Annotated in this window: 98 protein-coding genes, 3 tRNA genes and 1 pseudogene; 58 read left to right on the top strand and 44 right to left on the bottom strand. The window is 74.0% G+C overall.

The features are described 5' to 3' along the window. Positions 1-128 precede the first annotated feature (128 nt). Positions 129-269 (bottom strand): annotated as a pseudogene (locus H9657_RS19395) (RNA polymerase subunit sigma-24); the annotation flags it as partial. 192 nt (positions 270-461) lie between these two features. Here H9657_RS19395 and H9657_RS10775 point away from each other — a divergent pair. Both H9657_RS10775 and H9657_RS10770 read left to right on the top strand, forming a co-directional pair. After that, the gene (locus H9657_RS10775) at positions 462-1,772 is read left to right on the top strand and encodes an MFS transporter (RefSeq protein ID WP_191783224.1); all 1,311 of its coding nucleotides are present in this window, start codon (positions 462-464) and stop codon (positions 1,770-1,772) included. After that, positions 1,769-3,505: a SpoIIE family protein phosphatase gene (locus H9657_RS10770; RefSeq protein WP_191783223.1), complete on the top strand. Its 1,737-nt coding sequence runs from the start codon at positions 1,769-1,771 to the stop codon at positions 3,503-3,505. The genes H9657_RS10775 and H9657_RS10770 overlap by 4 nt, the downstream gene beginning before the upstream one ends. 4 nt (positions 3,506-3,509) lie before the next feature. On the opposite strand, the gene H9657_RS10765 is transcribed toward H9657_RS10770, so the two are convergent. Beyond that, positions 3,510-5,051 carry a CCA tRNA nucleotidyltransferase gene (locus H9657_RS10765; protein WP_191783221.1) on the bottom strand — a complete coding sequence of 514 codons (1,542 nt, stop codon included), beginning with the start codon at positions 5,049-5,051 and terminating at the stop codon, positions 3,510-3,512. Between the two features lie 142 nt (positions 5,052-5,193). Here H9657_RS10765 and H9657_RS10760 point away from each other — a divergent pair, with 142 nt between their 5' ends. From H9657_RS10760 to trxA, 6 genes are all read left to right on the top strand, one after another. After that, a complete protein-coding gene (locus H9657_RS10760) occupies positions 5,194-5,742 on the top strand; it encodes an NUDIX hydrolase (protein WP_191783219.1) in 549 nt (182 codons plus the stop codon). Then, on the top strand, positions 5,742-7,925 hold the full coding sequence (locus H9657_RS10755; protein ID WP_191783217.1) for a DUF6049 family protein: 2,184 nt from the start codon (positions 5,742-5,744) through the stop codon (positions 7,923-7,925). The genes H9657_RS10760 and H9657_RS10755 overlap by 1 nt, the downstream gene beginning before the upstream one ends. Next, positions 7,922-9,649 (top strand): murein biosynthesis integral membrane protein MurJ, encoded by a 1,728-nt coding sequence (murJ, locus tag H9657_RS10750; RefSeq protein WP_191783215.1) that lies wholly within the window; start codon positions 7,922-7,924, stop codon positions 9,647-9,649. The genes H9657_RS10755 and murJ overlap by 4 nt, the downstream gene beginning before the upstream one ends. A gap of 76 nt (positions 9,650-9,725) precedes the next feature. Continuing rightward, entirely contained in the window at positions 9,726-11,525 is a 1,800-nt protein-coding gene (locus H9657_RS10745; RefSeq protein WP_191783213.1) for a protein kinase family protein, read from the top strand. A gap of 142 nt (positions 11,526-11,667) precedes the next feature. Further along, a complete protein-coding gene (gene trxB, locus H9657_RS10740) occupies positions 11,668-12,708 on the top strand; it encodes a thioredoxin-disulfide reductase (protein ID WP_191783211.1) in 1,041 nt (346 codons plus the stop codon). Further along, a complete protein-coding gene (gene trxA, locus H9657_RS10735) occupies positions 12,705-13,052 on the top strand; it encodes a thioredoxin (protein WP_191783209.1) in 348 nt (115 codons plus the stop codon). The genes trxB and trxA overlap by 4 nt, the downstream gene beginning before the upstream one ends. Before the next feature lie 286 nt (positions 13,053-13,338). Here the strand turns inward: trxA and H9657_RS10730 are convergent, their stop codons facing one another. The 8 genes from H9657_RS10730 to rpmH form a co-directional block, all read right to left on the bottom strand. After that, on the bottom strand, positions 13,339-14,529 hold the full coding sequence (locus tag H9657_RS10730) for a ParB/RepB/Spo0J family partition protein (protein WP_191783207.1): 1,191 nt from the start codon (positions 14,527-14,529) through the stop codon (positions 13,339-13,341). Beyond that, positions 14,526-15,575 (bottom strand): ParA family protein, encoded by a 1,050-nt coding sequence (locus H9657_RS10725; RefSeq protein WP_404813154.1) that lies wholly within the window; start codon positions 15,573-15,575, stop codon positions 14,526-14,528. The genes H9657_RS10730 and H9657_RS10725 overlap by 4 nt, the downstream gene beginning before the upstream one ends. 1,288 nt (positions 15,576-16,863) lie before the next feature. Further along, a complete protein-coding gene (rsmG, locus tag H9657_RS10720; RefSeq protein WP_191783203.1) occupies positions 16,864-17,511 on the bottom strand; it encodes a 16S rRNA (guanine(527)-N(7))-methyltransferase RsmG in 648 nt (215 codons plus the stop codon). Positions 17,512-21,705: 4,194 nt separating this feature from the next. After that, a complete protein-coding gene (locus H9657_RS10715; RefSeq protein WP_191783201.1) occupies positions 21,706-22,218 on the bottom strand; it encodes a Jag family protein in 513 nt (170 codons plus the stop codon). Between the two features lie 64 nt (positions 22,219-22,282). Further along, the gene (yidC, locus tag H9657_RS10710) at positions 22,283-23,425 is read right to left on the bottom strand and encodes a membrane protein insertase YidC (RefSeq protein ID WP_191783199.1); all 1,143 of its coding nucleotides are present in this window, start codon (positions 23,423-23,425) and stop codon (positions 22,283-22,285) included. Between the two features lie 22 nt (positions 23,426-23,447). Next, the gene (yidD, locus tag H9657_RS10705) at positions 23,448-23,744 is read right to left on the bottom strand and encodes a membrane protein insertion efficiency factor YidD (RefSeq protein ID WP_191783197.1); all 297 of its coding nucleotides are present in this window, start codon (positions 23,742-23,744) and stop codon (positions 23,448-23,450) included. An 8-nt stretch (positions 23,745-23,752) separates the two neighbouring features. Then, complete coding sequence (gene rnpA / locus H9657_RS10700) at positions 23,753-24,112, bottom strand: ribonuclease P protein component (RefSeq protein ID WP_191783195.1); 360 nt, start codon at positions 24,110-24,112, stop codon at positions 23,753-23,755. Between the two features lie 11 nt (positions 24,113-24,123). Continuing rightward, a complete protein-coding gene (rpmH, locus tag H9657_RS10695; protein ID WP_191783193.1) occupies positions 24,124-24,261 on the bottom strand; it encodes a 50S ribosomal protein L34 in 138 nt (45 codons plus the stop codon). A 545-nt stretch (positions 24,262-24,806) separates the two neighbouring features. Here rpmH and dnaA point away from each other — a divergent pair. The 11 genes from dnaA (at position 24,807) to H9657_RS10645 (ending at position 37,553) form a co-directional block, all read left to right on the top strand. Then, positions 24,807-26,369, top strand: coding sequence for a chromosomal replication initiator protein DnaA (gene dnaA, locus H9657_RS10690; RefSeq protein ID WP_191783190.1), 1,563 nt, complete (start codon positions 24,807-24,809; stop codon positions 26,367-26,369). An 831-nt stretch (positions 26,370-27,200) separates the two neighbouring features. After that, a complete protein-coding gene (dnaN, locus tag H9657_RS10685; RefSeq protein ID WP_191783188.1) occupies positions 27,201-28,331 on the top strand; it encodes a DNA polymerase III subunit beta in 1,131 nt (376 codons plus the stop codon). A 90-nt stretch (positions 28,332-28,421) separates the two neighbouring features. Beyond that, complete coding sequence (gene gnd / locus H9657_RS10680) at positions 28,422-29,351, top strand: phosphogluconate dehydrogenase (NAD(+)-dependent, decarboxylating) (RefSeq protein WP_191783186.1); 930 nt, start codon at positions 28,422-28,424, stop codon at positions 29,349-29,351. Between the two features lie 5 nt (positions 29,352-29,356). After that, positions 29,357-30,556, top strand: coding sequence for a DNA replication/repair protein RecF (recF, locus tag H9657_RS10675; RefSeq protein WP_191783185.1), 1,200 nt, complete (start codon positions 29,357-29,359; stop codon positions 30,554-30,556). Continuing rightward, positions 30,546-31,187 (top strand): DUF721 domain-containing protein, encoded by a 642-nt coding sequence (locus H9657_RS10670; protein ID WP_318241429.1) that lies wholly within the window; start codon positions 30,546-30,548, stop codon positions 31,185-31,187. The genes recF and H9657_RS10670 overlap by 11 nt, the downstream gene beginning before the upstream one ends. Before the next feature lie 286 nt (positions 31,188-31,473). Further along, positions 31,474-33,474, top strand: a complete 2,001-nt coding sequence (gene gyrB, locus H9657_RS10665) for a DNA topoisomerase (ATP-hydrolyzing) subunit B (RefSeq protein WP_191783420.1) — start codon at positions 31,474-31,476, stop codon at positions 33,472-33,474. A 62-nt stretch (positions 33,475-33,536) separates the two neighbouring features. Continuing rightward, complete coding sequence (gene gyrA, locus H9657_RS10660; RefSeq protein WP_191783183.1) at positions 33,537-36,119, top strand: DNA gyrase subunit A; 2,583 nt, start codon at positions 33,537-33,539, stop codon at positions 36,117-36,119. Beyond that, positions 36,119-37,072: a DUF3566 domain-containing protein gene (locus H9657_RS10655; RefSeq protein WP_191783181.1), complete on the top strand. Its 954-nt coding sequence runs from the start codon at positions 36,119-36,121 to the stop codon at positions 37,070-37,072. The genes gyrA and H9657_RS10655 overlap by 1 nt, the downstream gene beginning before the upstream one ends. A gap of 140 nt (positions 37,073-37,212) precedes the next feature. After that, positions 37,213-37,286, top strand: a tRNA-Ile gene (locus H9657_RS10650). 61 nt (positions 37,287-37,347) lie between these two features. Next, positions 37,348-37,467 (top strand): DLW-39 family protein, encoded by a 120-nt coding sequence (locus H9657_RS19115; RefSeq protein ID WP_225215100.1) that lies wholly within the window; start codon positions 37,348-37,350, stop codon positions 37,465-37,467. A gap of 13 nt (positions 37,468-37,480) precedes the next feature. After that, positions 37,481-37,553 (top strand) — tRNA-Ala (locus tag H9657_RS10645). A gap of 71 nt (positions 37,554-37,624) precedes the next feature. Here H9657_RS10645 and H9657_RS10640 read toward each other — a convergent pair. Next, the gene (locus H9657_RS10640; protein ID WP_225215099.1) at positions 37,625-38,095 is read right to left on the bottom strand and encodes an ATP-binding protein; all 471 of its coding nucleotides are present in this window, start codon (positions 38,093-38,095) and stop codon (positions 37,625-37,627) included. 196 nt (positions 38,096-38,291) lie between these two features. Between H9657_RS10640 and H9657_RS10635 the strand changes: the two genes are divergently transcribed. After that, entirely contained in the window at positions 38,292-39,518 is a 1,227-nt protein-coding gene (locus H9657_RS10635) for an RtcB family protein (RefSeq protein ID WP_191783179.1), read from the top strand. Positions 39,519-40,106: 588 nt separating this feature from the next. Beyond that, positions 40,107-40,313, top strand: coding sequence for a cold-shock protein (locus H9657_RS10630; protein ID WP_089802810.1), 207 nt, complete (start codon positions 40,107-40,109; stop codon positions 40,311-40,313). A 73-nt stretch (positions 40,314-40,386) separates the two neighbouring features. On the opposite strand, the gene H9657_RS10625 is transcribed toward H9657_RS10630, so the two are convergent. The 4 genes from H9657_RS10625 to H9657_RS10610 all read right to left on the bottom strand — a co-directional run bounded on the left by H9657_RS10625 (position 40,387) and on the right by H9657_RS10610 (position 45,521). Beyond that, positions 40,387-40,953, bottom strand: a complete 567-nt coding sequence (locus tag H9657_RS10625) for a hypothetical protein (RefSeq protein ID WP_191783177.1) — start codon at positions 40,951-40,953, stop codon at positions 40,387-40,389. Between the two features lie 64 nt (positions 40,954-41,017). Beyond that, the gene (locus tag H9657_RS10620) at positions 41,018-41,713 is read right to left on the bottom strand and encodes a GNAT family N-acetyltransferase (protein ID WP_191783175.1); all 696 of its coding nucleotides are present in this window, start codon (positions 41,711-41,713) and stop codon (positions 41,018-41,020) included. 334 nt (positions 41,714-42,047) lie between these two features. Then, entirely contained in the window at positions 42,048-44,462 is a 2,415-nt protein-coding gene (locus H9657_RS10615; protein ID WP_191783173.1) for a glycoside hydrolase family 9 protein, read from the bottom strand. A gap of 210 nt (positions 44,463-44,672) precedes the next feature. Then, complete coding sequence (locus tag H9657_RS10610) at positions 44,673-45,521, bottom strand: hypothetical protein (RefSeq protein ID WP_191783171.1); 849 nt, start codon at positions 45,519-45,521, stop codon at positions 44,673-44,675. Between the two features lie 179 nt (positions 45,522-45,700). On the opposite strand from H9657_RS10610, the gene H9657_RS10605 reads away from it, so the two are divergent. Beyond that, a complete protein-coding gene (locus H9657_RS10605) occupies positions 45,701-46,240 on the top strand; it encodes a peptidylprolyl isomerase (protein ID WP_191783169.1) in 540 nt (179 codons plus the stop codon). Positions 46,241-46,256: 16 nt separating this feature from the next. After that, positions 46,257-47,129: a rhomboid family intramembrane serine protease gene (locus H9657_RS10600; protein WP_191783167.1), complete on the top strand. Its 873-nt coding sequence runs from the start codon at positions 46,257-46,259 to the stop codon at positions 47,127-47,129. Between the two features lie 201 nt (positions 47,130-47,330). Here the strand turns inward: H9657_RS10600 and H9657_RS10595 are convergent, their stop codons facing one another. After that, positions 47,331-47,636 (bottom strand): cell division protein CrgA, encoded by a 306-nt coding sequence (locus H9657_RS10595; protein ID WP_404813153.1) that lies wholly within the window; start codon positions 47,634-47,636, stop codon positions 47,331-47,333. Between the two features lie 137 nt (positions 47,637-47,773). Between H9657_RS10595 and H9657_RS10590 the strand changes: the two genes are divergently transcribed. The 4 genes from H9657_RS10590 (at position 47,774) to H9657_RS10575 (ending at position 50,251) form a co-directional block, all read left to right on the top strand. Beyond that, entirely contained in the window at positions 47,774-48,619 is an 846-nt protein-coding gene (locus H9657_RS10590; RefSeq protein WP_191783165.1) for a DUF881 domain-containing protein, read from the top strand. Beyond that, positions 48,616-49,389, top strand: coding sequence for a class E sortase (locus tag H9657_RS10585; protein WP_191783163.1), 774 nt, complete (start codon positions 48,616-48,618; stop codon positions 49,387-49,389). The genes H9657_RS10590 and H9657_RS10585 overlap by 4 nt, the downstream gene beginning before the upstream one ends. A gap of 80 nt (positions 49,390-49,469) precedes the next feature. Further along, the gene (locus H9657_RS10580; RefSeq protein WP_191783161.1) at positions 49,470-49,631 is read left to right on the top strand and encodes a hypothetical protein; all 162 of its coding nucleotides are present in this window, start codon (positions 49,470-49,472) and stop codon (positions 49,629-49,631) included. Then, on the top strand, positions 49,628-50,251 hold the full coding sequence (locus tag H9657_RS10575; RefSeq protein ID WP_191783159.1) for an aminodeoxychorismate/anthranilate synthase component II: 624 nt from the start codon (positions 49,628-49,630) through the stop codon (positions 50,249-50,251). The genes H9657_RS10580 and H9657_RS10575 overlap by 4 nt, the downstream gene beginning before the upstream one ends. A gap of 71 nt (positions 50,252-50,322) precedes the next feature. Here H9657_RS10575 and pknB read toward each other — a convergent pair whose 3' ends face one another. The 7 genes from pknB to H9657_RS10540 are packed head-to-tail and all read right to left on the bottom strand — an operon-like array spanning position 50,323 to position 59,436. After that, positions 50,323-52,326, bottom strand: a complete 2,004-nt coding sequence (pknB, locus tag H9657_RS10570; protein WP_191783156.1) for a Stk1 family PASTA domain-containing Ser/Thr kinase — start codon at positions 52,324-52,326, stop codon at positions 50,323-50,325. Next, positions 52,326-53,669 carry a serine/threonine-protein kinase gene (locus H9657_RS19695; protein WP_191783154.1) on the bottom strand — a complete coding sequence of 448 codons (1,344 nt, stop codon included), beginning with the start codon at positions 53,667-53,669 and terminating at the stop codon, positions 52,326-52,328. Before H9657_RS19695 ends, pknB begins: the two co-directional genes overlap by 1 nt. Continuing rightward, on the bottom strand, positions 53,666-55,117 hold the full coding sequence (locus tag H9657_RS10560) for a peptidoglycan D,D-transpeptidase FtsI family protein (RefSeq protein ID WP_191783152.1): 1,452 nt from the start codon (positions 55,115-55,117) through the stop codon (positions 53,666-53,668). The genes H9657_RS19695 and H9657_RS10560 overlap by 4 nt, the downstream gene beginning before the upstream one ends. Then, positions 55,114-56,724 carry an FtsW/RodA/SpoVE family cell cycle protein gene (locus H9657_RS10555; RefSeq protein ID WP_191783150.1) on the bottom strand — a complete coding sequence of 537 codons (1,611 nt, stop codon included), beginning with the start codon at positions 56,722-56,724 and terminating at the stop codon, positions 55,114-55,116. Before H9657_RS10555 ends, H9657_RS10560 begins: the two co-directional genes overlap by 4 nt. Continuing rightward, positions 56,724-58,211 carry a Stp1/IreP family PP2C-type Ser/Thr phosphatase gene (locus H9657_RS10550; protein ID WP_191783148.1) on the bottom strand — a complete coding sequence of 496 codons (1,488 nt, stop codon included), beginning with the start codon at positions 58,209-58,211 and terminating at the stop codon, positions 56,724-56,726. The genes H9657_RS10555 and H9657_RS10550 overlap by 1 nt, the downstream gene beginning before the upstream one ends. A gap of 4 nt (positions 58,212-58,215) precedes the next feature. After that, entirely contained in the window at positions 58,216-58,719 is a 504-nt protein-coding gene (locus H9657_RS10545) for an FHA domain-containing protein FhaB/FipA (RefSeq protein ID WP_191783146.1), read from the bottom strand. A gap of 9 nt (positions 58,720-58,728) precedes the next feature. After that, positions 58,729-59,436: an FhaA domain-containing protein gene (locus tag H9657_RS10540; RefSeq protein WP_191783144.1), complete on the bottom strand. Its 708-nt coding sequence runs from the start codon at positions 59,434-59,436 to the stop codon at positions 58,729-58,731. 351 nt (positions 59,437-59,787) lie between these two features. On the opposite strand from H9657_RS10540, the gene H9657_RS10535 reads away from it, so the two are divergent. Together H9657_RS10535 and H9657_RS10530 are read left to right on the top strand one after the other, a co-directional pair. Beyond that, positions 59,788-59,870: transfer RNA gene (locus H9657_RS10535), tRNA-Leu, on the top strand. A gap of 335 nt (positions 59,871-60,205) precedes the next feature. Then, positions 60,206-60,964, top strand: coding sequence for a DNA glycosylase AlkZ-like family protein (locus H9657_RS10530; protein WP_191783141.1), 759 nt, complete (start codon positions 60,206-60,208; stop codon positions 60,962-60,964). A 5-nt stretch (positions 60,965-60,969) separates the two neighbouring features. Here H9657_RS10530 and H9657_RS10525 read toward each other — a convergent pair whose 3' ends face one another. Continuing rightward, positions 60,970-61,857, bottom strand: coding sequence for a hypothetical protein (locus tag H9657_RS10525; RefSeq protein ID WP_191783139.1), 888 nt, complete (start codon positions 61,855-61,857; stop codon positions 60,970-60,972). Between the two features lie 126 nt (positions 61,858-61,983). Between H9657_RS10525 and H9657_RS10520 the strand changes: the two genes are divergently transcribed. Next, positions 61,984-62,595, top strand: a complete 612-nt coding sequence (locus H9657_RS10520; RefSeq protein WP_191783138.1) for a carboxymuconolactone decarboxylase family protein — start codon at positions 61,984-61,986, stop codon at positions 62,593-62,595. On the opposite strand, the gene sigJ is transcribed toward H9657_RS10520, so the two are convergent. Next, positions 62,570-63,478: an RNA polymerase sigma factor SigJ gene (gene sigJ / locus H9657_RS10515; RefSeq protein WP_191783136.1), complete on the bottom strand. Its 909-nt coding sequence runs from the start codon at positions 63,476-63,478 to the stop codon at positions 62,570-62,572. The two genes, H9657_RS10520 and sigJ, sit on opposite strands and share 26 nt — an antisense overlap. A 253-nt stretch (positions 63,479-63,731) precedes the next feature. Between sigJ and yiaA the strand changes: the two genes are divergently transcribed. Continuing rightward, complete coding sequence (gene yiaA, locus H9657_RS10510) at positions 63,732-64,199, top strand: inner membrane protein YiaA (protein ID WP_191783134.1); 468 nt, start codon at positions 63,732-63,734, stop codon at positions 64,197-64,199. A gap of 102 nt (positions 64,200-64,301) precedes the next feature. Here the strand turns inward: yiaA and H9657_RS10505 are convergent, their stop codons facing one another. Then, positions 64,302-65,282 carry a LacI family DNA-binding transcriptional regulator gene (locus H9657_RS10505; RefSeq protein WP_191783132.1) on the bottom strand — a complete coding sequence of 327 codons (981 nt, stop codon included), beginning with the start codon at positions 65,280-65,282 and terminating at the stop codon, positions 64,302-64,304. Between the two features lie 74 nt (positions 65,283-65,356). On the opposite strand from H9657_RS10505, the gene abc-f reads away from it, so the two are divergent. Then, entirely contained in the window at positions 65,357-67,003 is a 1,647-nt protein-coding gene (gene abc-f, locus H9657_RS10500; RefSeq protein ID WP_191783130.1) for a ribosomal protection-like ABC-F family protein, read from the top strand. 13 nt (positions 67,004-67,016) lie between these two features. Here abc-f and H9657_RS10495 read toward each other — a convergent pair whose 3' ends face one another. Continuing rightward, complete coding sequence (locus tag H9657_RS10495) at positions 67,017-67,637, bottom strand: YigZ family protein (RefSeq protein WP_191783128.1); 621 nt, start codon at positions 67,635-67,637, stop codon at positions 67,017-67,019. Positions 67,638-67,776: 139 nt separating this feature from the next. On the opposite strand from H9657_RS10495, the gene H9657_RS10490 reads away from it, so the two are divergent. Next, on the top strand, positions 67,777-68,343 hold the full coding sequence (locus H9657_RS10490) for a hypothetical protein (protein ID WP_191783126.1): 567 nt from the start codon (positions 67,777-67,779) through the stop codon (positions 68,341-68,343). 111 nt (positions 68,344-68,454) lie between these two features. Continuing rightward, positions 68,455-69,921, top strand: a complete 1,467-nt coding sequence (locus H9657_RS10485; protein WP_225215097.1) for a Tat pathway signal sequence domain protein — start codon at positions 68,455-68,457, stop codon at positions 69,919-69,921. A 29-nt stretch (positions 69,922-69,950) separates the two neighbouring features. Here H9657_RS10485 and H9657_RS10480 read toward each other — a convergent pair whose 3' ends face one another. Then, entirely contained in the window at positions 69,951-70,343 is a 393-nt protein-coding gene (locus H9657_RS10480) for a YchJ family protein (RefSeq protein ID WP_191783124.1), read from the bottom strand. 54 nt (positions 70,344-70,397) lie between these two features. Here H9657_RS10480 and H9657_RS10475 point away from each other — a divergent pair, with 54 nt between their 5' ends. Then, the gene (locus H9657_RS10475) at positions 70,398-71,069 is read left to right on the top strand and encodes a ThuA domain-containing protein (RefSeq protein ID WP_191783122.1); all 672 of its coding nucleotides are present in this window, start codon (positions 70,398-70,400) and stop codon (positions 71,067-71,069) included. A gap of 25 nt (positions 71,070-71,094) precedes the next feature. Here H9657_RS10475 and H9657_RS10470 read toward each other — a convergent pair whose 3' ends face one another. After that, complete coding sequence (locus H9657_RS10470) at positions 71,095-72,261, bottom strand: AI-2E family transporter (RefSeq protein WP_191783120.1); 1,167 nt, start codon at positions 72,259-72,261, stop codon at positions 71,095-71,097. Between the two features lie 191 nt (positions 72,262-72,452). On the opposite strand from H9657_RS10470, the gene H9657_RS10465 reads away from it, so the two are divergent. Continuing rightward, positions 72,453-76,385, top strand: coding sequence for a VWA domain-containing protein (locus tag H9657_RS10465; RefSeq protein ID WP_191783118.1), 3,933 nt, complete (start codon positions 72,453-72,455; stop codon positions 76,383-76,385). A gap of 4 nt (positions 76,386-76,389) precedes the next feature. On the opposite strand, the gene H9657_RS19690 is transcribed toward H9657_RS10465, so the two are convergent. From H9657_RS19690 to H9657_RS10435, 6 genes are all read right to left on the bottom strand, one after another. Next, on the bottom strand, positions 76,390-77,826 hold the full coding sequence (locus H9657_RS19690; protein WP_191783116.1) for an outer membrane protein assembly factor BamB family protein: 1,437 nt from the start codon (positions 77,824-77,826) through the stop codon (positions 76,390-76,392). A 90-nt stretch (positions 77,827-77,916) separates the two neighbouring features. After that, positions 77,917-79,392, bottom strand: a complete 1,476-nt coding sequence (locus tag H9657_RS10455) for an outer membrane protein assembly factor BamB family protein (protein ID WP_191783114.1) — start codon at positions 79,390-79,392, stop codon at positions 77,917-77,919. Between the two features lie 73 nt (positions 79,393-79,465). Continuing rightward, positions 79,466-80,929 (bottom strand): PQQ-binding-like beta-propeller repeat protein, encoded by a 1,464-nt coding sequence (locus H9657_RS10450; RefSeq protein ID WP_191783112.1) that lies wholly within the window; start codon positions 80,927-80,929, stop codon positions 79,466-79,468. Between the two features lie 58 nt (positions 80,930-80,987). Beyond that, entirely contained in the window at positions 80,988-82,562 is a 1,575-nt protein-coding gene (locus H9657_RS19685; protein WP_191783110.1) for an outer membrane protein assembly factor BamB family protein, read from the bottom strand. A 40-nt stretch (positions 82,563-82,602) separates the two neighbouring features. Then, entirely contained in the window at positions 82,603-84,120 is a 1,518-nt protein-coding gene (locus H9657_RS10440; protein ID WP_191783108.1) for an outer membrane protein assembly factor BamB family protein, read from the bottom strand. A 140-nt stretch (positions 84,121-84,260) separates the two neighbouring features. Then, entirely contained in the window at positions 84,261-85,289 is a 1,029-nt protein-coding gene (locus H9657_RS10435; RefSeq protein WP_191783106.1) for an LPXTG cell wall anchor domain-containing protein, read from the bottom strand. Between the two features lie 429 nt (positions 85,290-85,718). On the opposite strand from H9657_RS10435, the gene H9657_RS10430 reads away from it, so the two are divergent. The 4 genes from H9657_RS10430 to H9657_RS10415 all read left to right on the top strand — a co-directional run bounded on the left by H9657_RS10430 (position 85,719) and on the right by H9657_RS10415 (position 89,699). Further along, positions 85,719-86,810 (top strand): LLM class flavin-dependent oxidoreductase, encoded by a 1,092-nt coding sequence (locus H9657_RS10430; protein ID WP_191783104.1) that lies wholly within the window; start codon positions 85,719-85,721, stop codon positions 86,808-86,810. Then, positions 86,807-87,688 (top strand): ABC transporter permease, encoded by an 882-nt coding sequence (locus H9657_RS10425; protein WP_191783102.1) that lies wholly within the window; start codon positions 86,807-86,809, stop codon positions 87,686-87,688. The genes H9657_RS10430 and H9657_RS10425 overlap by 4 nt, the downstream gene beginning before the upstream one ends. 116 nt (positions 87,689-87,804) lie before the next feature. After that, on the top strand, positions 87,805-88,881 hold the full coding sequence (locus H9657_RS10420) for a taurine ABC transporter substrate-binding protein (RefSeq protein ID WP_191783100.1): 1,077 nt from the start codon (positions 87,805-87,807) through the stop codon (positions 88,879-88,881). Continuing rightward, the gene (locus H9657_RS10415) at positions 88,878-89,699 is read left to right on the top strand and encodes an ABC transporter ATP-binding protein (RefSeq protein WP_191783098.1); all 822 of its coding nucleotides are present in this window, start codon (positions 88,878-88,880) and stop codon (positions 89,697-89,699) included. The genes H9657_RS10420 and H9657_RS10415 overlap by 4 nt, the downstream gene beginning before the upstream one ends. A 36-nt stretch (positions 89,700-89,735) precedes the next feature. On the opposite strand, the gene H9657_RS10410 is transcribed toward H9657_RS10415, so the two are convergent. Next, complete coding sequence (locus H9657_RS10410) at positions 89,736-90,341, bottom strand: TetR/AcrR family transcriptional regulator (RefSeq protein WP_191783096.1); 606 nt, start codon at positions 90,339-90,341, stop codon at positions 89,736-89,738. A 101-nt stretch (positions 90,342-90,442) separates the two neighbouring features. Here H9657_RS10410 and H9657_RS10405 point away from each other — a divergent pair, with 101 nt between their 5' ends. Continuing rightward, the gene (locus H9657_RS10405; RefSeq protein WP_191783094.1) at positions 90,443-91,081 is read left to right on the top strand and encodes a GNAT family N-acetyltransferase; all 639 of its coding nucleotides are present in this window, start codon (positions 90,443-90,445) and stop codon (positions 91,079-91,081) included. A 495-nt stretch (positions 91,082-91,576) separates the two neighbouring features. Then, on the top strand, positions 91,577-92,341 hold the full coding sequence (gene map, locus H9657_RS10400; protein WP_191783092.1) for a type I methionyl aminopeptidase: 765 nt from the start codon (positions 91,577-91,579) through the stop codon (positions 92,339-92,341). 17 nt (positions 92,342-92,358) lie between these two features. On the opposite strand, the gene H9657_RS10395 is transcribed toward map, so the two are convergent. After that, positions 92,359-93,615, bottom strand: coding sequence for an ROK family transcriptional regulator (locus H9657_RS10395; RefSeq protein WP_191783091.1), 1,257 nt, complete (start codon positions 93,613-93,615; stop codon positions 92,359-92,361). A 185-nt stretch (positions 93,616-93,800) separates the two neighbouring features. Here H9657_RS10395 and H9657_RS10390 point away from each other — a divergent pair, with 185 nt between their 5' ends. From H9657_RS10390 to H9657_RS10370, 5 genes are read left to right on the top strand one after another with little or no spacing between them, the layout of a single operon-like run. Beyond that, on the top strand, positions 93,801-94,853 hold the full coding sequence (locus H9657_RS10390; RefSeq protein ID WP_191783089.1) for a substrate-binding domain-containing protein: 1,053 nt from the start codon (positions 93,801-93,803) through the stop codon (positions 94,851-94,853). A gap of 3 nt (positions 94,854-94,856) precedes the next feature. Continuing rightward, positions 94,857-95,894 (top strand): ABC transporter permease, encoded by a 1,038-nt coding sequence (locus tag H9657_RS10385; protein ID WP_318241424.1) that lies wholly within the window; start codon positions 94,857-94,859, stop codon positions 95,892-95,894. Further along, a complete protein-coding gene (locus H9657_RS10380) occupies positions 95,891-96,748 on the top strand; it encodes an ATP-binding cassette domain-containing protein (RefSeq protein WP_191783086.1) in 858 nt (285 codons plus the stop codon). The genes H9657_RS10385 and H9657_RS10380 overlap by 4 nt, the downstream gene beginning before the upstream one ends. Continuing rightward, entirely contained in the window at positions 96,745-97,440 is a 696-nt protein-coding gene (locus H9657_RS10375) for a nucleoside/nucleotide kinase family protein (protein WP_191783084.1), read from the top strand. The genes H9657_RS10380 and H9657_RS10375 overlap by 4 nt, the downstream gene beginning before the upstream one ends. A 10-nt stretch (positions 97,441-97,450) precedes the next feature. Continuing rightward, complete coding sequence (locus H9657_RS10370) at positions 97,451-98,218, top strand: SDR family NAD(P)-dependent oxidoreductase (protein WP_191783081.1); 768 nt, start codon at positions 97,451-97,453, stop codon at positions 98,216-98,218. A 142-nt stretch (positions 98,219-98,360) separates the two neighbouring features. On the opposite strand, the gene H9657_RS10365 is transcribed toward H9657_RS10370, so the two are convergent. Then, positions 98,361-99,692, bottom strand: coding sequence for a hypothetical protein (locus H9657_RS10365; RefSeq protein ID WP_191783079.1), 1,332 nt, complete (start codon positions 99,690-99,692; stop codon positions 98,361-98,363). Positions 99,693-99,860: 168 nt separating this feature from the next. Here H9657_RS10365 and H9657_RS10360 point away from each other — a divergent pair, with 168 nt between their 5' ends. Then, complete coding sequence (locus H9657_RS10360) at positions 99,861-100,316, top strand: hypothetical protein (RefSeq protein ID WP_191783077.1); 456 nt, start codon at positions 99,861-99,863, stop codon at positions 100,314-100,316. Here H9657_RS10360 and H9657_RS10355 read toward each other — a convergent pair. Together H9657_RS10355 and H9657_RS10350 are read right to left on the bottom strand one after the other, a co-directional pair. Next, positions 100,270-101,862 carry a DNA polymerase IV gene (locus tag H9657_RS10355; protein WP_191783075.1) on the bottom strand — a complete coding sequence of 531 codons (1,593 nt, stop codon included), beginning with the start codon at positions 101,860-101,862 and terminating at the stop codon, positions 100,270-100,272. The genes H9657_RS10360 and H9657_RS10355 overlap by 47 nt on opposite strands. 93 nt (positions 101,863-101,955) lie before the next feature. Then, positions 101,956-102,972: an endo alpha-1,4 polygalactosaminidase gene (locus H9657_RS10350; protein WP_191783073.1), complete on the bottom strand. Its 1,017-nt coding sequence runs from the start codon at positions 102,970-102,972 to the stop codon at positions 101,956-101,958. Positions 102,973-103,100: 128 nt separating this feature from the next. On the opposite strand from H9657_RS10350, the gene H9657_RS10345 reads away from it, so the two are divergent. From H9657_RS10345 to H9657_RS10325, 5 genes are all read left to right on the top strand, one after another. Then, on the top strand, positions 103,101-103,637 hold the full coding sequence (locus H9657_RS10345; protein ID WP_318241423.1) for a low molecular weight protein-tyrosine-phosphatase: 537 nt from the start codon (positions 103,101-103,103) through the stop codon (positions 103,635-103,637). Positions 103,638-103,705: 68 nt separating this feature from the next. Next, complete coding sequence (locus H9657_RS10340; protein WP_318241422.1) at positions 103,706-105,283, top strand: class I SAM-dependent methyltransferase; 1,578 nt, start codon at positions 103,706-103,708, stop codon at positions 105,281-105,283. Positions 105,284-105,343: 60 nt separating this feature from the next. After that, on the top strand, positions 105,344-105,973 hold the full coding sequence (locus H9657_RS10335) for a nucleotidyltransferase domain-containing protein (protein ID WP_191783069.1): 630 nt from the start codon (positions 105,344-105,346) through the stop codon (positions 105,971-105,973). Next, on the top strand, positions 105,973-106,362 hold the full coding sequence (locus H9657_RS10330) for a hypothetical protein (RefSeq protein WP_191783067.1): 390 nt from the start codon (positions 105,973-105,975) through the stop codon (positions 106,360-106,362). Before H9657_RS10335 ends, H9657_RS10330 begins: the two co-directional genes overlap by 1 nt. 52 nt (positions 106,363-106,414) lie before the next feature. After that, a complete protein-coding gene (locus H9657_RS10325; RefSeq protein ID WP_191783065.1) occupies positions 106,415-107,590 on the top strand; it encodes a pyridoxal phosphate-dependent aminotransferase in 1,176 nt (391 codons plus the stop codon). Between the two features lie 4 nt (positions 107,591-107,594). Here the strand turns inward: H9657_RS10325 and H9657_RS10320 are convergent, their stop codons facing one another. Then, positions 107,595-108,959, bottom strand: a complete 1,365-nt coding sequence (locus H9657_RS10320; protein ID WP_191783063.1) for a glucose-6-phosphate dehydrogenase — start codon at positions 108,957-108,959, stop codon at positions 107,595-107,597. Positions 108,960-109,136: 177 nt separating this feature from the next. Here H9657_RS10320 and H9657_RS10315 point away from each other — a divergent pair, with 177 nt between their 5' ends. Further along, on the top strand, positions 109,137-110,225 hold the full coding sequence (locus tag H9657_RS10315; RefSeq protein WP_191783061.1) for a lactate/malate family dehydrogenase: 1,089 nt from the start codon (positions 109,137-109,139) through the stop codon (positions 110,223-110,225). Next, complete coding sequence (locus tag H9657_RS10310) at positions 110,222-110,755, top strand: ACT domain-containing protein (RefSeq protein ID WP_191783059.1); 534 nt, start codon at positions 110,222-110,224, stop codon at positions 110,753-110,755. The genes H9657_RS10315 and H9657_RS10310 overlap by 4 nt, the downstream gene beginning before the upstream one ends. Here the strand turns inward: H9657_RS10310 and H9657_RS10305 are convergent. Beyond that, positions 110,721-111,080, bottom strand: a complete 360-nt coding sequence (locus H9657_RS10305) for a hypothetical protein (protein WP_191783057.1) — start codon at positions 111,078-111,080, stop codon at positions 110,721-110,723. The two genes, H9657_RS10310 and H9657_RS10305, sit on opposite strands and share 35 nt — an antisense overlap. A 94-nt stretch (positions 111,081-111,174) precedes the next feature. Next, positions 111,175-112,185, bottom strand: a complete 1,011-nt coding sequence (locus H9657_RS10300; RefSeq protein WP_191783055.1) for an aldo/keto reductase family protein — start codon at positions 112,183-112,185, stop codon at positions 111,175-111,177. A 99-nt stretch (positions 112,186-112,284) separates the two neighbouring features. Between H9657_RS10300 and H9657_RS10295 the strand changes: the two genes are divergently transcribed. The 3 genes from H9657_RS10295 to H9657_RS10285 all read left to right on the top strand — a co-directional run bounded on the left by H9657_RS10295 (position 112,285) and on the right by H9657_RS10285 (position 114,221). Next, positions 112,285-113,217, top strand: coding sequence for a DUF72 domain-containing protein (locus H9657_RS10295; RefSeq protein ID WP_191783053.1), 933 nt, complete (start codon positions 112,285-112,287; stop codon positions 113,215-113,217). A 35-nt stretch (positions 113,218-113,252) separates the two neighbouring features. Continuing rightward, complete coding sequence (locus H9657_RS10290; RefSeq protein ID WP_191783051.1) at positions 113,253-113,633, top strand: TFIIB-type zinc ribbon-containing protein; 381 nt, start codon at positions 113,253-113,255, stop codon at positions 113,631-113,633. A 282-nt stretch (positions 113,634-113,915) separates the two neighbouring features. Further along, on the top strand, positions 113,916-114,221 hold the full coding sequence (locus H9657_RS10285) for a hypothetical protein (RefSeq protein ID WP_191783049.1): 306 nt from the start codon (positions 113,916-113,918) through the stop codon (positions 114,219-114,221). 33 nt (positions 114,222-114,254) lie between these two features. Here the strand turns inward: H9657_RS10285 and H9657_RS10280 are convergent. After that, positions 114,255-115,343: COG1470 family protein (locus tag H9657_RS10280; RefSeq protein ID WP_225215094.1), on the bottom strand; the 1,089-nt coding region annotated here is incomplete at its 5' end.

The raw sequence follows: 115,343 nt of genomic DNA, 5'->3' as shown, positions 1-115,343 counted from the left end.
AGCAGGTCCGAGCGCAGCTCGCCCGACTCGGGCGTCGCGTGCGCCAGCCGCACCACCGCGGCCCGCTCGCGTCCACCGCTGCGGACCCGGTCGAGGAACCGCGACGCGATCGCGCGCCGCACGTACGCCTCGGCCTGCGGGACCGACGCGAACGTCGCCCTGGCCGTGAACGTGCTGACCAGCGCGTCGTGCACGACGTCCTGCGCGAGCGTGCGGTCACCCGTCAGGACCGTCGCGTACGCGACCAGGGCGCCGTACCGCTCGGCCACGAGCCGGTCGAGCGCCGGCGCCCACCCCCGGCTCACGTGCTGCCTGCCATCGTCGTCACCCTCCGCCACCGGACGTCTTCACCGCTACAACGCCGCAGGCCCGCGCGCGGTTGTGGCGTCATACGGAGCACCCTGCCCGCCGGGTCGGGGGTTCCCCGACGCCCGGTACGGCCTGGGACGTAACCTTGGCAGGTGCAGGTGATCTCCGACCTCCGGGCGCTCTGGCCCCTGACCGGCTTCCGGCGGCTCTTCGCCGTGCGCCTGGTCAGCCAGGCGTCCGACGGCATGTTCCAGATCGGGCTCGCCACCCTCTTCTTCTTCTCGCCCGAGAACGCGTCGACCGCCACGGGTGTCGCGGCCGCGTTCGCGGTGCTGCTGCTGCCGTTCACGATCGTCGGGCCGTGGGCCGGGGTGCTGCTGGACCGCTGGCGGCGCCGGCAGGTGCTCCTCTACGGCAACCTCGTCCGCGTCGGCCTCACCCTCGTCATCGCGGCGATCATGCTGACGAGCGGCGTCGGCCCGGCCGTGTACGTGCTGGCGCTGGTGACGCTGTCCGTCAACCGGTTCCTGCTCGCCGCGCTGTCGGCGTCGCTGCCCAAGGTCGTCGACGGGCCGCTGCTGCTGACCGCGAACTCGCTGACCCCGACGCTGGGCGCCGCCGCTGCGGGCCTGGGCGGTGCCCTGGGCTTCGCGCTCGGGCTGCTGCTGCCCACGGGCCGGGTGCGGGACGCGATCTCGCTGGTCGTCGCGGCTGCCGTCATGGCGTGCGCGTCGGGCCTGGCCACGCGCCTGGCACCCGACCAGCTCGGCCCCGACGAGCGCACGCCCGCCTCCCACGTCCGCCGGGCCCTCGGGGACCTCGCGCGCGGGCTCGTCGCCGGGGGTCGCTACCTCGCCGCGCGCCGGACCCCCGCGTACGCGCTGGGGATCATGGCGCTGCACCGTTTCTGCTACGGCGCGGTGTTCATCGCGAGCATCCTCATCTCCCGCAACCTGCTGTCCGACCCCACCGACGTCGAGGCGGGTCTCGCGACGTTCGGCACGGTGCTCGCCGCGAGCGCCGTCGGGTTCGCCCTCGCGGTCGTGCTGACGCCCGTGCTGAGCCCGCGCGTCGGGCCGCACGTGTGGGTGGTGCTGTGCCTGCTGCTCGCGGTGGTCAGCCAGCTCGTCCTCGTCGTGACGGTGTCGCTGCCCGCCGTGCTCGCCGCGGGCGGCGCGCTGGGGCTGGCGGCGCAGGGCGCGAAGATCGCGGTCGACACGATCGTGCAGCGCGACACCGCCGACGCCTACCGGGGCCGTGCGTTCTCGCTGTACGACGTCATGTACAACGCCGCGTTCGTCGGCGCGGCGGCGCTCGCGGCCGTCGCGCTGCCGGACACGGGCTGGTCGCCGCCGCTGTTCGCGGTGCTGGCGGGGGTCTACCTCGCCGGGGCCGTGGTGTTCGCGCGCAGCCCTCGCACCCCCGCACCGGTCGACGCACCGCCTGCCGGGGTCCCCGCATGACGGAGACGATCCGGCCCGACGACGCCCGCCACGCCGTCGGGGGTGACACGCCGCTGCCCGACGAGCTGCTCACCGAGCAGCTCGCGCGCGCGATCCTCGAGGCCGGCCCGCTGGCCATGACGGTGTCCGACCCGCGGCAGCCGGGCGACCCCGTGGTGTGGGCCAACCGGGCGTTCACGTCACTGACGGGGTACACGGCCGAGGAGGTCCGCGGCCGCAACTGCCGATTCCTGCAGTGCGAGGACACCGACCGGGACGTCGTGCACCGGCTGCGGGCCGCCCTCGAGCGCGGGGACGACGTGCAGGAGCTGCTGCTCAACGTCCGCAAGGACGGCTCGCCGTTCTGGAACCAGCTCGCGATCACCCAGCTGCGCGACGAGACCGGGCAGGTCACGCACCGTGTCGGGGTGCAGGTCGACGTCACGGCGGAGGCCGACGGCGAGGCCGCCCGCACGCTCGAGCTCTCGCTCATGCACCGCACCGCGGACCGGCTCGAGCTGCTCGCCCGCGTGGGCGAGGAGCTGTCGCGGCACCTGGAGTACGGCGACGCGGTCGACGCGCTGGCGGACCTGGTGGTGCCGCGGCTCGCGACGTGGGGGTTCGTCGCGATGATGTCGGAGACCGGGCACGTCGAGCGGCTGCACGTCGTGACGTCGGACCCCGAGCACAGGGCCGTCGCGCACGCGCTGGGGACCCAGGGCACGATGTGGCTGACCAGCTCGCCGCGCGTCGCCGCGACGCTCGCGGCGGGCGCCAACCACGTCCCCATGCCGATGGCCGTGGACGTCGACTCGCTGCCGGCCCGCACGACGCCGGCCGAGCTGCGCCTGCTGCAGACGCTCGGGCTGGGCAGCGCCCTGCTCGTGCCGCTCACGGGCCGCGACCGCGTCCTGGGCGTGCTGTGCCTCGTGCACCGCGACCACGACGGCTTCGACCGCGAGATCGTCGTGACCGCCGCGCACCTGGGCCGCCGGGCGGGCGTGCTGCTGGAGAACGTGCGCCTGTACCTGGCGGAGCGGGACGCGGCCCTGACGCTGCAGCACAGCCTGCTGCCGGTGCTCGGCGACGTCGGCGGCCTGGACGTGGCCGCGTCGTACCTGCCGTCCGGGCGGCGCGCCGAGGTCGGCGGCGACTGGTTCGACGCGTTCGTGCTGCCCGACGGCGCGGTGAGCCTCGCCGTCGGTGACGTCGTCGGCCACGACCTGCGGGCCGCGGCGTCGATGGGTCAGCTCCGGTCGCTGCTGCGCGCGTCGGTGTGGCGCGGTGACCGGCCGGGCGAGGCGCTCGAGCGGCTCGACGGGCTCGTGCGCGCGCTGGACGTCGCGGACGTCGCCACGTGCGTGCTGGTCCGCTGGGAGCGCACCGCGGCGGGCGCGCACCTGACGTGGGCCAGCGCAGGGCACCCCCCGGGCCTGGTGCGGCTGCCCGGGGGCGAGGTCCACGGCCTCGACGGTGCCCGCAGCACCCCCGTGGGACTGCCGCCCGTGCGGCCGGGGACCGTCCCGGAGGCGTCCGCCGACGTGCCGCACGGCGCCGTCCTCGTCCTGTACTCCGACGGTCTGGTCGAACGGCGCGACCGCGGCCTGCGCGAGGGCATCGCGGCGCTGTCCGACGCCCTCGCGGGTGTGCCGGACGACGCGAGCGCGACGCAGGTGTGCGACGCGCTCACCGCCGCCCTGGTCGACGAGCACCAGGAGGACGACGTGTGCCTGCTGGTGGTGCGGGTCGACTGAGGCGTCAGGCCCCGCGCGCCGCCCACCACTCCAGCAGCACCTCGCGCGCGCGCTCCTCGCCCAGCGGCCCGTGCTCCATCCGCTGCTCCAGCAGGTACCGGTACGCCTCGCCGACGTCACGCCCGGGCCGGATGCCCAGGATCTCCATGATCTGCGTGCCGTCGAGGTCGGGCCGGATCGACGCGAGCTCCTCGGCCTCGCGCAGCGTCGCGATGCGCTGCTCGAGGTCGTCGTACGCGGCCTTGAGCCGGGCGGCCTTGCGCTGGTTGCGGGTCGTGGAGTCGGAGCGCGTCAGGCGGTGCAGGCGCTCGAGCAGCGGTCCGGCGTCGGTGACGTAGCGGCGCACCGCGGAGTCGGTCCACTCCCCCTCGCCGTAGCCGTGGAACCGCAGGTGCAGCTCGGTGAGGCGCGCGACGTCGTTCACCGTCTGCTTGTCGAAGCGCAGGGCCTTGAGCCGCTTCGACGCGAGCTTGGCGCCGACGACCTCGTGGTGGTGGAAGCTGACGCCGCCGCCCTCCTCGAACCGTCGCGTGCGGGGCTTGCCGATGTCGTGCAGCAGCGCCGCCAGGCGCAGCACCAGGTCGGGGCCGGGCACCGCGCCGTCCGGCCCGGTCTCCAGCGCGATCGCCTTCTCCAGGACCATCAGCGTGTGCTGGTAGACGTCCTTGTGGCGGTGGTGCTCGTCGATCTCCAGGCGCAGGGCCGGCAGCTCCGGCAGGACGTGGTCGGCCAGGCCGGTCTCGACCAGCACCTCGAGCCCCGCGCGCGGGTGGGGCGCGAGCAGCAGCTTCGTCAGCTCGTCGCGGACGCGCTCCGCGGACACGATCTCGATGCGCGGGGCCATGTCGACGATGGCCGCGCGGGCGTCGTCGTCGAGCCGGAACCCCAGCTGCGCGACGAACCGCGCGGCCCGCATCATCCGCAACGGGTCGTCGTCGAACGACCGGCGCGGGTCGATGGGCGTGCGCAGGACGCCCGCCGCGAGGTCCGCGAGGCCGTCGAACGGGTCGACGAACACCAGGTCCGGCACGCGCACCGCCATCGCGTTGACCGTGAAGTCACGGCGCGACAGGTCGCCCTCGAGGGTGTCGCCGAACTCCACGAGCGGCTTGCGGGACGTCGGGTCGTACGCGTCGGTGCGGTACGTCGTCACCTCGACGACGACGTCCTGCGAGCCGGGCCCGCGGCGGCCGGCGAACCGGCGGGCGCCGACCGTGCCGAACTCGCGCCCGATGTCCCAGTGCGCGTCGCCCCACGCGGCGATGAGCGGCTCGGCCTCGTCCGGGGTCGCGGGCGTCGTCAGGTCCAGGTCGTTGCTCGCCCGCCCCAGGAACGCGTCGCGCACGGGCCCGCCGACGAGCGCGAGGTCGTACCCCGCCGCGCGGAAGCGCTGACCCAGGTCGATCGCGTCGGGCGCCATGACCGCGAGGGACTCCAGGGCGCGGCGGCGCAGCTGCTGCACGGCCGCCGGGTCGGGCCCGTCGACGGGCGGCCCGACGGGCTGGTCGGTCGTGGCGTCGGTCGGTTCTGCAGGCAGGTCGGGCACCGGACAAGCGTGCCAGAGGTCGCACCCGTGCCGTCGCGTCGTGGCGCCGTGCTGACGCGCGGATGACCCGTTCGTGGCCAGGACGTGACGTGGCGGGGACGCTCGCACGGAACCATCCATGACTAGTCGTTACAGTGTCGGCATGTCCACCGCTGCCGTTCCGTCCGGTCCCGGGCGCGTGCCGGCACCGCCGGGTGGGCACCCCCTGCGGATCGACCCCACGCGTGCCCACGCCCGCACGCACGCCGTGGCGCTGCCGGTGGTGGACGAGACGTCGGCGGGCGGGCTCGTCGTCGCGCGTCAGGACGGTCACTACGCCGCCGCCGTCATCGCCCGCCGCAACCGTGCCGGACGCCTCGAGTGGTGCCTGCCCAAGGGGCACCTCGAGGGCGACGAGACGCCCGAGGAGGCCGCCGTCCGCGAGATCGCGGAGGAGACCGGCATCACCGGGCAGGTCCTGCGACGTCTGGGCGTCATCGACTACTGGTTCTCGGGTGACGAGCACCGCGTGCACAAGGTCGTGCACCACTTCCTGCTCGGCGCGCTGCACGGCGACCTGACCGTGGAGAACGACCCCGACCGTGAGGCCGAGGAGGTCGAGTGGGTGCGGGTCGTCGACCTGCCCGACCGCCTGGCCTACCCCAACGAGCGTCGCCTGGCCGGGATGGCGCTCGGGGTCCTCGACGACTGATGGGCGCACGCGTCCGCGGTCCGGTCACGCCGCGCCGGTCCGTGAGCCCGCGCCGGGCCGCGAGCAGCGTCCTGCTCGCCGCGCTCGTGACGCTGCTCGGGCTCGGCGCGCTCGTCGCACCGGCGGCGTCCGCCGCGCCCGCGCCGTCGAGCCTCACGACACCGGCACCGGCCCCGACGCGGGACGACGCGCTGCCCGTGCGCGTCCAGATCACCGAGGTGAGCCCCGCGGTGCTGCGGCCCGGGGAGGACCTCGTCGTCACCGCGCGGCTCACCAACACCTCCGCCGAGGAGGTCGTCGACCCGCGCGTCCTCGTCCACCTCGAACGGATCCGCCCCGGCAGCCGGGCCGACCTCCAGGTGTGGCTCGACGAGCCCGTCACGGGGCAGCGCGTCGGCAACCGCGTCGCGCAGGCGACCACCGAGGCGGCGCTGGCGCCCGGCGCCTCCGTCGACGTCACGGTGACGGCCCCGGCGGACAGCATCGGGCTGCTCGACCGGCCCGACACGTGGGGTGCCCGCGGGCTGGCGGTCCAGGCGGTCGCGGGCGGTCAGCGCGTCGGGCTGCAGCGCTCGTTCGTGCTGTGGGCCACCGAGAGCGACGACGTGCCGCAGGCGCGGGTCTCCGTCCTGGCGCCCGTCGTCGGGCCCGCCGCCGTGCCCGCAGACCTCGACGTGACCGCGCCCGGGCCGACGCTGGGCGAGCTCGTGCAGCCCGGGGGGCGGCTCGACTCGATGCTCGCGATCGCACGCACGAGCCCCGACGTGGCGCTCATGGTCGACCCCGCGGTCCTCGCGAGCGCCCGTGCCGGCACCGACGCGACGGCCGCCTGGGCGGGCGACCTCGCCGCGGTCGCCGTCGGCCGTGACGTCGTCGCGCTGCCCTGGTCGGACCCCGACCTCACCGCGCTGGCGCACGCCGCCGCCCCCGGCCTGCTCGACGTGGCCGTCCAGACGTCCGCGACCGCCGTCACCACGGCCGTCGACGGCGGGCGGCCGCTGTCCGCCCGCACCGACGTCCTGTGGGCGCCGGGGCCGGTGACCGACCAGTCCACGATCGACCTCGCCGCGCAGTCCGGCGCGTCGGTGCTGGTCCTGTCGCCCGACGACCTGCCCGAGGACGTCGAGGCCGCCGGGGCGCGCAGCGAGCTCACGTCGAGCGCCGGCACGATCGCGGGGCTCGTGCCCGACGCGACCCTCACGACGCTGCTCGCCGACCCCGCCGAGCTCGTGCCGGACCCCACCGACGCGACCGTCGTGCAGCGCGTCCTGGCCGAGCTGTCGGTGCTCGCACGCAGCTCGGACCAGGGGCTGCAGCACGTCCTGATCGCCCTGCCGCGCGACGCCGACCCCGACGCCGAGCTCGTCGAGGCCGTCCTGGCGGCCGTGCAGGGTGCGCCGTGGTCGCGCACCGCTCCCCTCACGGCGCTGCTGGGCGCACGCGGCGCGACCGACGAGGCCGACGCACCGCCCGCGACCGTCGACGTCCCCGCCGCGCTCGCCCCGGCGCAGGTGGACCGGCTCGTGGCCGCGCGCGACGCGACCGTGGCCTTCGCGACCGTCACCGAGGACGCCGGACCGCTGCTCGCGGGCGTCGACGCCGCGGTGCTCGCGCCCCTGGCGACGGCGTGGCGCGAGGAGCCCACGGTCCGTGCCGGGCTGGTCGACGCCGTGGTCGAGGCCGTCGACGCCCGTCGCGTCGGCCTGACCCTGGCCCGCACGAGCGCGCAGTACCTCGTCAGCGCCAACAACACCGTCCGCTTCTCGGTCCGCAACGACCTGCCCGCCGACGCGGCGGTGCGCGTGCAGACCAAGCCGCGCAAGGCGTGCCTGCGGACCGAGCCGAGCGAGACCGTCGTCGTGCCCGCGGACGGCGAGGAGGTCGTGCCCGTCGCGGTGCACGCGATCGCCAACTGCGAGGTCGTCGTCGAGGCGGTCCTGACCAGCGCGGACGGCACCCCGCTCGCCGAGCCGGTCACCTTCGTCGTGCGCGCGTCCCCGACCATCGAGTCCGTCGGCACGGCCGTCGTGGGCGTGCTCCTGGCCGTGGGCCTCGTCCTGGGCGTCGGGCGCACGGTGCGACGCGGCCAGAGCGCACGGCGCGGCGCACGGCTCGTGCACGACGACGCCGGGACGCGGCCCCTGCCGGTCCTCGGCGGGACCCCCGAGGGGGACGACGCGTGAGCGGGAGCTCCGCGCCGCCGGGAGACCCGCAGGACGTGCCGGGAGGCCCGGGCGACCCCGTCGAGCCGCTGGGCGACGAGAGCGGCGCAGGCGACCGTCCCGCACCGCGCGACGGCGTGCGGCGGGGCGCCGCGCTCATGGCGAGCGGCACGGCCGTGTCGCGCGTCCTGGGGTTCCTGCGCGCCATGGTGCTCGCCGCCGCGATCGGCGGCACCGGCCAGGCGGCGGACGCGTTCTCCGTGGCCAACAAGCTGCCCAACGTCCTGTACATGCTGCTCGCCGGGGGCGTGCTCAACGCGGTGCTCGTGCCGCAGGTCGTGCGCGCCTACAAGCAGCACTCGGGCCAGGAGTACGTCGACCGCCTGCTGAGCTTCGGCTTCGCCCTGCTGGCCGGCGCCACGGTGGTCCTGACGCTGGCCGCGCCGCTGCTCGTGCGCGTGTACGCCGACCCGTGCAGCGACGCGCAGATCGCGCTCGCGACGACGTTCGCGTACTGGTGCATCCCGCAGCTGTTCTTCTACGGCGCGTACGCGCTGCTCGGCCAGGTGCTGAACGCGCGCGGCTCGTTCGGGCCGTACATGTGGGCGCCCGTCGTCAACAACATCGTGTCCATCGCCGGGTTCGGGCTGTTCATCGCGCTGTCCGGCCAGGTCCGCTCCGCCGAGGCGTGGACCGGCGGCCAGATCGCGCTGTTCGCCGGCGCCGCGACCGTCGGCGTCGCCAGCCAGGCGCTCGTCCTCGTGCCGTTCCTGCGCCGCGCGGGCGTCCGGTACCGGTGGCGGTGGGGTCTGCGCGGGTCCGGCCTGGGCCGCGCGGGCAAGGTCGCGACGTGGACGTTCGTCGGCCTGGCCGTCGGCCAGCTCGGCTACGTCGTGGTGTCCCGCGTCGCGTCGGCCGCACCGGGCGCGCAGTGCGACCCGACCAGCGAGATCGCCGGCAACGCCGCGTACGACTACGCGTTCATGCTGTTCATGCTGCCGCACTCGCTGGTCACGGTGTCGCTCGCGACCGCGCTGTTCACGCGCCTGTCGTCGCAGGCGCACGACGGCGACGTCGACGGGGTCCGGCGGAGCCTGTCGTCGGGCATGCGCGTCGTGGGCCTGTTCACGATGCTCGCCGGTGCGGGTCTCGTCGTGCTGGCCGGCCCGGTCGTGCGGCTCCTGCTGCCCGGGCAGCCGCAGGGATCGGTCGACGCGATCGCCGGGGTCCTGGTCGCGATGGCCGTCGGCCTGCCCGCGTTCGGCGCCTGGTCGATGTGCCAGCGGGTGTACTACGCGTACGAGGACGCCCGGTCGATGGTGCCCGTGCAGGTCGCCATGGCGGCCGTCGTGGTGGGGGGCACGCTGCTCGGGCGGGCCGTGCTGCCGAACAGCTCCTGGGTCGCCGGTGCCGGGCTGTCCATGAGCGTGTCGTACGTCCTGGGCACGGTGCTCGCGCTGCGGACGCTGCGGGGCCGGCTCGCCGGGCGGGTGGACGGCGCGCACGTCCTGCGCACGCACGCGCGCGCCGGGCTGGCGGCGCTGGCGGCGACGGGCGTGGGGCTCGTGACGCGGCTCGCGCTCCAGACGTACGGCACCGGCGGCGTCGCGGGGGCGCTCCTGCAGTGCGCGGTCGTCGGGACGGTGATGACCCTGGTGTACCTCGGGGGCCTGCGGCTGCTGCGCGTGGGAGAGCTGGACCAGCTGCTCGGGCCCGTGCTGCGGCGGCTGCGGGGGCGGCGCTGACCGCGGGACGTCTAGCATGCACACGTGACCTGCGATCGCAGGTCCGTCGGTCGGGGGCGGGTACGGAGGTGGCACGGTGACGGAAGAGGTCGGCCGGGGCACGGTGCTCGCCGGGCGCTACCGGGTCGTCGACCCGTTGCCGTCGGACCTCGACGACGTGTCCGTGTGGCGTGCCACCGACCAGATCCTCGACCGTCCCGTGCGCGTGCGCGTCCTGCAGTCCGGTGCCGTCGCCCCGGCGCTCGACGCGGCCCGGCGCGCCGCCCTCGTCACCGACTCGCGCCTCGTGCGCGTGCTCGACGTGGGCATGCACGGGGGCGTCGGGTACGTGGTGTCCGAGCAGATCACGGGCGCGTCGCTCGCCCAGCTGGTCGAGCGCGGCGCCCTGACGGCCGACCAGGCCCGGGCGGTCGTCGGGGAGGCTGCCGCCGCCCTCGAGGTCGCACGCCGCCGCGGTGTGCACCACCTGGCGCTGCGTCCCTCGGTGGTCCACGTGTCGGCCGACGGCCGCGTGCTGGTGTCGGGTCTCGCGATCGACGCGGCGCTGCTGGGCACCGCCCAGGCCGACTCCCAGGCGACGAGCCGCACCGACGCGGTCGACCTCGTCCGGCTGCTGTACACGGGCCTGACGGGTCGCTGGCCCGCAGGCCGCGACGACGTCCGCACGACGAGCGTGCCCGCGGCGCCGATGCTCGACGGTGCTCCCGTGCCGCCGGGTGAGATCGCCCCGGGCGTCCCCAACGACCTCGACACCCTGTGCTCCGTGACCCTCGGCCCGCACGAGGACGGTCCGCACTCCCCCGGTGACGTCGTGCACGAGCTCGAGCCCTGGGGTGAGATCCGGATCGGTCGTGCGGCGGACGACACCGACGGTCAGGGTGGCGCGGTCGCCGCAGCTGCCGCTGCCGCGGGTGCCGCTGCCGCCGTGGCCGGGGACGAGCCCGAGCGGCCTGCCGCACCCGTGCGCGTCGCCCGGCAGTCCGTCCGCTCGGCGTTCGACGAGCTGCCGGCGGGGACGCCGCGTCCCGGGACGCCGCCGCCCGCCGTGCCGACGCGCGGCCCCGGCGGACGCGTGGAGCGCACCGGGGTGCTGCCGGTGGGCGCCCCTGCGGCGCCTACGACGCCGCTGAGCCCCGCCGCGCTGCCGCCGCTCGCGCGCGAGCCGGAGACGGACCTGTGGGACGACGGCGGCAGCTTCGCCGACGACCCGTTCGCGTTCGTCGAGGACGAGGAGGCCCGCCGCCGGTTCGACCCGACCGCGCTGGTCCTCGTGCTCGTCGGTGTCGCCGTGCTCATCGGCCTGGTGTTCGCCGCGCGGTCGCTCTTCACCTCCCCGGTCGGGGAGCGGGAGCCGGCCACGGAGCAGACGGCGAGCCAGGAGCCCACCGACGCCGGGGAGGCCGCGCCGCCCGTCGCGGAGGAGCCGGCCGAGGAGGAGCCGCCGGCCGTGCCCCCGGTGATCGCGTCGATCCGGACGTTCGACCCGACCGACGCCGCAGGCGAGCGGGTGGAGAACGTCGACCTCGCGATCGACGGCGACCCCTCCACGTTCTGGTTCTCCTACACCTACAACCGGCCGGACTTCGGCGGGCTGAAGGAGGGCATGGGCCTCGAGCTCACGTTCGCCGAGGAGAGCACCGTCTCGGGCGTGACCCTCAACGTCAACGGCACCGGCGGCAACGTCGAGGTGCGCGCGACGAGCGGTGACACCCCGACCGACGGCCCGCTGCTCGCGTCGGGCACCCTGAGCCAGTCGACGGTCCTCACGTTCGCCGAGCCGGTGCAGACGTCGACGCTCGTCCTGTACTTCACCGAGCTGCCGACCAACGCCGCGGGCCAGTTCCGTGTCGAGGTCACGGAGGTCACGGTCTCCTGACGCGCGGCGCGCGGCACGGGGCGGTGGACGGCGTCCGCGGCAGGGAACAGAAGCGCTCTACGATCGGTTGGACGATCCAGATCCCGGGCCGCCGTGCGGCCCCGTCGCCCCGGCGACGTCGACCGACCCAGCGAGGCACCCTGTGACCGAACCTGCCGTGCAGTCCACCTCCAACGACGTGCGCGACCTCGTCGTCGTCGGTTCCGGACCTGCCGGGTACACCGCCGCCATCTACGCCGCGCGGGCCGGGCTGGCCCCTGTCGTGCTCGCCGGGTCCGTCACCGCCGGCGGCGCGCTGATGAACACGACCGAGGTCGAGAACTTCCCGGGCTTCCCGGACGGGATCCAGGGCCCCGAGCTCATGGACTCGATGCAGAAGCAGGCGGAGAAGTTCGGCGCCCAGGTGCTGTGGGACGACGCGACGTCCCTCGACCTGACCGGTGACATCAAGGTCATCACGACGGGTGGTGGCGAGGTCTTCCGCGCACGCGCCGTGATCCTGGCGACGGGATCGGCGTACCGCGAGCTCGGGCTCCCCGACGAGAAGCGCCTCTCGGGCCGCGGGGTCTCCTGGTGCGCCACGTGCGACGGGTTCTTCTTCCGCGACCAGGACATCCTCGTCGTCGGCGGCGGGGACTCCGCGGTCGAGGAGGCGACCTTCCTGTCGCGGTTCGGCAGGACCGTCACGATGGTCCACCGCCGCGACCAGCTCCGGGCCTCGAAGATCATGGCGGACCGGGCCGCAGCAGACCCGAAGATCTCGTTCGCGTGGAACTCGCAGGTCGTCGCGATCCACGGCGAGGAGAAGGTCACGGGCGTGACCCTGCAGGACACGGTGACGGGTGAGACGCGCCAGGTCGACGCGGGCGGCCTGTTCGTCGCGATCGGCCACGTGCCGCGCACCGAGCTGCTCATCGGCCAGGTGGACCTCGACGAGAACGGCTACGTGCAGGTCCAGGGCAGGTCGACGCGCACCAACCTCACGGGCGTCTTCGCATGCGGCGACGTGGTCGACCACACCTACCGGCAGGCGATCACCGCCGCCGGCTCCGGCTGTTCCGCTGCGCTCGACGCGCAGCACTACCTGGCAGGGCTCGCGGACGTCGGTGTGACGGACGTGGTCGACCCGGTCTCCCCCGGGTCGGCGCTGGTGGTCGACGAGAGCACGCAGGAGGCGCGATGAGCACGACGGACGTCACCGACCTGACCTTCGAGGCGGAGGTCCTGCGCAGCGAGGTCCCGGTCGTCGTGGACTTCTGGGCCGACTGGTGCGGACCGTGCCGGCTGGTCGGGCCGGTCATCGAGGAGCTCTCGGAGGAGTACGCGGGCCGGGTGAAGTTCGTGAAGGTCGACACCGAGGCGAACCCCGGCCTCTTCGAGGACTTCAAGGTCCAGTCGATCCCGTACATCGCGTTCTTCACCGGCGGCGAGATGGAGAACAGCCTCATCGGTGCGCGCCCCAAGGCCGTCCTCCGCGAGGCCGTCGAGGAGCTGCTCGCCGCGCAGGTCGACACAGCGCAGGGCTGACGCCCACCCGACCGACGTGACGGGCGGGTGCCCTTCACGTCGGTCGTCGTCTGCGTGGTGACGCAGCGGCGTCACGGCGTGGTTCGGGACGCGGAGCACCGGCCGGCCGGGCGCGGGTGACGTGATCGGGTCCCATCCGGGTCCCGTCGCCGTGCTCAGGCCCGGACCAGAGCCTCCACTGGCCGGGGAGGCCGGCCCGGGGAGCCGCTCCACGAGCTCTCGACGCGTTCTGACAAACTCCTGAGCCATGCTCACGACCGCTGTCGTCGGTCGATTCGCCCGGTCTTCAGCTCTTGAGGACGCCCGGGTCCTCCGGCGCGAGCGCGCCGAGGATCCGGTTGAGGTCCTGGACCGAGGCGAACTCGACCGTGAGCTTGCCGCGCGTCTTGCCCAGGTCGACCTTGACGCGGGTCTCGAACCGGTCGGAGAGCCGCGACGCGAGCTCGTCGAGCGCCTCGTTGCGGATACCCGCACGGGGTCGCTGCCGTCGGTTCGGGGCCGCCTCGTCGCCGCCGAGCGCCACGATCTCCTCGACCGCGCGGACCGACAGCCCCTCGGAGACGATGCGCTGCGCGAGCCGCTCGATCGCTGCTCCGTCACCGAGCCCGAGCAGGGCGCGTGCGTGGCCCGCCGAGAGCACCCCGGCAGCCACACGGCGCTGCACGAGAGGCGGCAGGCGCAGCAGCCGCAGCGTGTTCGAGATCTGCGGACGCGACCGGTGGATCCGGGTGGCGAGCTGTTCGTGGGTGCACCCGAAGTCGTCGAGCAGCTGCTGGTACGCCGCAGCCTCCTCGAGCGGGTTCAGCTGCGACCGGTGCAGGTTCTCCAGGAGCGCGTCGCGCAGGAGGTCGGAGTCCTCGGTCTCCCGGATGATCGCGGGGATCGCCGTCAGGCCGGCCTCCTGCGTGGCCCGCCACCGCCGCTCCCCCATGATCAGCTCGTAGCCGTCGTCGACGGCGCGCACCACGACCGGCTGGAGGACGCCCACCTCGCGGATCGAGCCGACGAGCTCGCTCAGCGCGTCCTCGTCGAACACGGTCCGCGGCTGACGGGGGTTCGGTCGGATCGATCCGACCGGGAGCTCGGCGAACCGGGCGCCGGGTACGGGGACCAGGCCGTCGATGTCGGTGACGTCGACCACGGGAGCGGGCGTCGACGCGGCGTCACCGCTCGCGTCGCCGTTCACGTCACCGCTCGCAGGGGTGTCCCCTGCGGCACCCCCGGAGGCCGGGCTCTCGGCGGGCGCAGCCGGTGCTGCCGCGTCCGGTGTCGTGGAGCTCTCAGCGGTCCCCTCGGCTGTGCCCGCAGCTGCGGTCACCGCCGCTGCCTCCGCCGCGGCGGCCTGGTCGGCTGCTGCCTTCACGGCATCCGGGAAGAACACGTCGACCGGTCGGTCGCCGGTGCTGCGCGGTGTGTCGAGACCGGTCGGGATGAGTGCTCCCAGACCACGGCCGAGACCGCGACGCTTCTCGCTCACTGGTCCTCCTGTGCAGAGCCGCCACGTGCCTGGGCGGTGGTGGGGGTGGTGGTGCTGAGGGCTGCCCGCTCGGCGAGCTCGCGTGCGGCCTCGAGGTACGCGAGCGCGCCCGACGAGCCGCCGTCGTAGGTCATGACGGTCTGGCCGTAGCTCGGCGCCTCGGAGATGCGGACGGAGCGCGGGACCGTCGTGCGCAGCGTGCGCTCCGGGAAGTGCGTCCGCACCTCCTGCGCCACCTGCTGCGCCAGGTTGGTCCGTGCGTCGTACATCGTCAGCAGGATCGTGGACACCGAGAGCCCCGGGTTCAGGTGCGCCTGGATCAGCTCGATCGTCTTGAGCAGCTGCGAGAGCCCCTCGAGCGCGTAGTACTCGCACTGGATCGGGATGAGCACCTCGCGCGCCACGACGAACGCGTTGACCGTCAGCAGCCCCAGGCTCGGAGGGCAGTCGACGAACACGTAGTCGATCTGGTCGAGGCCCTGTCGCGTCCGCCACTCGAAGTACCCGTCGAGGGCCGTCCGCAGACGCGTCTCGCGCGCCACCATCGAGACGAGCTCGATCTCGGCACCGGACAGGTCGATGGTGGCCGGCAGGCACCAGAGGCCCGGCACGTCCGGGCTCTCCTGGACCGCCTCGTGCATGGGGGCGGAGTCGACCAGCACCTCGTAGATCGACGGGGTCCCCGCGCGGTGGTCGATGCCGAGCGCGGTGGAGGCGTTCCCCTGCGGGTCGTTGTCGAGGACGAGCACCTGCAGTCCGGCCTGCGCGAGAGCGGCCGCCAGGTTGACCGTGGTCGTCGTCTTCCCGACCCCGCCCTTCTGGTTGGCGACCGTGATCACGCGCGTCCGCTCGGGGCGTGGGAACTTGCGTCCCCGCAGCTCGATGCGCCGACGGGCGTCGAGCTGCAGCTCAGCGAGCAGCGGTGTGTCCGCGGACGGCCGGGGCAGGCTGTCGACGAGCGCGGCGCGCCGTGCGTCGTCCTGGTCGCTGAGCGACGCGTCGCTCACATCGGTCGTCCGCCCCTGGGGGTCGGGCAGGTCCTCCACAGTCCCTCTCTCGTCCTCGTTCATCGTGTCAGCACTCGGGCCGCTGGTCTCTGCCTCGACGGCGGCCGACGGCGCACCGTCAGCAGCGCCGGCGGGTGCGGTCGCCTCTGCTGCGGGCGAGCTACCCGCGCCTGCCTGGTCCGTGACGGGGGGCGCGTCAGCATGCCACGGACGTGGTGCGCTCATGTCGACGGCGGAGACGGGTTGCGGCCGGCTCGAGCGGCGAGCACGCCCGTCTGCGCCCGCCTGCGCGTGCGCGGCGGCGCCCGGTGTGCTGGCCCCCGGAGCCTCGGTTTCACGTGGAACGGGGGTCCCCGCGCTTCCCACCGCGTCTCCCTGTCGCGAGTCGGCGTCCCGGGAGTCGGATGCCGTCGCGACGCCCGCCTCATCGGCCAGTGGCGCCGTTCCACGTGAAACCGGAACCGGTCCGGCGCCGCTCGTGTCGTCGCTCGACGGGCCGGTTCCACGTGAAACGGCCTGCTGAGGCTCGGAGGAGGCGTAGTCAGGAGTTGCTCCCCCGCCGGCCACCTGAGCGTCACCAGAGCCAGTACCGGACAGGTCATGACGGGCGTCCGTGGAGACGCCGTGGACCTGAGCTGGCGACGCCACGGCCGCGTGTGCGAGTGCACTCCCCGGGGCCTCGGTTTCACGTGGAACCGCATGTTCGCCTCCGCCGGCAGCGGCGCCGTGACGGCCTCGCTCCGGCGCGTCGTCCGCGGGAACGGTCATCGGCGTACCGCTTCGCGCCGCGTCCTGCTCACTTCCGCCGGCGGACGGGAACTGACGGGCTCCGTCGTTCGTCGTGGTGTCGCTCGCGGAACCTGCCGCGAGGTCCTGCGGCGTCCATCGAGGGACCGGACGATCCGTCGCCCTCGCCCCTGCCCCGTTCCCCGCCCCTGACGCGGCAACGGTCGTAACGGAGGTGGGGGCCGACGCGGGCCCCTCAAGGGGGTGCCCCGCATCGCGCGTCGCTGATGAGGACGTTGCGGGACCACGGCCGGCGTCGACAGGAACCGGGCCGGGCGCCGACATGGCGGTGGCGGGCCCCTCGGAGCGTGCGCCAGCGGGCTCCCGCTGGGGCGCTACCGCGGCGCCGAGAGGGCTGCTCGAACGACCGGGCGTCTCCCCACCATTCGGCGTGGCGCCATGGAAGGCGGGATCAGGGGCGACCCGTCCGGGACCGGCCCCCCCAGACGCGAGCACCGGGTCGGGGACCGCTCCGGCAGTGGACTGGATCGCCTCGGCGGCCGCTCGTTCTGCCGCCTCCCGCTCCTCACGGCGCTTCTTCCTACCGAACACGCGCACCTCTTCCTCGGACTGCTGACACGACCCGCGTGGGTTCGGTCCCGGCGATCGTCGTCACCTCGTGCACGCGACCATCGACGAGACCGAGCGACCGCATGACGCCCGCGGCGGACGCGAGCTCTTCCTCGGCCCTGGCGCCCTTCATGGCGAGGACGCTGCCGCCCGGCCGGACGAGTGGCACGGTCCACCGGTACAGCTTGTCCAGCGACGCCACTGCGCGAGCAGTGACGACGTCTGCCTCCACGGCTCCGTCCAGCTCCTGGGCCCGCGCGCGTCTGACCTCGACGTTCGTCAGGCCGGTGCGCTCGACGACGTCCTGGAGCCACGTGACGCGTCGCTCCATCGGCTCCACCAGCATCACCTGCGCCTGGGGCCGCATCGCCGCGATGACGATGCCAGGCAGGCCCGCGCCGGACCCGACGTCGACGATCAGCCCGTCCTCGGGGAGGAAGGGCACGACAGCCGCGGAGTTGAGCAGGTGCCGCTCCCAAAGGCGCGCGACCTCGCGAGGGCCGACCAACCCGCGGAGCTCCCCCTCCTCGGCAAGGAACGCGTGGAACGCCTCGACCGCGGGCCACGCATCACCGAAGAACGCCGGCAGACGCGGGTCCCCGTCCCAGGGGTCGGCCATCGCGTCGGACGCTGACTCAGCGCGTGGTCCGTCTGGCACTCGGTGGCTCCTGTTCCACGTGAAACGAGCCTGAGGCTCTGACGGGCATCGCCCCCATGCCCGCTTCGTTGCGGGGATACGCTACCCCGCCCGGCGTGGCCGAGGCCGTCCACCACGCGGCTGTGGATACCTCTGACACGCGGCGCGCGGCCCGGGCGCGCGGGCGCCAGACGCGCGAAGCGTGGCGACGTTGCCTACGCCGACGCGGGGCGCGTGCACGGCGGGCATGGGACGGGCCCTGCCGGATCCGAAGAAGTTACTCATCTCGGGTCGCGCGGCGTGCGGCGTGCCAGGCGAGCCGCGCCGACGGGAGGGCGGGCTGGCGGGCGGGCGGGCGGGCCAAGGTTGGCCTCCGCCGGCGTGGCCACCAACAGAGCGGTCCCCGACAGCGTGTCCCCCGACGGGGGTCGCCTCAGAAGGCGTGGCCGCGAAAGGGGGCGGCCGTGAACAACATGGCGAAGAAGAGTCCTGGGGCCCACCGCGCCGCCCCCACAGGGCTGGTGGCCGATAGCGCGGTCCCCCAGAGGGCTGGGAGCCCATCGCGTGGTCGCGGACCGACCGCCAACAGCATGGCGGGCCAGAGGGAGCGCGCAGGATCCTGACCGGACCGACGTGTGCCCTTCACGCCGCCAGAGTGGTCACGGGTCTGACAGGTCACCGCGGCGGCTGTCATGGGGACAGCAGCACCGGCCTCCCCGGCCACCCCGCGAGAAGGATGCCGTCCGAGCTCGGACGCATGTCACTCCCATCTCTGGCCCACGCGAACGAGCGTCTGACCTGCAGCCACCGGACCGACATCCGACCGCACCCCAGTGACCTCCGGCACCCCTCGCGTCGGTCGCGGAGACTGCCCTGCACATCACGCAGTCCGGTGAGCAACCTCGCTGGTCTGTCTCCGCGAACTCCTCCCGCCAGCGGACCGGTCTCTGGCCGTCGGCACATCGTTCCCGACGTCATGCGCGGGCGTCGCCGCGTGAGGGTCGGCCCAGAGGAGTTCGCCGGCCGAGGCGCCCGCCCACCGATGATGTCCAGCCCACCACGGCCGGACACTCTCGGCCTGACGGACCCGCCCCTCCGACGGCGATCAGTGAACGACGCCCGCATCGCGCGGCACACCGTTCCACGTGAAACGAGACGCGTCGACAGCCGCATCCCCGTCGGCCGGACCTTGGAGCGACAGGAGCGCCGACAGCCGTGGTCTCCGCAAGGCTGGCGACGGTCGCGCGGCGGCACCGCCGACTCAGTGAGCCGTGCCGGCGGCCCTCCGCTCAGGCGGCACGTGGTATCCGCCAGGGGCGCTGGTTCCACGTGGAACCAACCCCGGTCTGGCGATACTCGGACGTGCTCGCCGACTCGTCGTGGTTCACCGCGGATTCCTCGACGTACGCCAGGCCTCAGCCGGCGTGCTCGACGTACGCCAGGCCTCAGCCGGCGTGCTCGACGTACGCCAGGCCTCAGCCAGCGTGCTCGACGTACGCCAGGCCTCACCCAGCGTGCTCGACGTACGCCAGGCCTCAGCCAGCGTGCTCGACGTACGCCAGGCCTCAGCCGGCGTGCTGGAGGTACGTGAGGCCTCAGCCGGCGTGCTCGAGGTACGTGAGGCCTCAGCCGGCGCGCAGGCGGCGGACACGATGAAGAGGAGGGCGAGCGGACCGGCCAGCGCAACGATCACGGCGGGCCCCCGACGCGCGGGCCGTGAGGTGACCGAGGTGCAGGACCTCGGGTTGCTCGAGTGCCCGCCCGCACTACGTCCCGGCTCGACACTGGCCCCGTCCTCCCCCGTCCCGGTGCCGTACGGCTCACATCCAGGGTGCGGTCCCGGTCGAGCGCTCCGGTCTCCCACAGTCGTCGTGGTGGACGACCTTGCCCCCTGGGCCAGCGCATCACTGACACGGCCGACCGTCAGCGCTCAGGCACGTACAAGCAGCAGGGTCGCGATGATGCGACCCCTGTCCCTCTCCCGGCTGTCCGCCACTCGACCCGGTGCCCACACGGTCAAGTGAGACGAGAAGTGGCGAGCGGTCTTCCCCCCGCTTCGGCGCCGCGCGCCGCACGTCCAGGCGCACGGTGAGACGCGGCACCGATGGAGCCGCCGAAGCCGGCCGAGCGCGACACCGATGGAGCCGGCCGAGCGCGGCGCCTCAGTGCAAGGCGACGCGGGCATGCCCACACCGTCGCGGCCAGGCCGATCACCGCACAGCGGAACATCCCGCTAGCTGGCATCTGAGACCCGCTGGCGGCGTCGCGCTCGACCTGCGACCCCAGGCCACGACGGCGGTCTACCCGCCACCGGGCACATCGAGCTCGACGACACCGGCCACCCGGCCCTGGCCTGACGACTACGCAACGGAGCCCCCGGTGGCCGTCGCGGCCAGTCCGCTTGCCTCGCCGGCTCGATCTCGCAGCATGGCCGTCCTCGGCCCACGGACCACACGCGACGGACCACCGACCACCGACCACCGACCACTGAGCACTGAGCACTGAGCACTGCGCACTGAGCACTGACCACAGTCGCGCCCACGGACCACCGCCACCCGCACCCGTGCGGCCGCGTACTTCTCCTCGTCCCACGTCGCCCAGTCGTAGCCGAGCGGACCACCGGCGTCGTCGGAGTCCGGGCAGATGCCGGCGCGGACCTACGCGCGCCCACGACGACGAGCGGCCCGCCTTCCGACACCGTCCACCCCCTCCCGGACGCTGTGGGAGCCGTAGCTGAGACGCCTTGACGTGCAGCACCCCTGGAGCCCGGACCTGTACAAGTCCCGTCAACCACCTCTGGACCAGGCGGTCGGCGCAGGCTGCGGACCGGACCGCTGCGGGGGTTGGCTCTTTGCCGACACCACCGGACGCCTGAGGGCCGGACCCATCAGTCGATATGTGAGGACCTCCAGCGCTGGCCTGCCTGCGGTCGGTCTGAGGCCGAGTCCGTCGCCGGCGCACCGGCGGACGGACGGGCACTCCCCATCGGTGCCGAGGACGCAGCCTGTGCCACGGAGCCACGGAGCCACGGAGCCACGGAGCCACGGAGCCACGTGAAACAGCAGACGTCGGTGGATCCGGGCGCGGGCGGTCGCGGACGACGCCGGGGCGACTGGCAAGCGCACGTACGGCGGGTACCCCTGCGTCGGGATGACCAGTGGCTACCTCACCCCGCGTCCAGTAGACGGGCGCATCGCCCTCCTCGCCGAGGCCCTGTCGCCCGTCCGGCGCCGTAGGATCACCACTGCGAAAGGGCTGCGTCCCCGCCTACAGGTCCACGAGAAGCGCCGTCCCGTCGACCGGCCGGCACACGTCTCCTCACCGTCGACGGCGCCGCTGAGCTGGCGATGCGGCGGGGCACTGTCGCCAGTGACGCATCCGCGGCACAACGGGCCCCTCGCGGCACCGCTCGGCACCGTGCCCCGACCAGCGGAATTTCCGCCCCGTGTTCCGCTGGACCCTCGCTGGCGTGCGGCAAGGGGTGAGCGCCCTTTGGCTCCCCACGGTGCCCGCCCGATCCTGTTCCTCACCCGTGACGCGCCGGGTTCGCCTGCCCGGCGCGCACAGCGACGGAATGGTGTCCCCCACCGCCACCGCCCCGCATCGACGCGGGCGGGAGGCTCCGGGAACGCGTGACGCCATCAGGCGTCGCCAGACACGACACCTGCGAGTTCCATGCGCACGTATGACCGGTGCGACGCCGGCCGCTACGTCCGTCCGCGGAGGTGCCCGCGGGACAGCGGGCGGTCGTAGGCGCCCATGAACGGCACCACACGGCGCTGTTTCACGTGGAACGACCCCACCAACGGACGCGCGCAGCGGAGGCCTTCCCCATCATTCCCTTCAGGTGCGCGACTCTCCCCCGCCTCGAGACGTCCGAGGCACGAGCCCGCACCCCCCGGCAGGACGCATGAGCCACACCCCGCGTGCGCGCTCGTGCACACGCCCGCTGCCGAGGCGTCCGCCTCACCACACCGCGCCACGCGCGCAGGCGCGCCGACCGACCGGTCATGGAGATCACCGACGACCGCGCCACCTCAAGCGTCGCGCGTGCCCGTTCCACGTGAAACACGCCCGCGACGGGCACAGCGGCGGCCGCAGCGGCCGTCACGCCTTAATGAGCACGAAGGGCGGGTGGCCTCAGCCACCCGCCCTTCGTCCTGCTGTCCGGCTAGATCACGCGGGGCGGATCACCACGCGGCGCTCGGGTTCCACGCCGTCGGAGTCGCTGACCAGGCCAGCCTCGGCGACCGCGTCGTGCACCACCTTGCGCTCGAACGGGTTCATCGGGTCCAAGGTCACGGGCTCGCCGCCCGTCCGCACGCGCTCGATCGCCTCGGCCGCGATACCGACGAGCTCCTTGCGACGCGCTGCGCGGAAGCCGGCGACGTCCAGCATGAGCCGGCTCCGCTCCCCCGTCTTCGTCTGGACAGCGAGGCGCGTCAGCTCCTGCAGCGCGTCCAGCACCTGCCCCTCGGGGCCGACCAGGCGCCGGAGGGAGTCGTCACCGACCTCCTCCGCCACGATCTCCACCGCCGCCCGACCGTGGTCGACGTCGATGTCGATGTCACCGTCGAGGTCGGCGATGTCGAGGAACTCCTCGAGGTAGTCGGCTGCGATCTCGCCCTCCTCCTCGAGGCGCGTCACGAGGTCACCATCTGCAGCCGTGCTCGGCTCGGAACTGGCCATCTCATCTCCGTTCAGCGAAGTCCCGCCCGCGCCGTCCGACGTCGGACGGCCGCGAACGTGGTGGTCAGGGTGCTGCAGGACCGTCCGTCGACGTCGGCGACGTCCCCTTGCGCTTCTTCTTGGGCCGCGCGGCGGAACCCGTGGGCGTCACCGGTGCGTCCGTGACGGCGTCGGTGGCGGGCGCGTCCACGACGGGCGCGTCCTCGACAGGTGCGGACGCCGCGTCGGCGGGCTCCGTGCCGGTCGGGCGCGGCTTGTTCCGGTCCTTGCGCTTGGGCTGCTGCCGCTGCCCGCGCGGCTTCTCCTCGATGAGGGCCGTGGTGCTCGGCTCCTCGATCGACTGCCCACGTGCGGCGGCCTTGCGCGCCTGGCGCGCCTTGTAGGCCTTCTCGGCCTCCGAGCCCGGCGCCGGCATCCGACGGATCGTGTAGAACTGCTGGCCCATCGACCACAGGTTCGTGGTGGTCCAGTACAGGAGCACACCGATGGGGAAGTTGACGCCCGAGAACGCGAAGATCAGCGGGAGCATGTAGAGCAGGATCTTCTGCTGCTGCGCCATCGGGCCCTGCAGCGCGGCCGGCGGCATGTTCTTCATGGTCAGCTGGCGCTGGGTGGTGAACGTCGTCACCGACATCGCGACGATGAGGATCACCGTGACGATCTGGATGTGGACGTTGCCGTCGGCCTTGAGGAACGTGCCCGACAGCGGCGCCCCCCAGATCGTCGCCGCCTCGGCCTGGGCCGCGAGCTCCCTGGTCATGGGCCCGATCGCGTCAGCGCGGTCATAGGTCCCGGCAGCGAGACGCGGCAGCTCGAACAGCACCCGGAACAGCGCGAAGAAGATCGGCGACTGCAGCAGGATCGGCAGGCACGACGCGAACGGGTTGGTGCCGTGCTTCTTGTACAGCTCCATCATCTCGCGGCTCATGGCCTCGCGGGACGCCGGGTCGCTCTTGCCCTTGTACTTCTTCTGCAGCGCCTGCATCTCCGGCTGCACCAGCTGCATGCCGCGCGAGGCCTTGATCTGCTTGAAGAACAGCGGGATCAGCAGGATCCGCATGACGATCACGAGCCCGACGATCGACAGGCCCCAGGCGGCGCCGCTGGTCGGGTCGAGACCGATCCACGTGAGCAGCTCGTGGAACCTGACCATGATCCAGGCGACCACGACCATCAGTGGGAACAGCAGGCCGTCCATCCAGTCCATGAAGCGGTGCTCCTCGCGAGCGTCAGTGCGCGACCGTGGTCGCGTCGTGAGAGTGGTGCGCGTCGCGCACCGGTGGAACGTCGTCGACGCCACCGGGGTTCCAGGGGTGGCAGCGCGCGACCCGGCGGACGGCGAGCCAGCCGCCGCGCAGCGCACCGTGGCGTCGCACCGCGACCACCGCGTACTGGGAGCACGACGGGTAGAAACGGCAGGTCGGGGGCGTCAGCGGCGAGATCACGCGCTGGTACACCCACAGCAGCGCGAGGAGCGCGGAGGTGGGCGCGTGCCGCACCCCCGCCCAGATCCTCTGCCACGTCATCGTCGGTCCTAGCCGTCGAGCCGTCGCGTGAGGCGGCGCCCCGCCGTGGCGACGGCGCCGTCGAGGTCCCGGCCGAGATCGGCGGAGGACGCCGACGCGGCCGGGGGTTGCGCGCGGACCACGAGGAGCGAACCGGTCGGGAGTCCCTCGAGGCGTGCCGCCACGAGCGCCCGCAGACGGCGCTTGACCCGGTTGCGGGTCACGGCGTTGCCAACCGCCCGGGACACGACGAGACCGACCGCCGGCGGGCCGGGGTCGGTCGTGGTCGTGAGGTGCACGACGAGGGTGTCGCGGCCCCCACGCGCGCCCCGGCGCACCGTCTGCTGGAAGTCGGCAGATCGGCGCATCCGGTGCGCTGCGGGGAGCACCGGGACGAGCGTCAGGCCGAGAGCTCGGTGCGCCCCTTGCGGCGACGAGCCGCGAGGATGGCGCGACCGGCACGCGTGCGCATGCGCAGGCGGAAGCCATGGGTCTTGGCCCGGCGCCGGTTGTTCGGCTGGAAGGTGCGCTTGGTCACGACGTTCTCCACACGTTTGTCGTAGCGATCGCACGCAGTCGCGCGACCAGGTCCTGGTGCCGGGTTCGACCGCTCCAGGAACGCACGCGGTGAGGCGTGCGACGGCGTCAGGGCGCGCCGGACGGAGCCGTTGAAAGGCTGGACCACGCTACGCTCCCACCCTCGACGGGGTCAAATGCAGGAGCGGCGTCGTGCTGGCCCCGACGTCGCGGGGAGCGTCACTGACGCCTTACCGTAGATCATCGGGCTCAGGCCGCAACCGTCCTCGGCGTGTCGCGGCTCTCACCCGCTCGCGCGCTTACGCACCATCGACGCGGCCGTTAGCATCGGATCGTCGTGCGACGTCGACCGGCCGCCGCCGGCGGGGTGCCCGTGGCCGCGGCACGGGAGCGCATCCGGAGCCGGTGCCCGGGGCCCGACGAGGGCGAGTGAGGGCTCGACGGACACCCCCATATCACGGGCGCGCACAGGTGTGGACAACTATGTGGACGACGGTTGCCCGTGCCACACTCAGCCACCCGCAGGACCGACCATCGAGGTAGACGTTGTCACAGGACGAAGAGCCGACCCGCGTCTGGGGCCACGTCGTGACCAGCCTCGAGGCGAGCCCTGACATCACGCCGCGTCAGCTGGCTTTCGTGCGACTGGCGCACCCGCTCGGGCTGCTCGACGGCACCATGCTCCTCGCGGTCGGCAACGACCTCACCAAGGAGTACCTCGAGACGCGCGTGCGCGCCGAGGTGACGCAGGCGCTCACCGAGGCCCTGGGTCGTGAGGCCCGCTTCGCGATCACCGTCGACGCCGAGGTGGCGGACGACGTGCCGCCGGCCCTGCGCGTCGTGCCGCCCTCCCCCTCCGCTCCCGCCACCGCCCCGTACGAGCGCAACGGCGAGCAGCGCCCGGACCTCGCGCTGGTCACCTCGCACCCCGGCTTCCTGCGGGACCACTCGGGTGACTCCTCGACGGACGGCGGCGCCCCGGACGACGGCCAGCGTCCCGAGACCCGGCCGTCCCTGCGCGCGATCGACGGCTCCGCGTACGAGGCCCCCGCGCCGCGGCGTGGCCTGTCGGAGCCCGCGCGGCTCAACCCCAAGTACCTGTTCGAGACCTTCGTCATCGGCTCGTCCAACCGGTTCGCGCACGCTGCCGCGGTCGCGGTCGCGGAGGCGCCGGCCAAGGCCTACAACCCGCTGTTCATCTACGGCGACTCGGGTCTGGGCAAGACGCACCTGCTGCACGCGATCGGCCACTACGCGCAGAACCTCTACCCCACCGTCCGCGTGCGGTACGTGAACTCCGAGGAGTTCACCAACGACTTCATCAACTCCATCGGCGAGGGCAAGGCCGGCGCGTTCCAGCGGCGCTACCGCGAGGTCGACGTGCTGCTCATCGACGACATCCAGTTCCTGCAGGGCAAGGAACAGACGATGGAGGAGTTCTTCCACACCTTCAACACCCTGCACAACGCGAGCAAGCAGGTCGTCATCACGTCCGACGTCCCGCCCAAGCAGCTCAACGGGTTCGAGGACCGGATGCGGTCCCGGTTCGAGTGGGGCCTCATCACCGACGTGCAGCCGCCCGACCTCGAGACCCGCATCGCGATCCTGCGCAAGAAGGCCGCGAGCGAGCGCCTGCAGGCCCCGGACGACGTGCTGGAGTACATCGCGTCACGGATCTCGACCAACATCCGTGAGCTCGAGGGCGCCCTCATCCGCGTCACCGCGTTCGCCAACCTCAACCGGCAGCTCGTCGACGTGTCGCTGGCGGAGATCGTGCTCAAGGACCTCATCACCGACGACCAGACGCAGGAGATCACCGCGACGACGGTCATCGGCCAGACCGCGGCGTACTTCGGCCTGTCGATCGAGGACCTGTGCGGATCGAGCCGCTCGCGCGTGCTCGTCACGGCCCGGCAGATCGCCATGTACCTGTGCCGCGAGCTGACGGACCTGTCGCTGCCGAAGATCGGCCAGGCGTTCGGCGGACGTGACCACACGACGGTCATGCACGCGAACCGCAAGATCCGCGAGCTGATGGCCGAGCGCCGCTCGATCTACAACCAGGTCACCGAGCTGACGAACCGCATCAAGCAGCAGCACCGCGGCTGAGGACGACCATCCGGGCGCGCACGCGCACGCGCCCGCGTCGCCGCCCGCCCTCCGGCCTGCCCCGACGGGCCGTCCCGGGTGACCCGCTTGTGCCGAAGGTCCCTTGTCATCCACCGGTCGTCCGGGTTGTCCACAGGTTTGCCCACTGCCTGGGGACACTTGTGAACTCCTTCACCCCATCGGGGAACTTCGACACGGCAGACCCGCCCCACCACGGCGGACAGGCGCCCTGACCTGCAACGACGCGAGGTCAGCGGTCGCTCGTCGAGCGCCTGGGCACCCTCCGGAACCTGCCCGTGGCGCCTCCTGCATGAGAGCACTCTCACGTTCAAACCGGCAGATACCGCCCCCGGGGTCCTCCACAGCACGGGTGAAACATGCATGGGACGAATGTTCACACCTGTGCACAGACCTGTGGACGACGGTGGACGACACGCCCGCAACCTGTGGACGGGGTGGGGGTCGTCGGTGGACGCCGAAGGACGGCGCTCGGTCCGTCCACCACCGTCCACCGGTGCCTCGGCGCGCCGTCCCCATGCCCCGCACAGGCCGACACGCCTCGTGACCTGCGAAGCGACCACTTGTCCCCATGATCAACAGCCCCGATGACGATGACGAACCATTCATCCGAGGGAGATCCACACACCGACGTTGGGGCTGGTGGGGCGGCGGCTCGGACGCCCGGACGCCGGCCGGTCCCCGGTGTTCCGGGCGTCGGACCTGTCGCGTAGTCTTCGGACCAGCCCCGCCAGCGCCCGCTGACGTGCCACGTCGTGCTCGTGAACACCGCACCGACGAGGGCACCCGGGCCGGATGACGAGAAGGTGATGCATGAGGTTCCGCGTCGATCGTGACGTCCTCGCCGATGCCGTCACGTGGACCGCACGCAGCCTGCCGACCCGGCCGCCCGTGCCCGTCCTCGCGGGCGTGCGCATCGAGGCCGACACGACGGGGACCGTGCAGCTCTCGAGCTTCGACTACGAGGTCTCGGCCCGTGCGCAGCTGCCGGCCGACGTGAGCGAGCCCGGCACGGTCCTGGTCTCCGGGCGGCTGCTCGCCGAGATCTCCCGCGCGCTGCCCGCCAAGCCCGTGGACGTCGTGCTCGACGGCACGAAGGTCCAGGTCACGTGCGGTGCGAGCCGCTTCACGCTGCTGACCATGCCCGTCGAGGACTACCCGAACCTGCCGGTCATGCCGGAGGTCACCGGGACCGTCGACGGCGACGAGCTCACGCACGCCGTGGCCCAGGTCTCCGTCGCCGCGAGCCGCGACGACACCCTGCCGCTGCTGACCGGCGTCCGCGTCGAGATCGAGGGCGAGCGCGTCACGCTGCTGGCGACCGACCGCTACCGCCTCGCTCTGCGCGAGATGACGTGGAAGCCGGCGAACCCCGGTGTCGAGGCCGTCGCGCTGGTGCGCGCCCGCACGCTGTCGGACGCCGCCAAGTCGCTCGGCGGCTCGGGCTCGGTGTCCGTGGCGCTGTCCACCGGTGGCGGCGTCGACCTCATCGGTTTCGAGGCGGCCGGCCGCCAGACGACGAGCCTGCTCGTCGACGGCGACTACCCGCCCGTCCGCCGGCTGTTCCCCGACGACACGCCCATCCACGCCATCGTCAACCGGCAGGCGCTCGCCGAGGCGGCCAAGCGCGTGGCGCTCGTCGCCGAGCGCAACACGCCGATCCGCCTGACGTTCAGCGAGGGCCAGGTCGTCCTCGACGCCGGTCAGGGCGACGACGCGCAGGCGTCCGAGGCGCTCGAGGCCGTGCTGTCGGGCGACGACATCTCGGTGGCCTTCAACCCCCACTTCCTGGCCGACGGCCTGGGCGCGATCGACACGACGTTCGTCCGGATGTCGTTCACGCACCCGAACAAGCCGGTCGAGTTCACCGGCCAGGAGTCGCTCGAGGGCGACGACCTCAAGGACTACCGCTACCTGCTGGTGCCCATCCGCTTCGCGAGCTGAGGTTCGCACGCGCGGGTGTGCCGCAGGTGCGGGACAGTGTCCGGGACGGCCGTCGGCGAACCACGGCACGCAGCGGAGAGGGGCGAGACGATGCACATCGGTCTGGTGGGCCTGGGCAAGATGGGCGCGAACATGCGCCAGCGGATCCGGGACGCAGGCATCGAGGTCACCGGCTTCGACCGCAACCCCGACGTGACCGATGTGCCGTCGCTGGAGGCGCTGGTCGACGCGCTCCCCGCGGGTGAGCGCGTCGTGTGGGTCATGGTGCCGTCCGGTCCGATCACCGACGCGGTGATCCAGGACCTCGCGGGCCTCCTGGCGCCGGGCGACCTGGTCATCGACGGCGGCAACTCCTACTACCAGGACGACGAGCCCCACGGGGCCCTCCTGGCCGAGCACGGCGTCGGCTTCATCGACGCCGGCGTCTCCGGCGGCATCTGGGGCCTGGAGAACGGGTACGGCCTGATGGTCGGCGGCTCGCCGCAGGACGTCGAGCGTGCGATGCCCGTCTTCGACGCCCTGCGCCCCCCGGGCGAGCGCGCCGACGGCTTCGTCCACGTCGGTCCGGTGGGTGCCGGGCACTACGCCAAGATGGTGCACAACGGCATCGAGTACGGCCTCATGCAGGCGTACGCCGAGGGCTACGAGCTGCTGGCCGCGAAGGACCTGGTCACGGACGTTCCCGCGACGATGCGTGCGTGGAGCACCGGCACCGTGGTGCGCTCGTGGCTGCTGGACCTGCTCGTCCAGGCGCTGTCCGAGGACCCCAAGTTCACGGCGATCGACGACTGGGTCGAGGACTCGGGCGAGGGTCGCTGGACCGTCGACGAGGCGATCGACCTCGCCGTCCCGGCGCCCGTCATCTCCGCGGCGCTGTTCGCCCGCTTCGCCTCCCGCCAGGGTGAGTCGCCGGCGATGAAGGCGGTCGCCGCGCTGCGCCAGCAGTTCGGCGGGCACGCCGTGCGCGCCGCCGGCGGGGAGACCGTCACACCGTCGGCGCCGCCCACGTCGGAGGCCTGAGCCGCGTGTACGTCGCGCACCTGTCCCTCACCGACTTCCGGTCGTACCCGCAGGTCGAGCTCCCGCTCGAGCCGGGCATCACCGCGCTCGTCGGACCCAACGGGCAGGGCAAGACGAACCTCGTCGAGGCGGTCGGGTACGTCGCGACGCTGGGCAGCCACCGCGTGCCGTCGGACGCCGCGCTGGTGCGGGCGGGCGCGAACCGCGCCGTGGTGCGTGCCAAGGTCGTCCGCGAGGAGCGGGCCACCCTGGTCGAGGTCGAGATCACGCCGGGCAAGGCCAACCGGTCGCGCATCAACGGCGGCTCGCCCGGCCGCGCGCGCGACGTGCTGGGCATCCTGCGGACCGTGCTCTTCGCGCCCGAGGACCTCGCGCTCGTCAAGGGCGACCCGGACGGCAGGCGGCGGTTCCTCGACGACCTCCTCGTGCAGCTCACGCCCCGCATCGCCGGGGTGCTGGGCGACTACGAGCGCGTCCTGCGGCAGCGGTCGGCCCTGCTGAAGTCGGCCGCGGCGGCGACGCGCGCCCGCTCGGGTGCGGACCTGCGGACGCTCGACGTGTGGGACGCCAAGCTCGCGCAGACGGGCGCGCAGGTCGTGGTCGCGCGCCAGGCGCTGGTCGCGGCCCTGCGGCCGCGCGCCGCGCACGCGTACGAGCAGGTCAGCGCGGGGCAGGGCGACCTGGTCCTGACGTACCGCTCGTCGCTCGACACCGCGCTGGGCCAGACCCCGGAGGACCACGCGGAGCTCGCCCCCGACGCAGGCGTCGAGCTCGTCGAGGCGCGTCTGCTCGACGCCATGGGCAGGCTGCGCGGCAAGGAGATCGAGCGCGGCGTGTGCCTCGTCGGCCCGCACCGCGACGACCTCGTGCTCCAGCTCGGCGACCTGCCGGCCAAGGGGTACGCGAGCCACGGCGAATCGTGGTCGGTCGCGCTCGCGCTGCGGCTCGCGTCGTACGCCCTGCTCACGCACGGTGTCGACGACGCGGGTGCGTGGTCGGCGGACTGGGGCCCCGACGGCGAGCCGGTCCTCATCCTCGACGACGTCTTCGCCGAGCTCGACACGCGCCGTCGCGAGCGGCTGGCCGAGCTGGTCGCGGGCGCGCGGCAGGTGCTGGTGACCGCGGCCGTCCCGCAGGACGTGCCGGAGCCGCTGGCGGGTGCGCGCGTCGACGTCATGGCGGGCGAGGTGGCGCGTGTCCTCTAGCGCCGGTCGCGGTGGACGTCGCTCGCCCGCGGCGGGCGGCGCGGACGCCGGCCGCGCGGCGACGGCCGGGCACGACGGCACCGACGACGACGCGCTGCTGCCCGCCCCGACCGCGGTGCCGGACGGCGTGCCGGTCTCCGAGCTGGTGACGCTCACGCCCCCGGAGCAGGTGGTCCGGGCGGCGCTGGCGCGGGCGAAGGCGGCGGCGCGGGCGCGTGGCCTGCGCCCGGGCGTGGTGCGCAGCAGGCCGATCAGCAGCGGCGCGGGCGCCGGCCCGCGCGACCCGCAGCCGCTCGCGGTGTCCGCCGGGCTGCTCGCGCGGGACCTGGGCTGGGAGCCCGGCCTGATGGTCGGCGACCTCGTGCACCGGTGGGCGCACATCGTGGGGCCGCAGGTCGCGGAGCACTGCGAGTACGTGTCCTTCGTGTCCGGGCTGCTGACGGTGCGCGCGTCGTCGACGGCCTGGGCGGCGAACCTGCGGCTGCTCGCGCCGACCATGCTCGCGCGGTTCGACGAGACCCTCGGCGAGGGCGTCGTCGTGCAGATCGAGGTCCTCGGACCCGTCGGTCACGGCTTCGGGCACGGCCGGCGACGGGTCTCGGGCCGCGGGCCGCGCGACACGTACGGCTGAGCTCCGCACCACTGCGCGGGGCCCACGCCCCCAGCCTGCCCATGAAGGGGCATCCACCAGGTAGACTGGACAGGTCAACAAAGGCGCCTGCGTGCCCTCGTGAGCCCAGAACTCCGCTGCTGTGGGGTGATCCGGACTCTCCGTCGTTCGCAGCCGCTCACGACGCGCCTGGCGCGTATCGAGCTCTCGAGGAGAACCGCTGCCCGTGGCCGACCAGAGCACCCCTCGCGACCCGCACGACGAGACGACCGAGGGGCAGGGCGCGGCGACCCCGTTCCGTGAGCGCCTGACGGACGACGGCTCGTACGACGCCAGCGCGATCACCGTCCTCGAGGGCCTCGAGGCCGTGCGCAAGCGCCCCGGCATGTACATCGGCTCGACGGGTGCCCGCGGCCTGCACCACCTGGTCTACGAGGTGGTCGACAACTCGGTCGACGAGGCCCTGGCGGGGTACTGCGACACGATCGACGTCACCATCCTGGCGGACGGCGGTGTGCGCGTCACCGACAACGGGCGCGGCATCCCGGTCGCGATCCACCCGACCGAGGGTCGTCCGACCGTGCAGGTCGTCATGACGATCCTGCACGCGGGCGGCAAGTTCGGCGGTGCGGGGTACGCGGTGTCGGGCGGCCTGCACGGGGTCGGCATCTCCGTGGTGAACGCCCTGTCGTCGCGGGTCGAGACGGTCGTCAAGCGCGACGGGTACGTCTGGAGCCAGGACTTCGCCGACGGCGGCAAGCCCGTGGGCGACCTGCGCAAGGGCGAGGCGACCGACGAGACCGGGACGTCGCAGACCTTCTGGGCGGACCCGACGATCTTCGAGACCGTCGACTACGACTTCGAGACCCTGCGCGCGCGCTTCCAGCAGTACGCCTTCCTCAACAAGGGCCTGCAGATCTCGCTGACCGACGAGCGCCCCGCGCACACCGGCACCGAGGACGAGGTCACGGGTGACGCGGAGGCGGCCAAGGCGGAGACGACCGCGCGCCACGTCACCTACCGGTACGACGGAGGGCTCGTCGACTACGTCAAGCACCTGAACTCGGCCAAGAAGGTCGACCACGTGCACCCCGACGTCATCGACTTCGAGGCCGAGGACAAGAGCCGCAAGATCGCCGTCGAGATCGCGATGCAGTGGACGACCGCGTACTCCGAGTCGGTCCACACGTTCGCCAACACCATCTCGACGACCGAGGGCGGCACCCACGAGGAGGGCTTCCGGGCGGCGATGACCTCGCTGATGAACCGGTACGCCCGGGAGAAGAACATCCTCAAGGAGAAGGACGAGAACCTCACGGGTGACGACATCCGCGAGGGTCTGACGGCCGTCGTCTCCGTCAAGCTCGGGGAGCCCCAGTTCGAGGGGCAGACCAAGACCAAGCTCGGCAACACCGACGCCAAGCGCTTCGTGCAGCAGGTCGTCAACGACCAGCTCGGTGCGTGGCTCGACGCCCACCCGGTCGAGGCGAAGGACGTCATCCGCAAGTCGATGCAGGCGGCCGCGGCCCGCATGGCGGCGCGCAAGGCCCGTGAGGCGACGCGCCGCAAGGGCCTGCTCGAGTCGAACTCGATGCCCGGCAAGCTGCGCGACTGCCAGTCCAACAACCCCGCCGAGTGCGAGGTGTTCATCGTCGAGGGTGACTCCGCCGGTGGTTCGGCCGTGCGCGGCCGCAACCCGCGGACGCAGGCGATCATGCCGATCCGCGGGAAGATCCTCAACGTCGAGCGCGCGCGTCTCGACAAGGCCCTGGGCAACCAGGAGGTGCAGGCGCTCATCACGGCGTTCGGCACCGGCATCGGCGAGGACTTCGACGTCTCCCGGCTGAGGTACCACAAGATCGTCCTCATGGCCGACGCCGACGTCGACGGCCAGCACATCCGCACGCTGCTGCTGACGCTGCTGTTCCGCTACATGCCGCAGCTCATCACGGGCGGGTTCGTCTACATGGCGCAGCCGCCGCTGTACCGCATCAAGTGGAGCAACGCGCCGCACGACTACGTGTACTCCGACCGTGAGCGGGACGCCGTCATCGCGGACGGCCGGGCGAACAACCGCCGGCTGCCCAAGGAGAACGCCGTCCAGCGGTACAAGGGTCTGGGCGAGATGGACTACACCGAGCTCTGGGAGACGACCATGTCGCCCGAGCACCGGACGCTGCTGCAGGTGACGCTCGACGAGGCCGTCGCCGCCGACGAGACGTTCACCGTGCTGATGGGCGAGGACGTCGAGGCGCGTCGCGCGTTCATCCAGCGCAACGCGAAGGACGTCCGCTTCCTCGACATCTGACGCGCCGCCGGTGACCCCGGCGACGCGACCGACCTGGCACCGACGACTGGAGTGACCCGCACGTGACCGAGACCCCGGGCGAGATCGAGCACGGCCGTATCGACCAGGTGGACCTGCAGCTCGAGATGCAGCGGTCCTACCTGGACTACGCGATGGCCGTCATCGTCGGCCGCGCGCTGCCGGACGTCCGCGACGGCCTCAAGCCGGTGCACCGGCGGGTGCTGTACGCGATGTACGACGGCGGCTACCGCCCCGACCGGCAGTTCTCCAAGTGCAGCCGCGTCGTCGGCGACGTCATGGGCAAGTACCACCCGCACGGCGACACGGCGATCTACGACGCCCTCGTCCGCCTCGTGCAGGACTGGTCGCTGCGCTACCCGCTGGTGTCCGGCCAGGGCAACTTCGGCTCCCCCGGCGACGACCCGGCCGCCGCGCCGCGGTACACCGAGTGCAAGATGGCGCCGCTGGCCATGGAGATGGTCCGCGACATCGACGAGGACGCCGTCGACTTCCAGGACAACTACGACGGGCACACGCAGGAGCCCGCGGTCCTGCCCTCCCGGTTCCCGAACCTGCTGGTCAACGGCTCGGCGGGCATCGCCGTCGGCATGGCCACCAACATCCCGCCGCACAACCTGCGGGAGGTCGCCGACGGTGTGCAGTGGCACCTGGCGCACCCGGACGCGTCGAAGGAGGAGCTCCTCGAGGAGCTCATGACGCGCATCAAGGGACCCGACTTCCCGACGGCGGCCACGATCCTGGGCCGGCGCGGCATCGAGGACGCGTACCGCACGGGCCGCGGCTCGATCACGATGCGCGCGGTCGTCGAGGTCGAGGAGATCCAGGGCCGCCAGTGCCTGGTCGTCACCGAGCTGCCGTACCAGGTGAACCCCGACACCCTGGCGAAGAAGATCGCGGACCTCGTCAAGGAGAACCGCGTCCAGGGCATCGCGGACATCCGTGACGAGACCTCGGGCCGCGCGGGCCAGCGCCTCGTGGTCGTCCTCAAGCGGGACGCCGTCGCCAAGGTCGTCCTGAACAACCTGTACAAGCACACGCAGCTGCAGGACACGTTCGGCGCGAACATGCTCGCGCTGGTCGACGGCGTCCCCCGCACGCTGAGCATCGACGCGTTCGTCCGGCACTGGACGTCGCACCAGATCGACGTCATCCAGCGCCGCACGCGCTTCCGCCTGCGCAAGGCGGAGGAGGACATCCACATCTACCGCGGGTACCTCAAGGCGCTCGACGCGCTCGACGAGGTCATCGCGCTCATCCGGCGCTCCCCCGACGCCGAGCAGGCCCGCAACGGCCTGATGGAGCTGCTCGACATCGACGAGCTGCAGGCCCAGGCGATCCTCAACCTGCAGCTGCGCCGGCTGGCGGCGCTGCAGCGCCAGGAGATCCTCGACAAGCACGACGAGCTCGAGGCCGTCATCACCGAGCTCAACGCGATCCTCGCCTCCCCCGAGCGGCAGCGGCAGATCGTCAGCGAGGAGCTCGCGACGATCGTCGAGAAGTTCGGCGACGAGCGGCGCACGCGCATCCTGCCCTTCGACGGCGAGGTCTCGATCGAGGACCTCATCGCCGAGGAGGACGTCGTCGTCACGATCACGCGCGGCGGCTACGCCAAGCGGACGCGCGTCGACGCCTACCGGGCGCAGCGCCGTGGCGGCAAGGGCGTGCGTGGCGCGCAGCTGCGCGAGGACGACCTGGTCGACCACTTCTTCGTCACGACGACGCACCGCTGGCTGCTGTTCTTCACGAACCTGGGCCGCGTGTACCGGGCCAAGGCGTACGAGCTGCCCGAGGCCGGGCGCGACGCCAAGGGCCAGCACGTCGCCAACCTGCTCGCGTTCCAGCCGGGCGAGAAGATCGCCCAGGTGCTCGACCTCAAGGACTACGAGCAGGCCGAGTACCTCGTGCTCGCCACCAAGCGCGGTCTGGTCAAGAAGACCCGTCTGACGGAGTACGACTCGAACCGCAGCGGCGGCGTCATCGCCATCAACCTGCGCGAGGACGAGGAGGGCCGTCCGGACGAGCTCGTCGCGGCCCGCCTGGTCGACTCGACGCAGGACGTCATCCTCGTCTCGCGGCGCGGCCAGTCCGTGCGGTTCACCGCGAACGACGACGCGCTGCGCCCGATGGGCCGGGCGACCAGCGGTGTCACGGGCATGAAGTTCCGCGACGCCGACGACCTGCTCGCGATGGACGTCGTGCGCGAGGACGCGTTCCTGTTCACCGTGACCGAGGGCGGCATCGCCAAGCGCACCGCGCTCACGGTCGAGAACTACCGCCAGCAGGGCCGCGGTGGCCTGGGCATCAAGGTCGCGAACCTGCCCGAGGCGAACGGCGACCTCGTGGGCGCGCTCGTGACCGACCCCGACGACGAGGTGCTCGTCATCATGGAGCGCGGCAAGATCGTGCGGTCCGCGACGTCCGAGGTGAACGCGACCGGTCGCACGACCCAGGGCGTCATCTTCGCGAAGCCCGACGCGAACGACCGGATCATCGCCGTCGCCCGAAACAGCGAGCGACACCTCGAAGAGGATGGCGGTACCGTGGGCGAGAACGTGCCCAACCCCGACGTACCGGACCCGGACGGGTCGGTGCCTGACAGCGGCGACCGACCCGCGGAGGACTGATGAGTGACACGCCCCCCTCGATCCCCCCGCGCAAGCGACCCACGCCGCCCGTGACGGGCGGCAACGGCCGCGCGAGCGACAAGGGAGGCTCGGTGCAGGCCGCCGAGCACGACGCCGGCGGCAGCTCGTGGGCGTCGATCGGGAGCAGCGACGGCGCCACCCCGCCGACGTACTCGGTCGACGTCCGCAGCAGCGCGACGACGTCCTCGTCGACGGGACGCACGTCGGTCCCGTCGGGTCCGCGGTCGGACGACCGGCCACGGACCCCGGCGGCAGAGCAGGCCCAGGCCCAGGCCCCGCTCCCCGCCCCGGCGGCGGGTGACGGGCACCCGGACGACGAGCCGTCGCCCCTGGTCACGGCAGTCGACGCCACGACCGTCTGGCTGAAGAAGGCGGCGGGGGTCACGGGTTCCGGGCTCTCCAGGGCGTACTCTCAGCTGACCCGACCCCGCACCGAGGACGCCCCCATGACCACGACGCCGACGACCGCCGGTGCCGCTACCGCAGAGCGCGTTGCGCCGCGGTCCTCGGCCCCCGTCACCGGAGCGACCCCGCGCCCTGCGACGGGCCGCATCCCCACCGTGGGCGGCGGTCCGCGCCGCGTCCGCCTCGCGGTCTCCCGCGTCGACCCCTGGTCGGTGATGAAGCTCGCGTTCCTGCTCTCGGTGGCGATCGGGGTCATGATCGTCGTCGCGGCGATCGTGGTGTGGTTCACGCTCGACAGCCTGCAGGTGTTCTCGCAGCTGGACGGGCTCGTCCGCCAGGTCGTCGGCCCCGAGAGCCCGGTCGACATCCTCGCGTACGTCTCGTTCGAGAAGACCGTGTCGGCCGCCACGCTGGTGGGCGTCATCGACGTCTTCCTGCTGACGGCTCTCGCGACGATCGGCGCGTTCCTCTACAACATCGTGGCGGCGCTCGTCGGTGGCGTGACCGTGACGATGACCGACGAGTGACCCCTTCCGGGTCTCGTCCGGGACTCCCCCGCGGGCCGGTGACCGCCGGTTTGGGCGCGACGCCCCGGCTGGGGTAGTCTCGACCGTCGCGCCCACCGGTGCTGATCCCCCGCCAGGGATCGATCCGGTGGACGCGTTAAGGGCCTATAGCTCAGACGGTTAGAGCGCTTCCCTGATAAGGAAGAGGTCACAGGTTCAAGTCCTGTTAGGCCCACGCTGCTGGTACGCAGCCTCGTACCGCGGAATGCCGGCACCCACCCGAACCGGGGGATCCGATGAAGAAGCTCCTGCTGCTGGCCGCGCTCGCGGCCGTCGGTTACGTCGCCTGGCAGAAGTACGCGGAGGACCGTGACGAGCGGGACCTCTGGGCCGAGGTCACCGACACCTTCGAGTGACGCGGGCCCACCCGGGGCCATGGCGCAATTGGTAGCGCACCTGCTTTGCAAGCAGGGGGTTAGGGGTTCGAGTCCCCTTGGCTCCACGTCGCCGGACGGCGCAGGACCTCGTGTCCTGCGCCGTTCCGCGTCCTGGCGTGAGGTCGGCCGCGGCGGTTCACCAGACGGCGAACGTCGCCCAGATGTTCTTGGTCCGCTCGGTCGAGTACCAGCCGACGTCGAGCGACAGCTGGCGCGCCAGGTGCAGGCCGAGCCCGCCCGCGCCCGTGATGCGGGCGCCCGCATAGACGGGCTCCGACTCGGGGTCGTGGTCCGCGACGTCGATCAGCCACTGGTCCTGCGAGCGGGACAGCGTGACGATCGTCGGCGGCAGGCCGTGCGTGAGCGCGTTGGCGGCGAGCTCCGTGGCGATGAGGACGAGCTTGTCCGGGGTCGCCTCGAGGTCCTGGCGGGCCACGGTGCTCCCGGCGCCGATCTCGCCCGCCAGCTCGTGACGCAGCGTGCGCAGCTGGGCGGTCGAGGCCAGCGCCCACTCGCGGACGGGCGTGAACCCCTCGGGCGGCCGGCTCACGGGCAGGCCCGCGTCCGCGTCCGAGAGCACCAGCCGGTCGCTCCTGCCATCCGTCACGTCGCCTCCCCGGTCGTCACGCACCGAGCCTCACAGCCCGTGCCTCATCCTGCATCCTGAGTCGTGGCGGGACGTGGAAGAAAAGAGCGTGCCGTCCCCGGCACGCAGCGGGCACCCTCCTGACGGCCCGGCGGACAACCGCGCCGCGCCTCCCGCACCCGGTGACCCCGGGTCGACCGTCCCGAGGAGGGATGTCATGACCAGCACGTTCCCCGTCGAGCTGCGCGGCGCGACCGCGCCCACGCTGATGTGGGCGCACGAGCACGACGTCGAGCCGGCCGCGCTGCAGCAGCTGCGCAACATCGCGTCCCTCCCGTGGGTGCACGGGGTCCGGGTCATGCCGGACGTGCACCTCGGCAAGGGCGCGACGGTGGGCTCGGTCATCGCGATGCGCGACGCGGTCTCCCCCAACGCGGTGGGCGTCGACATCGGCTGCGGGATGATCGGCGTCCGGACGTCCCTGACCGCGTCGGACCTGCCCGACGACCTGCACGCGCTGCGGACGGCCGTCGAGGCGCGGATCCCGGTCGGGTTCCGGTCGCACGACGAGGCCGTGGACCTGCGGCGCCTGCGGCCGATCGGCGCTCGGGCCCGCACGGCCGAGGCGCTGGCGGGCGCGGAGGCCTTCTGGGCGCGCTTCGACGGCCTGAGCCCGCGGGTCCGGGACCTGGAGACGCGGGCACGCCGGCAGCTGGGCTCGCTGGGTGGCGGCAACCACTTCCTCGAGGTCTGCCTCGACCAGGACGACGTCGTGTGGCTGCAGCTGCACTCCGGGTCGCGGAACATCGGCAAGTCGCTCGCCGAGGTGCACGTCGCCGTCGCCAAGGACCTGCCGCACAACCAGGGCCTCGTCGACCGGGACCTTGCCGTCCTGCTGGCCGGGACCCCGCAGATGGACGCCTACCTGCACGACCTGTGGTGGGCCCAGGAGTACGCGGCGCGCTCCCGGGCGGTGATGATGACGCTGTTCGTCGACGCCGTGCGGGCGACGTTCGCGGGACGTGAGGTGACGTTCGAGGAGGTCGCGAACGTGCACCACAACTACGTCACGACCGAGCACATCGACGGTGCGGACCTCGTCGTCACCCGCAAGGGCGCGATCCGGGCCGGTGCCGGCGACCTCGGGCTCATCCCGGGGTCGATGGGCACGGGCTCGTACATCGTGCGGGGTCTGGGCAATCCGGTGTCGTACTGGTCGGCGTCCCACGGCGCGGGGCGGCGCATGTCGCGCAACGCGGCCAAGCGGACGTACACGCTCGACGACCTGGCGGAGCAGACCGCGGGCGTGGAGTGCCGCAAGGACGCCGGGGTGCTCGACGAGATCCCGGGCGCCTACAAGGACCTGGACGCGGTGATCGCCGCCCAGGAGGACCTCGTGGAGGTGGTCGCCCGGCTGCGCACGATCGTGTGCGTGAAGGGCTGACAGCGCGCTGACCTGCGCAGACGCCGTCCCCGGCGGGCCTGTGAGCCCAGGCTCGCCGGGGTCCGGCCCCCGATCACCGCGGCATCGTGTACAGTCGTCACTGCGTCATGCCGCGCGAACACCTCCGCGGCGCACTTCGGGCCTCAGCATCGAAGCGAGGACCATGCGCACCCGGCAGCTCGCTGCCGGTCAGGATCAGGATCTCCGCCCAACCGGGTGCGGAGCGGAAGAGCAGAGAACATCACACACACCATCTTCGAGCGTCCCTCAGCCGTAGCAACGGCGAGCGTGACCTCCGGACCGGCCGCCGTATGGCGCCCTGCCGATGACGACCTGTGGGTCGGCACCGTCGGTGGCGAGTACGCCGGCCTGATCGTCCGACACCCCGACGGCTTCCATGCCCACGACCGCTGGACGCGGCACGTGGGTGTGGCCCCGACGTTCGACCGTGCGACGTGCCTCCTGGCACCGGCCCGCACGAGCTCATCCCGAGCGCGTCGTACGTCGACCCTCCATCGTCTGCGCCCCTCGGGGCGCGGCAACCGGCGCCGCACCAGCGTGCCGGCAGGCTCTACGAAAGAAGACACCATGGCCACCGGCACCGTTAAGTGGTTCAACGCTGAGAAGGGCTTCGGCTTCATCGCCCCCTCGGACGGCTCCGCTGACGTCTTCGCGCACTTCAGCGCGATCGTCTCCACGGGCGGCTTCCGCACGCTCGAGGAGAACCAGCAGGTCGAGTTCGAGGTCACGCAGGGCCCCAAGGGCCTGCAGGCGTCGGACATCCGTCCGCTCTGACCACGAGCACCCCGAAGGCCGCGCAGCGACTCGCTGTGCGGCCTTCGTCGTCCCTGCCCGAGCTGGGGTCGCGTCATCGGCGAACGCCGCGCCGGGCCCTTTCGACGACATCCGCGAGGACGTCGTCGGTGTAGACCGGCACGGGCTCGTCGGTGACGGCGCCCTCCTCGAGGGTCGCCCAGTGCCAGTGGGGGCGCACGTCCGCGGTCGCCGCGTCCTCGTGCAGCCGCAGGTCGAGCACGACCGCGTAGCGGTACCCGAACCGGCGCTGCACGGCCTGGGCGACCGCGAGGTCCGCCGCCCCGGGCGCGGCGCCGGCGGCGTCGGCCGTCAGCTCGACCAGCAGCAGGTTGTGCTCGGGGCCGAGCCTGCCGCGCTGGTGCACGATCAGGTGGGGCGGTCGCACCGTGGGCCCGTCGAGGCGCACGGAGGCCTCCAGCACCATGCCGGAGCGGTCGTAGTCGGCGTCGACGTCCCACGACTTCTCGATGGTGCCCTGCAGGGCCCACCCGAGGTGGAACGCGATCGTCCGTTCCGACGGCCGGCTCGTGCCGGCGGAGGGAGCGACGAGCGTCCACTCGTCGACGAGCGTCGTGGTGAGTGCGATACGCACGCGGGACTGCAGGTCGGCGAGCAGCATGACGGGACGCTACTCCCGGACGTGCCCCAGCGGGCAGGACGTCCGGGAAGAGTGCGTCACACCGTCACCGCATGCCGAGCTGCTCCCGCAGCGGCGCGAGGCCCTCGATGGTCACGTCGAGACGCAGCTCGTCGCGGCGGGCGTCCCAGTCGGCGCGGTCGAGGACGAACAGCTGGCTGTCGACCGGGCCGTCCTCGCGCGCCTGGTGCAGCACGCCGTTGGGGCGGTAGCCGATCTTGCGGCTGACCCCCGACGATCCCGGGTTGTCGACGAACGCCGAGCTCGTCGCATGGAGCGCGTCGAGCCCCTCGAACAGCAGGTGCAGCACGAGCAGCCGCATGCGCGTGCCGACGCCGCCGTGCTGGTGACGCAGGCCCAGCCACGAGCCCGTCTCCGCGGTCCGCGTGACGAGGAAGTCCTTGGCGTACAGGCCCTGCATGCCCAGCGGCTGCCCGTCACGGACCACCGCGAGCTCGATCGCCCAGTCCGCCGGGGTCGTGCGCTGGCGCAGGCCCCACTGGTACGTCATGACGCTGCGCGCGACCTGCACGGGCGTGCCGCGCGTCCACGGGACGAGGAACGGCATGTAGTCCGGGGCGTGGACGCCCTGCGCGGCGAGCCGGGCCACGTCGAGGAGCATGCGGTCGTCGGGTGCGCGGAGCTCGAGGTCGCCGCACGTGACCCGCAGGCCCGTCAGGGGCCAGATGTCGGCGTCGGAGAGGTCGGCGTCGGGCGGCGGGGGGAGGAGGCTGTCGCTCACTCCCCGCAGCGTTCCGGTCACGCCGTCACGCGTCAACACGTGACGGCGCCCCGACGCGGGTGGGCACGCGACGAGGGCGTCGCGCGCAACACGCGACGCCCTCGTGCGGCGTCCGACCGCCCCCGCGTCGGACGCCCGGCCCCGGGGGGGCCCGCGCCGCGGGCGGCGCGCCCAACCCGCGCCGCCCGCGGGCGGCGGCCGCCCGCCCCCGCGGCGGACGCCCGGCCCCGGACGGGCGCAGCGGGGCGCCCGTCCGGGTGGTGGATCGGTCCCGATCCGGCGACGTCGGGGGTCGAGCCGGACCGGGACCCGTCTGTGGTTACCCTGCCGCGGGTTACCCTGCCGCGCAGGTCGTGCCGTTCACCGCGAACGACGTCGGGGCCGGGTTCTGGCCGGTGTGCGAGCCGTTGAACCCGAGGTCGACCGACGCGCCGGGTACCAGCGTGGTGTTCCACGCCGCCCCGGTGGCCGTGACCTTGGTGCCGGTCTGCGCCCACGTCGCGCTCCAGCCCTGCTGGAGCTGCTGCCCGGCCGTGAGGTCGAACGTGAGCGACCAGGTCAGGGGCGTCGAGCCGGTGTTCTTCAGCCGCACGGAGGCGGTGAAGCCCGTGCTCCAGCTGTTCGCCGAGTACGTGACGGCGCAGGTGGCGGGTCCGGAGGTCGGGGTGGGCGTGGGCGTCGGGGTGGGCGTGGGCGTGGGGGTGGGGGTAGGCGTCGGGGTGGCCGTCGGCGTCGGGGTGACCGTCGGCGTCGGGGTGGCCGTGGGCGTCGGGGTGACCGTGGGCGTCGGCGTCGGGTCCACCGTGCCGGGGACCGTGCCCCACAGCAGCGTGCTGCCCTCGTGGAGGGTGATGCCCTTGGTCTTCACGGGGTCGCCCGTGGCGGGCAGCCCGGTGAACGACGGGTCGTTGGTGGCGTCCCACTGCAGCGTGCCCTGCACGCGGAACTGGATCTCGCGGCGGTGCTGCGACTGGCCGCCGGGGTGGATGTTCTGCCCCGCGCAGCCGATCTCCGCGTAGTACAGCGAGCCGGACGCGTGCTTGATCGCGGCGGGCTGGCTGCCGCACTCGGTGTAGTTCGTCGAGACGGACAGGCTCGAGGCGGGGACGCCCTCGTCGAGCGTGAACCAGTACCGGATCGAGGCGTTGGTCAGCGACCGGGCCGGGAAGGCCGAGCGGTTGCGGATGATGGCCTTGACCTCGGTGAACGCGCCGGACTGCGGCTGGTTGAGCTTCGCCTCGACGAAGAACTGGTCCTGGTCGGGCCGCTCCGCCGTGGGGAAGCCGGCCAGCGGCGTGCCGCCGTACTCGCCCGCCAGGTAGGCCAGCGCACTGGTGAAGCCGGCGTTGTAGTCGGTGGCGACCTCGTTGGCGACGTAGTCGCCGCGGTCGTCGGTGTAGGCGTCGTTGGCCGAGCCCGGGCCACCGACGAGAGCGCCGTACAGCACGTGCCGCGTCTCGACCGGGTCCTTGAGGGAGTCGAGCCACGAGCCGTGCGCCGTGCGGTGGTGCGGGTTCTTCGGCGGGTTGGCACCGAAGCCGACGACGTAGGAGGCCTTGCGCGGGTTGTCGCCCAGCGCGTAGTTGATCTGCCGGACGCCGAAGTCGTGGTACCGCGCCTTGCGGGTCGTGTCCGTCAGCCAGTCGGAGTAGACCAGCGCGACGAAGGAGGTGTTGGCCGCGTACCGCAGCGCGCCCCACGAGTCGAGCACGGCCATGCCGCCGGGGGAGTAGGTGACCTTGGCGCCGTTGACGCCGACGGTCCAGTAGTCGAGCCAGCGGTTGGCGTCGTCGACGTACTTCTGCTTGCCCGTCTCCATCGCCAGCAGCGCGTACGTGGCGTACGACTTGTCGTCCCACGCGACCGTCCACTTGTAGGACTTGGTCGTCGTCTGGTTCTCGTTGCTGAGCTTGTCGTACTCCGACTCGGCCTTCGTCAGGTACGTCGCGTCGCCCGTGGCCTTGTAGAGCCAGTAGGCGCCCCACACGAGCTCGTCCTGGTAGCCCGACCACGACTTGTAGAACGACTGGGCGTCGGTGACGCAGTCGGAGTACTTGCCGCGGTAGGTGTCGGCGAACGAGTACAGCTGCTTGGCGTGCGTCAGCAGGGTCGCGGAGTAGGCCGCGTCGGACGACTTGAAGACGATCGACGCGGACGCCATCGCGGCGGCCGTCTCGGCCGCGGCGTCCGAGCCGGGGCACGAGGCGCTGATCTTGTACGACGGTCGGGCCATGGTCATGACCTCGGCGGGCCCCCACCACTTGTGGTCGTCGTCGCCCTTGCCGATCTGCACGTACAGCTCGTTGGGTGCGGTGTGGGCCTTGACGAAGTAGTCGTTGACGGCGCGCAGGTTGTCGCGCAGCTCGTCGGCCTGGCCGGCCTGGGTGTAGCCCGCGGGGCTCTCGATCGCGCCCCACGCGAGCATCGTGGCCGTGAAGGCCATCGGCAGGCCGAACTTCACGTGGTCGCCCGCGTCGTACCAGCCGCCCGTGAGGTCCTTGCCGACGTCCTTGCCGTCGTCCATGCCCGAGTCGCCGCGCCACGACACCGGGTAGTCGGCCGGGAGGTCGCCCGAGCGCTGCGCCTGGTAGAAGAACATCGACTTCTGGAGCGCCTCGGCGTAGTTGTACGCCGGCGCGGCCTGTGCCGCCTGCGCGGGGAGGGTGACGGCTCCGGCGACGACCGCGACGACGGCTGCGCCGGCCCACACCGCGCGGCTGCGCGCACGGCGGGCGGAGGTGCGAGGCATGGCACGACCCTTCAGACGGCGGACGAGCGCTGGTGGAGCGCTCCCACGGGCGCCGGACGCAGGGCGACGTCGACGTCGAACCTGGGTGGGGGCCCGCCGCTGATCGTGCTGACGCGGGACGCGGGCTGTCTACGTACGAAACATTTAGGCACGACGCAGCCCGGCCCTGGACCGTCGCTGGACGGGCCGGGGCCGGGCGATGCGTGCGGATCAGGCGGGGGAGTCGGTACCGCTCTGGGGCGTCGCCCCGTCGTCGAGCTTCTTGGGGGTCGAGCGGCGCGTGGCCTTGCGGGCCGTCTCCTGCGCCGCCTGGCCGGCCTCCTTGGCCTTGTCACCGAGGTCCTCGGTCGCCTGCGCGACGGCCTCGGCGGCCTCCCGGCCCTTCGCGACGGCCGTGCCCGCTGCCTCACCGACGGCGTCCGCGGCGTCACCGACCGCGGTCTGCGCGCGCGCCTTGAGCGACTCGCCGCCGATCGGGTCGGCGGGCTCCCACGGCTCGGCCCACGGGTCCGTCGTCGAGCGCGAGCGCATCCAGGCGAACGCCGCGGCGCCCGCACCGGCGAGGCCGGCGACGATCCAGAACACCTTGGCGCCCGAGCCCTTGCGGTCAGCCTTGGCGGCCTCCTTGGCGGCCTTCTTGGCGGCCTTCGCGAGCTTCTTGGAGTGCTTGCCGGCATGGCCGGCGGCGACCGTCGCGGCGACCTCCGCCTGCGCACCGGCCTTCGACGCCGCCTCGTTCACGGCCGCGACGAGCCGGGGGATCAGCTCGTCGACCAGCTTGTCGTGCGCGGTGTCGATCGCAGGGGTCGCCATGCGCGCCGCCTTCTCGACCTGGGGAGCCGCGTTCTTGACGCTCTCCTTGTACAGGTGGTCCACGTGGGGCAGCAGCCAGGCCACGAACGCCTCGACCCGTGGCGTCGTCCACTCCTTGGCGTGCCCCGCGGCGTCACCGGCCCGGCCGGCGGCATCCTTCGCGCCGTCGGCGAGCGAGGCGCCGAGGACGGCCGCCTGTGTCTTGAGGCGTTCGGTGTCCACGTCGATCTTCGGACGATGGGTCATGTGCCACTCCCGCGCTGTCTCGGCTTGGTCTCGGCTGGTCTCGACTGGTCGTGCGACGTCCTGACCTCACACTCTGCCACTGTCCGTGCCGTCGCGCCCGGTGCACGCCGGTGGTTCGCCCGGGGCGAATCCCACGTGTGCCGGGGCGCGCCGTCGGTACCGGGTGCCAGACTGGACCCATGTTCGCGACCATCCACACGTCAGCCGGTGACATCCGGGTCGAGCTCTTCGAGAACCACGCGCCGCGCACCGTCGAGAACTTCGTCGGCCTCGCGCAGGGCACCAAGGAGTGGACCGACCCGTCCACCGGCGCACCCCGTACCGACCCGCTGTACTCGGGCGTCGTGTTCCACCGCGTCATCCCCGACTTCATGATCCAGGGCGGCGACCCGCTCGGGAACGGCCGCGGCGGCCCGGGCTACCAGTTCGACGACGAGATCCACCCCGAGCTCACGTTCTCCGAGCCCTACCTGCTCGCGATGGCGAACGCGGGCAAGCAGCTCAACCCCGTGACGGGCAAGGTCGGCGGCACCAACGGCTCGCAGTTCTTCATCTCCGTCGCCGCCACGACGTGGCTCAACGGCAAGCACACGATCTTCGGCAAGGTCGCGGACGAGGAGAGCCGCAAGGTCGTCGACGCGATCGCCTCGACGCCGACGCGCCCCGGCGACCGCCCGGTGCAGGACGTCACGATCACGTCCATCACGGTGGAGGGCTGACATCAGCGTCCCTGACGTGCCGGGCGGCCCCTTCGCGGGGTCGCCCGGCCTCCCGGGCGGGGAGCAGGCGCCCGTGTGCCCGCGCCACCCCGACCGGGTGTCCTACGTCCGGTGCCAGCGGTGCGGCCGCCCGGCGTGCCCCGAGTGCCAGCGGCCCGCGGCGGTGGGCGTGCACTGCGTCGACTGCGTCGCCGAGGCGGCGCGCACGTCGCCCCAGGCGCGCACGATCCTGGGCGGGCGGGCCCGCGCCGGGCGCCCGGTCGTCACGCTGACGATCATCGGGCTGTGCGCGGTGTCCTACCTGCTGCAGCTCGTCGTGCCGGGGTGGACCTCGCGCTGGGCGTTCAGCCCGGTCGCCGGCGCCTTCGAGCCGTGGCGCTTCCTCACCGCCGCGTTCCTGCACTCGCCCGGCCAGGTCTTCCACATCCTGTTCAACATGTTCGCGCTGTGGATGGTCGGCCCGTACCTCGAGTCGACGCTCGGCCGCGCGCGGTTCGCCACGCTGTACCTGGTCAGCGCCCTGGGCGGCTCGGTGGGGGCGGTGCTGCTCGCACCCGCGACCGACTCGTGGACCACCGCCATGGTGGGCGCCTCGGGTGCCGTCTTCGGCATGTTCGGGGCCGTCCTGGTCGTGCTGCGGCGCACGGGACGCGACGCGGGCTCCATCATCGGGATCCTCGTCCTCAACGGCGTCCTCGGCTTCGTCCTGCCGGGCATCGCGTGGCAGGCGCACCTCGGCGGGCTGGTCGTCGGGGCGCTCCTCGGCGCCGCCTACGCCTACGCACCGCGCGACCGCCGCGCCCTGGTGGGCTGGGCCGCGCCCGCCGCGCTCCTGGTCGTCCTGCTCGGCGCGACGTGGGCGATGTACACGGCCTACGGCCTCGTGTGACCTCGCCGGCGGGGGCCGGCGGGCCCCTCCCCAGAGTTACTCACACCTGTGGAATTACAACGGTGTAGTTTTCCACAGGTATGTGCACCGCCTGTGGACGACCAACGGGGCCCGTTGTGGACGAGGCTGTGGGTGGCGAACCAGCTGGACCTCGACCCGGGCCCCGCGCGGTGCGTCGTGCGGGGGTGGTGCGGGGAGTGCTCAGCGCCAGCGCGTGAGCATGCCGAAGCCGACGATGATGATCGTGAAGCCGACCGCGAGGTTCCACTGACCGATGCCGGGGACCGGGTAGGCCGCTCCGGGGGACAGGTACGTGACGACGAGCCAGAGGAGCCCGAGGATCATCAGCCCGAGGGACACGGGCAGGAACCAGCGCGGGAGAGGCTTCGGTGCGGAAGCCTTGGACGGCGGCGGGGTGTACGTCGCCTTCTTGCGCGACTTGGACTCGGGCACGGGCGTGGCTCCTGTCTGCGACGGTGCGGTGAGCAGGGGCGGCTTCGTCGTCACCGGGACCGTCGGTACGGTGGGCCGTCCGGGTGCCCCTGGTGTCGTCGACCTGCGGACCGGTGTCGGCGTGCGCCGAACGTGACCTAGCGTAGTGCTGTCGTCCCGCCGCCCGTGCGGACGTCGCGGAGGGAGGCCCCATGGCATCGCCTGCCGCCGTGCGCGCGCCCCGCACCCGCCGCCAGAGCCTCGGCCGCGGTGCGGCCTCGGTGGGCCTGGTGCTCGGGCTCTCCGGCCTGATGTTCACGGTCAACGCACGCAGCACCGCCGACGACGCCGAGCGCCACCCGCAGGACCTGCGCGAGCTCACGCAGAAGCAGGCGCTCACGGTCGAGCGCCTGTCGGGCGAGGTCGACGAGCTGCGCTCGCAGGTGGAGAGCCTCACCGCGGAGCAGAACACGCTCGCGGGCCGCCCGTCGGTGACCGCGCCCGCCGGCGACCTCGTCGAGGGCGGTTCGGTGCCCGTCGCCGGGCGCGGCCTGACGGTCACGCTCGACGACGCTCCCGTCGACGTCCGGCGCGAGGACATGAACCCGGACCTGCTCGTCGTCCACCAGCAGGACATCCAGTCGGTCATGAACGCCCTGTGGGCCGGTGGTGCGGAGGCGATGGGCCTCATGGACCAGCGGGTCGTCTCGACCACGGGCGTCCAGTGCCAGGGCAACGTGCTGCGGCTGCACGGTCGCATGTACTCCCCGCCGTTCGTCATCACGGTCATCGGCGACCCCGAGCGCCTGCGGGCCGCGCTCGAGACTGACACCGCCGTGCGCAGCTACGTGCGTGACGCGGGTGAGCTGGGGCTCGGCTGGAGCGTCGAGGACCGCGCGAGCGTCGAGCTGCCCGCGTACTCCGGCGCGACCGAGCTGAGCTGGGCCCGCGTGCCCGACGACGTCGAGGTCCTGCCCGGCCTGCCGGCCCGCGCGGCCGACGAGCCCGTCCCGGCAGCCGCGGGTGGCGCCGCCCCGGTCGCGGAGCGCGACCTGTGAGCACGTCCCGCGTCGCCACGCGCCCGCCCGCCCACGCCCGCACCGCGGGCAGGTCGCGCGCCTCGTGGGTCGCGTACGGCGTGATCGGCGTGATCGGCGAGCTGCTCATCACCGTCGGGGTCCTGCTGCTCGGCTTCCTCGTGTGGCAGCTGTGGTGGACGGACGTCGAGGGCAACGCCGTGCAGGCCGAGATCGTGCGGGAGATGGACTTCGCGCCGCCGCCGGCCGCGCCGGCGGGCGAGGGTCCGAAGGTCGCGGAGCCACGTCGGGACGAACCGCCGGTGATGGACGAGCCCGAGCACGCCGTCTCGTTCGCCCACCTGCTCGTGCCCCGGTGGGCCGGTGAGCAGGAACGACCCATCTCGCAGGGCACCGACCGCCCGACCGTGCTCGACGTGCTCGGCATCGGCCACTACGAGGGCACCGCGATGCCGGGCGGCATCGGCAACTTCGCGCTCGCCGGGCACCGCGTCACGTACGGCAAGCCGTTCAACCGCATCGAGGAGCTGCAGGTCGGCGACCCGCTCGTGGTGCGCACCGCGGACACCTGGTACGTCTACAAGGTCACCGGGACCGAGGTCGTCATGCCCGCCGACGTGCGCGTCATCGCCCCCGCGCCCAACCAGCCGGGCGTCGAGCCGACCGAGCGCGTCATCACGCTGACGACCTGCCACCCCATGTTCTCCGCACGCGAGCGGTACATCGTCCACGGCGTGCTCGACTACTGGGCGCCGGTGACCGACGGCACGCCCGCCGAGCTGCTCGGGTGACCCGGTGAGCCGCGGGGCGGTGACCGGGTGATGACCGCCAGGCGGGACCGGGCTGGGCGCACGACGACGGGAGGCTCATGATGTACGGATGGTTGTGGCGGCACCTGCCGGGCCCGACGCTCGTGCGCCTGCTGATCGCGGCCCTGCTCGCCGCGGGCGTCCTCGTGGCGTGCTTCCTGTGGGTGTACCCGGCGATCGCGCCGTTCATGCCCTTCAACGAGACCACGGTGGGTGAGGGATGACGCGGATCCTCGTCGTCGACAACTACGACTCGTTCGTCTACACGATCGTCGGCTACCTCGACCAGCTCGGGGCGAAGACGGAGGTCGTGCGCAACGACGCCGTGCCGCCGCCGGCCGAGCGCGCCGGGTACGACGGCGTGCTCGTGTCGCCCGGCCCCGGCACGCCGGCCGACGCGGGCGCGAGCATCCAGGTCATCCGCGACTGCGCCGCCGCCGGGACGCCGATGCTGGGCGTGTGCCTGGGCCACCAGGCGCTCGGCGAGGTGTTCGGCGGCACCGTGACGCACGCACCCGAGCTCATGCACGGCAAGACGAGCCCCGTGGAGCACGACGGCCAGGGCGTCCTCGCCGGCCTGCCTGCGCCGTTCACGGCGACGCGGTACCACTCGCTGGCCGTCGTCGACGGCACGTTCTCCGACGAGCTGGTCGTCACCGCGCGCACCAACGGCATCATCATGGGCCTGCAGCACCGCGAGCTGCCGCTGCACGGCGTGCAGTTCCACCCCGAGTCCGTGCTCACCGAGGGCGGCCACCGCCTGCTGGCCAACTGGCTGCAGGTGTGCGGCGCGACGGACGCCGTCGAGCGGTCGCACGGGCTGCACCCGCTCGTCCGCCTCTGACGGCAGCGGGTCCGCGACCCGACGCACGAACGCCCCCGGCCGGTCGGCCGGGGGCGTTCGTCGTGAGGGCGTCAGCCGTCCCTGTTGCCGTTGGGGGGCGCCGAGGCCGAGGGCGTCGGGCTGTTGCCGCCGCCGCCCGCGGCGCGCGCCACACGCAGCTTGACCTGCTGCTCCTTGGCGATCTGGGTGCCACCGCTGGGGTCGGACGACACGACCGTGCCGGGCGGGTCGTCGGACTGCACGTCCTCCCGCACGACGTTCGTCAGCCCCACCGCGGCCAGGGCCGCGACCGCCTGCTCGTAGGACATGCCGCGCAGGTTCGTCGGCACGGTGGCGGTGCTCGGGGGCTCCGCGACGCCGAGGTTGATCGTGGTGCCCTGCGGCACGATGTCGCCCTCGGCGCGGTTCTGCGAGACCACGTTGCCCTCGGGCTCGGTGGACTCGACGCCCGTGGAGTTCACGCGCAGGCCGACCGCGGCGAGCTCCTCGGTCGCGACCTCGATGTTCTTGCCCGTCACGTTGGGGACCACGACGTTGCCCGACGCGACGAACAGCGTGACGGTGGACCCGGCCTTGACAGCCGCGTCGGCGGCGGGCTCAGTCTTGGTGACACGGCCCTTCGCGATCGTCGGGTGGTCCTCGTACTGGCGGGTCGGCGACACCGCGAGTCCCGCGTCCTCAAGGATCTGGACAGCCTCGGCCTCGGTCTTGTCGGTGACGTTCGGGACCTTCACCTCGCCCGGGCCGGTCGAGATGTAGACCGTGACCTCGGTCTCCTGGTCCACCGTGGTGCCCTCGGGCGGGTCGGTGCGGGTCACGAGGCCCGCGTCGAGGTCGCTGGCCTCCTGCGCCGGTGTCGGGAGCAGGTCCGCCCCCCGGATGAGGTCGAACGCCTCGTCCTGCGGCAGCCCGGTGACGGCGGGCACGTCGACGGTGGTCTCGACCTCCGCGTCGTTGCCCTGCATGAGCGCGAACACGATGCCGCCCACGGCGAGCACCGCGATGGCCGCGAGGACCCAGATGAGCCAGGGGCGCTTCTTCTCCTCCTCGTCCTCCGGCTGCTGCGGGTCGGTCGTCGCGAGGCCCGTCGCACCCCACGGCGCGGTCGCGGGCGGCATGGCCTGCGTGGTCGCGACCGGCGGCGCCATGACCTGCGTGGTGTCGCCCGACGGGACAGCCGCCATGGCGGCGCCGACGGTCGGGGCGCTGACCTGCCCGCCGCGCAGCACGGCCTCGAGGTCCGCGCGGAACTCCGCCGCGGTCGAGTACCGGGCGTCACGGTCCTTGGCCAGCGCCTTGAGCGTGATGCGGTCGAGCGTCTCGGGCAGGTCGGAGGCGATCGAGCTGGGCACGGGGGGGATCTCCCGCACGTGCTGGTACGCCACCGCCACGGGGGAGTCGCCGACGAACGGCGGGCGGCCCGTGAGCAGCTCGAACAGCAGGCAGCCGGTGGAGTACAGGTCGGAGCGCGTGTCGACCTGCTCGCCGCGCGCCTGCTCGGGGGACAGGTACTGCGCCGTGCCGATGACGGCCTGCGTCTGCGTCATCGTCGCGGCGGAGTCCGCCACGGCGCGCGCGATGCCGAAGTCCATGACCTTGACGGCGCCGGTGGGCGTGATCATGACGTTCGCGGGCTTGATGTCGCGGTGGACGATGCCCGCGTGGTGCGAGTACTCGAGCGCCGACAGCACACCGGCCGTGATCTCGATGCCCTCGTCGATGGGCACGGCGTGGCCGTCGCGCAGGATGTCCCGCACGGTGTGGCCCTCGACGTACTCCATGACGATGAACGGCACGTGCGCGACGTTGCCCGAGGGCTCGGTGAAGACGTCCTCGCCGGTGTCGTAGACAGCCACGATCGCCGGGTGGTTGAGGGCGGCCGCCGACTGCGCCTCACGGCGGAACCGGGCCTGGAAGGAGGGGTCGCGGGCCAGGTCCGAGCGCAGGATCTTGATGGCGACGGTGCGTCCCAGGCGCGTGTCGTGCCCGATGTGCACCTCGGCCATGCCGCCGCGGCCGATGAGCTCGCCGACCTGGTACCTGCCGGCGAGGATGCGCGATCCGTCGTCCACCACTAGGAGTCCTTCACTTCCGTCGGTCGCGGGCCGCCGGCGCGTGCCGGGGCTCCGTCTGCCGCCGGGACGGACGTGCCGTCCCGGGTCGGTTCTGCGGCGATCATCCCACCTGGTGGGCCGCCACGAGGGTACTCGGCGGCCAGCAGGCCGACGGTCGAGCCGTCCGGGCCGGAGCCCAGGAGCCGGTCGGCCAGCGCCGCGCCCAGCAGGGCGACGAGCACCAGCACGAGCGCGACGAGCGGCAGCCGCAGGCGCCGCACCCACCCGACGGCGGCGGTCAGCACGCCGTCCGAGACGCGCTCGGCGGGCATCGCGTGGCGGTTGCGCCGCGTGCCCTCGTCGGCCGCGGGACGACCCGCGCGCTCACGACGCGACGGCGGGTACGACGGCGGCGTGTCGGGGCCAGCCGGAGCGCCGGCCGGGGCCGGCGTGTCCCGCGACGTCCGGGTCGTGGTGGCCGTGCGGCGCTCCTCGCGGGCGCGGGTCGGCTTGCTGACCAGTACCGCGACGCCCGACGGGGGTGTCTGCGGCATGAGCCGGTCGAGCAGGGCCGCGAGCTCCTCGCCGGACGCGGGGCGCTCGCTCGGCTCCTTGGACAGCAGCCGCAGCACCAGGGCCGCGAGCCGCTTGTCGACCGACGACGGCAGGGGCGGCACCGGGTCGTTGACGTGCGCGACCGCGATGTCGACCGCGGTCGGGCCGGTGAAGGGCCGCTTGCCCGCGAGCCCCTCGTAGGCGACGACACCGAGCGAGTACAGGTCGGACAGGGGCGTCGCGGGGCGTCCGACGGCCTGCTCGGGCGAGAGGTACTGGGCCGTGCCCATGACCATGCCCGTCGCCGTCATCGTCTTCTGGTCGGCGGCCAGCGAGACGCCGAAGTCGGTGATCTTCACCTTGCCGGAGCGCGCGATGAGGATGTTGCCGGGCTTGACGTCGCGGTGCACGACCCCGGCCAGGTGGGCCGCGTGCAGGCCGCGGGCCGTCTGGGCGAGCATCGGCAGCAGACGCCGCGGCGGCAGCACGGGCTCGCGCTCGAGCAGGTCGGAGAGCGGCTCGCCGACGACGAGCTCCATGACGAGGTACGCCGAGCCGTCCTGCTCGCCGTAGTCGAACAGCGCCGCGATGTGCGGGTGGTGCAGGGCGGCGGAGTTGCGCGCCTCGGTGCGGAACCGCTCGAGGAACCCGACGTCGCCGGCGAACTCGTCGCGCAGGACCTTGACGGCGACCGCGCGGGCGAGCGCGTCGTCGTTCGCCTCCCACACCTCGCCCATGCCGCCGACGGCGATACGGCGCAGCAGGCGGTAGCGGCCACCGCCCAGCGCGACACCCGGTGCGGTCCTCATGAGCCGAGCACCGCCTGGATCACGGCACGCGCGATGGGCGCGGCGATCGCGCCGCCGGTCGCCTCGTTGCCCAGGTTGCCGCCGTTCTCGACGATCACGGCGACGGCGACGCGGGGAGCCTCGGCCGGTGCGAACGCCGTGAACCACGCGTGCGGCGGCTGGCCCTCGACGGTCTGGGCCGTGCCGGTCTTGCCCGCGACCTGCACGCCGTCGATGCGGGCTGCGCGTCCGGTGCCGGACTCGACCACGCCCACCATCATCTGCGTCAGAGCGCTCGCCGTGCCGGAGGACACGGCGTCGGACAGCACCTCGGGCCGCGTCTGCGACACGACGGTGAGGTCGGCGGCGCGCACGGTCTCGACGAGGTACGGCGTCATGAGCCGTCCGCCGTTCGCGATCGCGGACGCCACCATCGCCATCTGCATGGGCGAGGCCTGCACGTCGCGCTGCCCGATCGCGGACTGCGCGAGCATCGCCGGGTCGAGCCCGGTGGGGAAGACCGACTCGACGACGGGCATCGGGACGGTCTGCTCGGGGTCGAGGAACCCGAAGCGCTCCGACTGCTCGCGCAGCGCGTCCTCGCCGAGGGTCAGGCCCAGGCTCGCGAACGCGGTGTTGCAGGAGATGCGCAGTGCCTCGGTGAGCGTGATCTCCTCGCCTCCGCAGCTGCTGCCGCCGAAGTTGCCGATCGTCGCGGTCGTCTGCGGCAGGGTGAGCTGCGTGGGGGACGGCACGAGGCTGTCGGCCGTGTACGACCCGGACTCGAGCGCCGCCGCGGCCGTGACCAGCTTGAACGTCGACCCGGGCGCGTACCGCTCCTGCGTCGCGTTGGACCGCAGGGGGTTGCCGGGCGCCTCCGCGAGGGCCCGGTACGCCGCCGCGGCCTCGCTCGTGGAGTGCACCGCGAGCTGGTTCGGGTCGAAGCCGGGCGTGGAGACCATGGCGAGGATCCGACCGGTGGAGGGCTCGATCGCCACGACGGCGCCGTTCTGGTCCCCGAGCCCGTCGCGCGCCGCCTGCTGCGCCGCCGGCAGCACGGTCGTCTCCACGGCCGCACCCTCGGGTCGCTTGCCCGTGAGCAGGTCGCGGATGCGCGTGAAGAACAGCTGGTCCGAGCGGCCGGTGAGCTGGTCGTTCTCGTACTTCTCGAGCTCGCTGCGACCGTTGGCGATCGAGTAGAAGCCCGTCACGGCCGAGTAGAGCTCGCCGTGCGAGTAGGTCCGCTGGTACCCGAACGGGTCGTCGACGGGGACGGACGCGGCGATGGCCTCGCCTCCCGCCACGATCGGGCCCCGCGCGTTGCCGTGCTCGCGGTACAGGGTGCGCACGTTGCGCCCGTCGGTGTTGAGCGACTCCGCCTGGAAGAACTGCACCCACGTGGCCGAGGCCATGAGGGCCACGAACATGACGAGGGTGATGGTCGCGAGGCGACGCAGGGGGGTGTTCATCGTGCCTCGCCTCCCTGTCGGTCGTCGTCCGGTCGGGCGTCCGCGTCCATGTGCTGGGTGGGGCTGTCGTCCGGCGCGGGGCCGTCCCCGGTGTCGAGGGACGTCGTGGTCGTCGACGTGCGGACCGGTGCGTCACCGACCACCACCGGGGTGCCGGCGGCGGGCGTGCCGGTGCGACCCGTGCTGCGTCCCGTGCCCACGGGCCGGGAGCGGCCCGGGGGCGAGAGCGGGACGCCGATGTCCGGCGTCGGGACGGCCCGCACCGCGGGCACCGGACGACGTGCCTCGTCCGAGATCCGCAGGAGCAGGGCGGCGATGACCCAGTTGGCGACCAGCGACGACCCGCCGTAGGCGAGGAACGGCGTCGTCAGGCCCGTCAGGGGGATGAGGCGCGTGACGCCCCCGACGACGACGAACAGCTGGAACGCCATGACGAACGACAGGCCGCCCGCGAGGAGCTTGCCGAACCCGTCGCGCACGCCGATCGCCGTCCGCAGGCCGCGGGACACCAGGATCGTGTAGAGCAGGAGGATCGCGAGCAGGCCCGTCAGGCCGAGCTCCTCGCCGAGGGCCGCGACGATGAAGTCGGAGTACGAGAAGGGCACGAGGTCGGGGCGTCCCTGGCCCAGGCCGGTGCCGAACAGGCCCCCGCTGGCCATGCCGAACAGGCCCGCGACGAGCTGCCCCGAGCCGCCCGGCGACCGGTTGTAGATGTCGGGGTCGAGCGCGTGGAGCCAGACGTCGAACCGCGCACCGACGTGACCGAACGTCGCGGCCGCCGCGGCGGCACCGCCGACGAACAGCACGAGGCCGATGACGATCCACGAGGTGCGCTCGGTCGCCAGGTACAGCACCGCGACGAACAGCCCGAAGAAGAGCAGCGACGTACCGAGGTCCCGCTGCAGGACGAGGACCACGAGGGACGCGGCCCACACCAGGATGATCGGGCCGAGGTCGCGCGCCCGCGGCAGCTGCAGGCCCAGCACGCGCTTGCCGGCGAGGGCGAGCGTGTCGCGGTGCGTCACCAGGTAGCCGGCGAAGAACACGGCCAGCGCGATCTTCGCGAACTCGGCGGGCTGCATGCCGACCGGGCCGACGCGCACCCAGATGCGTGCGCCGTTGATGGTCTGCCCGAGCCCGGGGACCAGCGGCAGGAGGATGAGCACGAGACCCGCGACCATCGCCGTGTACGTGTAGCGGCGCAGCGTGCGGTGGTCGCGCAGGAACCACAGGACCGCGATCGCGAGGGCCACGGAGATCGCGGTCCACGCGAGCTGGCGGTCCGCGATGTCCGCCTCGGACCGGCCGCGCTCGGCGTACGCGATGGAGATGCGGTAGATCATCGCGAGCCCGATGCCGTTGAGGGCGACGACGACCGGCAGGATCACGGGGTCCGCCCACGGCGCGCGCAGGCGCAGCACGACGTGCACCGCGAAGGCGAGCACCGTGGTCCCGACCGCGTACGCGATGACGTGCGGCGGCACGGAACCCGTCGCGCCGAGACCCGCGAGCACGTACCCGGCGATGCCGATGCCCAGCGCCGGGACGAGCAGCAGCAGCTCGGTCCCTCGCCCGGGCCGCACCCGGTGGGGCTGGACGCTGGCCATCACGAGGCGTGCGTCATCGCCGGCGTGCCGTGGGTCGGCGCACCGGCGATCGGCTCGGGGTCGTCCGCGGACGCGATCACGAGGGCGACGAGCTGTGCGGGGAGGGTGCCGCCGGCCGCGGCCGCCGTGGCGGTGGGCGCGGGCGACGGGGTGGGCGAGGGGGTCGGCGTCGGGACGGCCGACTTCGTCGGCTCGGGGTCGACCGCGCCGTCGGCGAGCATCTCGACCAGGCGTCGCGCCTCGTCGAGGGACCCCGCGGAGATCGTCTGCTCGACGCGCTCGCGCAGGTAGCCGGGCAGCTCCTCGACCTGGACGTCGGACGTCTCGACGAGCGACGCCAGCTCCACCGGGCCGAGGGACTGCGCGATGCCGCGGTAGATCGCGACGGTGCCGTCGGGCGCGCCGACGAAGTACTGCGTCTGCGTCCACAGGTACCCGCCGGCGAGGGCGGCGACCAGCGCGACGCCCACGGCGACCCACGTCAGCGCGAGGCCGCGCCGGCGGGGCGAGGGCTCGAGCGGCTCGTCCTCGTCCGTCGGGGCCGGCGTGTCCTCGGGAGGTGCGGGGGGCGCGTCGCCCGGCTCGTCGTCGTCGCCCGCCTCGTCCTCCGTGGTGGCGGAGCCGGAGCGGGCCTTGCGCGACAGCCACGCGGCACGGGCCGCCGGTCCGTCCGCGGCGGCCGAGGGGCGGTTGCGGCTGACGGCCGCGGCCCCGACGACCGCGCTGGCGGTCGACGGCATCGCGCCGTCCGCGAGGGTGTCGAGCTCGACGACGTCGGCGATGACGACGGTCACGTTGTCCGGTCCGCCGGCACGCAGCGCGAGCTGCACGAGCCGGTCCGCGCACGCGTCGACGTCCTCGATGTCGGCGAGCGTCTCGGCGATCGTCTCGGCCGAGACGTACCCCGACAGGCCGTCGGAGCACAGCAGCCACCGGTCGCCCGGGCGTGCCTCGCGGACCGACAGGTCCGCCGTCACGTCGCTGTCGAAGTCCCCGAGCACGCGCATGACGACCGACCGCTGCGGGTGGTGCTCGGCCTCCTCGGGCGTGATGCGGCCCGTGTCGACCAGGTGCTGGACGAACGTGTGGTCCGTGGTGACCTGCGTGAGCGTGCCCTCGCGGAACAGGTACCCCCGCGAGTCGCCCAGGTGCACCATCGCGAGCTTGTTGCCGGCGCGCAGGATCGCGGTGACGGTCGTGCCCATGCCGGCGAGGTCGGGCTCGGCGTCGCTGCGCGCGATGATCTCGGAGCGCGCGTCGTCCAGAGCCGTCTCGAGCTCGTCGAGCGCGTCGTCGGGGCCGTGCGACTCGCCGTCGAGCGGCGCCAGCGCCGCCACGGCGACGGACGAGGCGACGTCGCCGCCCGCGTGCCCGCCCATGCCGTCGGCGACGACGAGCAGGTGGGGCCCCGCGTAGGCGGAGTCCTGGTTGTCCGAGCGGACGAGGCCGACGTCGGAGCGCGCGGCGTAGCGGAGGGCGACCGTCACGGCACTACCTCTGCAGCTCGAGCAGGCTCTGACCGATCCGCACCGCGGTTCCGGTCGGGACGGGCGTGGGCTGCTCGACCCGCTGCTCGCCGACGAACGTGCCGTTCGTCGAGCCCAGGTCCTCGACGAACCACTGCTCGCCCTGCGGGAAGATCCGGGCGTGGCGGGACGACGAGTAGTCGTCGTCGAGCACGAGCGTGCAGCTGGGCGCGCGGCCGACCAGGACCGCGGACGAGCCGAGCGGGACCGTGGTGCCGCGCAGCGGACCCTCGGTCACGACGAGCCGGGTGGGGCCGCCGGCGCCGCGCGGGCGTCGGGGCGCACGGGGGGACTCGCCGACGGGCACGGGCGACTCGGCCGCGGGCGTGCCCTTGCCCGGTGTGCGGCGTCGGTCGATGATCCGCGTGCCGTACAGGTCGCGGCGCAGCACCGTGATGGCCGACAGGACGAGGAACCACAGCAGTGCGAGGTATCCCAGCCGCAGCAGGGTGATGGTCAGCTCACTCATGCCGCGGCATCACTCGTCCACGTCCGCGTCGCCGCCGGTCCAGAACAGGATGCGGGTGCGACCGATGGTCAGGGTGTTGCCGTCGAGCAGCGTCGCCGCAGGCACCTGGTGCCCCTCGACGAAGACGCCGTTGGTGGACCCCATGTCGCTGGCCACGACGCCGTCGGGCGTCACGCGGATCTCCAGGTGGCGCCGTGAGACGCCGGGGTCGTCGACGATGATGTCGGCCTCGGAGCCGCGGCCGATGACCGTGACGGGGCCCGTGAGGATGTACCGCTGGCCGTCGATGTCGATGAGCGGGTGCCGCGGGCTCGGCGCCGCGTTGGTCGCGGGCGCGACCGCGCCGCGGACCGTGGCGCTGTGCACCGCGAACCGGCCGGCGTCCTGCTCCGTGTTCTCCGAGAAGGAGACGGTGACGGGGCCGACGAACGCGTAGTGCTGGCTGGACGCGTGCTCGGTGACGTTGGCGGCGAGCTCCTCCGCGAGGGCCTCCGCGCCCCACGCCTCGACCTGGTCGTAGTCGGGCGTGGACAGCTCGATCGTGAACTCGTTGGGCACGACGGTGCGGTCGCGGCCGACGACGGCGGCGCGGTCGTCGAGCTCGCGACGCAGCGCGTCGGCCAGCTCGATGGGCTTGACCTCGCTACGGAAGGCGCGAGCGAACGCGTTGTTGACGACGCGTTCCACGCCGTTCTCGAACTTGTCGAGGAATCCCACGTCCACCTCCTCCCGCATCGGGCGGGCCGGGTGGCCCGTCCCTGTGCTCGTCGGCTCGTGCGACGCGGTGCGACGACGGTCCGGCTCGATGGTATCCGTGCGACGGGCTGGACGGGTGCGCACGGGTGTGATCGGTGCACGCGGCGCGCGTGCGGGGGACCTGTGGACGGGTCGGTACGGGGGTCTGCGCGGGGGTAGCGCGGGCGGGTCGAGCGTTGTGGTCACATGTGCGGGGCCTCCGCCGTGAGGTGGTCAGGTGCGTGACCACTTCACGGGGATCCGGGCTCCGGGAGGTCCGTCGTACCGGCGGTTCGGTGGCGAGGGCTCCGCCGTGCTAACGTTCTGCGGCGCGCGCGAGTGGCGGAACGGCAGACGCGCTGGCTTCAGGTGCCAGTGTCCGAAAGGGCGTGCGGGTTCAAATCCCGCCTCGCGCACAGTGTGATGTCGCAGGACATCGGCAACAAGCCGGACCCTCAGGGGTCCGGCTTGTTGCGTTGTGTGGGGTTGGTAGTTGCGGGTGGGGTCGAGGGTGAGCTCGCGCAGGAGCTCGCCGGTGATGGCGTTCACGACGCGGATGTCGAGGTCGGCGATGAGCATGATCACGGGGGTTCGGGCGTGGGTTCGTCCGATGCCGATGTGGTGCAGGCGGCCGGCGACGCGCAGCGTGAGCTTGCCGTTGGTGTCGATGCGGTCGTGGCGGACGCGTTCGTGGGTGCCGGCGCCGCCGTGGGGGTAGGCCTTGGCTTTCGCGGCGTAGGCGGCGGCGGGGGTGCGTCGGTGCAGGGAGGCCGCGCGGCACGACGTGCTCGAGCTGCTGCGGGCGGACGGGCCGCTGACGGCGCGCAGCATCCCCGACACGTGCGTGCGGCCCTGGCGGTCGACGGGGTGGAACGACAACCGGAACGTGCAGATGCTGCTCGGCGTGATGGCGGCCCGCGGGGAGGTCGCGGTGGCCGGCACGGAGCGGCGCGACAAGCTGTGGGACCTCGCGGTGCGGGTCTACCCGGACGCCCCGGCCGTGCCGTCCGCGCAGGCGCGTCGCGTCCGTGACGAGCGGCGTCTGCGGGCGCTGGGCATCGCTCGCGCGCGGACGGGCGAACGGCCCGGTGAGCCCGACGACGTGGGCGAGGCGGGCGACCAGGCCGTCGTCGAGGGGGTCCGCGGGACGTGGCGCGTCGATCCCGCGGCGCTGGACCGACCGTTCGAGGGGCGGACCGCGCTGCTGTCGCCGCTGGACCGGCTCGTGATGGACCGCAAGCGGATGACCGAGCTCTTCGAGTTCGACTACCAGCTCGAGATGTACAAGCCGGTGGCCCGGCGCCGGTGGGGGTACTGGGCGATGCCGGTGCTGCACGGCGACCGCCTCGTCGGCAAGGTCGACGCGACGGCGGACGTGCGCGCGGGCGTCCTGCGCGTCACGGCGGTGCACCAGGACGTCCCGTTCACCGGCGCGGTCACCGCCGCGGTCGACCGGGAGATCGCCGACCTGGCGCAGTGGCTGGAGCTCGACCTCGTGACCGCCGACTGACCCGCTCAGCCCACCGTCAGCCGCGTCCCCGGCACCTCGCTGCGGATGATCGCGACGAGCGCCTCGGCCGTGACGTCGTCGTCCTCGTACGTCTCGTGGTGGCACACCGACAGCTGCGGCCGCAGGGAGTCGTCGGCGAGGGTGAGGTCGACCTCGTGGTCGGGCGGCACGGGCAGGCGCAGCATCGCCTCGAGCACCGGCAGGTTCTCGTCCCACGCGGCGACGACGCGGGCCGTCCACACGGCGTCGCTGACCTTGCGCGAGCCGTTGTCGCTCCTGCGGTAGCCCATGGGGTCGGGCTCGCGCTCGATGGTGGCGTCGTAGCTGATCTCGGCGTGCACGCCGTCGGTCCCGCTCTGGCCGCCGACCGCGACCGACAGCGACGAGTCGCGCCACCGGCCGTCGGCGCGCTGCAGCAGGCTCTCCCACCAGCGCGCAGCGAGGCGCGCGGTGGCGAGCGCCGCGTCGCGGGGGACGTCGCTGATGGTGAACGTGCCGTCGGCGGCGTCGAGGCCGATCGTCTGCGTGGGCAGGGCCGCGTACAGGTCGTCGTGCGCCGCGAGCAGCAGGTCCAGGGCCGGCAGCGCGTCGTCGGGCAGCGCGAAGGTCGTGCAGGGGGACGTGTCGTCGTCGGTCGCGTGCACGGACAGGTCCACCGCCCAGCGCTCGTCACCGGTGCGCACGACGTCGACGACCGCGGCGAGCAGCGCCGAGGCGCGAGCCCGGTCGCCGACCGTCCGGACCAGGTACGTCAGATCGACGCCCTTCGAGGGCTCGATCAGCCGGATCTGCGTGCCGGGCGGCAGCATCGACCGCAGCACCTCGACGCGCTCCCGGGCCGCCTCGCGGTCGAAGGGCCCGGTGTCGTGGCTCGTGAAGCTCCGCGGTGCCATGTGGCGACGGTACGGGGCCGTGCGCAGGTCATGCCGCGCCATGGTGCAGGGCCCGTCGTCCCGCGCTGTCACGTCCGGCCGTCCTGCGTCGTCATCCCGGTACCGACGACCACGAAGGAGCCCTCCATGGCCCGCATCACCCCGCCCGTCCGCCGCCGCCCCGCCGACCGGCTCGCCGGCGCCGCGACCCGCCGGATGTTCGGCCGGTCCCTCGAGCCGGCGGCCGTCACGGCGCACCACCGCGGTGTCCTGTGGTCCCAGCTCCTCGGGGAGGTGGTGCTGCTGCGCGCGCGTCACCACCTGCCGGAGCGGCTGCGCAGCCTCGTCGAGCACCGGGTCGCGGTCGTCATCGGCTGCTCGTGGTGCATCGACTTCGGCGCGATGCTCGCGCTGCGCGTCGGGATCAGCGCGCAGGACGTCCTCGCCGTGCCCGACTACGCGTCGTCGCCCGCCTTCAGCGACCTGGAGAAGCGGGCGATGGCCTTCGCCGACGCCGCCACGGCCACCCCGCCCCGGGTGACGGACGACATGGTCGCCGGGCTGCGCGCCGACCTGGGCGACGCGGGCGTCGTCGAGCTGGCGCACCTGGTGGCGCTGGAGAACCAACGGTCGCGGCTCAACCACGCGCTGGGGATCACGGCGCAGGGCTTCACGGACGCGACGGTGTGCGCGCTGCCGGCCGTCCACGCGGCGCCGCCGCGCCCGGCGGACGTCAGCCCGGGACGCGGATCCGCGTGAGCTTCTCGGGGTTGCGGACCATGTCGACGCCGTGCACGAGGCCGTCAGGCCCGACGCGCGGCAGCACGACGTTGGTCTCTGCGCTCGCCGCACCGGCATCCCCGATCTCGACGATCGCCCCCAGCTCGCCGTTGACCAGCACGGGGACGACCGTCACCGGGGCGCCTCCCGCCCGGACCACCAGCCCGACCAGCAGCCGGGCGACGTGGTCGGCACCCACCACGGGGCGCAGCGCGGCGCTGACGACCCCGCCGCCGTCGGACCGCAGCACGACGCCGGGCGCGAGGGTCCGCAGCAGGCCGTCGAGGTCACCGGCCAGCGTCGCGCGCGTGAACGCCTCGACGACCTCGCGCTGACGGGCGAGCGGGACCGCCGGCGGCGGCCGGTGGTCCCGGACGGCCCGGCGGGCACGCGACGCGAGCTGGCGCGCCGCGGCCACGGACGTCCCGAGCGCGTCGGCGACCTCCGTGAACGGCACCGCGAACACGTCGTGCAGCACGAACGCCACCCGCTGCTCGGGCGTGAGGCCCTCGAGCACGACGAGCAGCGCGAGCCGGACCGACTCGTCGAGCTCGACGAGCGCGTCGGGCCCGGGTGGCGCCTCGACCCCCTGCACCCACGGCTCCGGGAGCCACGGGCCGACGTACGTCTCGCGACGCACCCGCGCCGAGCGCAGCCGGTCGAGGCACAGGCGCGACGTGACGGTCGTGAGCCACGCGGCGGGCTCGTCGATCGCGGACCGGTCGGCGGCGGCGAGCCGGAGCCACGCGTCCTGCACCGCGTCCTCGGCCTCGACGACGCTGCCGAGGATCCGGTAGGCCACGCCGACGAGCCGGGACCGGTGTGCCTCGAACTCGCGCGCGAGCTCGTCCTGCTGGGTCATCCGGGCATCCTGCCAGGGCACTCGTCCCGGAGCGCCGTGCGGGCGGTGGTGCCCCGATGTGGTCACATGTGCGCCTCGTCGCGACGGAACTGGTCGGATCTGCGACCACTGCCCGGTGCGAGCCGTACGGGGGACCCGAAATGGTCACAAGTTCGACCAGCTGCGGTCGGATGCTTGCGGCGCCGTGCGCCGCCCGCCACCATCGTGCCGCGGCTGGCACGGTGCCGGCAGCCCGACCTCCGGAGCGCCCCCCATGTCGCAGCAGACCGTCCCCGCCCGCCCCACCGCCGCGTTCGTCGGCGCGTCGTGGGTGGCCCTCGTCATCGCGGTCACGGCGTTCGGCGTGGGGCTGTGGAACGCCGACATGCTGCTGTCCGAGAAGGGCTTCTACGGGACCCTGCTGCTGCTCGGCCTGTTCTCGGCGATCGCCACGCAGAAGTCCGTGCGCGACCGCGCCGAGGGGGTGCCCGTGACGAGCATCTTCCTCGGCCTGTCGTGGAGCATGGTGCTCGTCTCGATGCTGCTCGTGGCCGTGGGCCTGTCCAACGCGAACCTCACGCTGTCCGAGAAGGGCTTCTACGGGCTGGGCTACACGATGGCGCTGTTCGCGGTGGTCGCGGTGCAGAAGAACGTCCGGGACCTGGCAGCCGCCGCGGCTGCTGCGCCCGCCGCGCCGCGGCCGCCGGCCGAGACGGACGTCCACGCGACCGTCTGGAAGTGACGGTCCGGACGTGACGGTCCGGACGTGAAGGTCCGGACGTGAAGGTCCGGACGTGACCGTCGCAACGTGACGGTCGACCGGCCCTGACCCCGGGCGGGGCGCTCAGGTCGACGCGCGCTGCACCACGTGGAACACGTCGTCGGGCCGCTCCGGCGGGTCATCGGCGAGCCCCAGCGCGGCGAGCAGCGCGGCGGCCAGGTAGTCGGCCTGCGCGTCGATGGCCTGCCACACGGTCGTCAGCGCGGGTGCGGCGACGCGTGCGGCGGGGATGTCGTCGACCCCGATCACCGCGACGTCGCCCGGCACGTCGGCGCCCTGCGCCCGCAGCCCCGCGAGGACCGCCAGCGCCACCTCGTCGTTGTATGCGGCGACCCCCGTCACGCCGCCCGCGCGCCAGCTGCGGACGGCGTCCGCCGCGGACGCGACGTCGAGGTCGACCGCGGTGACCAGCGGCTCCGGCAGGCCGTGACGCTCGCACGCGGCGCGCACGCCGGCGAGCCGCCGGTCGGCGAAGGCCGCGACGCGGTCGTCGTGCGGCGACGCGTACGCCAGGACGCGGCGGCCGCGCGAGACGAGGTGGTCGGCCTGCAGCGCGCCGATGCTCGTCTGCGGGACCGCGAAGACGTCGGGCTGCGGGTCGGCGTCGAGCGTCGCACCGACCACGGGGATGCCCGCCTGGCGCATCGCCCGGGCGTCCTGCTCGCCGAACGGCGTCAGGCCCAGCACCGCACAGGGGGTGACCGCGCGCCAGAGCTCGGCCAGCGGGCGCGAGTCGCGGCAGATGTGCACCAGGACCGTCAGGCCGTGCTCGGCCAGTGCTGTCGCCAGGAGGTCGAGCAGCCGGTCGATGGCGGGCCCGATGGTCCAGTCCGGCAGGACGCACAGCACGAGGTCGCTGCGTCCCGAGCGCAGCGCACGCGCCGGTGCGGACGGCGTGTAGCCCAGGCGGGCGGCGGTCTCGAGCACGCGCTGACGGGTCGCGTCGGTGAGTGCGATCCCGGTCTTGGCGTTGAGGACGTAGGAGACGGTGGTCCGCGAGACGCCGCTCTCACGGGCCACGTCGGCGCTGGTGACGCGCGCCACGTCGGTCCCCTCCCTCGCGTCCGGCCACAGGTCGGCAACAGCGTAGGCGCTGGCACCACCGGCAGGATGTGCCCATGAGTGCAACCCTCCAGGCCCGGTCGGTCGCCGCGGCGTTCGGCGACCGTGAGCTGTTCTCCGGGCTCGACCTCGTCGTCGCACCGGGTGACGTCATCGGCCTCGTCGGGCCCAACGGCGCGGGCAAGACGACCCTGCTGCGCATCCTCGCGGGTCAGCGCGCTCCGGATGCGGGGTCCGTCGCGCTCTCACCGCCGACGGCGCAGGTCGGCTACCTCGTCCAGGAGGTCGAGCGGCGCGCGGACGAGAGCGTGCGCGCGTACCTGGAGCGGCGGACCGGCGTGCACGACGCGCAGCGCGCGATGGACGCGGCGTCGGACGCGCTCGCGGCGGACGAGCCCGACGCCGCGGACGAGTTCACCCGTGCGCTCGAGCGCTGGATGGCGCTGGGCGGCGCGGACCTCGACACGCGGCTCGACGTGGTCGCCGCCGACCTGGGCCTCGCGGTCGACCTCGACCTGCCCATGACCGCGCTGTCCGGCGGGCAGGCGGCACGCGTCGGCCTCGCGGCGCTGCTGCTCTCGCGCTTCGACCTGTACCTGCTCGACGAGCCGACCAACGACCTCGACGCCGACGGCCTGGACCGGCTCGAGGAGTTCGTGGCGCGCGCGCAGGCGCCGGTCGTCGTCGTCAGCCACGACCGGGAGTTCCTCGCGCGGACCGTGACGACGGTCGTCGAGATCGACCGCAGCCTGCAGCGCGTCGTGACGTACGGGGGCTCGTACGACGCCTACCTCGAGGAGCGGTCGACGGCCCGCCGCCAGGCGCGCGAGGCGTACGAGGACTACGCGGGGCGGCGCGACGCGCTGGCGTCGCGCGCCCGGATGCAGCGCGCGTGGATGGAGAAGGGCGTGCGCAACGCGCGCCGCAAGGCCTCCGACAACGACAAGCACGTCAAGCACCACCGGGGCGAGACGTCCGAGAAGCAGGCGTCGAAGGCCCGGCAGACGGACCGGATGATCGAGCGGCTCGAGACCGTGGAGGAGCCGCGCAAGGAGTGGCAGCTGCAGATGAGCATCGCGACGGCGCCGCGCTCGGGCGCCGTGGTGGCGACGACGCGCGCCGCGGTGGTGCGCCGCGGGGACTTCGTCCTGGGGCCGGTGGACCTGCAGCTCGACTGGCAGGACCGCGTCGCGGTCACGGGCCCGAACGGGTCCGGCAAGTCGACGCTGCTCGCGCTGCTGCTGGGCCGGCTGGCCCCCGACGAGGGCAGCGCGGCGCTCGGGCCCGGCGTGCTGGTCGGTGAGGTCGACCAGGCGCGCGCGGCCTTCGAGGGCGACGAGCCGGTCGGGGAGGCGTTCGCGCGGCAGGTGCCGGAGTGGACGACGGCCGACGTGCGCACGCTGCTCGCGAAGTTCGGCCTCGCGGGGCACCAGGTGGGCCGCCCCGCGGCGTCGCTGTCGCCCGGTGAGCGCACGCGTGCCGCCCTCGCGCTGCTGCAGGCCCGCGGCGTCAACCTGCTGGTCCTCGACGAGCCCACCAACCACCTGGACCTGCCGGCCATCGAGCAGCTCGAGCAGGCCATGGAGTCGTTCGACGGCACGATCCTGCTGGTCACGCACGACCGGCGGATGCTCGACACCGTGCGCCTGACGCGGCGCTGGCACGTCGAGGACGGTCAGGTGGGCGAGGTCCGGCCGGACTGAGGCGCTGGGTTGCTCAGCGACCGTCGACCCAGCGCTCGCCGACGCGCTCCGGCTCGACCCGGCCCGAGGTGAGCGCCGCGACGGTCGCCACGAGCGCCCGCGGGTCGGTGACACCGAGCAGCAGCCGCACGTCCTGCGCGTACGTGGTGTCGAGCACCTCGACGCCGCGCGTGCGCAGCTCGGCCTCGACGCGTCCCGCCTCGGTGTGGTCCAGGCGCACGCTCCACTCCTCGAGCAGCCGCCGCTCGAGCGTGCCCACCTCCGCCAGCCCGGCGGACACCGCGTCGCCGTACGCCCGCACGAGCCCGCCGGCGCCCAGCAGGATCCCGCCGAACCAGCGGGTGACGACCACGGCGACGTCGCTGACGCCGTGACCGCGGAGCACCTCGAGCATCGGCGCCCCGGCGGTGCCGGCCGGCTCGCCGTCGTCGGACGAGCGCTGCAGCATCGCGTCCGGGCCGATGACGAACGCCGAGCAGTGGTGGCGCGCGTCCCAGTGGGCCTTGCGCAGCTCGTCGACCAGCGCGCGGGCCTCGCTCTCCTGCTCGACCCGGCGCAGCGTGCACAGGAACCGGGACCGCTTGACCTCGAGGGTCGCCTCACCGTCCCGGGCGATGGTCAGGTAGGAGCGCATGGCAGCACCCACGATGCCACGCGCCGGGCGCCCCGACGCACCGCACCCGTCGCGCGACCGACCCCCGGTCGTCCCGGCGACCGATGCCGGGCCGTCACCCCGCTCGCTACCGTGGCGGCTCGACGACAGGAGACCCACCATGACCACGAACCCCAGGTCCCGAGCCCTGAACGCCGGCCTCACCGGTCTGGCGACCACCGCGTACTACGCCGTCCCCGACGTCACCCCGTCCCGGGCGGCACGCGGCTGGCTCAAGGCCGCCTGTCTCGTCGCGGGGGTGGCGCTCACCGCGTCGGAGCCGGAGAGCCGTGAAGGCTTGCGGAAGCTGCGCTCGACGTGGCGGGAGGGGGTCGCGGTGACGGACGCCGCAGCGGTGACGGACGCCGCAGCGGTGACGGACGCCGCAGCGGTGACGGGCGACGCGGCGGTGACGGGCGACGCCGCGGTGACCCGGGCCGTCGACGGGTCGGCCGCGGTGACGGACGAGGACGCGTCGGCCTCCCGGAAGACCGCCGTCGCGGTCGTCGGTGTCGTCGCGCTCGCCGCGTCCACGGCGCTGACGATCGCGGGCGAGAAGTGGCTGTACCGCCGCGGAGAGGCCCGCGCGGCGGCCGGCGTGCGGTTCCCGCACACCCGCACAGGGCTGGCCCTGGGGGCGCTCAGCATCGCGTTGTCGCTGGTCCCCGAGCCGTCGGACCGCGCGTGAGCCCTATGCGGCAGATCGGGTGAAGTGTGGGGTTCCGCCGCCCGGCCCAGGTCCCTAGCCTGGGTCGGGTGCCGCGACGCCGCGGCCACCCCCACACCCCGGGAGCGCGCGATGCCGGACACCACCGAAGTCCCCGCCACGACCCGCACGACGCCCGGCACCCCTCCGGGCGTGCTGGGTCGCCGCACGTTCCTCGCCATGGCCGGTGCTGCGACGGCGGTCGTCGCCGGTGCGGGCGCGGCGTCGGCGCACGACGGGCGCGCCTGGGGCCCGCGGCCCGCGCTGCACCACCGTCCGGGCCGTCACCACGGCGACCGGGCCGGGTCCGAGCGGGCGGCCGTCGCCTTCGTCCGCGCCGCCGCCGACGCCTACCCCACCATCAACACCGGCCCGCGCCTCGCGCAGAGCTACACCGACGAGCTCGGCCTGTTCTCGACCGCGTTCGTCTACGACAACGCGCTCGCGATCTGCGCCCTGCTCGCCGACGGCCGCCGCAGCAGCGTCGACACCGCCCGCACGATCGGCGACGGCCTCGTCTTCGCGCAGGACCACGACCCCGACCACGCCGACGGGCGCCTGCGCCAGGGCTACAACGTCGGGCCGTACACGTTCTACGACGGCACGCCGCAGCCGGACGGGTTCGTGCGCGCCGACGGCGCCGCGAACGTCGGCTGGCAGTTCGGGTTCCTCGGCACCGCGGTCGGCGACATGGCGTGGCCGGGCATCGCGCTGCTGCACCTGTTCCGCGCGACGCGCGACCCCCGGTACGTGCGCGCGGCCGTGCGCATCGGGGAGTGGATCACGACGACCACGTGGTCCACCGCGCCCCTGGGCGGCTTCTCGTTCGGCGTCGACGGCGGCAACCAGCCCGTCCCCAACGGGTCGACCGAGCACAACGTCGACTGCGTCGCCTTCTTCTCGATGCTGCGCAAGGCCACGGGGGAGCGACGCTGGACCGACGCGTCCGAGCACGCGCTCGCGTTCGTCGACCGCATGTGGGAGCCGGCCTCGGGCTGGTTCTGGACGGGCACGAACGACGGCGTCGAGATCAACCGCGACCCGGTCCCGCTCGACCCCGCGACGTGGAGCCGCCTCGCGATCCGGGAGCGCCGGTACGACCGCGCGCTCGACTGGGCGGGTCAGGCGCTCGCGGTGACGGACGACCCGTCCGCCCCGACGTCCCAGCTGCCCGACGACGCCGAGCGGATCTCCGGTGTCACGTTCAGCACCGCGTCGCTCACCTCGACCGCCCAGTACAACGGCATCACCGTGCACCCGCAGGGCGTGTGGCTCGAGGGCACCGCGCAGCTCGCCACGTCGTTGCTCGACCGCGACCGCCGCGAGGACCGCCAGCGCGCCGAGTGGCTCCTGGGCCAGGTGCGCCGCGCGCAGGACACGCTCGGCGGCGGCCAGCACCTGGGCGGCGCCGAGGTCGACGGCGGCGTCGTCGCGGCATCGAGCCTCATCGACTCGGGCTTCGGGTTCGGCTACTTCCAGGTGCAGCACGTCGGCGCGACGTCGTGGTTCCTGCTCGCGTCGAACGCGACCAACCCGATGCGCTGGGGCGGCCTGCGCTGACGGGCGGGCGCGGGCGGGGCGTCGAGCGGTCAGCGCGGCGGGTCGACGTCCCCGTCCACGTACTGCCAGCCGTCCGCACCGCGGACGAACCGGCTGACCTCGCGCATCGACCCACGGCCGTCGGGGCTGCGCCAGAACGCCTCGAACTCGACCGTCCCCGCGCTGTCGAACACGCCGCCGCCCGTGGTCGCGCCCACGTCGAGGCGGTACCAGCGCACGTCGTCGTCGAGCGCGAGGTCCGCCGGGCGGGTCGAGGGGTGCCACGAGCGCCGCAGGTACGCGACGTCGCCGACGGCGAACGCGCTGAAGCGCGAGCGCATGAGCTGCTCGGCCGTGCCGGCGGTGCGCTCACCCCGGTGCAGCGGCTCGCAGCACTCGGCGAAGGGCAGGCCACTGCCGCAGGGGCACCGGGTCGGGTTCACGGGACGAGTCTGCCCGGCCACGGCGGTGCGTCGCGCGTCGCCTAGCGTGGGGGCATGCCCGGACCGTCGTCGCCCCGCGCCCTCGTCCTCGCGGGCCGCGCCCGTTACGCCGACCCGTGGCACGACCACGCCGCGACGTCGCACGCCGTGGCGTGCGAGCTGACCGACGCCGGGTTCGACGTCGCGGTGCGCAGCACGTTCCCCGACGCGCTCGCGGACCTGCGGGCGGAGGACCTGCTGGTCGTCAACGCAGGTCAGGGTCCCGCGGACGACGACGACGCAGCGTGGCGCCCGCTGCACGAGCGCGTCCGCGACCACGCTGCCGCGGGCGGCCCCGTGCTCGCGCTGCACCAGGCGGCCATGACGTTCGCCGACAGCCCGTGGTGGTCGGACGTCATGGGCGGCCGCTGGGTCGAGGGCCGGTCCTGGCACCCGCCGCAGGGCGTCGCGACGTTCGACGTCCGCGCCGGGCACCCGGTCACGCGCGGGCTGGGCCCGCTGGTGGTCGACGACGAGCGGTACACCGACCTCCTCGTCGCACCGGACGTGGACGCCCTCGTGACGCACGACGAGGGCGGCGCGACGCACCCGGTGGTGTGGGTCGTGGCGGGCGGCCGGGTCGTCTACGACGCGCTGGGCCACGACGTCGGCTCGTACGCCGCGCCCGCGCGGGCCGCGCTGCTGCGCCGCGAGGCGCGCTGGCTCGTGGGCCTGCCGCCCGCCTGACCTCAGACGGTCTCGGCCTTCTACCTCAGACGGTCTCTGCCCTCTTCTGCCGCGCGAAGCGCGCGGGCGTCGCGGGGCCGTCCCACACCTGGACCGCACCCCACAGGGACGCCGCGATCGGCACCGCCAGCACGGCGCCCGTGACGCCCGCCAGCACGGTGCCCGCGGTCAGGGCCACGAGGATGACCAGCGGGTGCAGGCGCAGCGAGCGGCCCATGACGACCGGCTGCAGGAAGTCGCCCTCGAGCTGGTTCACGCCGACGACGATCACCAGGACGACGAGCGCCTGGACCGGCCCGAGCGCCACGAGGGCGACGAGCGCCGCGAGGATGCCGGCGAGGGTCGCGCCGACCAGCGGGATGAACGCGAGCAGGAACACCAGGACGGACAGCGGCAGCACGAGCGGCACGCCCACGATCGCCAGCCCGATGCCGATCCCGATCGCGTCCACGGCCGCGACGATCGCGGTGCCGCGCACGTACCCGCCGAGGGTCTGCACGGTCTTGTGCCCCACGCGCAGCCCGCGCTCGTAGCGCGCCCCCTCGAACGGCCGCAGCAGGAACTCCCAGATCCTCGGCCCGTCCTTGAGGAAGAAGAACAGCACCACGACCATGATGAAGAAGCCCGCGACGAAGTCGGCGGTCTGGGACAGGCCCGCGGCCGCGCCGGCACCGACCGCGTCGGAGGTCAGCGCGCCCTGCAGCGCGTCCTGGGCCTCGGTGATCTGCTCGTCGGTGATCTCGAACGGCAGGCCCGAGACGAGCTCCCGGAGCTCGCCGAGGCCGTCCACCGCGGAGCCGGCGAGGTCGTCCCACTGGTCGGCGACGGCGCGCACGACCGCCCAGACGACGAGCGAGAGCACCCCGACGAGGGTCACCAGCGCGAGCCACGTCGCGAGCAGCGACGGCACGCCGCGGCGGCGCAGCCAGGAGACGAGCGGGCTGATCGCGGCGGCGAGCACGAGCGCGATGAGCACGGGGATGACCACGAGCGTCAGCTGCATGACGGCCACCACGCCGACGGCGACGACCGCGAGGATCGCGAGCACCTGCAGCGAGCGGGTGCCGACGCGTCCGAAGCCGTCGGACCACAGGGACGCAGTGGGGCCGCGCTGCGCCACGGGTGGGGAAACGGGTGGGGGGACGGCCGGTCGTGCCGTCGTCACGTCGCGTCGTCCGCCGAACCAGCCCATGCACGTCCTCCGTGGTGTCGGGCCCGGTGGGCGCCTGTGCCGACGGTACGGGTTGGGCCGTCCGACGGCACTCGATGGGGCGTTCGAGTGACATCTCGCCGCACAGGGTGCGAATCGCCACGGCGTCCCCCCTCGCCCCCCGATGCTGTCGCCCTCGGGCCGCCGGAGCCCGTCGGCCCAGGAGGCAGCAGGTGCGCACGTCGTTCTTCCCGTCACGACTCGTGCTCGTCATGTCGGTCGTGGTGGCGCTGGTCCTGCAGCCCTCCGTCGCGCACGCGCAGACCAGCGGGCCCGTGCGGCCCGTCGGTTCGTGGGCGCAGACGCGGCCGTCGGTCGTCGGCGCGACCGCGGGCGTCACCCTCGGGGCCGGCCAGGTCGTCGACCTGCGGCTGCGCGCGGCGGGTGAGCGCGCCGCCCGCACGGGTCTGGTCGTCCAGGTGGCCGTCACGTCGGCGCGCACCGCGGGCACCCTGACGTTCGGCAGCACCACGGACGCGGCGCCCGCGGTCAGCTACCCGGCCGGCACCTCGTCCGCGACGACGCTGGTCACGTCGGACTCCCAGGGTGTCGTGCCCGTCAGCTCGACCACCGACGCCCGGGTCACCGTCTCGGTGGTCGGGGTCGTCCCGAGCAGCGAGGACGAGGCCGTCGGGGCCGGCGGGACCACCGTCGTCGCGTCGACGACCGTGCTCGACCAGGCGACGGGCGAGGGCGGGGACCTGCCCGCACCCGGCGCTCCCGTCCGTGTCCCCGTCGCGGGGCGCGCAGGACTTCCCACCGAGGGAGTACGCGCCGTGTGGCTCTCGGTCCAGTCCGCCGGGGACGGCGGTGCGATCTCCTTCCCCGCGGCGGACGGCGTGGCAGCGGCCGGGGTCCCCGTGACGACCTCCTGGCGCACCGCGCTCGTCCTGGCGCCCGTGGACGTCGACGGGACCGTGAGCGTGCTGCGGGACGCCACGACGTCGGGGCTGCGCGTCGCGGTCGTCGGGTGGGTGGCCGACGGCGGCGGGACGTCGCCCGACCCGGTCGACGGCGGGGTCGCCGTCACGAGCGCACGCACGCTCACCCTGCAGCGCGGGCTCGCCGGCGCGCGGACCGTCCGCCTGGCGGGTGCCGACCTGCCGTCGACCACGACGCAGGTGCTGCTCCAGGTCGAGGTCCGCAGCGGCAGCCTGCCCGGCGTGCTCGCGACCGGCAGCTCGCTGGCACGTGCGGTCCTGCAGCTGGACGCCGACGTGCCGGTGCCCGCCCGCACGACCACGACCGTCACGCTCGCCGTGCCCGTCAGCGCGTCCGGCACCGCCGTCGTCGTCCCGCCCGTGGGCGGGGAGGTCCTCGGTGCGCGGCTGATCGGTCACCTGACCGCACCCGTCGCGGCCTCCGCGGACCGCACCGCGCCGGCGCTGACCGTGACGTCGCCCCGGCAGGGCGCGGTGGTGTCCCAGGCGACGACGCCCGAGCTGGTCGTCGAGGGGACGGTCCACGACGCGGGTGCCGGCGTGCGCGAGGTCGTCGTGAGCGGGGACGGCGTCACGCTGGGCCGCGCCCGGCTGCACCCGGGGGCGTCGGGTCCGCTGACGTGGAGCCTGGCGATCCCGACGCCCACGGGCGCACACACCCTGAGCGTGGTCGCACGCGACTGGGCGGGCCGCTCGACGACCCTGACGCGTCAGATCACCGTCGAGGCGGCACCGCAGGACGCCGTCGTCGTCGCCCCCGACGCCCGGGTGCTGGAGCCCGAGGAGGGTGAGCGCCTGCTCGAGGTCCACGACGACCACCTCGTCATCGACGGCGCGATCCCGCTGGCCGCGGGTGACGTGCTGGTCAGCGACGTCGCCCCGATGGCACCGGAGGGCCTGCTGCGCCGCGTCGAGTCGGTGCGGCGCGTGGGGGCCACCACCGTCGTCGAGACGTCGGCCGCCGCCCTCACCGACGCGCTCCTGCAGGTGCACCTCGATGTCCACGAGCTCGAGCTCGACGGGTCGCACCAGGTGGTCGACGGCGCGACGGGTGAGGTCGTGTCGGCACGCGTCGCCGGGCGGGCCGCCCGCGGCGCGACGGTGCTCCCGTCCCTGCGGCTCGAGGGACAGCTCGCCACGTCCCCCGTCTCGATCGGGTACGAGCTGTCGTACACGGTGACCGTGACGGTCGTCCTCGACATCGACCTCGACATCTCCTGGTCCGGGGTGTCGGCGCGGCTCGACAGGTTCGAGCTCAGCTATGGCGTGAGATTCCCGTTCGCGGCCGAGCTCAAGGCCACGGCGGCCGCGAAGGTGAAGCTCGAGAAGGCGCTGCCGGAGCGGTTCCTCTTCACCAACACGTTCATGATCGCGACGGTCCCCGTGGTCATGACGTACTACCTCGGGACCACGCTGGTCGCCAGCGTCGAGGCGAGCGCCGCGGTGTCGGCCAAGCTCGGGATCGACATCGCGCTCACCTACGGCGTCCGCTTCGAGGACGGGCGCTGGGCGCCGGTCGCCGAGAAGTCCGCCACCCCCATCTGGGAGCCGGACATCCTGCTGGCCGTCGAGGTCGGGCTGTCGGCCCGCCTGGCGTTCATCGCGAGGATCTACGACCAGGCCGGGCCGTACGTCGCGGTCCGGGTCGGCCCTGCGCTGAGCGCCGAGGTCTCCGTCGCGAAGCAGACGATCAAGCGCCAGCTCGACCTCGTGTCCGTGAGCAGCATCGGGGTGTCGCTGGCGGTGCTGGGCCGGCACATCGCGTCGTGGGACCACGAGATCGCGGAGCAGCGCGTCGTCCTGCACGTCGACGAGCGGCCGTGGTCGGGGACGACGGACCCGACGGACCCGACCGACCCGACCGACCCGACGGACCCGACCGACCCGACCGATCCGACGGACCCGACCGACCCGACGGACCCCGGCGGACCGCGTGACGCGGCCGACGTCGTCCTCGTGGTCGACCTCAGCATGGAGGGTGGCGCGTGGACCAGCCACCACCACTGGCTCCTGCGGGACGCCGTCGAGGCGCTGCGGGCGGGCGACCGCGTCGGCATCGTGGCGTACTCCGGATCGGCGACCACCGTGCTGCCGCTGACCGCCGACCTCGCGGAGGTGATGGACGGCCTCGACCGCGCGTACGACCTCTACGACTGGACGGGCTCCGACCGCCCCGACCTGGCGGGCGGCGTCGCGGCCGCCGTGGACATGCTTCTCGAGAAGGGCGATCCGGACCGCGTCCGCGCGGTGCTGGCCGTGGGCGACGGCGACGGGTCGTCGGTCCCCGAGGACCTGACGCGTGCCGTGGGTGCCGGGATCACGGTCAACGTCATCGCTCCCGAGCCGACGAGCGACCTGACCGCGCTCGCGACGCTCGCCCAGGAGGGCGGCGGCCTGCTGCTGTCGCTGCCGGAGGACTCGCAGTACCAGACGCGGCGGTACGTGCGTCCCTTCGTGCGGCAGGTGCTCGGCCGCGAGGACGCGCTGCGCGCGACGGCCTTCGTGCGGGAGTACGAGGAGAGCCGCGACCTGCGCTACGAGCACCTGGAGGTGACGATCGACGAAGCGCCGGCGGGCACCGCACCGGACGGCGTGTCGATCTCGTGCGACGTCGACGTCCCGCTGCCGCAGGCGTCCCCGTCCTCGTGGACCGAGGTGTGGGAGGACGGCAGGGGCACGGCCTGGTGGTCGGGCTCGCCGGAGGGCGTCCACGTCCCGTACGCCGAGCGCACCTACACGTGCGAGGTCGTGGCGAGGTCGGCGGCCGGCACGGTGCTCGCTGCCACGGTGCTCACCGCGGCCGACCTCTCGGACACCTGGGGCGAGGTCGACTGGACCGGCGACACGCGCTACCAGAGCCTCGCGCTGAGCGTCCCCTCGTGGCGCCTGGACGCCCGGTCCGTGCAGGCGTCGTGCACCGCGCTGGCGTTCGTGGACGGCACGAACACGGGTGACCAGGGAACGCCGGGGCAGACGTTCACCGTGGTCGCCGAGAGCCCGCTGCGGCGCGGGGAGCCCTGGCAGGTCGTCGTGGACGGCGTGCCCCCGAGCTACCACTTCGAGTGCGTCATGATCTTCTACGACGAGTACGACGCCACGTCGCCGACGGCCGAGATCGTCCACTCGACGCGCGGCAGCGCGTGGACGTACGGCATCTTCGCCTGACGCCTCAGCGCAGCACGACGGTGTCCTGCGGGTCCGTGCCCAGCAGGACACCGTCGGCCGCGTCCACGCGCATGACGTCGCCCAGCCCGGTGCGGTCCGTGCGCCACTGCACGGACGCGTCGGCGGGGTCGACCGCGACGAGCCGTGCACCGGTGGTCGGCGTGGTCCCGGCGACGAGCAGGTGGGAGCCGTCGGTCGCCAGGCCGGTGACCGCGGCGTCCCCGCCGAGCAGCTCGGGTGCCGTCGTCGTCCACAGCACCTCGCCCGTGCGCGCGTCGAGCGTCGTGACGTGGAGCGCGTCGTACACGTGCAGGCAGCCGCCGACCACCAGCGCCGTCTGACCCGCGACCTCCGCCTGCCACCGCGGCTCCCCGGTCCTCGCGTCCCACGCCCGCAGGCCGCCCGACATGGTGAGCGCGAGCCCCGGGACGCTGCCGTCGTCGACGTCCACGGGCACCGGCGCGCCCTCGAGCCGCACCTCGCCCGCCGGGCCGACCAGGCGCGTGTAGCCCTCGCTGCCGACCACCAGCGCGGTGCCGTCCTGGCGTGCGCCCGTGACGGTGGCCAGCGTGCCGGCGGTCGCGAGGGTCGAGCCGTCGGTGCCGTCCAGCAGGACGACGCCCGCGCCCAGCACGCCGACCGCGGTGTCGCCCACGGGGACGACCCGCACCTCCGCGCCCCACCGCAGCCAGCCGCCCCCGAACCCGGTCTCGGCGTGCACGCGCCACCGCGGGGCGCCCGTCGCGGGGTCCAGCGCCCACACCGACGTGCCGTCGTCGAGCGGTGCCGCGAGCACGAGGGCCCCGTCGGTCACGCCGACGGCCGCCGCGACGGTCCCGCCGTCGGCCGCCGGGTAGTCGCCGACCACCTCGCCCGACGCGATGTCGACGACCTCCACGCGGGCCGCGACGGCCGCTGCGCCGGTCGACGTCATCGAGGGCCCCTCGGGGGTGCCGGCGACCGTCGCGTCGTGCACGAGGCACACGACGCGGCCGGGCAGCGCGGGCCCGGCGGTGCACTGCAGCCCGTACCGGACGGTCCCGTCCGGCAGGGGGGCGTCGGGCGCCGCGAGCAGCGGAGCCGTCCACTGCACGGCTCCCGTCGCGAGGTCGCGCGCGGCCACGGACATCGCACCGTCGGGTGCGATCCGGCCCTCGAGGAGCCGTGACCCGACGACCTGCACGTCGCGTGTGGCGTCGTCGTCCAGCCGCCACGCGACGTGCGGCGGGTCCGGGACGGGGTCGAGCACGCCCGTGACCTCGGTGAGCGCCGCGAGGCGCGCCCCCTCGCGCGCGTCCGCGACGAGCTGCGCCAGGACGAGCGCCGCCACGACCGCGAGCAGCACCAGGGCGCCCCACCGGCGCCGCGCCGGGCCGGCGGGAACGTCCGGCGCGGGCGCTCCGGGGTCGTCGTCGAGCTCGACCAGCACCGGGTCACCCACCTCCCGCACGCTACCGAGCGGGCACGACGCGGAACAGAGCCCGGACCAGAGCCGACGACGCATCGGGGCACACGCCCCGGCCGGGACCCGTCAGCGCATGACCGTGAGGTGCGTGAGGTCGCCCGCGTCGTCGCGGCCGAACGCGACCAGCAGGCCCGTGAACGCGATCAGCTCGTCGGTGCCGTCGGGGAGCGGCGCGCGCCACACCTCCGAGCCGTCCGCCGGGTCCAGGGCCACCATCTCGCTGCGCTGCCCCCGGCTCGGTGCGGAGACCAGCGCGTACACGTGCCGACCGTCGGTCACGGGGTCGGCCCCGGACACGTCGTTCGTCCACAGCTCGTCCCCGGTACGCGCGTCGAGCGCCGCCAGCCCCCGGCCCGCGTCGAGGAGGACGCGCCCACCGAGCACGATGACGGACGCCGGCGGCGCGAGCTCGGACGACCACAGCCGTGCCCCCTCGCCGTCCCACGCGGTGAGCAGACCGTCGTCGGACGTGACGGTGAGGCCCGGGACGCTGCCGTCGTCGACGAGGGCGGGCACGACGTAACCCGTCACGTCGACGTCACCGTCGGGACGGACGACGGTCGTGGTGCCGTCGACGTCGGACGTCATCACGTAGAGCACATCGCCGCCCCAGCCCGCGACGTACCCGCCGTCCAGCGGCAGGGTCCGCACCGTGCGCCCGCGGGCGTCGACGAGCCGGAGCTCGGTCGGGGTGGCGACGCCCACGAGGTCGCCGAGCTCGGCGAGGTAGATCTGGGACGGCTCGTCGTCGCCGGGTTCGGGGATCGTCAGGTCCCAGGCCGACGCGCCGTCCCACGTGACCGCTCGCACATGCGTCACCCGCTCGCTCCCCGTCCCGCCCCGGGTCGCGACGGCGAGGACCTCCCCCGTGAAGACGAACGACGACACCGCCCCCGTGACGTCCAGCGCGTCGGAGAGGTCCTGGACCACCGTGCCGTCGCGCGTGTCGAGGGTGACGACGCGCACCACCGACGGCGGCGCCCCGACGGGCTCACCGTTCTCGTCGGTGGACTGCGTCCCGTCGTGCACCAGGCACGCGACCCGGTGGTCCCGGCCGGGGACCTCGCTGCACGACCCCGACCACGCGTAGGTCGCCGGGGTGTCCTGCGCGGCGCGGGTCGAGCTGTCGATGAGCTCGACGCGCCACGTCTGCGCGCCCGTCGCGGCATCGACCGCCGCCACCTCCACCGGGCCGCTGAGCGCGTGCTGCACACCGACCAGGACCCCGTCGGAGGTGCGCGTGGTCATCGTCGTGAACGCGTCCTCGGTCGTCTCCCACCGGGCGGCGGGCGGGCCGTCCAGCAGGTCCACCGCGCCCATCTGCCCGGCGACCGCCGCGACCCCCGCGCGCTCGCGGCGGTCCACCACGGACTGGCCCACGACCGCACCGGCGACCAGAACCGTCACGAGCGCGACCCCGACGACCAGCGCCCGGCGGCTGCGACGCCGCGCGGCCGGGTCCGCGTCCGCGTCGGTGGGCACGGTGGGCGCGTCGTCGTCGTCGACGAGCTCGACGTCGTGCAGGGGGCTGCGGCGTGCCATCGTCGCAGGCTAGCGCCGCGCACGGCGGTCCAGGGCGGGTTCCGGCCGGACGGCTGCCGTCGAGGGGCACGGTTCAGCGCAGGACGCGGTACGTCTCCACCTGGCTGGTCTCGTCGAACGTCTGCGCCAGGAGCAGACCGTCCAGCGTGAGCAGCCACGTGCGGGCGGCCAGCGGCGTGCGCCACGCCTCGGTGCCGTCGGCGACGTGCAGCGCCACCACGTCGTAGGGCCCGCTGTGCCGGCCGTCGCGGCTGCCCAGCACGTACAGGTGGCGGCCGTCCGTCAGGAGCGGCCCGGTACCGGTCGGGCGGGACCACCGCCACAGCTCGTCACCGGTGGCACCGTCGTACGTCACGAGCCAGGCGGACGTCCCGACGTGCACCCGGCCCTGCAGGATCGTGGCGTCCTGGGCGTCGACGACGTCGGCGTCCCAGCGTGGCGAGCCGGCGCTCGCGTCCCACGCCTGCAGCCGCGGCGTGCGCGTCAGGACGAGCCCCGGGACGCTGCCGTCGTCCACGACGACGGGCAGGACGGACCCGTCGAGGGGGACCTCGGCCGTCGCCGACACCACGGCGGACGAGGACTCGCTGCCGATCACGGCGGCCGCGAGGGCCGTGGAGAGCTCGACCCTCGTCGTGGTGCGCCGGCCCGTGAGGCCGGTCCCCGGCTGCGTCCCCACCGTGCGCAGGACCTTGCCGTCCGTGGACACGAGCGTGACCGCGTTGCCGTGGTCCACGGCGAGCGTCCGTGCGTCGAGCAGCGTGCTCGTCGCGGCGCCCGGCGTGAACGGCAGGTCGTCCGCGCCGGCGCCGACCGTGACGTGCCAGCGCTCGGTGCCGTCCAGCAGGTGCTGCGACCGGACGTGCGTCGTGCCGTCGACCGTGCCGACGAGCAGCACGTCGTCGCCGGACGGGGTCAGCCACTGCACCGTCGCGGGGACCTCACGCTCGACCTGCACGGTGCCGTCGGCGGCGTCGAGCACGAGCAGCCGCGTCGTCGTCGGGGCGATCGTCGCCCACGCCCCGTCGACGACGTCACCGCCGCCGTCCGGGACCAGGCAGACCACCTCTCCGGGGCGGTCGGGCAGCGCCGTGCACGGCACCGGGTCGGCCTCGGCGTCGGGCGTCCAGCGCGGGCGGGGACCGACCACGTCGCGCGCCCAGAGCCGGGCGCCCGTGGCCACGTCGCGGCCCTCGAGCACGACGGTGTGGTCGGCCGTCGCGCGCGTGGCCGCCAGCACCGAGCCGACACGGGCGGCGCCTTCGAGGCGCGTGCCCTCGTCCACCTCCCACGCGACCTCGACCTCGTCGTCGAGCGGCGCCAGGACGCCCCGGACCTCGGCCAGGGCCGTCAGCGCGGCGCGCTCGCGGCGGTCGGTGACGACCTGGCCGGCGACGAGCGCGAGGACCGCGGCGAGCGGGACGGCGAGCCACCACCACCGGCGCCGCCGGGCGGTCGACCGGGCATCGGAGGGCGGCGCCGCGGTGTCGGCGTCACCGCCCTCCAGCACCACCTCGACCCTGCGTGCGCGCGCCATGGCCGCACGCTAACCGCCCCGAGCGTGCTGCGCCGCAGGGGCCTCGGCCGGGTCCGCGTCAGCCCAGGACGGTGACGCTCGCCCTCGCCCCGTCCTCGAGCGGGGTGACCCCGACGAGGGCACCGAACGTCGCGTGCAGCAGCTCGACGCGGGGCGGGAACGCCGTCCGCCACGCCACGGAGCCGTCGGCTGCGTCCAGCGCGACCAGGTCCGTCCCGCGGCCGTCGGCGCCGGCGGCCCGTACCAGGAGGCGGCGGCCGTCCGTCAGGGGCGGCTCCTGGCCGGTCAGGCCGCCGCTGCGCCACAGCTCGGCGCCCGTGCGCGCGTCGTACGTCACCAGGTTGCTGCCGACGACGACGTGGACGCGCTCCGCGAGCACGTGCGCGGACCCGACCGAGGTCGGCACCCGGGGCGCGGTCCACCGCCAGGTGCCGTCGCTGTCCCAGCCGTGCAGCCCGGCCCCGTCCACGGTGAGCAGGAGGCCGTCGGCGCTGCCGTCGTCGACGCCCGTGGGCACCCAGCGCCCGGCGAGCCCGCCGACGCGGTCCGCGCGCACGAGCCGGGTCCTCGCGCCCGTGGCGACGGTCCGGGTGCCGATGCGCGTGAAGACGAGCTGCTCGGAACCCGGGCTCGTGAGCGCCGATGCGCCGGACGTGCCGCTGAGGAGCTCGTCGGGACCCACCGGGAAGCTGCGCAGGACCGTCCCCGTGGCGTCGAGGATGCGCAGCTCACCGGCGGTCGACACCAGCAGGTCGTCACCCAGCAGCATCACCTGGACGCGTGGCCCGTACCGCGGGAGCGCTGACGCGGGGGAGGTCACCGCCGGGAACGTGGCCCGCCACGCCACGGTGCCGTCCGGTGCGACGGCCACGACGTGCGCGTCGTCGTCGACGACGCTGCCCACCACCGCGAGGTCGTCGAGGACGACGAACGTCGGGAAGATCCCCGTGTCGTCCACGGCGTCGGACAGGTCCGCGACGACCGCCCCGTCGTCCGGGTCCAGCAGCAGCAGGCGGGTCACCGTGGGCGCGCGGTGCTGCACCGCCGCCCCGAAGACGGAGCGTGCGTTGTGGGCGAAGCAGACCAGGCCCTCGCCGTCGGTGCCGTGCGTCAGGCAGGAGCCGCCCCGCGTGCGGGTGTCGCCGCGCGCGTCCGGCGGGGCGGCCGACGCGGGGAGCAGCTCCCGCTCCCAGACGACCTCGCCCGTCACCGGGTCCGTCGCCTGCGCGGTGTCCCCGCCGTCGTCACCGGCCCGCGTGCCCACGAGCAGCCCGTCGGGCGTGCGGGCCGTCGCCCACAGCACGTCGTCGTTCGTGGCCGTCCACAGGACCTCGGGCGGTCCGTCGAGCGGCGCGAGCGCCTGCGGCAGCGTCGCCACGACCGCGAGCCGGGCGCGGTCGCGGGCCGCCTCGCGGACCTGCCCGACGACGCCGACAGCGACGAGCGCCACGACGACCGTGGCCGTGGCCGCGAGCACCCGGCGACGGGCGCGGGGCGCGAGGTGGCGTGCGTGGACGTCGACGACGCCCTGCCCGTCGGGGGTGCTGCCCGGTGCGACCGCGGGCAGGGGGCCGTCCTGCGTCCCGTCGTCCTCGACGAGCTCGACGTGCATCCTGGCGCCGCGACGTGCCACCGCTGCAGGCTAGCGCGGTGGTGGCGCGCCCGGGCCGCGCTCAGCCGAGCACATAGGTGACGAGCCCGCCACCGTCCTGCGACCCGTCGAACGAGTAGGCGACGAGCACGCCGTGGACGGGGAGGATCGACGAGACCGGCTCGGTCAGGTCCACCGCCCAGGCGCGCTGCCCGTCCGCGGCGTCCAGCGCCACGAGCACGTCCGGCGTGCTGCCGCCGGGTCCCGGCGCGAGGACGAGGACGTACCGGCCGTCCGTCGCCGTCCCCGACTGGGGCAGCAGGCCCGGCGCGCTCCACATCCGCTCCCCCGTGCCGGCGTCCAGCGCGTCGAGGGCGGTGCCGTTGCCGATGAGGACCCGGCCGTCGAGGAGCACCGCCGAGTACGCGGTGGGCGTCGGGACCGCCGTCCACAGCGCCCGGCCGTCGACGTCCCACGCGTGCAGGCCGCGCTCGTCGGACGTCAGGACGAGCCCGGGCGCGCTGCCGTCGTCGACCGTGAGCCTGACCCACGTCCCCGGTGCCCGCTGGATCCCGTCCGGCCGCACCACGACCGTGCCCTGCGGGGTGTCGGCCACGGCGTAGCCGGGCGCCACCTCCATGCGCGTGTCCGACGTCAGCTCGACCTGCTGCCGTGTCTCGCCCGCCTCGTCGAGCAGGCGCAAGGCGTCGGGCGTCAGGAGCGCGACGGCGTCCGACGTCGCCCGCAGCTCCGCACGCGCCCCGTAGGCCGTCGTCGTCGTGGTCGGGAACGAGGTCTGCCACGCGACCGTGCCGTCCGCGGCGAGGGCCCGCACCCGGGCGGTGGACTCCCCGGTGCCGGCCAGGACGACGAGATCCGCCAGCACGGCGATCGACCGCGACGCGAGCGGCTCGCCCGCCGCCGACGACAGGTCGTTCACGACCGCGCCGTCGCGCGCGTCGAGGACGACCAGCCGCGTCTCGGTCGGCAGGATCTGCGCGAGGGTGCCGCGCCCGACGACGTTGACCCCGTTGTCGGCCAGGCACACGAGCAGCTCCCGCTCGGTCCCGTACGTCTCGCACGAGCCGTGGCTGCGGACCACCTCCCCGTCCGGCAGGACGTCGAGCGCGCTCCCGGGGCCGATCAGCTCGACCTCCCAGGCGACCGCACCGTCGGCCGGGTCGAACGCGACGACCGACGCCGTACCGTCCACGGTCTCCCGTGAGGCGACGAACAGGCCGTCGGGCGTGCGGGCGCTCGCGCGCAGCAGCTCCGCGTCCGCGTCGGCGTCCGACCGCAGCGCGCTCACCGGCCCGTCGACGGGGTTCAGGACCCCCGGCAGCCCCGCGACCGCCGCCATCCGTGCGCGCTCGCGGGACGTCACGACGCCCTGGGCGACGACGCCGAAGACCACGGCAAGCCCGAGCAGCACCGCGCCCGCGACCAGGAGGCGCCGGCGGGTGCGGTGCGGCGCACCGGCCGGTTCGCCGTCGCCCGCTGCGGTGCCCGGCTGACTCCCGCCGCCGGGGGGCGCGCCGCCGGTGACGCCCTCGTCGTCCTCGACGAGCTCGACGTCTCTCCTCGCGTCGCCGCGTGCCACCGCTGCAGCGTAGCGACGGGGGAGTGCGTCGGCACGGGTGGGCGGACAGACGTCACCCCCCGGCCGGGGGGGTGGGCCGGGGGGTGACGGTTCAGGGGGTGCCGGGGGCACCCGGTGGGTGGGCGCGGTCGCGCCCCGGGTCAGCTCTCCGTGCGGTGACGGCGCCGGGCGAGCACGAGGGCCGTACCACCGGCGATCGCACCGATCGCGGCGAGCAGGCCGAAGGCGGCCTGCGTGCCCGTCGCGGCGAGCGTGTCGTCGTCGTCGACCGCGGCGAGCACCTCGGCGCGCTCGGTCGGCGTCGGGGACGGGGTGGGCGTGGCCGTCGCGGTGGCGGTCGGTGTCGGGGTCTCGGCCGGTGCCGGCAGGACCTCGCTGGTCTCGCTCGGCGACGGTGCGGGCGTCGGGGTCGGCGCGACGGTGGGCTCGTCGTCCACGTCGGCGGTCGGCGTCGGCGTCGGGCTGGGTGTCGGGGAGGGCGGCGGCGTCGGGGACGCCGAGGGCGTCGGGACGACGACCGGGGCGCACAGCACGTCGAGGTCGACGAGGTCGTCCACGTCGTAGTGCCCGTAGAACGCCAGGGTGTTCGGCACCGGGAACCCGCCGTCGTGCGGGGGCGTGATGACGGTCGGGACCAGCGACGCGACGTCGAGCCCACGGCCGGCCTCGCCGTCGCCCACGAGGTCCACCTGCAGGCCGTAGGCCTCGCGGTCGGCGCAGACCGCCGCGGCGTCGGTGGCGTCGAGCTCGAGCGGGATGGTCTGCGCGTCGCGCGGCAGGTTCCGGGACGCCTCGGTGCGGCCGGACCCGTTCGCGGTCGGCCACGCCCACACGGCGTGCAGCGCGACGCGGTGCTGCGGCCCGCTGTTCCAGTACCCGGCGGCCTTGCGGACGTCGAGCTTCTTGTAGAGGAAGTACCCCGTGGCCTGGTCGCACGTGTAGGCGTTCCAGGGGATCACGTCGCCGGTGCGCTTGCCGCCGCACAGCGCGCCGGGGGCGGCCGTGGGCTGGGGCGCGGGCGTGGGCTTGCCGGGCTTGGGCTTGTAGCCGGCCGAGTAGCCGGGCTTGCCCGACCCGTGGTGACCACCCCCGGTGGCGGTCGCGGCGGTGGAGGGCAGCACGACGAGGGCTGCGACGGACAGGATGACGAGTGGCAGACGGCGGTTCACGGGGGGACTCCTCGGCCGCGGACGCTTGGACGGGTGCCCGGCGACGACGGCCACGCCATCGGGCGTAACGGACAATAGAGGCAAACCTCGGGTGGTTGGTGAACTTCTGTCCAAGTTGGGGACGAATCATCCGTTCGGACGTGCTGGGGGCGGGTGAAGAACGCCCGGGGACCGCTCCAGAGGGCGCTGGCGGGGGTCGGTGTCCCACGCAGCGGGACGGTCCGTCCTGATACTTGGCATAGCCGACCGGAACAGTCCACTATGTACGCGTGACGACGCCGACCCGCCCCGTGCCGCAGCCCGGCACCTGCGCGTCCGCACGTCCGCTGCGCTCCTGTCGCACCCGGTGATCAGCCGCCCGGTCCCCCCGCCGCGCCCCGCCCGCTCCCGTCCCACCCGGACCGCGGGCCCCACCCGACAGGTCTGCCCATGTCCTTCCACTGGTTCCTGCCCACCAACGGCGACGGCCGTCACGTGGCCAACGTCGTCGCGTCCGCCGGTGTCGGCCGCGGCGCGCTGACCCGGCCCGCGTCGCTCGACTACCTCGGCCAGGTCGCCCGCGCGGCCGAGCAGTCCGGCTTCGACGCCGTCCTGACGCCCACGGGCGCCGGGTGCGAGGACGCCTGGCTCACCACCGCCGCGCTGCTGCCGCTGACGCGCACGCTGCGGTTCCTCGTCGCGTTCCGGCCCGGCTACCTGCTGCCGACGCTCGCCGCGCAGCAGGCCGCGACGTTCCAGCGGCTGTCCGGCGGGCGCCTCGCCATCAACGTCGTCACCGGGGGCGACCCCGTCGAGCAGCGCGCCTACGGCGACCGCCTGCCGCACGACGAGCGGTACGCCCGCACGGACGACTTCCTCACGACGTTCCGCGGCACGTGGGACGCCGCACCGTTCGACCACGCGGGGCCGTACTACGACGTCACGGGCGCGGGCTTCCCGCGGCTCCCGGCCGACCGGCCGCCGGTGTTCTTCGGCGGTGCGTCGCCCGCCGCCGAGCGCGTCGCCGCACGGCACGCCGACGTCCACCTGGCCTGGGGCGAGCCGCTCGACGCCCTGCGCGAGCGCGCCGCCCGTGTCCGCGCGCTCGCCGTCGCGCAGGGCCGGGACCTGCGGTTCGGCGTCCGCCTGCACGTCGTCGCGCGCGACACGGCCGACGAGGCGTGGGACGAGGCGGACCGGCTGCTCGCCGGCATGGACCCCGACGCGAAGGCCGCGGCGCAGCGCCGGTTCGCGCAGATGGAGTCGGTCGGGCAGCGCCGCATGAACGACCTGACGGTGGGCCTCGGGACGCACGCGCGCGCCCAGACCGTGGGGCCCAACCTGTGGGCCGGGATCGGCCTGCTGCGCGAGGGGGCCGGGACCGCGCTCGTCGGGTCGCACGACGAGGTCGCCGACCGGATCGTCGAGCTGCAGGACGCGGGCTTCGAGCACCTGATCCTGTCCGGCTGGCCGCACCTGGAGGAGGCGTACCGCGTGGGGGAGGAGGTGCTGCCCCGCGTCGCCGCCCGGGTCGCGGCATGAGCGCGCAGGACGTCGCCGCGCGCGCCCTTCCCGCGGCGCAAGACCGGTCCGACGACGAGCGGCGCGAGCGCGCGGCCCGTCGTCGCGCACGGGCCCGGACGCTGGGCCTGCGGCTCGTCGCGCTCGCGGTGCTCCTCGGCGCGTGGTGGCTGGTCGCCGCGCTGGAGGTCTGGCCGCGCGTCCTCGTCCCGTCCCCGGGCGACGTGCTCGACGCGTTCGTCACGGTGTCGGGCCTCGCGCCCGACGCCTCGGGACGCACCGGCTTCAGCGGCCACCTGCTGCACGAGCACCTGGGCACGAGCCTGCGGCGCATCGTCGTCGGGTCCGGCATCGGCACGGTGCTGGGCGTGGTGCTGGGGCTGCTCGTCGCGACCGTCGGGCCCGTGCGCACGGTCCTCGAGCCGGCCGTGACCTTCCTGCGGCAGCTGCCCCCGCTCGCGTACTTCAGCCTGCTCGTCATCTGGTTCGGCATCGAGGAGACGCCGAAGATCTGGCTGCTGCTCGTCGCCGCGATGCCGCCCGTGGCCGTCGCGACCGCCGCGGCCGTCGGCGGTGTGCACCGCGACTACGTCAACGGCGCGCGCTCGCTGGGCGCCGGCCGGTGGGACGTCGCCCGCTGGGTCGTCCTGCCCGCGGCGCTGCCGGAGATCCTCGTCGGCATCCGCCTCGGCGTGGGCGTCGCGTACACGTCGGTCGTCGCGGCGGAGACCGTCAACGGCGTGCCGGGCATCGGCGGCATGATCCGCGACGCCCAGCGCTACCTCCAGACCGACGTCGTGGTCCTCGGGATCCTCGTCCTCGGCGTCTCCGGCCTGCTCCTCGACGCGTGTCTGCGCGCGGTCGAGCGCCGCGCGGGGCCGTGGCGCGGCCGCGCGTAGGTCGCCGCCCCCCTCACGACGCGCCCCCACGACGGCCCCCGGTCAGCACCTGCACGTCCGCCGTCGTCGTCCGCCCGGACGTCGACCGACCGACCGATCCACCGAGAGGAACCCCCATGTCCCCCACCCGCAGGCCGCGCACCCCCGCGCTGCTCGTCACCGCCCTGGTCACCGGCCTGGGCGCCGCGCTCACGCTCGCCGCGTGCACGTCCACGTCGTCGGCGACGGGTGACGCCGCGTCCGCCGACGCCTCCGGTCCCGACGTCCTGCGCATCGGCTACCAGCTGATCCCCAACGGCGACCTCGTCGTCAAGCACGAGGGCTGGCTCGAGGAGGCGCTGCCCGGCACCGACGTCCAGTGGATCCGCTTCGACTCGGGCGGCGACGTCAACACGGCCGTGGTCGCGGGGTCGGTCGACGTGGGCCTGGCGGGCTCCAGCCCGGTGACGCGCGGCCTGTCGAAGCCCCTGGACATCGACTACCGGGTGCTGTGGGTGCACGACGTCATCGGTGACGCGGAGTCGCTCGTCGCACGCGACGGGTCGGGCGTGTCCTCGGTGGCCGACCTCGCCGGCAGGACCATCGCGACGCCGTTCGCGTCGACCGCCCACTACTCGCTCACGGCCGCGCTCGCGGAGGCCGGGGTCGGCGAGGACGACGTGCGGCTGGTGGACCTGCAGCCCGCGGACATCCTGGGGGCGTGGACCCGCGGCGACGTCGACGCGGCGTACGTGTGGGAGCCGACGCTGTCCGAGCTGGGCGGCACGGTCCTGACGACGTCGACGCAGGTCGCGCAGGGCGGGCACCCGACGTACGACCTCGGCGTCGTGACGCGTGCGTTCGCCGACGAGCACCCCGACGCCGTGGACGCGTGGCTCGAGGCGCAGGACCGCGCGGTCGCGCTGCTGCAGGACGACCCGGACGCGGCGGCCGAGGCCATCGGTGCCGAGCTCGACCTGCCGACCGACGAGGTCACGACGCAGCTCGCCGGGCTGACGTTCCTGCGCGGTTCGGAGCAGGCCGGGGAGACGTACTTCGGCACGCCCGACGCACCGGGCGCGTTCGCCGCGAGCCTCGCGTCGGCCGCGCAGTTCCTGCACGCGCAGGGAGCGATCGACGCCGTCCCGGACGTCGCCGACCTGCAGGACCGGATCGCGGTCGACGCGCTCGCGCGCGTCTTCGGCGGGAGGTGACCACGGCCCTCGCGCCGCGGCCGGACGCGGGCACCACGCACGGTGCCCGCGTCCGGCTCGAGGGCGTGACCCGCACGTTCGGCCGCGGGCGTGACGCGCGCCCGGCGCTGGCCGTCCTCGACGTGGACGTCGCCCCGGGTGAGCTCGTCGTGCTCGTCGGCCCGTCGGGGTGCGGCAAGTCGACCGCGCTCAACCTGGTCGCGGGGTTCCTCGAGCCCACGCGCGGCCGCGTGCTCGTCGACGACGTGCCGGTGCGCGGCCCGGGCGTCGACCGCGGTGTCGTCTTCCAGCAGCCGCGCCTGTTCCCGTGGCTGACGGTGCGGGACAACGTCGCGCTCGGGCCGCGCCTGGCCGGTGCGGGACGGCGCGAGCGCACCGAGCTCGCTCAGGCGACGCTCGAGCTCGTCGGCCTGCCGGACGCGGGCGACCGGCGGCCGTGGGAGCTGTCGGGCGGCATGCAGCAGCGCGCCGCGATCGCGCGTGCGCTCGTGGGGCGTCCCCGCGTGCTGCTCATGGACGAGCCGTTCGCGGCGCTCGACGCCCTCACGCGCGAGCGGCTCCAGGAGGAGCTGCTGCACCTGTGGGCGACGACGGGCACGACGGTCCTGTTCGTCACGCACTCGGTCGACGAGGCCGCGTTCCTGGGGACGCGCGCGCTGGTGTTCTCGGCGTCGCCGGGGCGCGTCGTGGTCGACCACCGGCTGCGGGACGTCCCCGCTCCGGGCGCCGACGACGCGCGCGACCGCGACCGGGACGACCCCGCGACGGCGGCCCACCGCGAGGTGCTGCGCACGGCGGTCCGCGGCTCCGCGGCCTGACCGCGTCGCCGCGGCGACGGGTCGCGCAGCACGGGGTCAGGCGGGGTGGGCCAGCGACGCGACCGCGCGGGCCAGCAGCTCGACCGAGGCGTCGGCGCGCTCGTCGTCGTGGTCGGCCACCCAGGCCTGGATGACGCCGTCCGCGGCGGACAGGACGAGGGCCGCGACGTGCTCGACGGGGGCGGTCCAGGTGACGCCGCCGCGCTGCGACCACGCGACGAGCTGGCGCTCGATCTCCGCGAGGTACTGCCGCCGTTCCCACGCCACGGTGCTGGTGTCCGAGTCGTCGCGCGCGGCACGGATCAGCTCGTACATCGCGGCCTGGTGGGCGGGGTCGGCGCGCACGATGTCGAGCTGCGCGCGCAGCGCACGCCGCAGCGCGGTCTCGAGGTCGTCGGTCGCGACGGCCGCGTCCCAGGCGGCGGTCGCCCCCGTCAGCTCGCGCTCGACCAGCGCGCGCACCAGGGCGGCCTTGGACCCGAAGGCGTAGTGGAAGATCCCGTGCGGCACGCCCGCCCGGGTCGTCACGGCCCGCGTCGTCAGGCCGGCCAGGCCGTGCTCGCGCAGCACCGCCAGCGCGGCGTCGAGCAGCTGCGCCCGGCGCTCGTCGACGGGCCGGTGGCCGCCGCCGGTGAGATTCACCCCTCCATGGTAGGCGCGGACTTGGCCATCCGACTTGGACAAGCGGCCAAATCGTCATACGGTGAAGTCACGCGCACCGTGACGCCCGGGAGGAGGACCCCATGATCGTCGTCGCACCCGCCGAGCCCGGAGACCTCACCGCCGCGGCGTCGGTGCTGGCCGAGGCCTTCGTCGACGACCCGGTCACCGGGACGCTGCTCGGCGGTCGGGGTCACGACCGGTCGGCGCGCGCCCACCACCTCTTCGTCGGGCTGCTGCGCCCGGTCATCGCCGACGGCACCGTCGACGTGGCCCGCCGGGCCGGGCAGGACGACGTGCTGGGCGTCGCGATCTGGGAGGCGCCCGACGCGGTGACGACCATCCCGCGGCTCATGGCGCAGCTGCCGTCCTTCTGGCGCGCGTGCGGCCCGGACCACCTGTGGCGCGCGCTCGTCACCAAGCGCGCGGTCGACCGGTACCGGCCCCGCCCGCCCCACTGGTACCTGCAGGAGATCGGGGTCGCCGACGCGGCGCGCGGCCAGGGCGTCGGTGGTGCCCTCCTCGACGCGCGGCTCGCGACCGTCGACGGCCAGGACGCCGCCGCGTACCTCGAGTCGTCGACCGAGCGCAACCGCCGCCTGTACCGCCGGCACGGCTTCGTCGACGGCGTCCCGGTCCGCGGCATCCCCGCGGCGCCCGTGACGATGTGGCGCGCCCCCGCGTCGGAGCGCGTCGGCCGCCCGGCCCAGCTCACGTCCTGAGTCCCCGCCCCCCTCCCCGCCGACCGCGGTACCTACCCGCCGAGCGCGGTACCTACGAGTGGCGCGCTCGACGGTTTCCTACCGCGCTCGAGGGGTCCTGGCGGCGTCCACGGGCCGTGTCACCGGTTCGGGGGACCTGGTACGGCGGCGTCGGAAAACCCCTTGGCGGACGTCCGCGTGCGACGTAGCGTCGTCGGTACACGGGAAGGAGGTGGTCCGAGACATGAAGCACTCCCGGACGAGTGAGGTGGCTGTCCGCTAGCCGCCCGAGTCATCGGACGGACTGCCCAGGTCCGCACCCGCTCCGCCGGCACGACGGCAGGGCGGCAGCGAAAACCAGCAGTCACCGCAGCCCGTGGGAGCCGCGACCTCGTCCCTCGCGGCAGGGCCCCTCCAGGGGGCCCGGCCCACGGGCTGTTCCCTGCCCTGCTCCCGCTCGCGCGGCGTGCCCGGCAGCCGCACCGGCCGGGTCCGGGCGGATGAGAGGGTGGGGGTGTGGCACTCAAGTCCCCCGCAGAGATCGAGCAGATGCGCCCCGCCGGGCGGTTCGTGGCCGACGTCCTGACGTCGCTGCGCGAGCACGCCCGCATCGGCATGACGACGAACGACCTCGACGCCCACGCGCGCGAGCTCATCGCCAAGGCCGGCGCGCACTCGGTCTACCTCGGCTACCACCCGAGCTTCGGGGCGATGCCGTACCCGGGCGTCCTGTGCACGTCGGTCAACGACCACGCGCTGCACGGCCTGCCGTCGGACCGCGTGCTGCAGGACGGCGACGTCCTGAGCATCGACTTCGCGTGCCAGGTCGAGGGGTGGGTCGCGGACTCGGCGCTGACGTTCCAGCTCGGCACGACGACGCCCGAGGCGCAGCGCCTCATCTCGACGACCGAGCAGGCGCTCGCCGCCGGCATCGCCGCGGCCCAGCCGAACGCCCGCATGGGTGACGTGTCGGCCGCGATCGGCCGGATCGCGCGCCAGTCCGGGTTCGGCCTCAACACCGACTTCGGCGGGCACGGCGTCGGGCGGACGATGCACGAGGACCCGCACGTCCCCAACGACGGCCGCCCCGGCACCGGCATCCGCCTCAAGCCCGGCACGGTCATCGCCATCGAGCCGTGGCTCATGGCCGGCAGCGGCGACTACGTCATCGACGACGACGGCTGGACCATCCGCAGCGCCGACGGCGCGCTCGCCGCGCACGCCGAGCACACGGTGGCGATCACCAAGCGCGGCCCGGTCGTCCTGACGGCCCGCGACTGACCCACGAGACGCGGGTCCTAGGCGAGCACCCAGCGCAGGGTCCGCGTCTCGCCGTCGCTCCGTGCCAGTGCCCGGTCGACCGTCGCCGGGTCGAGCACCGAGTCCGCGGCGAGGTACGCGGCACCGATGACGCCGCCGTGGTGGTCGAGCTGCGTGGTGGTGATCGTGAGCTCTCGGGTCGCCAGGGGGAGCGAGCGCTGGTAGACGACCTCGCGCACGCCTGCGATCAGGTGATCGCCCGTTGCCGCGAGCATGCCGCCGATGACGATGACGCGGGGGTTGAGCAGGCTCGTGGCGTAGGCGACGGCCTCACCGAGGGTCCGCCCCGCGTCGCGCAGCCGGCGCACGGCGTCGTCGTTGCCGCGTCGGACGAGGGTGAGCACGTCGCGGGCCTCGCGGATCTCCCCGGCCGAGCCGTCGCCGGACAGGTCCCGCGCCAGCGCCCAGCCACCTGCGAGCGCCTCCAGGCAGCCGGCGTTGCCGCAGCGGCACGCGGGGTCCCCGTAGCCGGACAGGCGTGCGTGGCCGATGTCACCGGCGGCGCCCAGGGCGCCGCGGTTGACCCGTCCGTCGGAGACGATCCCGCTGCCGATGCCGGTACCGGCCTTGACGTAGAACAGGTGCCGCTCGTCCGGCCACCGTGTCCGGTGCTCCGCGAGGGTGAGCAGGTTGACGTCGTTGTCGACGACGACGGGCACGTCGAACACCCCGCCCAGGTGGGCGCGCACGTCGTACCCGTCCCAGCCCGCCATGACGGACCAGCCGACGGGTCGGCCCGTCGCGAAGTCCACGGGAGCGGGCAGGCCGACACCGACGGCGGCGAGGGGCGCGTGCGGCACCTCCGGCTCGTCCAGCAGCGCACGCGCCGTGGCGACGACCCGTCGCAGGAGCGCCTCGGGACCCGCAGCGACCGGTACCGCGACGACCTCCTCGGCGAGGATGCCGGCGACGAGGTCGGCCACCGCGACCCGGGTGCGCGCCTCCCCGATGTCGACGCAGAGCACGACCGCGGCCGACGCCTGGAACGTCAGCACCTTGGCGGGCCGGCCGCCTGACGACTCGGTCTCGGCCGACTCCCGGACGAGTCCTGCTGCGAAGAGCGACTCGAGCCGTTGCGCGACCGTCGGGCGTGACAGCCCTGTTGCGTTGGCGATGGCCGCGCGGGTTCGTGCGGTGCCCGAGGCCACGAGCTGCAGGACGTGGCCCGGTCCCGCCTCGCGCGGCCCGCCGTCGGGCGGGAGGTAGACGCGCGTCGCCGGGGGCTGCTCTGCCATGGGGGAAGCGTCGCTTCTGGGCGGACTAATGTCAAGATGCCGTCGTAAGTGCCGCAACTTCTGTTTGAAGGTTGCACATGATGTGGGAGGGTCATGCCACGGCCGCCACCCCCGGGCGAGCCGACCGGCGCAACCCCGCAACGCTGCGGGCCGCGCGCCGCGCTCCACCGTTCAGGAGGTAAGCAATGAGGCTTCACCGCACTGGGCACGCTGCGCGTCGGCGTGCCGGGCTCGCCGCCGCCGGTCTGTCCCTCGCGCTCACGCTCGCCGCGTGCAGCACCTCACCCGAGCCGTCCCCCGCGGGCGACGGCGACGGGAGCACGGCCGGATCCGACGAGACGTTCACGATCGGCATCGTCGAGCAGCAGCTCGCCAACCCGTTCTTCGCCAAGCTGCAGGAGGCAGCGGTCGCCCAGGCGAAGAAGCAGGGGCTCGAGATCATGACCGCCGAGTCCAAGGTCGCCGGCGACACCGAGAGCCAGGTCAAGGCGATCGAGAACATGATCGCCCGCGGCGTGAAGGGCATCGTGCTGGACCCGGCGAGCGCGACCGCGCTGGTCGACGTCGTCGAGCAGGCGACCGCGGCCGGGATCCTGGTCGTGACGGTCAACACGTCCCTCGACCCGCTGGACACCGCTGCCGCGTCGTTCGAGACGGACAACTTCGAGGGTGGCCGCCTCATGGGCCAGTGGGCCAAGGCGTCGCTCGGTGACGCCGAGGCGCGCGTCGCCATGCTCGACTACGACCTCGCCGACAAGACAGCCGCCGCACGGCACGACGGCTTCCTCGACGGCTTCGGCATCACCGACGACTCCCCGGAGATCGCCGGCACCGCGCTGACCGAGTCGAACTTCGAGACCGGGCAGACGGCGATGGAGAACCTGCTGTCCGCGCACCGCGACATCAACGTCCTGTACACGATCAACGAGCCGGCCGCGCAGGGCGCGTTCGCCGCGATCAGCGGGGCCGGTGTCGAGGACCAGGTGCTCGTCACCTCGATCGACGGCAGCTGCGCCGGCGTGCGCAGCGTGAAGGACGGCACCATCGGCGCGACCGTCATGCAGTTCCCCACCCGCATGGGCGAGATGGCGGTCGACGCGATCGTGGAGTTCGTCGCGAGCGGGACGCGGCCCGAGGGGCTCATCAACTCCGGCACCGTGCTCATCACCGACGAGCCGGTCGACGGCATCGACTCGGAGACGTCGGAGTGGGGCCTGAAGAACTGCTGGGGCGAGTAGCACGTGAACGAGTCGCTGGTGCCCGTGGCAGCCGGCGACGCGCGCAGGGGAGGGCTCGCGCCGCAGCGGGCTCTCCCCGAGCGGGTCGCCGACCTGGTCAGGAGCGCGATGTCGCGGCAGCTGGCGGGTCCGCTCGCCGCGCTCGCCGTCGCGGTCGTCGCCTTCTCCCTCACGACGGACACGTTCCTCAACCCCGCCAACGTGTCGCTCGTCCTTCAGCAGTCCGTGGTCATCGGCACGCTCGCGCTGGGGCAGACGCTCATCATCCTCACCGCGGGCATCGACCTGTCGGCCGGCGCGATCATGGTCCTGGGGACCGTGCTCATCGCCCGGCTCGCAGGCGAGGGCAACGTGCTCGTCGCGGTGCTGATCGGCTTCCTCGGGTGTGCGCTCATGGGGGCGGTGAACGGCCTCGTCGTGGCCCGCTGGAATCTCCCGCCGTTCATCGTGACGCTCGGGACGCTGACCGTCATCGCCGCGGCGACGCGCCTCTACACGAGCTCCGCGAGCTACCCGGTGACGTCCGACGTCCTGCGGCTGCTGGGCTCCGGCCCGGTCGTCGGGGGCGCCAAGATCACGTACGGCACGATGCTCTGGCTGCTGCTCGCCCTCGCGCTGGGCTACGCGCTGACGCAGACGGCGTGGGGCACCCGCGTCTACGCCGTCGGCGACTCGCCGCACGCCGCCCGGCTCACCGGCATCAAGGTCTCCCGCGTGCTGTTCAGCGTGTACCTCGTGGCGGGCCTGATCTACGCGGTCGCGGCCCTCGCGGCGCTCGGCCGCACGCCCATCGGTGACCCGTCGGGCTACCAGACGGCGAACCTCGACACCATCACGGCCGTCGTCATCGGCGGCACGTCGCTGTTCGGCGGGCGTGGTGGGGTGGCGGGCACGGTCGTCGGCGCCCTCATCGTCTCGGTCCTGCAGAACGGACTCACGCAGGCGGGCATCGACTCGCTCTACCAGCAGGTCGCCGTCGGTGTCCTGGTGATCGCGGCGGTCGGGTTCGACCAGCTGGTGCGCAGGAGGAACAAGTCATGAGCGAGACGACACCGCTGGTCCTCACAGGACGGGGCCTCGACAAGCGGTACGGGCACGTCCTGGCGATGGACGGCGCCGACTTCGAGCTCGCGGCCGGGGAGATCCTCGCCGTCGTGGGCGACAACGGCGCCGGCAAGTCGACCCTCATCAAGTCCCTCACGGGGGCGGTCGTGCCGGACGCCGGCACCATCGTCCTCGACGGCGAGGAGGTGCGGTTCCGCAGCCCGCTCGACGCACGACGCGCCGGCATCGAGACCGTGTACCAGGAGCTCGCGGTGGCCCCGGCGCTCGACGTCACGCAGAACCTGTACCTGGGCCGCGAGCACCGCATGCCGGGCGTCATGGGAACGGTGCTACGACGCCTGGACAAGAAGCGGATGCGCCAGGAGGCGGCCGACCACATGGCCGACCTCGGCATCCGCATCCAGTCGGTGCGCCAGGCGGTCGAGAACCTCTCGGGTGGGCAGCGTCAGGCCGTGGCCGTGGCACGCGCCGCAGCCTGGGGACGTCGTGTCGTCGTCATGGACGAGCCGACCGCAGCGCTCGGCGTACGTGAGACCAACCAGGTGCTCGACCTGATCCAGCGGGTCCGTGACCAGGGTCTGCCGGTCGTCCTCATCAGCCACAACATCCCGAACGTCTTCCAGGTCGCCGACCGCATCCACATCCACCGGCTCGGCAGGCGTGCGGCGCTGGTCCGGCCGGGGACGACCTCGATGTCGGAGGTCGTCGCGGTGATGACCGGTGCGACCGAGGCGAGCGAGCTCGAGTCAGCCGTCACCGACCCCGTGCTGACCGCCGCGGCGGCCACTGCCCCCGACGCCCCGCCGACCTGGAAGGACCGCTCCGCATGACGAACGACACCGACGAGGTGGAGTACGACCTGCTCGACGACCTCGTGGCGGACGCGCGTGCCCTGCTCGGGGACCGGCGGCGCGTCGTCCTCGGCATCACCGGGTCACCGGGCTCGGGGAAGTCGACACTGGGTGAGCACCTCGCGGCCGCGCTGGCCGACGTGGCCGTGCTCGTGGGGATGGACGGGTTCCACCTCGCGCAGGAGGAGCTCGACCGGCTCGGCAGGCACGAGCGCAAGGGTGCGCCCGACACGTTCGACGCCCTCGGCTACGTCAACCTGCTGCGTCGGCTGCGCGCCGCCGACGAGGACGTCGTGTACGCCCCGCGCTTCGACCGGGACCTCGAGGAGCCGATCGCGTGCGCCGTGCCGGTCCGGCGTGACGTCCGCCTGGTCATCACCGAGGGCAACTACCTGCTCGTCGACCAGCCGGGATGGTCGCAGGTCAGCGAGCTGCTCGACGCGTGCTGGTACGTCGACCCGGGCGAGGACGTGCGCATCGAGCGTCTCATCGCGCGGCACGTGGGCCACGGACGGTCCGTCGACGAGGCGCGCGAACGGTCGCTGGGCACGGACCAGCGCAACGCCGAGGTCATCGGTCTCACGCGGTCACGCGCCGACAGGGTCGTCGTCGTGCCGCCCTCGACCTCGGACGCCTCCGGGCGTCACCACCACCCCGACCCGCTCACCTAGGAGGACCACCGTGTCCGTGCTCGACAAGTTCCGGCTCGACGGCAGGGTTGCCGTCGTCACCGGCGGCAACCGCGGGATCGGCCGCGGCATCGCGCAGGCCCTCGCGGAGGCCGGCGCGACCGTCGCGATCGCCGCCCGCGACGAGGAGCGCAACGAGCGTGCCGTCGCGGAGCTCCACGCGGCGGGCCTCCAGGCGTTCGCCGTCCGGGTCGACGTCTCCGAGCGTTCCGACCTCGAGCGGATGGTCGAGGAGGTCACCCGTACCGCCGGGCCCGTGGACGTCCTGGTCAACAACGCCGGCATCGGCTTCCACGCGGACGCGCTGACGCTGCCCGACGACGAGTGGGACCGGCTGTTCGCCGTCAACCTCCAGGGCGTCTGGAAGGCGAGCCAGGTCGTCGCACGGCAGATGGTCGAGCGTCGCACCGGGTCGATCGTCAACATCGGCTCCATGTCGGGGCTCATCGTCAACCGCCCGCAGTGGCACTCGCCGTACGGCGTGTCGAAGGCGGCGGTCCACCACCTCACACGGTCGCTGGCAGCCGAGTGGGCGCCGTCGAAGGTGCGCGTGAACGCGATCGCGCCGGGCTACGTCAAGACGGAGATCGCCGACATCGATCTCCCCGAGTACCGGCACTACTGGGTCGACGAGGTGCCGATGCAGAGGTACGCGTCGCCGGACGAGATCTCACCCTGCGCCCTGTACCTCGCGAGCGACGCGTCGAGCTTCGTGACCGGGTCGGTGATGGTGGTCGACGGGGGCTACACCCTGTGGTGATGACGGAGGAGGCGGCCCACCGCCTCGAGCCCGTGGAAGGCGGCTCCGAACCGCGCACGTGACCGGCCGTGTTCGGCCGGGATGGCGGCATGACCGCAGATGGCGGCATCTCCGACATCCCGGCCCCACGTGGGGCGCCGCGTCACCCCCAGGAGTGGCTGAACGTCCCGATCCGCTCACGGATCTCCTCGGTGGCCGTCTGCCCGGTGGACTCCCACGTCACCGTGTACGCGCCGACCTGGTCGTCGCCGCCCTCGGGGTCGGCCGGCGGCTCGGTGACCAGGTCGACCGTCACGAGGTAGCGGCCCCGTGGGCTGGTCCCCGCCTCGGCTGCGGCGTAGCGGATGCCGGGGACCCGCAGCCCGTAGCTCTCGTGGTCGCGCCTCGCGAACCATCGACCGGCGTCGCCTCGTGGGACGTAGCGCCGCTCGACACGGACCTGCGCACCGCTGTCGGCGAACGTGTACGTGTAGGTCGTGCCCGGTTCGTCGCCGGTCGTCACCTCCGGCTCGCCTGCGTCCGGCGGCAGCGCGAAGGACAGACCGGGAACCTCGTCGCGGACCACCCATCCGTCCGGTACCGCGGCCTGCGTCGCGAGCACCGGCAACGCATCGACGCCGCCGGCGACCTCTCGGCCCACCGCGTGCCAGGCGCTCCACTCGACGCCGTCGACGAGCCCGGTGGACTGCACGGAGCGGACGTGGGCCAGCACACCGCGGCGCAGCTCCCACGCGACGTGGTCGTCGAGGACGACCGCCGACGTCACGGCCTTGACGTCGACCGTCAGGCCCTGGTTCTCCACCGTGGCCTCGCCCACCGACGACCCCGAGAGGCCGGAGATCTCGAGCGTGTCGACGCGGGTGCGCGTCTGCCCCGCCGTGGTGGCGGCCGGGCGGAGCCCGGCAGCCCCTCGCCAGCCGCCCGCGTCGAACAGCCCCATGACCGCATCCGAGGCGGGGTCCTCGGGCCGCAGGTCGTGTCCCGGCTCGCCGAACAGGGTGTCCAGCTCGGCGTTCGTGCGTGCCCAGGCCGCCGGCGAGTCGTCCCACTGCGTCACAGGGTCCGCCAGGGCGCCGAGGAGGAACCGCGCCGCGACGGGGATCTGCGCCGCGGTGAAGTCCGGTCGCACAGGGTAGGGCACGCCGAGGGCCAACCAGCTGTAGGGACCCTGAGGGTCGAAGGCGAGGATCGGTGCGTCGTCGCGCAGGCACACGCGCGAGTAGGTCCCGTAGCCGTCCGTCTCGACGTCGGGACACGGCTCGACCCCGACCGCAGTGCCGACGGAGCCCGGCACCGGCTCGGCGGTGAGTCCACGGTCGACCAGCGCGTCGGTGGACACCGGTGCGGTGAGCGGTGTGGGGCTGGTCGACGGCGTAGGCGTCGGCCGCGGGTCGGACGTCGTCGGGGAGGGCGCCGCGCTGCAGCCGACGAGGGTGCCGGCGACCAGCAGCAGGGCGAGGGCATGTCGTGTCATGTTCTGCTCCGATGTGTCCGTCTCGGGGGGATCCGGGTGAACCGTAGGGTTGCCGCGCCACGGCCGTCGGCGGTCGTCCACAGGCCACCGAGCGCTCCGGCGTGCTCGTCGCCGACGGGTCGGGGCGAACCGGTCACCTGGGCCTTGCGCGTCCGACAGGATGTGCGGATGAGCGCCGACCAGGCCCGTCCCGGCATCCCGAGCGCGCCGCCCGTGGCCGCGCGCGACTACCGCGACGACCCGTCCACCGACCCCGACGCGCCGCGCTGGTACCGCGACGGCGACCGCTGGCTGCGCGCCACGGCCGGCGGTGTCCTGGTCCTGGCGTGGGCGCTGACCGACCTCGGCCCCGCGGCCCTCGCGGCGATGCTCGTCGTCGCGGCCGACAGCACCGTGCGGACCCGCCGGACCGGCACACGGTGGTGGACGGTCCTGGAGCTCGCCCTCCTCGCGCTGCTCCTGGTGGCGACCCTCGTGCTCTCGGGGATCGCGGACGCGCTGACGGGGGCCGAGCTCGCCGTGCAGCTGGTCGCCGGTGCGCTCGCGGGTGCCGGCGCCGCCGCGCTCCTCGCCGCCCTCAGGCGTCGTCGCGCAGCTCGGGCGGCACGGCCGACGGCGGTGTGACACCGACGGGGTCGACGAGCACGAGCGGGTCCTCGTCGAGGTCGAGGACGCGCGAGCGGGCGGGCGGGGTCAGGGCCGTCTCGAACCGCACGGTCGCCTCCCGGCCGCGCACGTGCACGACCCAGCCGCGGCCGAGCGTGGCGTGCTCGACGTCGAGCCCGGGCCGCGCATTCGACTCGTCGAGCGGCCGCCCCACCTGGGAGCCGCCGAGCGGCCGCCCGACGACGGCCTTCTCCGCGCCGACCAGCCGCGCGTCGTCCTCGACGAGCTCCGCCACGACGTCGTCGAGACCCTGTGCCGTGCTGCCGTCGGGCAGGCGTGTGCCGGCGGTGTCGTCCGGTGGGCCGTCGTCCGGGCCGTCCGGCCCCTCCGCCAGCCGCCCGCCGACGTGGTCGTGCTCGCCGACCACGGCACGCCGCGGCGCGTCGAACAGGTGGGCGTCGAGGTCGAGCGCGAGCTGCGCGTGCGGCGACAGCGCGTGGAACGCGACGCCCAGCAGGCGCACGGGCTCGACGACGCCCGCCGCGAGCACGGCCTTGCGGGCGGCGTCGCGCAGGTCGGCGTCCGACGCGGTGGGGTGGGGGAACGTGACCGAGCGCGTGACGGTCGAGAAGTCGGCGTAGCGGACCTTGGCGACGACGGTCCGGGCGGCACCGCCGTGGCGCTCGAGCCGCTGCAGGGCCTCGTCGACGACGTCGTCCACGGCGGACAGCACGACGTCGCGGCCCCGCAGGTCGACCGCGAACGTGCGCTCGGCGCCGGCGGACTTGCGCTCGGTCGTCGTGACGACGGGCCGGTCGTCCAGGCCGCGCGACATGAGGTACAGCCCCGTGCCGTGCGCCTCGCCGAGCGTCATCGTCAGGGTGTCGAGCGGCTGCCGGCGCAGGTCCGCGACCGTGCGCACGCCGAGCCGCTCGAGCGCGCCCTGCGTCGCGGGGCCGACGCCCGGCACGGTCCGCACGTCGAGCGGCAGCAGCACGTCGTCCTCGTCCTGCGGCCGCACCACGACGACGCCCCCGGGCTTGCGCAGGTCGGAGGCGATCTTGGCGACGAGCTTGGAGCGGCCCACCCCGACGGACACGGTCAGCCCCGTGAGCTCGGCGACGCGCGCCTGGACCTGCGCGGCGGCGTCCTCGGGCTCGGGCGTGCCGCCGGGTGCCTGCGTGAGGTCGGCGAACGCCTCGTCGATCGACAGCGGCTCGACCGCGGGCGTCAGCTCGCGCAGGACGCCCATGATGACCTGCGAGTACGCGGCGTACGCGGCGAACCGGGGCACGAGCACCGCGGCGGCCGGGGTCAGGCGACGGGCCCGTGCCATGGGCATCGCGGAGCGCGCGCCCGCGCGGCGCGCCTCGTACGACGCGGTCGACACGACACCCCGTCCGCCGACGCCGCCGACCAGCACCGGCTTGCCACGCAGCGACGGCTTGTCGCGCTGCTCGACGGCCGCGAAGAACGCGTCGGCGTCGAGGTGCAGGACGGTCGCGGCGTCGCGCATGCGCACGGCGGTGACGAGTCGCTGCGCCTGGTCACCTGGCCGCTCCACCCCACCATCTTCCGTCGCCGCGACGACGACCGGCGCCCACGTGGCCCGCAGGGCCCACCGCTCGCGGGATCGCCGGGGCCGTCGGGCCCGCCGTCAGCAGGCGTCGTGGACCGCGCCCGGTGCGCCGCGTGGGGACACGTCGCGGTCGCGCAGGACCACCGAGAGGCCCGCCGCCCGCGTCGCGGGGTCCGACTGCTCGGCGCACGCGGCGTCGAACGCCGCACGGTCGTACTCGACGTCGAGCACCACCGGGTACGCGGCCGTGTACACGTCGCACTCCTGCCACTCGCGGCACTCCTCGGCGACGACGAGGTCCGCACCCAGCGCCCTGACCTGCGTCGTCAGCTCGGCCGTGTTCTTCTGCGCGAAGGCCAGCCCGGCGGCGTGCGCGCGCTCGACGAGCAGCGCCGTGTACGCGAGCGTGTCGGCGGGCGTGATGCGGCCCAGCGAGCGCGTGTAGGAGTCGAGGTTGTCGACCTCGACGGCGTCGAACCCGGCGGCGGCGCACGCGTCGATCACGTGCCCGACGCGCTCGGCGACACGTGCCCGCAGCTCGGGGGTGGTCAGGTCGTAGAGGACCTCGTCGGGCCAGCCGTCGTCCCGCACGGGCTCACCGTCGTGGTGCAGCACGAGCGCGGGCTCGGTGCGCAGCAGCCGCTCGGTCTGGGAGGGCTGGGTCTGGAAGCCGTTGACGTAGCAGACGTCGTAGCGGCCGGTGGGCGCGGCCGTGGAGTCCCGGACGACCACCGCGGTGTCGTCGGCCGGCTCGTCGGCGCCACCCAGCTGGTACTCGAACCGCGCCCCGGGTGCCGGGAGCGTCACGGTGCGCGGTGCGGTCGTCGGGCCGGGCGTGGGCGTGGCGACCGGCGCGGGCGTGCTCGCGGCGGGGGTCGGGCCGGTCGTCAAGGACGGCGTCGCAGCGCCCGTGGTGGGTGAGGCGGTCGCCTCGGGCGCCTCCGTGGGGGCGGCGGCGTCGGCGGACGCGGTGGCGGCCGGCGTAGCGGCGACGGGCGACGCGGCCGGGCCCGCGGTGGGCCGGCACGCGGGCAGCAGGAGCACGACGGCGCAGGCGACGGCCAGGGCGGTCGCGCTGCGCGTCGTCGTCGGCACGCGGCCACTGTAGCCGGGCATACCCGGCGCCGACCGGCCTCCACACGGACGAGTGAAGCGGGCCCACGCCGTGGTGACGATCATCACGGAACGGTAACGGGAGCGGCGTGACCTGCGAGGATGTCGCGGTGCCTCGTCCTTACCGCGTGATGACCGTCTGCACCGGCAACATCTGCCGGTCACCCATGGCCGAGATCGTGCTGCGCCGCCGGCTGGCCGACGCGGGCCTCGCCGACGTGGTCGAGGTCGACTCGACGGGCATCAGCGACGAGGAGGACGGCAACCCCGTCGACTGGCGCGCACGGTCCGTCCTGCGCCGCCACGGCTACCCGACGGGCGAGGGCCACCGCGCCCGCCAGGTCCGCCCGGAGCACCTCCTCGAGCGGGACCTGGTGCTGCCGATGACCGCCACGCACGCGCGCTCGCTGCGCCGGCTCGCGGGCGGCGACCCCGCCGCGACCTCCCGCATCCGCATGTACCGCAGCTTCGACCCGGCGGCGCCGGCCGAGCCCGGGCAGCCCGAGAGCGTGCTGGACGTCGACGACCCCTGGTACGGCCCGGAGGAGGGCTTCGAGACCACGCTCGCCGAGGTGGAGGCCGCCGCCGACGGCATCGTCGCCCACGTCCGCCAGGCTCTCGCCTACCGCGACGCGGCCGCGGACTGACACCGCCCGGCGCACCTCACCCGCGCAGGGGACGGGAGATCGCGCCGACGTGTGGCACGGTGCTCGCTGTGCCCGCCCCGATCCGCCACGTCCTGTTCCCCGGTCGCCACCACCTGGTCACCGCCTTCCAGGTCGCGTACCTGACCGACCTGCTCGCGGGCCGCGTCCGCGACGCCGACGGCGAGCCCGTGACCTGCGCCCCCGACGCGCGGGTCGTGTGGGCGCTGACCTCCGCGTCGCACAGCGGCACGCGGCGCAACCCCGTCCCGGCGCACCGCCGCGAGGCCATGATCGAGGCGGTGACGACGCGCGCGGGCCTTCCGTCGCTCGTCGTCCCGGTGGCCGACGTGCCGCCCAGCCCCCGGTTCGCGCACACCGTCCTGGCCACGTCGGAGCTGGTCCTGGGCGAGGCGCTGGCACCGCACGACACCGTCGTCGCGTGCTCGACGCCCGAGGTCGCAGCCATGTACGCCGCCGAGGGCTTCCGCATCGCGACGGTCGAGGCCGGCGCACCGGGCGACCCGGCGCGGCCGTGGGACGTCCTCGAGCGGATGGTCGCGGGCGACGACGCGTGGCGCACCCTCGCCGACCCGCAGGCCGTCGCGTACTACGAGCGGTACCGGCTCGACGCGCAGGTGCGGCTCGTCCACACCGACCCGACGGTGCAGGACGACGGCGACCTCACCGAGACCCGCGACTACGCGACGTACACGGCCGCCTTCGACGACGCGTCGGACCGCAAGTGGGAGCAGGTCGCGCCGCACGTGCGGCCCGGGCGGGTCGTCGACCTCGGGTGCGCGGCCGGTGGCCTGCTGGAGCGCGCGGCCCGCGACCCGCGCCTCGCGGAGTCCGACCTGTACGGCGTCGACGTGTCGCGGCACCTCGTCGCCGAGGCGGAGCACCGCCGGGACCAGGGCGTTTTCGCCAACCCCAACGTGTTCTTCGCGCAGCGCAACCTGCTGCTCGGCCCGGTCTTCCCGGAGCGGTCCGTCGACACGACGACGACGATCGCGCTCACGCACGAGATCGCGAGCTACGGGGACGGTCGCGCCGACCTCGAGCTGCTGGCGCGGCGCATCTTCGAGCACACGCGTCCCGGCGGGGTGTGGATCAACTCCGACGTGCTGGGCCCGGCGGACCCCGAGCGGGTCGTCGACCTGGTGCTCGACGGCGACGCGGACGTGCCGGCCCGCGACCTGTCGGGGCTGGAGCGCGCGCAGGCCGCCGCGCACGTCGCGGGGCTGTCGCCCGCGGCGCGGCTCGTGCAGTTCGCGCAGGACTTCCCGGCGCTGTCCGGCGCCGACGTGAAGGTCGAGTGGGTCGAGCGCGGGCCGGACCGCAGCGTCGCGCGCACCACCCTGCGCACCGCCATGGAGTACCTGTGCACGCGCGACTACACGGACTCCTGGCTCTCGGAGTGCCACGAGCGGTTCTGCGACCTGACCGGCGACGACTGGACGGACCTGCTGACGGGCGTCGGCTTCGAGCTCGACCCCGGCAGCGGCCCGTGGCGCAACGACTGGCTGGTCGAGCACCGCCTGAGCGTGGGTGCCGCGCTGCGCGACCCGGTGACGGGCGCAGCCGTCGACTGGCCGGACACGCACGTGCTGACGGTCGCGCGCCGGCCGCTCGTCCCGGTGGGGTGATCGTCGAGAAAACTCGACGAGTGTCGACAATGTTCGACGATCGTCGACTATCCTCGTCATATGGATGTGCAGCGTCCGTTCGCCGTGGTGGCCCCCACCCTTGATGCCGACGTGCTGATGAGGCTCGCGCGGGCCGAGGGTGCGATGTTCACGGCTGGGCAGCTGCAGCGGTTGATCCCGAACAGGTCGGTCGACGGTGTACGACGGACGCTCGAGCGCCTGACGGAGCAGGGCGTCGTGCTGGCGACGCCCGCGGGTCATGCCGTGGTCTACCGGCTGAACGTCGACCACGTCGCAGCGCCCGCGATCAGGTTGCTCGCGTCGCAGCCGACCGAGCTCTTGCACCGTATCGAGCAGGACATCGCGCAGTGGCCCGTCGCGCCGCTCTACGCGGCGGTCTTCGGATCCTGGGCGCGCGGTGAGGCCACGACGACATCCGACATCGACGTGCTCGTGGTCGTCACCGCGACGGTGGACCCCGACGACGTCGATCCGTCGGCGAGAGCTTTGCAGGGGCGCATCCGGGCGTGGACCGGGAACGAGGCCCAGGCCCTCGTGCTCACCGAGGGCCAGGTCCGCCACGACCCGGCACTGCGTCCGGTGCTGGAGAACGCTGCGCGGGAGGGTCGGTCGGTCGCAGGTGACGAGCGCTGGCTCCGCCGTGCGCTCGGGCTCGTGGCCGCTGCGTGATGAGGCTCCAGGCCTCGACGCCGGCGGTTCGCGCCGGTCGGCTCGCGAAGGCCAGGCAGTTCGCCGGGGTAGCGGCGGACCAGCTGGAGCTGGCGGCCAGGCCGAGCGACATCGCAGACGCCTACGTCACGTTGGCCGTCCATGCCGGCATCGCCGCAGCGGACGCCGTCTGCTGCGCGCGCCTGGGCCACTACTCGCGCAGCGAGAGCCATCACGAGTTGGTCGAGCTCCTGAGGTCTGCCGACGGCGCCCTGGCGCGGCATCTCCAGACGCTGCTGGCGCTCAAGACCCAGGCCGGCTACGCGGCAGGGTCCGTGAGCGCTGGTGACGTGCTCCGCGCGCAGCGGGCGATGGACGCGCTGGTCCGGGCCGCTGGTGACCTCCCGTGAACCTCGAGGCCATCCGGACGTTCCCGCGGCCCCCGCGCGGCAGACTGACCCCATGAAGGTCGCCGCCCGCGCGCACGTCCCGCCGTTCGCCGTCATGGAGATCCTGGCCGCCGCCAACGCGCGCCGCGCCGCGGGGGAGCACGTGCTCAGCCTGTGCGCGGGCGAGCCGTCGACGGGGGCGTCGGACGTCGTGCGGCAGCGGGCGATCGAGCTGCTGACGTCGGGGGACCTCGGGTACACCGAGTCGCTGGGGGCGCCGGGCCTGCGCGCGGCGATCGCGGCGCACTACGGCGACACGTACGGCGTCGACGTGGACGCGCGGCGCGTCGCGGTGACCACCGGCTCGTCCGGCGGGTTCATGCTCGCGTTCCTCGCGGCGTTCGACGTCGGCGACCGCGTGGCCCTGGCCCGCCCCGGGTACCCGGCGTACGCGAACATCCTGACGGCGCTGGGCTGCGAGGTCGTCGACCTGCCGTGCGGGCCCGAGCAGCGCTACCAGCCGACGGTCGCGCAGCTCGAGGCGCTCGACGAGCCGGTCGCGGGGCTCGTCGTCGCCAGCCCCGCCAACCCGACGGGCACGATGATCGAGCCCGACGAGCTCGCGGCCCTCGCCGCGTGGTGCGGCGAGCACGGGGTCCGCCTCGTCAGCGACGAGATCTACCACGGCATCACCTACGCCGACGCGGCCGGCACGACCCCCGCGACCGCCACCGCGGCGCAGTACCTCGGCACGGGCGCCGTCGTCGTGAACTCGTTCTCCAAGTACTGGGCCATGACGGGTTGGCGCCTGGGCTGGCTGGTCCTGCCCGACGACCTCGTCACGCCCGTCGACGCGCTCGCGGGCAACGTCGCGCTGTGCCCGCCGGCGCTCGCGCAGCACGCGGGCGTCGCGGCGTTCAGCGCCGACGGCATGGCGGCGGCGCGCGCCAACGTCGAGCGGTACGCCGACTCGCGCCGGCTGCTGCTGGACCGCCTGCCGGACCTCGGCTGGGATCCCGTGGCGCCCGCCGACGGGGCGTTCTACCTGTACGGCGACGTGTCGGTGACGGGCCTGGACGCGGTGACGTACTGCGCGCGCCTGCTCGACGAGGCGGGCGTGGCCATCACCCCGGGCACCGACTTCGACCCCGTGGGCGGCCGCGACTGGGTGCGGCTGTCGTTCGCGTCGTCGCCGCAGGTGGTCGCCGAGGCGGCGGACCGCATCGTGGCCTGGCAGCGCTCGCTCTGACGCCTCAGGACGGCCCGTCGCTGCCCGCCGGGTACTCCTCGAGCGGCACCGCGCCGTCCGCCCACGCGGCGAGGATCGGCTCGACGATGCGCCAGCCCTCCTCCGCCTCGGTGGCCCGCGCGGACAACCGCGTGTCCCCGTCGATCACGGCCAGCAGCAGCTGCCCGTACGGCGTGGGGTCCTGCCGGGCCAGCTCGGTGTCGAGGGTGACCGTCTCCAGCTTGAACGGGTCGTCGATGCCGTTGACGTTGAGGTCCAGGGACATGCGGTCCGGGTCGAGCTGCAGACGCAGCTCGTTGCGCACGGGCGCCGGGCCGTCGAAGACGTGCAGCGGCACGTCACGGAACCGCACGACGATCTCGCGCCGGTCCGCGGACAGCGCCTTGCCCGTGCGCAGGCGGAACGGCACGCCCGACCAGCGCCACGTGTCGACGTGCAGCGTGACCTCGGCGTACGTCTCGATCCCGCGGTCGGCGTCGACGCCGGGGGCGTCGGTGTACCCGTCGACCGCGCGCCCGTCGACCTCGCCGGCCGTGTACCGCCCGCGGCGTGTCCAGCGCGCGACGGACTCGCGGTCCGGCGTCCGGACGGCCTTGAGCACGTCGGCCTTGCGCGACGCGAGGTCCGCGGGCGCCATCGACGTCGGCGGCTCCATCGCGACGTACGTCAGCAGCTGCAGCAGGTGGTTCTGGACCATGTCACGCAGCGCGCCGGACCGGTCGTAGTACGACGCGCGTGACTGCGCGTCCACGGTCTCGTCGAAGACGATGTCGACGGAGGCCACGTCCGTGCTGGTCCACAGCGGCTCGAGGATCCGGTTGGCGAACCGCAGGCCCAGCAGGTTGAGCACGGTCTGCTTGGCGAGGAAGTGGTCGACGCGGAAGATCTGGTCCTCGGGCAGCAGCCGGGCCAGGGCGGCGTTGAGCTCGACGGCCCCCGCCAGGTCCTCCCCGAAGGGCTTCTCGACGACGACCCGCACGCCGCTCGGCAGGTCGACCTCCGCGAGTGCGTGCACGACCGGCAGGAACAGCACGTGCGGCAGCGCGAGGTACACCACGAGCGGGTCGGCGTCGCTCACCTCGCACGCGGCGATCGCCGCGCTCAGCGTCGCGGGGTCGGTGACGTCGCCGTGCACCCAGACCGCCCGGTCGACCAGCGCCCCGACCGCGGGGTCCACGCGTCCGTCCGCGTGGCCCGCGACCTTCTCGCGCACCAGCGCGCGGAACCCGTCGTCGTCGAGGTCGTCGTTCGCGACGCCGACGAGCCGCAGACCGCCGTCGACCAGGGGCTCGACCCGCGCGAGCCCGGGCAGGACGTAGCGGGCCGTGAGGTCTCCGGTGGCCCCGAGGACGACGAGACCGGCGGTCACGGCCGCGCACCCGTCGCCGTGCGGGGGTGTGCGGGCGTCACGGCGTCTGCGGTCATCGGCCCATCGTGGCCAGTCCCGGCCCGCCGCGCAGGTCGAGCGCCACCGTGCACCGCCGCCCACCAGGGCCCGACCTGCCGCGCAACGTGCGCGACACCTGGCGCCCGTAGCCTGACCTGCATGGACGTGGCGGTGCTCGGGGCGACGGGAGACGTCGGGCGGCAGATCTGCACGCAGCTCGTCGAGCGGCAGGTGCTGCCGACGACGTCGCGGCTGCAGCTGGTCGGACGGCCCGGGGGTGCGTCCGGCCGGGCCGTGCACGGTCTGCGTGCCGACCTCGTCGACGCGTACGACGAGCACGCGCCGGTGCTGGACGTCGCGCTGGACCCCGACGACGTGGTCGCCGACGTCGTCGTCGTGGCGGCCGGTCGCACGGTCCCGCCGCGCTCCGGCGGCGTGCCGCCCAGCCGCACCGAGCTCGCCGAGGCCAACGCCGCGGTCTTCCGTGCGTACGCCGACGCCCTGGCGGCGCACGGGTCCGGCAGCGAGGTCGTGGTCGTCGTGGCCAACCCCGTCGAGCTCGGCGTGGCGATCATGGCCGAGCGGCTGGGACGTCACCGGGTCGTCGGGATGGGGGCGTGGCTCGACACGCTGCGGTTCCGCCGCGAGGTCGCCGTGCAGCTCGGGGTGCGCCGGCACCGCGTCGGCGGGTTCGTGGCCGGGCAGCACGGTGACGACGCCGTCCCGCTGTGGTCGACCGTGCGCATCAGCGGCCTGGACGTCGCCGAGCGCGAGCGGGCCGTGGCGCGGCTGCGGGGGGCGCGCACGCTGACGACGTTCCCGGCCGAGATCCAGCAGGCCAAGACGGACCTGCTCGACGTCGCCGCCACGGACGTCGCGGCCGCGTTCGCGCTCATCGACTCCTGGCCCCCCGACCTGCGGGCCCTCGCGCGGCCGTGGATGACGCACCAGTCCGGCGCCAAGACCGCCACCGGCACGGCGTCGGCGACCATCGACCTGCTCGAGACCGTCCTGGACGGGCGCGAGATGGTCGTCGCCGGGCAGGTCGCGCTCGCCGGGGAGGTCGCCGTCGGCGGGGCACCGGTGCACGGGGTGCTCGGCGTGCCGCTCGTCCTGGGCCCCGAGGGGTGGACGCGCGTGCTGCTCGACGCCCTGCCGCCCGACGAGGACGCGCGGCTGGCTGCCGCGGCCGGCGTGATCGCCGCGGGCACGGCACCGTGGACGGCCGCAGCCGAGGGGTCACGATGACGGGGCCGACGGGCGCGGACCGCGCCGACGACGACACCCGCTGGGTCGGCTGGTTCCGCACCGAGCACCGCACCGGTGCGATCTCCGCGCTCGCGGGCGTGTTCTCGACCCGCGGCGTGAACGTCGACTCCCTCGCCACGGGCGACGTCCAGGGCGACGACGGGGTCGTCGTGATGACCTTCCGCGCCGGTGAGCGTCGCGCCCGCCTGCTGGCCCGCACGGTCGAGCGGCTGCCGCACGTCCGCGCGGTGCGCGTCCGGCCCGTCGACGACCCGTCGGTGCGCGCCGCCGCGGTCGTGCAGCTGCCGCCCGGGGTCGTGTTCCGGCCGCCGGCGGGTGCCGCTGTGCGGTGGTCGGGCGGGACGGGGGAGGGTCAGCCGCTGCTCGTCGAGGGGCCGCTCACCGGTGTCGAAGCGACGGTGGCGGCCGCACGGGCCGCGGGGGCGACGAGCGACGCGACGGTCGTCCAGCCGCCCGACCTCCAGCCGCCCGACGTCATGCCGCCGGGGACGCCTGCACGACCTCGATGAGCGCCGGGTCGATCACGCGGGCGAGGCACTGGACCACCCGCTCGACGTCGTCGACGCGGGCGTCGGACGCCATGGTGATCCCGCCGCCCGCCGCCGGGGCCTCCTGGCTGACGTAGGCGTCGGCCACCGCCGGGTCCTGCGCGCACGTCGCGGCCGTCCGCAGGTCCGCGGCGACGAGCACCGTCCACGGCCCCTGCGACGGGATCTGCACCGTCGACCTGCCCCCGCCGCCGAGGGCGGCCAGGGCCCCGAGCAGGGTGGAGCCGACCAGGGCCGCCACCACGACGACGGCGACGGTCCGGGTGCGCTTGGCGCGGTCGCGCACGGCGTCCTCCTCAGGTCCGGGACTCGCCTCAGGGTAGCCCGCGCACCTGGACGCACCCGTCCCGGGCGGGACCCCGCCCGCCCGGGACGTGACGTCAGACCGGGCGCTTCTGCGGCGCCGTCTCGGCGGTCCTGCGCGGGTCGCGCTCGACGACGTCGCCGAGGACCTCGTCGATCCGTGCCATCGCCTCGGCCGGGATCCGCACGCCGGCGGCCTTGACGTTCTCGGTGACCTGCTCGGGGCGCGACGCTCCGATCAGCGCGGCGGCGACGTTGTCGTTCTGCAGCACCCACGCGATCGCGAGCTGCGCCATCGACAGGCCCAGCTCGTCGGCGACAGGCTGCAGGCCCTGCACGCGGGTGAGGACGTCGTCGTTCATGAACCGCTTGATCATGTTCGCGCCGCCCTTCTCGTCCGTGGCGCGCGACCCGGCCGGCGGCTGCTGACCGGGCCGGTACTTGCCGGTGAGCACGCCCTGGGCGACGGGCGACCAGACGATCTGCGAGATGCCGAGCTCGCGCGACGTCGGGACGACCTCGTCCTCGATCACGCGCCACAGCATCGAGTACTGCGGCTGGCTCGAGATGAGCTGCACGCCCAGGTCCTTCGCGAGCGCGTGGCCCGCGCGGAGCTGGTCGGCGGTCCACTCGCTGACGCCGATGTACAGGGCCTTGCCCTGGCGCACGACGTCCGCGAACGCCTGCATCGTCTCCTCGAGCGGCGTCTCGGTGTCGTACCGGTGGGCCTGGTAGAGGTCGACGTAGTCGGTCTGCAGGCGCCGCAGCGAGCCGTTGATCGACTCCATGATGTGCTTGCGCGAGAGCCCGACGTCGTTCTTGCCGCCCGGGCCGGTCGGCCAGTAGACCTTGGTGAAGATCTCGAGCGACTCGCGCCGCTCGCCCTGGAGCGCCTCGCCGAGGACGCTCTCCGCCTTGGTGTTCGCGTAGACGTCGGCGGTGTCGAACGTCGAGATGCCCGCGTCGAGCGCGGCGCGGACGCACTGCGCCGCGGTCTCGTTCTCGACCTGCGAGCCGTGCGTGAGCCAGTTGCCGTAGGTGATCTCGGAGATCTTGAGCCCCGAGCTGCCGAGGTAGCGGAATTCCATGGCTCCATCCCAGCACCCCTGCCGCCGTCGCGCCCGGCCGCACGCGCACCGCCCGGGCCGGGCGGGCAGCGCGCCGCCGCCTCTCCTAGAGTCGCGGGCATGGGGCAGGCGGGCGAGGTGCGGATCGGCATCTCCGGCTGGCGGTACGCCCCGTGGCGCGGGGAGTTCTACCCGCCGGGCCTGCCGCAGCGCCGCGAGCTGGAGTACGCGGCGCGGCGCCTGGGGTCGATCGAGATCAACGGCTCGTTCTACTCGTTGCAGCGCCCCGACAGCTACCGCGCGTGGCGCGCGGACACCCCCGACGGGTTCGTGTTCGCGATCAAGGGGCCGCGCTTCGTCACGCACATGAAGAAGCTCGCGGGCGTCGAGACGCCGTTGGCGAACTTCTTCGCGTCGGGCGTCCTGGCGCTCGAGGACCGCACCGGGCCCGTGCTGTGGCAGCTGCCCCCGAACCTGGGGTTCGACCCCGACCGCCTCGCACGGTTCTTCGATCTCCTGCCCCGCTCGACCGCCGCTGCGGCCGAGCTCGCCGCGCACCACGACGACAAGGTCCCCGAGGGCCGTGCCCTGACGACCGTCGAGGCGGACCGCCCGCTGCGCCACGTGCTGGAGGTCCGGCACGACACGTTCCTCGACCCCGCGTTCCCCGCGCTCCTGCGTGCCCACGACGTGGGCCTCGTCGTCGCCGACACGGCCGGCCGGTGGCCGCACCTCGAGGACCTGACCAGCGACGTCGTCTACGTGCGGCTGCACGGGCACAGCGAGCTGTACGTGTCGGGGTACGACGACGACGCGCTCGACGCGTGGGCCGCGAAGGTCCGCGCGTGGTCCACGGGCACGCCGCCGCCGGACGGTCCGCGGGTGAGCCCCGCGGCGGCGGACCGGCCCCGCGACGTGCACGTCTACTTCGACAACGACGTCAAGGTGCGCGCGCCGTTCGACGCGATGGCGCTCGCCGCCAGGCTGGGCGTCGCCCCGCCGCGCCCCGACCCGCTCGACGACGACCACGCGGCGCACAGCGGGTTCGCGTAGGTTCGTCCTCCCGCCGTCGACGTGAGGATCACGCCATGCAGTGCCCCGTGGACCAGACCCAGCTCGTGATGACCGAGCGCCAGGGCGTCGAGATCGACTACTGCCCCGTGTGCCGCGGCATCTGGCTGGACCGTGGCGAGCTCGACAAGATCATCGACCGCGCCGCGTCGACGTCGCCCGCAGCCCCGGGCGTCGACCCGCGGGCCGTCCCCGGCGCCGCTCCCGCGCCGCCGTACGGCGCGCCCGCCTACGGCACCCCGGAGCCCCGCGGGTACGACGCACCCGGCTACGACCGTCCCCGCTACGACAGCGGGCGCGACGACCGCGGGTACGACCGGGGGCGGGACGACCGCGGCCACGACGGCCGCAAGCGCAAGAAGAAGGAGTCGTGGCTCGAGGACCTCTTCGACTTCTGACCCCTCACCGGGACCGCCCGGCGTCGCGCGACCGGATTGCTCTCTCACGCCAGGAAGGGGGTTCCACCCCCCGGGTGAGAGAGCGATCCGGTGGGTGGTGGCCGCTCGTGCGTCCGTCCCGGCCGGCTCGTGCGTCCGTCCGGCCGCTCGGCCGGACGGGTGGCCTCGCGCAGATCACCCCGGCACCCGTCCGGTCGATTGCTGTGGAAAACGGGACATCACGGACGTGCGGCCACCCTAGGCTGCGGGCGACCCATCGGACCGACCTCCCAGGACGCCAACGTGATCTTCTTCGGCTGGGGCCGACGCTCCAAGACCGCTGACCTCGACCCGGGGCGTGCGCTCGTGCGCATCTGGGGCCACTTCCACCTGTTCTGGCTGTTCCGCTTCTCGTGGCCGTCCGGCTACCTGCTCGCGACGGCCACCGAGGCCGGGTGGGCGCAGCAGCCGATCTCGAACGAGGAGGGGCGAGCGCTGGACCCCGAGGGTCGCACGGACGTCAACCTGTGGTGGCGCTTCGGGCTCCTGCTGCCGGTCATCGGCATCGCGTTCTCGATCTTCATGTCCACGGTGGGCCCGGGGTCCTGACCGGCCGGCGGGCGCTCGCGCGGCCGGACCGCGTCACGCCACGGGCGTGCGCGGCCCGGCCGCGTCCGACGACGCACCGGGCACCCCGGCCTCCGCCAGCGCCGCGTCGATGCGGGCCTGCACCTGCCGGGCCGAGCGGCGGCGCCACCAGCGGACACCGAGCACACCGCCCACGACGAGCACGAGCAGCGCGAGCTGCGACCACGGCACCGCCCACACGGTGACCTGGGCGGTCCCCGTGCGCAGGGCGGCGTCGACGACGTCGTCGCCGACGACCCACGGCCGGGCGTCGACGTGCCCCGTGGCACGGACGACCGGCCACATCTCCAGCTCGGCCTCGACCAGCGCCGACTGCCCGGGCAGCACCTCGCGGACGTCGGTGGCGTCCTCGGTCGCGCCCGCGCCGAACGGGCCCGCGAGCGTGGTCACGGCCCGGGCGGCCAGCCGGACGTCGCCGGTGTTGGCGACGCGGTAGCTCACGTGCACGGTGCCGGGGGCGAAGGGGTTCCACGACGGCTCCCACCGCGTGACGACGTCCTGCGGCTCGAGCGCGGCGACGACGTCCCCGGCGACGCGCAGGTGCAGCCGGGTGCCCACGCGTGCGGCCAGGCGCACGTCGTCGCCGCTGACGAGCTCGGCGACGACGCCCGCGGGGTGGTCGCCAGGTGTCGCGTCGGCGGGGACGGTGATCGTCAGCGGGACGGTCACGGCGGCGCCAGCGTCGAGCGTGAGCTCCAGGGTGCCGTCGACACGCTGCGCGCCCGGGACCTCCCCGAGCTCCACCCACGCGCCGCCGTCGGCGGTCGCGCCCGCACCGGGGACGTCGAAGTCGCCGGAGCCGGAGACCATGCCGTCCGCGGCGTACACGAGGAAGGTGGCCGCCCGCTCGCTGAAGTTGGTGACGGTGACGTGCTCCGTGACCGTCGCGCCGGGGTCGAGCACGTGCCGCAGCGAGATGCGGCCGTCGGGGCCCTCGGCGGTCGCCGGCTGGACGGTCCACGTGACGGTGCCGGTGGGCGCGGGGTCGGGCTCGGTCGTCGCGGCGGACGCCGGCCCGGTGGGGCCCACCAGCGCGAGCAGCGCGACGAGGAGCGCGAGGGCGCCCACGGGACGGGCGTGGCG

This window comes from Cellulomonas avistercoris, assembly GCF_014836445.1.
Lineage (GTDB): Bacteria > Actinomycetota > Actinomycetes > Actinomycetales > Cellulomonadaceae > Cellulomonas > Cellulomonas avistercoris.
The sequence above is the reverse complement of the archived record's forward strand: the minus strand, read 5'-3'. Positions and strand labels throughout refer to the sequence as shown.

What these genes read in the sequence shown, in the direction of transcription:
- H9657_RS10770 (WP_191783223.1), top strand. Translation starts at nt 1,769, where the DNA reads ATGACGGAGACGATCCGGCCCGACGACGCCCGCCACGCCGTCGGGGGT.
- H9657_RS10760 (WP_191783219.1), top strand. Translation starts at nt 5,194, where the DNA reads ATGTCCACCGCTGCCGTTCCGTCCGGTCCCGGGCGCGTGCCGGCACCG.
- H9657_RS10755 (WP_191783217.1), top strand. Translation starts at nt 5,742, where the DNA reads ATGGGCGCACGCGTCCGCGGTCCGGTCACGCCGCGCCGGTCCGTGAGC.
- trxA (WP_191783209.1), top strand. Translation starts at nt 12,705, where the DNA reads ATGAGCACGACGGACGTCACCGACCTGACCTTCGAGGCGGAGGTCCTG.
- rsmG (WP_191783203.1), bottom strand. Translation starts at nt 17,511, where the DNA reads ATGGCCGACCCCTGGGACGGGGACCCGCGTCTGCCGGCGTTCTTCGGT.
- H9657_RS10715 (WP_191783201.1), bottom strand. Translation starts at nt 22,218, where the DNA reads ATGGCCAGTTCCGAGCCGAGCACGGCTGCAGATGGTGACCTCGTGACG.
- yidC (WP_191783199.1), bottom strand. Translation starts at nt 23,425, where the DNA reads ATGGACTGGATGGACGGCCTGCTGTTCCCACTGATGGTCGTGGTCGCC.
- yidD (WP_191783197.1), bottom strand. Translation starts at nt 23,744, where the DNA reads ATGACGTGGCAGAGGATCTGGGCGGGGGTGCGGCACGCGCCCACCTCC.
- dnaN (WP_191783188.1), top strand. Translation starts at nt 27,201, where the DNA reads ATGAGGTTCCGCGTCGATCGTGACGTCCTCGCCGATGCCGTCACGTGG.
- gnd (WP_191783186.1), top strand. Translation starts at nt 28,422, where the DNA reads ATGCACATCGGTCTGGTGGGCCTGGGCAAGATGGGCGCGAACATGCGC.
- H9657_RS10655 (WP_191783181.1), top strand. Translation starts at nt 36,119, where the DNA reads ATGAGTGACACGCCCCCCTCGATCCCCCCGCGCAAGCGACCCACGCCG.
- H9657_RS19115 (WP_225215100.1), top strand. Translation starts at nt 37,348, where the DNA reads ATGAAGAAGCTCCTGCTGCTGGCCGCGCTCGCGGCCGTCGGTTACGTC.
- H9657_RS10635 (WP_191783179.1), top strand. Translation starts at nt 38,292, where the DNA reads ATGACCAGCACGTTCCCCGTCGAGCTGCGCGGCGCGACCGCGCCCACG.
- H9657_RS10630 (WP_089802810.1), top strand. Translation starts at nt 40,107, where the DNA reads ATGGCCACCGGCACCGTTAAGTGGTTCAACGCTGAGAAGGGCTTCGGC.
- H9657_RS10625 (WP_191783177.1), bottom strand. Translation starts at nt 40,953, where the DNA reads ATGCTGCTCGCCGACCTGCAGTCCCGCGTGCGTATCGCACTCACCACG.
- H9657_RS10615 (WP_191783173.1), bottom strand. Translation starts at nt 44,462, where the DNA reads ATGCCTCGCACCTCCGCCCGCCGTGCGCGCAGCCGCGCGGTGTGGGCC.
- H9657_RS10610 (WP_191783171.1), bottom strand. Translation starts at nt 45,521, where the DNA reads ATGACCCATCGTCCGAAGATCGACGTGGACACCGAACGCCTCAAGACA.
- H9657_RS10605 (WP_191783169.1), top strand. Translation starts at nt 45,701, where the DNA reads ATGTTCGCGACCATCCACACGTCAGCCGGTGACATCCGGGTCGAGCTC.
- H9657_RS10590 (WP_191783165.1), top strand. Translation starts at nt 47,774, where the DNA reads ATGGCATCGCCTGCCGCCGTGCGCGCGCCCCGCACCCGCCGCCAGAGC.
- H9657_RS10580 (WP_191783161.1), top strand. Translation starts at nt 49,470, where the DNA reads ATGTACGGATGGTTGTGGCGGCACCTGCCGGGCCCGACGCTCGTGCGC.
- H9657_RS10575 (WP_191783159.1), top strand. Translation starts at nt 49,628, where the DNA reads ATGACGCGGATCCTCGTCGTCGACAACTACGACTCGTTCGTCTACACG.
- H9657_RS19695 (WP_191783154.1), bottom strand. Translation starts at nt 53,669, where the DNA reads ATGAGGACCGCACCGGGTGTCGCGCTGGGCGGTGGCCGCTACCGCCTG.
- H9657_RS10560 (WP_191783152.1), bottom strand. Translation starts at nt 55,117, where the DNA reads ATGAACACCCCCCTGCGTCGCCTCGCGACCATCACCCTCGTCATGTTC.
- H9657_RS10555 (WP_191783150.1), bottom strand. Translation starts at nt 56,724, where the DNA reads ATGGCCAGCGTCCAGCCCCACCGGGTGCGGCCCGGGCGAGGGACCGAG.
- H9657_RS10545 (WP_191783146.1), bottom strand. Translation starts at nt 58,719, where the DNA reads ATGAGTGAGCTGACCATCACCCTGCTGCGGCTGGGATACCTCGCACTG.
- H9657_RS10525 (WP_191783139.1), bottom strand. Translation starts at nt 61,857, where the DNA reads ATGGCACCGCGGAGCTTCACGAGCCACGACACCGGGCCCTTCGACCGC.
- H9657_RS10520 (WP_191783138.1), top strand. Translation starts at nt 61,984, where the DNA reads ATGGCCCGCATCACCCCGCCCGTCCGCCGCCGCCCCGCCGACCGGCTC.
- sigJ (WP_191783136.1), bottom strand. Translation starts at nt 63,478, where the DNA reads ATGACCCAGCAGGACGAGCTCGCGCGCGAGTTCGAGGCACACCGGTCC.
- yiaA (WP_191783134.1), top strand. Translation starts at nt 63,732, where the DNA reads ATGTCGCAGCAGACCGTCCCCGCCCGCCCCACCGCCGCGTTCGTCGGC.
- abc-f (WP_191783130.1), top strand. Translation starts at nt 65,357, where the DNA reads ATGAGTGCAACCCTCCAGGCCCGGTCGGTCGCCGCGGCGTTCGGCGAC.
- H9657_RS10495 (WP_191783128.1), bottom strand. Translation starts at nt 67,637, where the DNA reads ATGCGCTCCTACCTGACCATCGCCCGGGACGGTGAGGCGACCCTCGAG.
- H9657_RS10490 (WP_191783126.1), top strand. Translation starts at nt 67,777, where the DNA reads ATGACCACGAACCCCAGGTCCCGAGCCCTGAACGCCGGCCTCACCGGT.
- H9657_RS10485 (WP_225215097.1), top strand. Translation starts at nt 68,455, where the DNA reads ATGCCGGACACCACCGAAGTCCCCGCCACGACCCGCACGACGCCCGGC.
- H9657_RS10475 (WP_191783122.1), top strand. Translation starts at nt 70,398, where the DNA reads ATGCCCGGACCGTCGTCGCCCCGCGCCCTCGTCCTCGCGGGCCGCGCC.
- H9657_RS10470 (WP_191783120.1), bottom strand. Translation starts at nt 72,261, where the DNA reads ATGGGCTGGTTCGGCGGACGACGCGACGTGACGACGGCACGACCGGCC.
- H9657_RS10455 (WP_191783114.1), bottom strand. Translation starts at nt 79,392, where the DNA reads ATGGCACGCCGCAGCCCCCTGCACGACGTCGAGCTCGTCGACGACGAC.
- H9657_RS10450 (WP_191783112.1), bottom strand. Translation starts at nt 80,929, where the DNA reads ATGGCGCGCGCACGCAGGGTCGAGGTGGTGCTGGAGGGCGGTGACGCC.
- H9657_RS10430 (WP_191783104.1), top strand. Translation starts at nt 85,719, where the DNA reads ATGTCCTTCCACTGGTTCCTGCCCACCAACGGCGACGGCCGTCACGTG.
- H9657_RS10425 (WP_191783102.1), top strand. Translation starts at nt 86,807, where the DNA reads ATGAGCGCGCAGGACGTCGCCGCGCGCGCCCTTCCCGCGGCGCAAGAC.
- H9657_RS10420 (WP_191783100.1), top strand. Translation starts at nt 87,805, where the DNA reads ATGTCCCCCACCCGCAGGCCGCGCACCCCCGCGCTGCTCGTCACCGCC.
- H9657_RS10405 (WP_191783094.1), top strand. Translation starts at nt 90,443, where the DNA reads ATGATCGTCGTCGCACCCGCCGAGCCCGGAGACCTCACCGCCGCGGCG.
- H9657_RS10395 (WP_191783091.1), bottom strand. Translation starts at nt 93,615, where the DNA reads ATGGCAGAGCAGCCCCCGGCGACGCGCGTCTACCTCCCGCCCGACGGC.
- H9657_RS10390 (WP_191783089.1), top strand. Translation starts at nt 93,801, where the DNA reads ATGAGGCTTCACCGCACTGGGCACGCTGCGCGTCGGCGTGCCGGGCTC.
- H9657_RS10380 (WP_191783086.1), top strand. Translation starts at nt 95,891, where the DNA reads ATGAGCGAGACGACACCGCTGGTCCTCACAGGACGGGGCCTCGACAAG.
- H9657_RS10375 (WP_191783084.1), top strand. Translation starts at nt 96,745, where the DNA reads ATGACGAACGACACCGACGAGGTGGAGTACGACCTGCTCGACGACCTC.
- H9657_RS10365 (WP_191783079.1), bottom strand. Translation starts at nt 99,692, where the DNA reads ATGACACGACATGCCCTCGCCCTGCTGCTGGTCGCCGGCACCCTCGTC.
- H9657_RS10360 (WP_191783077.1), top strand. Translation starts at nt 99,861, where the DNA reads ATGAGCGCCGACCAGGCCCGTCCCGGCATCCCGAGCGCGCCGCCCGTG.
- H9657_RS10335 (WP_191783069.1), top strand. Translation starts at nt 105,344, where the DNA reads ATGGATGTGCAGCGTCCGTTCGCCGTGGTGGCCCCCACCCTTGATGCC.
- H9657_RS10330 (WP_191783067.1), top strand. Translation starts at nt 105,973, where the DNA reads ATGAGGCTCCAGGCCTCGACGCCGGCGGTTCGCGCCGGTCGGCTCGCG.
- H9657_RS10325 (WP_191783065.1), top strand. Translation starts at nt 106,415, where the DNA reads ATGAAGGTCGCCGCCCGCGCGCACGTCCCGCCGTTCGCCGTCATGGAG.
- H9657_RS10315 (WP_191783061.1), top strand. Translation starts at nt 109,137, where the DNA reads ATGGACGTGGCGGTGCTCGGGGCGACGGGAGACGTCGGGCGGCAGATC.
- H9657_RS10310 (WP_191783059.1), top strand. Translation starts at nt 110,222, where the DNA reads ATGACGGGGCCGACGGGCGCGGACCGCGCCGACGACGACACCCGCTGG.
- H9657_RS10300 (WP_191783055.1), bottom strand. Translation starts at nt 112,185, where the DNA reads ATGGAATTCCGCTACCTCGGCAGCTCGGGGCTCAAGATCTCCGAGATC.
- H9657_RS10295 (WP_191783053.1), top strand. Translation starts at nt 112,285, where the DNA reads ATGGGGCAGGCGGGCGAGGTGCGGATCGGCATCTCCGGCTGGCGGTAC.
- H9657_RS10290 (WP_191783051.1), top strand. Translation starts at nt 113,253, where the DNA reads ATGCAGTGCCCCGTGGACCAGACCCAGCTCGTGATGACCGAGCGCCAG.